Below are 112325 nucleotides of genomic sequence, written 5' to 3' on the forward strand. Positions count from 1 at the left end.
CCGTCAGGTCATCGGCGAAGTGCCGGTCACCAGTGGCATCGGGCACGTACTTCACACAGACAACGATCCTCAAGCTCACGCCGGCTCTCCTACTGCATCCGTCATTTCTGTGGGTCCCCCGTGCCGTGGGCCAGGGGCTGCCTTGTGCAGGCAGCATAGGCGCCTGAAGGCGGGGTTTCCGGTCGGGGCGACCGGCACTCCGAACGGAATATTACTCGTCAGTACATCGAGCGACTGCACCATAAGCAAGCGCTTGGAACTGTGATGTTGACAACGCTGTGTAACCGGAACTGTCAGTCCCTCAGGGCGTTGAAGCGCCCCTGGTGGTAGAGGAGCGGACGTCCGGCTCCGGCCGGGTCCCCCGCGACGGCCTCGGCGACGACGATGCGGTGGTCCCCCGCCGGTATCCGGGCGACGACCCGGCAGACCAGCCAGGCCAGCACTCCGCCGAGTACCGGAACTCCCTCCGGTCCGCTACGCCAACTGGTGGGCGGGGCGAAGCGGTCCGCTCCGCTGCGCGCGAAGGTGTCGGCCAGTTCGCGCTGATGCTCGCCGAGTATGTGGACGCCTATGTGCCCGGCCTCCGACACGACGGGCCAGCTCGACGAGGCGGTGCCGATACCGAACGAGATCAGCGGGGGCTCGGCGGCAACCGAGTTGAGGGAGGTGGCGGTGAAGCCGACGGGCCGGTCGCCACAGGCAGTGATGACCGCGACCCCGGCAGCGTGCTGCCGGAAGACGGAGCGGAGCAGGGCGGGCGAAGCCGGCTGGGAGGAGCCGAGGTCGGGCGTGGCCGTCATGCAGTTGTCCTTCTGCGGGGGGTGCGAACGGGTCCGGGGCTGCTCAGGCACCTGGACAGCGCGCACTCGCGCGGCGGGCCGGGTCCGCATGCGCCCGGCCATGGAGAAGGAGTGAGAACGACACATCGTCAGCCTGGCGATTGATGGTGCATGCAGTCAAGCGGGTCCCGCGATATGGGAGCAGCGTCACGGCGCCGGGGAACCGTGCGACGGAGAGGCGTGACGGCACCGACATCCGCCGCGGAGCAACCACTCGGCACGCCGTCTCGAGACGCTCCGGGCTTCGGAGCCGCGCCCTCGATGCACGCTGCTTCAGAGCACCGAGCCGAGTGCGGCAATGACATCGGCTCTGCGGGGCTGCCCGGACGCTCTCCTCACGATCCGGCCGCCCGCGTCGAGCACCAGCACGGTCGGCGTGCGCAGGATCGCCAGCTCGCGCACGAGCGTCAGACTGCCCTCGGCGTCGATCTCCACATGCGCGACCCCGTCGACCATCCCTGCCACCTCGGCGAGTGTCCGCCGGGTCGCCCGGCAGGGCTGACAGAAGGCACTGGAGAACTGGACGAGGGTCGCCCGCTCCCCCAGTTCCGCACCCAACTCGGCCGCGCCGAGCCGCTCCACATATCCGCTCATCATCCGTCTCCAGCGCCTCCGGGGCCACGAAGATTCCCGTCCGGTGACACGACGTGACGAGAATCTCGCCGTACGAGGCGCCCAGGACTGGCCGTTGCGCCGCGTATGGGGCACGATCTGCCCATTGCCGAAAACCTACGGCTGCGTAACTTCCGCCGGGCGAACCCCACCCGGGGCACAGTGAAGGAAGGGTCTCCCCACACATGGCAGAGCTCGTCTATCGGCCGGTCGTCGGCGCCGCCGTCACGATGTTCAAGGCGCTCGACCTGAAGATCGACACTCAGGGGGCGGAGAACATTCCGCGCTCCGGCGGCGCGGTGCTGGTGAGCAATCACATCAGCTACCTCGACTTCATCTTCTCCGGCCTGGCGGCGCTGCCGCAGAAGCGGCTGGTCCGCTTCATGGCGAAGGACTCGGTCTTCCGGCACCGGATCTCGGGTCCGCTGATGCGCGGAATGAAGCACATCCCGGTGGACCGGTCGCAGGGCGAAGCGGCGTACGCGCATGCTCTGGACTCACTGCGCTCCGGCGAGATCGTCGGGGTCTTCCCCGAGGCCACGATCTCCCAGTCGTTCACGCTGAAGAGCTTCAAGTCGGGTGCTGCGCGGCTGGCCCAGGAAGCCGGCGTACCTCTGATCCCGATGGCGCTGTGGGGCACCCAGCGGCTGTGGACCAAGGGACGTCCGAAGAACCTCAGGCGCAGCCACCTCCCCGTGACCATCCGGGTCGGGGAGCCGATGGAGGCACCGACCGACCAGTACGCGGGTGCGATCACCCGGCGACTGCGTGAACGAGTACAGGAACTGCTCGAGGCGGCCCAGCGCGCCTATCCGGTGCGCCCCAAGGACGCGAACGACACCTGGTGGGTGCCCGCGCACCTCGGGGGCACGGCGCCGACCCCGGCAGAAGTCCGCGGGGTCTGACGGCCGGTCGGCAGCCGGCCGCCGGAACGTCACACCCTGATGCGGCCCGTCACTCCGGGGTGTGGACGGTGATCCGCGCCCCGGGGCTCAGCCTTTCCAGCATCTCGGCCAGTTCGGCACCCGCGGCCTCGAGCGCACCGGTCGTCATGGGTGCCAGCGACTCCAGCAGGAAGATCGCGTTCACCGACTCCTCGGTGAGCCGGGTGCGCGGGCCCTGGCGCCAGTTCCAGCGCCGGCAGGTGACCCCCTCGTCGTCGCACCAGACGATCTCGCCCGCGTCGGGGTGCTCCACCGTCTCCTCGCCCGCCGAGACCACGACGAACGGCTCCTCACCGGTGGCGCGCACCAGCCGCATGGCGCCCCGCACACGGTCCAGGTCCTCGCCGCCGACCGGGATCAGATGCGCCACGCTGATTGCGTTGTAGGCGTCCACGAGCAGATTGACGCGCGGCAGTCCACCGTCCGCCGCCGCGCGCCTGGCGAGCGCCTCGGCCGAGTTCCGCGTACGGGACGGCTTGGCACCGAAGGCGGTGTACGCCGCACGCCAGGCGGCCATGTGCGGGTCCTCGTGCGGGGCGCGGCCGTCGAGCCGCTCGGCGAGCCGGCGGGCCGCGTCGTCGAGCAGGGCCGAACTCTCTTCACTGCTGGGCCCGTTGACCAGGCCATACGCCTCGACGGCAAGATGGGTGAAACCGGGAACCAGGGTGCGCACCTGGTCGGACACGGTGAGCATGAGGGTCATCTTCTGCCTTGCTTCGGCGCTTCTCAGCGTGACGATGGACGCGTGCAGTCCATCATAAAGCACCACGCGGTTCACTTCATTCGACTTCTCATGCCGCCCACCCTTCGGTCCCGACCCGCGGGCATCCCGCACTCCACTCCCGGCCGGGCTCGCGGACAGTCGCACCGAAGAGGACTTGAACATGTTCAACATCTACCCCTAGGCTCCGGGGCAGGGGAACTGAACACGTTCAAGGAGCGGGGTCATGATGACCGTCCTGGTCAATGCGATCGTGATGCTGGGCATACTGGTGATCGTCCCTGCGGGCCTCAGGCTCGTCGGCGCCCCGGCGCCGGTGCTGCTGGGCCGCTTGTGGCCCCTGCTCGCCATCCCCGGGGCAGTGGCTCTCTGGCTGCCGCGCGGGCCGGCCGCCACGGCTCTGGCCTCGGTCTACGCCCTCGCCACCGCCGCGCTGGCGCTGTACGCCCCGGTGCGTCTGCGGCGCACCCGATCGCTGGCCCCCTCCGAGATCGCCACGCTGACCGCTCTGGCCACACCGGCGGTGGCCGGGGTCGCGCTGGTCGCCGAGCGTTCGGGCCACCGCCTCTTCGGCTTCGACCTGGAGATCCTGGCTCTGACCGTCCCGCACTTCCACTACGCGGGCTTCACCGCAGCGCTCGTGGCCGGACTCGTCTGCCGGGCGGTGGACGGACCGTTGGGCCGCTACGCCGCGCTCAGCGTCCCCGTCGGGACCTTGCTCGTCCTCGCCGGCTACTTCGTGAACGACGTGGCCGAGCTGGCCGGGGCCCTCGTACTGACGTCGGGGATGTGGGCCGTCGGCCTGCTGACCTGGCGGGAGATCCGCACCGGCAGCGCAGAGCGGCTGAGCCGGGCGCTCCTCGGCGTGTCCGCATCCGCCCTGGTGGCGACGATGCTTCTGGCCCTGAGCTGGGCCGTGGGTGAAGCCACGGGGCTGCCACATCCGAACCTCACCTGGATGGCCTCCACCCACGGTCTCGGCAATGCACTGGGATTCGCCCTCTGTTCGGTGCTGGCCTGGCAGCGCCTGACCGCCCCGAACGGGAGCGTCCGCACCGCGCCGGCCCCCCGTCCCCTGCACACGAAGCACCAGCCCGAGGAGTGCCGCATGGACACCACGCCCCGAGTGAACTACCCCGAGGTCGGCGCCACCCGCGTCGACCCCCTCCCGGACGGCTACCACCATCTCCGCCACCGCACCGCGGTCGGCAGAGGCCGCGCCGCCTTCGAGGCCGCGGGCGACGCGATCGTCAGCTGGCGGATGCACCGTTCATCCGGGGCACGGGTCCGGGCGGACACACCACGCGCGGAGCGGAACCTCCCCGTCGAGCTGTCCGTGGGCATCGGACCGCTGCGGTTCGTCGCGCCCTGCCAGGTGATATGGGCGGAGGACAGCGGAAATCGCCGGGGATTCGCCTACGGCACCCGAGCCGGACACCCCGAACAGGGAGAGGAGTCGTTCGTCGCGGAACTCGGCGGAGACGGCACCGTGTGGTTCACGGTGACCGCGTTCTCCCGGCCCGCCCGGTGGTACACGCGGCTCGCCGGCCCGCTCGTACCCGTACTCCAGCATCTGTATGCCCGCCGGCTGAGCCGCACGATGCGGCAGATCGCCGCGGCGGCTGCCGACGACCATGGAACGCATGAGGTGCCAGGACTCGCCTGAGGGCTGTCCCGCAATTCCTGGTGGACCGGCGCGCGGTGCCAGATGCGTGGGGTCTCCCCGGGCCCGCCGGCGCCGAGGGGAGCATCGCTGGGCGGTGGGGGCACTCCCCCGCTCCGCCGGGGATTGCGGGACAGCCCTCAGCGGCGAGATGTGCGCCTCGGGGGCTGCCCGGCACCACGGCCGGACAGCCCCGAGGCGATCCGTTGCTCGAAGCCGACCGGTCGTGTGCGTCCGGCCGCAGCACCAGAAGTTGTCCCTCAGGCCGCCATTTCTTCCTTGAGCGCCAGCACGAACGCGTCCACGTCGTCCTCGGTGGTGTCGAAGGAGCACATCCACCTGACGTCGCCGGCCGACTCGTCCCAGAAGTAGAAGCGGAAGCGCTTCTGCAGTCGCACGCTGACCTCGTGCGGAAGGCGGGCGAAGACCGCGTTGGCCTGGACCGGGTAGAGGATCTCCACACCGCCGACCGCCCGCACGCCCTCCGCGAGACGCTGTGCCATCGCATTGGAGTGCCGGGCGTTGCGCAGCCAGAGGTCCTTGGCCAGGAGTGCTTCCAACTGCACCGAGACAAAACGCATCTTGGAGGCCAGCTGCATGGACAGCTTGCGCAGATGCTTCATATGGCTGACTGCGTCCGGGTTGAGGACGACGACGGCCTCGCCGAAGAGCATGCCGTTCTTGGTGCCGCCGTACGACAGGACGTCCACACCGACCGCGTTGGTGAACGCCCTCATCGGCACGTCGAGCGACGCGGCGGCGTTGGCTATCCGGGCGCCGTCGAGGTGCACCTTCATACCGAGACCGTGCGCGTGGTCGACGATCGCACGGATCTCGTCCACCGTGTAGACGGTGCCCAGTTCGGTGTTCTGGGTGATCGACACGACCTGCGGCATGGCCCGGTGCTCGTCGTCCCAGCCGTACGCCTGGCGGTCGATCAGCTCGGGAGTCAGCTTGCCGTCCGGCGTCGGTACGGTCAGCAGCTTGAGGCCGCCCATCCGCTCCGGCGCCCCGCCCTCGTCCACGTTGATGTGCGCGGACTCGGCGCAGATCACCGCACCCCAGCGGTCGGTGAGCGCCTGCAGCGCGACGACATTGGCCCCCGTGCCGTTGAAGACGGGGAAGGCCTCGGCCGACGAGCCGAAGTGGCTGTGGATGATCCGCTGGAGATGGTCCGTGTACTCGTCCTCGCCATAAGAGACCTGGTGCCCGCCGTTGGCCAGGGCGAGGGCAGCCAGCACCTCCGGGTGCGCGCCTGCGTAGTTGTCGCTGGCGAAGCCGCGCACCTGGGGGTCGTGATGCCGGCGGGCGTCCGTGATCACGTTCTTCAACGGGCTCACGGCTTGGGGGTCAGCCACAGACGCTGTCCATTCACTTCCGGGGCGGGCCGGTCCCAGACTCCGGCAATGGCCTCGGCCAGTTCCTTGACGTCCGTGAAGCCCGCGAACTTCGCATTGGGGCGCTCGGCGCGCATGGCGTCGTGCACCAGTGCCTTGATGATCAGGATGGCAGCCGCGGCGCGCGGGCCCTCCTCACCCCCAGCTTTACGGAACGCATCGGCGAGCGCCAGGGTCCAGGCCTCGGCGGCGGCCTTGGAGGCGGCGTAGGCGGCGTTGCCCTCGGTGGGCCTGGCGGCACCTGACTGGCTGACCAGTACGTACCGGCCCTTGTCGCTTCGCTTCAGCGGCTCGTGGAACGCGAGCGAAGTGTGCTGGACCGTGCGGATCAGCAACTTCTCCAGCAGACTCCAGTCGGCCAGCTCGGTCTCGGCGAACGTGGCACTGCCGCGCCAGCCGCCCACCAGATGGACCAGACCGTCGATCCGCCCGAACTCCTTCTCGGTCTGCTTCGCCCAGTCGCGGGTGGCGTTCAGATCGAGCAGATCGACCGTGTCCCCGGTCACGGTCGCACCGCCGTGTGCATACCGGGCCGCGTCGACCGCCTCGGCGAGCCGCTCGGTGTCGGCGTCGGCGGCCACGACGATGGCCCCGGCCTCGGCCAGTCGCAGCAGGCAGGCACGGCCGGCGGGGCCGGCCGCCCCTGCCACCGCGATGACGGCACCGTCCAGCACTCCGTTGCCGTTCGATTTCATGGTGTTGGTCTCCTCGGTACGAGAGTTCACGCGGCAGCTCGTTCGGCGTTCGCCGCGGTGATCCCCTTGGTCGAGGCGATCACGTCCTTCATCTTCTTGGAGAGCGCCTCAAAGAACATGCTGAGCGGAAACTCGTCCGGAAGCACGTCGTCCACCAGCTTGCGGGGCGGCTGGGTGAGGTCGAGGGCGTCGGGGCCCTTGGCCCAGCGGGAGCCCGGGTGCGGTGCGAGGTAGGTGGCGACCAGTTCGTACGCCTTGAACCAGTGGACCAGCTTCGGACGGTCGATGCCGTCGCGGTACAGCTTCTCGATCTCGGCGCACAGCTGGTTGGTGACCTTGGGGGCCTGCTCCCAGTCGATCCGCAGCTTGTTGTCGGTCCAGCGGATCACATCGTGCTTGTGGAGGTACGCGAACAGCAGCTGGCCGCCGAGGCCGTCGTAGTTGCGCACACGGTCGCCGGAGAGCGGGAAGCGGAACATCCGGTCGAAGAGGACCGCGTACTGCACGTCCCGGCCGTGCGCGTTGCCCTCGGACTCCAGTTTCACGGCCTCCTTGAAGGCGGTGAGGTCACAGCGCAGCTCCTCCAGGCCGTACATCCAGAACGGCTGGCGCTGCTTGATCATGAAGGGGTCGAAGGGCAGGTCGCCGTGGCTGTGGGTACGGTCGTGGATCATGTCCCAGAGCACGAAGGCGTTCTCGCAGCGCCCTTGGTCGTGGACCATCGCGGCGATGTCCTCGGGCAGCTCCATGCCGAGGATGTCCACGGCCGCGTCCGTGACACGGCGGAAGCGGGCCGCCTCGCGGTCGCAGAAGATGCCGCCCCAGCTGAACCGCTCGGGGGCCTCACGCACCGCGATGGTCTCGGGGAACAGGACGGCCGAGTTGGTGTCGTACCCGGCGGTGAAGTCCTCGAAGGTGATGCCGCAGAAGAGCGGGTTGTCGTAGCGGGTGGCCTCCAGCTCGGCGAGCCACTCCGGCCAGACCATGCGCAGCACGACCGCTTCGAAGTTGCGGTCCGGGTTGCCGTTCTGCGTGTACATGGGGAAGACGACCATGTGCTGGAGGCCGTCCCTGCGGTCGGCGGCAGGCTGGAAGGCCAGCAGCGAGTCCAGGAAGTCCGGCACGTCGAACGCGCTGTCGGCCCACTTCTGCAGGTCGGCGACGAGCGCACGGTGATACGCGGCGTCGTGCGGGAGGAGGGGGGAAAGATCCTCGACCGCGGCGACCAGGCGCTCGACGGCGTACTCCGCGGAGGCGCGGACCGGGGCGCCCTCTGCATCGAAGTCGATCGAACCGTCGTTGGACTGCCAGGGGCGGATCTCCTCGACGGCATCCTTGAGCGTGCGCCAGGCCGGGTGCTCGACCACCCGAGCGGCAGTGGCTATTTCGCTACCGATAGCGTCCTGCACAAGAATTTCCGTCATGTCACTTCCTTCACGGGAGAACCTCGCGTCAAGACACCGTATCCGTGCGTGTCTCTTCCGTACAAGTGTGACTTTGGGAAATTATCCTGTCGACCCCCTTGGTCACCGCAGATTTTGTTGCCCTTCACACATCCGGAGGCATCAGATCCGGTCGGTGACCGTGACGAGGCGCCCATCCGCCCGGAACATGGATGAGTGTCCCCCGGTGGCCGGAAAGCATGCACGTCCGGTGACCCAGCGGTGGGCGAAGCCCCTGCCGAGGGGTGTGCACTGCGCGGCACCGCCCGGTGGTGCGCAGCGCGGATCGGCCCCGTCAAGGCCCGCAGGACTCGCCCACTCACGGGTGAGCCGACCCCCGGTGAAGCCCCCGGAACCACCGGCGCCACGGGCCCGGCGTCCTTGTGCACGACCGGTTACGCGATGAACGTGGGCCACTAGGCTGCGCCCGGGCCGCGTGGGGCACCGGCGCCGCGCGGGAGCCGTAAGCGACCCGAGCCCGAACCATCGACGGAAGCGAGAAGATCTTGAGTTTCCTCACCATCGGTCATCGCGGGGTCATGGGTGTCGAACCGGAGAACACCCTCCGTTCCTTCGTCCGCGCCGAGCAGGCGGGCATGGATGCCATCGAGCTGGATCTCCATCTGAGCAAGGACGGCGCCCTCGTCGTCATGCACGACGCGGAGGTGGACCGTACGACCGACGGCAGCGGGGCGATCGCCGAGAAGACCCTCGCCGAGCTGCGGGAGCTCGACGCCGGTCATGGCGAGCGCATCCCCGTCCTCGAGGAGGTACTGGCTGCCGTGCGCGCGCCGCTCCAGGCCGAGATCAAGGACATCGCGGCGGCACGAGCGCTCGCCGATGTGATGCGCCGGCACGATCTGGTCGGCCGGGTGGAGGTGTCGTCCTTCCAGGACGAGGCGGTCGCGGAGATCTCCTCGCTGGTGCCCGGGGTCCGGACGGTCCTCGTCGCCAGCCGCTGGGGCGGCGACGTGGTGGAGCGTGCGCAGGCGGTGGGCGCCGCCGCGCTCGCGCTCAACATCCGCCGGCTGACCCTCGAGACCGTGGAACAGGCGCACGCCGCGGGCCTCAGGGTGCTCGGCTGGGTCGTCAACACACAGGAGCATCTGCGGCTGGTGCGCGCCCTCGAACTCGACGGCGCCACCACCGACTTCCCGGAGATCCGGCGCACCAGCCGTTTCACGGCCTGACGCACGCCCGACGGCCTGCCGCCGGATCGCTCAGCCGAGATCCTTCACCAGCAGCTCGAACTGAAGGTCCTCGCGCCGCGGCACCCCGAAGCGCTCGTCGCCGTACGGGAACGGGGTCATCTTTCCCGTACGGCGGTAGCCGCGCCGCTCGTACCAGGCGATGAGCTCGTCGCGGACCGAGATCACCGTCATGTGCATCTCGCGGACACCCCACGACTCCTGCACGCTGCGCTCGGCCTCGGCGATGATCTGCCGGCCGAGCCCGGCGCCCTGAAGTTCGGGACGGACTGCGAACATCCCGAAGTACGCCGCTTCGCCGCGGAGTTCCAGCTGGCAACAGGCGATCAGGCTGCCGTCCCGCTCCACGACGAGGAGCCTGCTGCCCTCCGCGGCGATGACCTGCCGGACGCCGGCCGGGTCGGTCCGCTGCCCGTCCAGGATGTCCGCCTCGGTGGTCCAGCCGACCTTGCTGCTGTCTCCGCGGTACGCCGACTCTATGAGCCCGACGAGCGCGGGCACATCGGCCTCCGTGGCGTCGCGGAACGACAGGCGGGCGGGGTCCTGCGGCAGGGCTGTGTCCATTGGTGTCGGGGCTCCGATCGCTCATGTGCCGTCTACTGTGCTGACCATGATGCACGTGCTGAGCAGCCGCATCCTGCTGCGGCCGACCGATCCCGAGCGGTCCCGGCGGTTCTACGAGGACGTACTCGGTCTGCAGATCTACCGCGAGTTCGGCACCGGACCCGACCGGGGAACGGTCTACTTCCTCGGCGGTGGGTTCCTGGAGCTTTCCGGACGCTCGCAGACGCCGCCCGCGCCCGGGCCGGCGCTCTGGCTTCAGGTCTCCGACGCGAAGGCGGCGTACGGGCACGTCCTGGCGCACGGGGCTTCGGTGGTGCGGCCTCCTCAGCGGGAACCGTGGGGCCTGGTGGAGATGTGGCTGACCGATCCCGACGGGTTGCGGATCGCGGTGGTCGAGGTGCCCGAGGACCATCCGCTGCGCCGGCCCGAGGCACCGCAGACCGGGCTCTGAGCCCCGCGTACACCTGTGCGCTCGTATGTGCCGAGCGAGGCACGGGCATCACCTGTCCGACACCGTCGAGCGGGGAGGTGCTCGGTGCACGGACCGGCGACGTCGGGCTGGTTACTGGTCGCGCTGTGCGCTGCGTCAGGGGCGTACTGCCTGCTGCGCATGCGCAGCAGCACGGGTGAGGAGCGCAGAGCCGCCGGCGGCGAGGCGGTGATGGGGTTCGGCATGGCCGCGATGGCCCTGCCCTCCGCCGTCGCTCCCCCGCCGCACTGGGCCTGGCCGGTGTACGCCGCGGTTTTCGGCGCGGTGGGGCTGCAGAGCCTGTGGGCGGCGCGTGGCTCGCCGGGGGGCACCCGCCACATGCATCATCTGGTGGGCTCGCTGGCCATGGTGTACATGGCCGTGACGATGGCGCCCGGCGTCTCCGGCGGACACGGCGGGCACGGAGGTGCGGGCGGAGTACCGCTGCTGACCGGGGCGTTGCTCGTGTACTTCGCCGTGTTCGTGCTCCGGACCGGTACGCGGCTGGTCCCGGTCGGCGCCCGCGCCGGCGGTGCGGAGGCGGCGTGGGCCACCCTGCCGGAGCTGGCGCTGGCCTGCAGAGTGTCGATGGGCATGGCGATGGTTGCCATGCTGCTCGGTGTGTGAGACACCCGGATGGGGAAACCGTGGTGTACATCACTTGGCCCGTCCGCCCATACCCGGGAGTAGTACCGCGCTCATAGGCTGGATCCCATGATGGTCTCCCTCGCGCTGCTGTCTCTCGGCGCACTGGCCGCCGTCGTGGCACCCCGGCTGATGTCGCGGGCCGACTGGCCGGAGCGTGAGCCGGTGGTGGCGTTGTGGGTGTGGCAGTGCGTGGTGGCCTCGGTTCTGCTGAGCTTCGCGCTCTCCATGACCATCAGTGCCGCGGCGGCCTGGCAGGACGTGCGGGGATCGGTGTTCGCGCCCGCCCCGAGCGCTGTGGTGGAGGCGTACGCATGGGGGGCGCACGGCCCGTGGTCGGCAGTGCTCGCCGTGCTGCTGGCGTGCGGCGGGCTGTGGACCGGGGCGATGCTGACCCAGGAGGTCTACCGGGCGCACATGCGGCGCAAGCGGCGGCGGGCCGAACTCCTGGTGCGCGCCCCCCTGTTGCCGGGCGAGAGTCCCGGCAGCGATCCGTTGGTCCTCCTGGAGGGCGACCGCCCCGACGCATGGTGGCTGCCGGGCGCGGCACCCCAGCTGGTCATCACCACTGCGGCGCTGCGCCGCTTGAAGGGCCGTCAGCTCGATGCCGTGCTCGCCCATGAGCAGGGGCACGCACGGGCCCGCCACGACTGGCTGCTGCACTGCTCGACGGCGCTTGCGAACGGCTTTCCGCAGGTGCCGGTGTTCGCCGCGTTCCGGGACGAGATGCACCGGCTGGTGGAACTGGCGGCGGACGATGTCGCCTCCCGGCGGTTCGGCCGGCTGACCATTGCGCTGGCGCTGGTGGAGCTGAACGAGCACCGTGGAGTCTTCGGCCCCTGCCCGACGCCCGACGCCCAGCTGCCGCAGCGCGTGAACAGGCTTCTCGCTCCGGTCCCCCGGCTCACCGCGGGCCATCGGCTGGGGCTGACCACGGCGGCCGCCCTGGTTCCGGTCGTACCGCTGCTGGTGGCATTCGTGCCCGGTCTGCGCGCTCTGGCATAGCCTCATCGCCGCGATCGCGGGCAAGATCCCCCCATGCCTCCCGCAACCGGTCATTCGCGTCCGCACACCCTGTTCCGCGCACCTTCCCGAGTCGCGGCCCTGACCGCGGTCCTTTCGGTACTGCTGCTGGTGGTGGTGGCCGTGGGCTGGGCGCCGGTGATCTCGTTCGACCGCACGGTCGCGGACGGACTGCACAGATCCGCGGTCGCGGATCCCGGCTTCACCCGAGCGAACCGGATCTTCAGCGACTGGGTCTGGGACCCGTGGACGATGCGTGTCCTGGTGGCCGCGGTCGTCGTCCTGTTGCTGTGGCGGGGCGACCGGTTGCTCGCACTGTGGGTGGCGGGTGCGAGCGCCGTGGGGTCTGCTCTGCAGCAGGTGCTGAAGTCCGTGGTCGGCCGTGAGCGCCCGCACTGGCCGGACCCGGTGGACACCGCGCACTATTCCGCCTACCCCTCCGGTCACGCCATGACGGCGGCGGTCACCTGCGGGCTGTTGCTCTGGCTGCTGGGGCGCCATGGTGCGGGGCCGCGCCTGTGGTGGGCCGCGGTGCTCGTCTGCGCCGTTTCGGTGGTCGGTGTGGGCTTGACCAGGCTCTATCTGGGGGTGCACTGGTTCACGGACGTGATGGCCGGCTGGCTGCTGGGCGTCTTCCTGGTCGCCCTCACCGCGGCGTCGTACGAGCGCGCGGCCTTGATCTGGAGACGCTGACCCCGTGAGGATCACCCCATGGCGATCAAAGGCGTGCTCTTCGACTTCTCGGGAACGCTGTTCCGGATCGAACCCGTCACGGCATGGCTGCGTGCGGCGCTCGATGCGACGGGGGTGTCGGTGGGACGGGAGGAGTTCGAGCAGTACGCGCGCGAACTGGAGGCGGCGGGGGCGCTGCCCGGCGGGTCCACCCCGCAGCGCGTCCCGGAGTCCCTGGCCGAGCTGTGGTCCACGAGGGACGAGCGCCCCGAGCGCCACCGCGCCGCCTATGTCGGGCTCGCCCGCCAGGTCGGGCTGCCGGATCCGCGGCTCTACGACGCCCTCTACGAGCGGCACAAGACCCCGCCCGCCTGGCGGCCCTATCCGGATGCGGCCGAGGTGCTCGGGGAACTGCGGCGGCGCGGTGCGGGTGTCGCGGTGGTCAGCAACATCGGCTGGGACCCCCGGCCGGTGTTCCTGGCCCATGGGCTGGACGCGTTCGTGGACGCTTACGTCCTGTCGTACCGGCACGGAGTCCAGAAGCCGGACACCCGGCTGTTCCGGGTCGCCTGCGACGCGCTGGGGCAGGACCCGAGCGAGGTACTGATGGTCGGTGACGACCGGCACGCGGACGGCGGTGCGGCGAAGCTGGGCTGCGCCGTGCGCTTCGTGGACCATCTGCCGGTGGACGAGCGGCCGGAAGGCCTGCGCCCGGTTCTCGGCCTGGTCGGCGTATGAATCCGGACCCGGATTGGCGACACTGGAGGCAGAGCCACGGAATGCGGGCATCCGTCTTCCGCACGAACACATGGCGGACCGACCGGGCCGGGCGATCCCCCGCGTCGCCCGGACTGGCCGGCCACCCCCGCTGACCAGGCACGTACACGTTCCTGGGCGGTTCGCGCTGAGTATATTGGCCGAGAGCCAGTCAACGCAGGAGTCAAGCATGTCCCCGCGGAGCGCGTCGGTCAATGAAGAACTCCGTCGGCGTTCCCGGGAGCGCCTGCTGCAGGCCACAGTGGATCTCGTCACGGAACGCGGTTACGAATCGACCACCCTGGGTGACATCGCGGACCGCGCGGGGTCGGCGCGCGGGCTGGTTTCGTACTACTTCGCGGGCAAACGGCAGCTCTTCCAGTCCGCGGTGCACCGGCTGATGCATCTGACGCTCGAGGCGGCCCTGGAGCGCGAGCCGCGCACGGACGACGGCCGGGAACGGCTGGCACGGGCCATCGACGCGGTACTGGGGCTCGCGGTGGACCGGCCGGTGCTGATGAGGGCCCACATGGCGGGGATTCTGCAGGCCGAGGGGTTCGTCCAGTGCCCGGAGCAGCAACGGCTGGCACATCTGCTGCGCGACACGGTCGAGCGGTACGGCTCGCAGGACGTGGACGCCGACTATCCACTGCTGCGCGCGCTGCTGATGGGTGCCGTGTTCGCGGTGGCCCTGCCGGGGGCACCGATGCCGCGTGAGCGGCTGCGGGCGGAGCTGTTCCAGCGGTACGGGCTGGACTGGGAGCTGGGAGTCCCGCCGGGCGGGAGACCACCCGGCGGGACGGGCCGTGCACGTGCGGTTCCGGACCAGTCGCGGTCGGATCCGGCGGATCAGTCGAAGTAGTCCGGCTGGGTCTGCACATTGAGCTCGTGCATGCGGATCCGCTTCGCCTTGTCGGTGCGGCGGTCGTCGAGCCTCAGTACGTCGAGGCCCAGGGCGATGTCGTTCGAGTAGATGTGGCCGTTGTAGTAGTAGGCGGACCACGAACCGCCCGAGGTGATGGTGTCGGTGGAGCGGGGACCACGCTCGAAGTAGGCGATCTCCTTGGGCTTGGCGGAGTCGGTGAACTCCCACACCGAGACGCCGCCCTGGTACCAGGCCTGGACCATGATGTCGCGGCCCTTGACCGGGATCAGCGAGCCGTTGTGGGCGACGCAGTTCTCGGTGTCCGCCTGGTGACGGCCGATCTTGTAGTAGCTGCGGAAGACGAGCTTGCGCTTGTCGCCCTTGCCGACGATGTCGTAGATGCCGTCGGCACCGCGGTTCGGCCCGACGACGGCGTTGCAGGTGGCGGCGCCACCGCCGCCCAGTTCGTCCGTGAAGACGACCTTGTTGGCACGCTGGTTGAACGTCGCCGAGTGCCAGAAGGCGAAGTTGACATTGTCCTGGACCTGGTCGATGACCTTCGGGTGCTCGGGGTCCTCGATGTCGAAGAGGATTCCGTCACCCATGCAGGCGCCCGCGGCAAGGTCCTCCGAGGGCAGCACGGTGATGTCGTGGCAGCCGGTCGTCTTGGAGACACCGGGGTTGGTGGGACCACCGGGGTTGCCGCCCCCGTCCGGACCCTCGCCCGGGAAGAGCACCGGGAAGTTGACGATCGCCGCCCTCTCGGGAGCCTTGCGCGGCACCTTGATGACGGAGATCCCGTCGTGCGGCGGCCGGCAGTCCGGGAACGCCGCGTTCGGCGAGTACGAGGACACGTACACGTACACGTTGCGGCGCTCGGGCACCAAGGTGTGCGTGTGCGATCCGCAGGCGGTCTCGACGGCAGCGACGTACTTCGGGTTGCGCTTGTCGCTGATGTCGAAGATCTTCATGCCCTCCCAGGAGGACTTCTCCGTCGCGGGCTGCGACGTGCTGTTGCAGGAGTTGTCGTTGCGCGAGGAGTCGGTGGAGAGGAAGAGCAGATCGCCGGAGACGGAGACGTCGTTCTGCGATCCGGGGCAGAGGACCTGGGCGACCGTCCTCGGCGCCCTCGGGTTGCTGATGTCGAAGATGCGGAAGCCGTCGTAGTTGCCGGCGAAGGCGTACTTGCCCTGGAAGGCCAGGTCCGAATTGGTCCCCAGGAGCGCGTCCTTGGGGATGTTGGCGAGGTGCTTGACGTTGTCGCTGTGGACGATCTCGTCCACGCCGGGTATCTCGCCGCTCGCCACTGCGGACTTGGCTTCGGCGCGCTGTGCCGTGGAGACCTTTCCCTGGGGCGGGGTGTCACCGGGGTCGGGGATGGCGGCCGCGGGTCCGGCCGTCAGCAGAGTGGCGAGCAGCCCGGCTGCGGCAGCTGCCACGGCCGGACGTCTGCGCCGCACGCGGGTGGTGTGCAATGAGAACACTGCGTCCTCCCTTGTCTCCGTTCGAAGTTGAACGGTTCACGGACCCCGGCAGTATCGTCCTTTGCATGCTCATTCCAACAGATGGGAACAGAGCCGTATTGAAGGAAACTGATCATTCAGCCGTGCAACCAAGCAAGTTCGGTCGCCGACGAGCCCTAACGCTCCAGGAGGTTGCTGTGTTGCTGCTCCTTAGATCACGTTTCGTCCGCGGATCCGCGCTCGCCGCACTGTCCGCGGCCGTCGTACTGGCCCTGAGCTCCTGCGAGTCGAACCCGCAACCCACGGGGCAGGCCGGCAGGGGCGACGACCACCCCGGCGTGGTGGCGCCCGGCAAGCCGGGCGAACCCGCGAAGACGCTGTCGCCCGAGGAGGCCAGGAAGGCGGCCCCGGCCGGCACTCCCAATGCGGCGGACTTCTCGTACGCACAGATGATGATCACGCATCACGGCCAGGCCCTGGAGATGACCGACCTGGTACCGGACCGCGCAGGCAGCGAGAAGCTGAAGAGGCTCGCGGAGAGGATCACGGCGGCGCAGCAGCCCGAGATCGGAGCCATGCAGGGCTGGCTGAAAAACAACGGTGACGGCGGGGAGGCGAGCGGTCACGGCGCCCATGACCGCGCAGCGATGCCCGGAATGGCCACCAAGGCGCAGCTGGCACAACTGCGTGCGGCGAAGGGGAAGGCGTTCGACGAGCTCTTCCTGAAGCTGATGATCACGCATCACGAGGGTGCGATCGCCATGGCCGCCGATGTTCTGTCCGAGGGAAGCAACGTCCAGGTCGAGGAAATGGCCAACGATGTGATCGCACAGCAGACGGCAGAGATCAGCCGTATGCGCTTGATGTGAGCCTCCCCGTGCGCCCGCCCGGGTGCCATGCTGGAAGCACCCTGCGGAAGGAGCGCGGTCGTGCTTCGAGTCGCCGTCGTCGGTTCCGGCCCGAGCGGGGTGTACACCGCTCAGGCCCTCGTACAGCAGTCCCTGGTCCCCGATGTCCACGTGGATGTACTGGACCGGCTCCCGTGCCCGTACGGGCTGGTGAGGTACGGAGTCGCACCCGACCACGAGAAGATCAAGTCCCTGCAGAACAACCTCCGAACGGTTCTGGAGCACGAACGGATCGGCTTTGTCGGCAATGTCGAGGTCGGCGCCCGTGGCCTGGCGCCGGCCCGGCTGCTCGAGCTCTACCACGCGGTCGTGTACTGCGTCGGGGCCGCCAGGGACCGCAGACTGTCGGTGCCCGGCGAGGATCTGCCCGGCAGTTGCTCGGCCACCGACTTCGTGTCCTGGTACAGCGCCCATCCCGATGCTGCGGCCGGCGGATTCGCCCTCGCGGGGGTCCGGTCCGCGGTCGTGATCGGGGTCGGCAATGTCGCCGTCGACGTCACGCGGATCCTCTCGCGCGGCGCGGCCGAACTGCAGCCGACCGATGTGCCCAGGGCGGCGCTCGGCGCGCTGGCCGCCAGCGGCGTGCGCGAGGTCCACATGGTCGGCCGGCGCGGCCCTTCGCAGGCGAAGTTCACGACGAAGGAGCTGCGGGAGCTGGGCGGGCTGCCGGACGCATCGATGGGGGTGGATCCGGAGGACCTCCTGCTGGATCCCGGATACGCCGACCCGTCGGCGCTGGCGGCCGTGAACCGGCGCAATGTCGAAGTCGTACGGGGCTGGGCGGACGCGGTCCACGACGCATCGCCCGACCCGGCCCACCGTATCCGGCTGCGGTTCTTCCTACGGCCCGTGGAACTGCTGGAGGGCGACGGCCGGGTGGCGGGCGTGCGTTTCGAGCGGACCGTGCCGGACGGCGCCGGTGGGGTGCGTGGAACCGGTACCTACGAGGAGATCGAGGCACAGCTGGTGCTGCGGGCCGTCGGCTATCGCGGAGTGCCGCTGGACGGGCTGCCGTTCGACCCGGCCCGCGGGACGGTGCCGCACGAGGCGGGACGGATCCTGCGGGACGGCGTACCGTCACCCGGCGAGTACGTGTCGGGATGGATCAAGCGTGGGCCCACCGGGGTGATCGGGAGCAACCGGCCGTGCGCCAAGGAGACGGTGAACTCGCTGCTCGCGGACGCCGCCACGCTGGCGGCGCGGCCCCTTTCGGGTGAACCACTGGTCGCACTGAGGGAGTTGGGGCACGAGCCGGTGGAGTGGCCCGGCTGGCTGGCGATCGAGCAGGCCGAGGCGGCGCTGGGGCACTCCCTCGGCAGGCGCTCGGTGAAGATCCCCGACTGGGCCGGCCTGCTGGACGCGGCACTCGGCGCGCGAGCCCCGCAGGAGCAGGAGCTGACTCAGGATCGGCAGCCGGCGGCATGACCTCTCGGTCCCGGCGGCGGCCCGCCGGGACCGAGGCACGTCCTGCGGACTCGTGGTGGTGGTCAGTCGGTGCCGAGGCGGCCCGCTTCGCGCGCGGCGGCGGCCAGAATGCTGTCGAGCAGGCCCGGGAACAGGGTGTCCAGATCGTCGCGGCGCAGCCCGTTCATCTTCGCCGCGCCCCGGTAGACCTGCCGGATCACTCCGCTCTCGCGCAGCACCCGGAAATGGTGCGTTGCCGTCGACTTCGTGACGGGCAGTTCGACGTGCGAACAGGAAAGCGCGTCGGGTGCCGTCGCGAGCTCGCGCACGACCCGCAGCCGCATCGGGTCGGAGAGCGCATGGAGCACACCCTCCAGGCGGATCTCGTCGCGCCCGGGGTGGGCGAGTGCACGGGGGCTTGTCGCACTGGTCACGGCGGCACTCCACTTCATCCGGGTGCCACCATCGTACGAGGTTCATCGTAGTTCTGAGGCCATATCGACCTGACGCCGGTGCGGTGCCCGGCCGTCCGGGCACCGCACCGGCGTCTCCGCGGGCCGCCTCGCGCAGCGGCCGGGACTTCGGTTACTCGACTTGCTCGACTTACTCGACTTACTCGACAACCAGCTCGACCGGGATGTTGCCGCGCGTCGCCTTGGAGTAGGGGCAGACCTGGTGGGCCTGCTTCACGAGCAGCTGGCCGGTCTCGCCCTCGAGCGAGGCCGGCAGTTCGACCCGGATGACCGCGGTCAGACCGAAACCGCCGTCCTCGTCCTTGCCTATGCCGACCTCGGCGGTCACCGAGATCTCGCTCGTGTCGACCTTCGCCTGCCGCCCGACCAGGCCGAGGGCACTCGCGAAGCACGCCGCATAGCCGGCCGCGAAGAGCTGCTCCGGGTTGGTGCCCTCGCCACTGCCGCCCAGAGCCTTGGGCGCGGCAAGCGGCAGGTCCAGGCGGCCGTCGGAGCTGACGGCACGACCCTCGCGGCCATTGGCGGTGGCCACTGCGGTGTAGAGCGCGTTCATGGGAACCATCCCTGTGTTCGGTGGGGTCGGACAGGTGTAACTACAGCACACAATTCAGTTGTGCACAACTTGATTGCGCGAGGGGTAGGTACTCTGGACCCATGAAGACGACACCGGACACCCGGCGGGACGAGCAGGTCCTCCGCCTCGACCAGCAGATCTGCTTCTCGCTGCACGCGGCATCCCGCGCCTTCAACGGCGTCTACCGGGCAGTCCTCAAGGACCTGGGGATCACCTACCCCCAGTACCTGGTGATGCTGGTGCTCTGGGAGCACGGAGAACTGCCCGTCAAGGCGATCGGCACCCGCCTGCGGCTCGACTCCGGGACCCTCTCGCCGCTGCTCAAGCGGCTGGAGACGCTCGGCCTGGTGGAGCGGCGACGCAGCACCGAGGACGAGCGCTCGGTCACGGTTCGCCCGACCGCGAAGGGGCTCTCCCTCAAGGAGCAGGCCCTCCTCGTACCCCACAGGATCGCCACGGCGACCGGGCTCTCCCTGGCAGAGATCGGCGACCTCCAGGAACGTCTGTCGTCGCTCACCGCAAAGCTCGACGCAGCCGATCTGGACCTCGGCACCTGGCCGGCCTGCGCAGGTCCGGACGAGGGCGACGAGGTCCCGGACGGCGCGGCGGAGGGGGACGCCCACTGACCGCGGGGATCGCACGGCGAGGCCTCGTCCACAACGACGCCACCACCCATGAGCTCGCAATCGGAGCCCATGCACGGCCTCGTACGAGAACCGTCGTAGTTTGACATCTACCATACTACGATGACTATCGTACGAGTCTTACTTTCGGCCCTCGGCCCCGCCGTGAATGGAGTCCGCCGTGAGCGCGCTGTTCGAGCCGTACACCCTTCGGTCGCTGACCGTCCCCAACCGCGTCTGGATGGCACCGATGTGCCAGTACAGCGCCGAGACCGTCGGGCGGGACGCCGGTGTCGCACAGGACTGGCACTTCGCCCACTACGCGGCCCGCGCGGTCGGCGGCACCGGCCTGATCCTCGTCGAGGCCACCGCGGTCTCCCCCGAAGGCCGGATCAGCCCGAACGACCTCGGAATCTGGAACGACGCCCAGGCCGAGGCATTCCGCCGGATCACCCGCTTCCTCAAGGACCAGGGCACCGCCCCCGGAATCCAGCTGGCCCATGCGGGCCGCAAGGCATCGACCGGCCGGCCGTGGCAGGGAGGCGCCCCGGTGGGCCCCGACGCGGACGGCTGGCGGCCGGTCGGACCCAGTCCGGTCGCCCACGACGAGCGCCATCCGGTGCCCGATGAACTGACGCATGGCCAGATCGCCGGAATCGCGGGCCAGTTCGCGGACGCCGCGCGGCGCGCACTGGCCGCGGGCTTCGAGGTCGTCGAGGTGCACGGGGCGCACGGCTACCTCATCGGCGAGTTCCTCTCCCCGCACAGCAATCACCGTACGGACGCGTACGGCGGCTCGTTCGCGAACCGCACCCGGTTCGCACTCGAGGTCGTCGACGCGGTCCGGGCGGTGTGGCCGGACGGGCTGCCGCTGTTCTTCCGGATCTCGGCGACCGACTGGCTCGAGGAGAACGGCTGGACGGTCGACGAGACCGTGCGTTTCGCGGCGCTGCTCAAGGAACACGGCGTCGACCTCCTCGATGTCTCGTCCGGCGGCAACGCGGCGGGGGTGCGCATCCCCGTCGGCCCCGGCTACCAGGTGCCGTTCGCCGCCCGGGTGAAGGCGGAGACGGGCCTGCCGGTGGCGGCGGTCGGGCTGATCACGGAACCGGAGCAGGCCGAGAAGATCCTCTCCGGCGGCGAGGCCGACGCGGTGCTGCTGGGCCGCGAGCTGCTGCGCAATCCCTCGTGGGCACGACAGGCGGCCGCCGAACTGGGAGGCCGGGTCCGCGTCCCCGAGCAGTACCACCGCTCGGTCTGACCCCGCGCCCGGTCCGTTCCGGCCGTGCGCGGTGCCTGCCGGGAGCCGCGCGCGGCCGGGCCGACCTGCGGGAACGCCCGCGCAGAGGGACGCTGTCAGTGGCCGGGTGCAGACTTGCCCGTATCCGCGACAACGGCGTCCTGGAGGTGTCGGCACATGACCGATGTACTGCTCGCTGTGGGCACTCGCAAAGGTCTCTTCATCGGCCGTGGGCGCGGCGGCCGATGGGACTTCGACGGCCCGCACTTCAACGCGCAGGCGGTGTACTCGATCGGAATCGACACCCGCCGCCCGGTCCCCAGGCTGCTCGTGGGCGGTGACAGCGCGCACTGGGGTCCTTCCGTCTTCCACTCGGACGACCTGGGAGCGACCTGGACCGAGCCGGCCAAGCCGGCCGTCAGATTTCCCAAGGACACCGGGGCCTCCCTGGAGCGGGTCTGGCAGCTGCATCCGGCGGGGCCCGCCGCACCGGACGTCGTGTATGCGGGCACGGAGCCCGCGGCCTTGTTCCGGTCCGAGGACGCCGGGGAGACGTTCGAGCTGGTGCGGCCGTTGTGGGAGCACCCGACACGGTCGCAGTGGGTGCCGGGCGGCGGTGGCGAGGCCGTCCACACCGTGGTCACGGACAAGCGGAGCGCCGACGCCGTCACCGTCGCCGTCTCCACCGCCGGGGTGTTCCGGAGCCGGGACGGCGGCGCCAGCTGGGATCCGTCCAACCAGGGGGTGTCCGCGGTCTTCCTGCCGGATCCGCATCCCGAGTTCGGCCAGTGCGTTCACAAGATCGCCCAGGACGCCGGCGATCTGGACCGGCTGTACCTCCAGAACCACTGGGGTGTGTACCGGAGCGACAACGCCGGCGCGGAGTGGACCGACATCGGCCAGGGCCTGCCTTCCGACTTCGGCTTCGCCGTCGCGGCGCATCCGCACCGTCCGGACGTGGCGTACGTCTTTCCGATCAACGCGGACGCGGACCGTGTCCCGGCCGGCCGCCGCTGCCGGGTCTATCGCACGAGCGACGCGGGCGGGACCTGGGAGCCGTTGTCCGCGGGGCTCCCCGACGGCGACCACTACGGCACGGTGCTGCGCGATGCCATGTGCACGGACGACGCCGACCCGGCCGGGGTGTACTTCGGCAACAGGAACGGCGAGTTGTACGCGAGCGCGGACGACGGGAACAGCTGGCAGCAACTCGCCTCGCATCTGCCCGATGTGCTGTGCGTCCGGGCGGCGACGCTCGGTTGAGGACGTCCGGCCGCGTGGGACCGGGCACGCGCTGCACCAGTAGAGTGACGCCCCGTGGCACGACCGTTGAAAGAGATCGTAGGACCGGGCTGGGCGGACGCCCTCGAACCGGTGGCATCACGAATCGCCGCGATGGGCGACTTCCTCCGCACGGAGATCGCCGCGGGCCGGACGTATCTGCCGGCGGGAGCGCATGTGTTGCGCGCCTTCCAGCAGCCGTTCGACGAGGTACGGGTCCTGATCGTCGGCCAGGATCCGTATCCGACCCCGGGACATGCGGTGGGACTGAGCTTCTCGGTGGCGCCGGAGGTGCGACCGCTGCCCCCTAGCCTGGAGAACATCTTCCGCGAGATGCACACCGATCTGGGACTGCCGCGGCCGTCGAACGGCGATCTCACGCCGTGGACCCGGCAGGGAGTGCTGCTGCTCAACAGGGCGCTGACCACCGCTCCGCGCAAACCGGCGGCCCATCGCGGCAAGGGCTGGGAGGAAGTGACCGAGCAGGCGATCCGGGCCCTGGCGGCCCGCGGGACGCCCATGGTTTCGGTGCTGTGGGGACGTGACGCACGCAATCTGCGGCCGCTCCTCGGCGACCTTCCGGCGATCGAGTCCGCGCACCCGTCGCCGATGTCCGCCGACCGGGGCTTCTTCGGCTCCCGGCCGTTCAGCAGGACGAACGAGCTGCTCACCCGCCAAGGTGCGCAGCCGGTGGACTGGCAGCTCCCGTGACCACCACCGGCGAAACCGCCACCGGATGGGTGCTGGGTGTCGATTCCGGCGGTTCGGGGCTGCGGGTCGCGCTCGCGCCCGCCGCACGCCCGGGAGCCACCCGGACCGCCGAGTCCCTCGAACCGGTCCGTACCGGGCCCGGCGGTATCGAGGCCGGGCATCTGCTGGAGCAACTGATGCCGATGGCGCGTGCCCTGCTCGCGGAGGCCGGGGCACCGGACGTCGGGCACGCCGCCGTCGCCCGGCCCGCGGGCGCGGGTACGGACACCACCGAGGGCACCGGGCCGTCCGGACTGGTGGCCGTCGCGGTCGGAGCTGCCGGAATGGCCACGCTCGGTGATGAACTGCGGGCGGAGGTGCCCGGTGCGCTGGAGCGGGCGTTCGGGGTACGCAGAGTGGCGCTCGCCGCGGACGCCGTGACCGCGTACGCCGGAGCACTCGGCCAGCACCCGGGTGCGGTCGTCGCCGCGGGCACCGGCATGATCGCGCTGGGGACCGATCTGACCGGCTGGCGCCGGGCGGACGGCTGGGGTCATCTGCTCGGGGACTGCGGCGGCGGTGCGTGGATCGGCCGGGCGGGCCTGGAAGCCGCGCTGCGCGCCCACGACGGACGCAAGGGCGGTTCCGCCGCCCTGCTGGCCCGCCTGGAGTCCCTGTTCGGCCCGGCGGAAGAACTGCCCGGGCTGCTCTACCCACGCTCCGACCGGGCCGCGCTGCTCGCCTCGTTCGCCCCCGAGGTCGCCCGCTGCGCCGCGGACGATCCGGTCTCGAGGAACATCCTTGCGAACGCCGCCGATCACATCGCGTCGGCAGCGGCCGCGGTGTGCCCGCCGCCGTCGGCGGGGTCGTGCGAAGTCGCTCTGACCGGCGGGGTGTTCAAGATGGGCGAGCCTCTGCTCGTACCTCTGACAGCGGCGCTCGGGCGGCAACTCCCGCACGCCCGGCATGTGTCCGCCGCCGGCGATCCGCTGGCCGGTTCGGTGAACCTCGCTGCCGCGCTCGCCGCCGGCTCACTGCTGCTGCCGCCGGATCCGCGCATGCTGCACGTGGCGGTGCGCTCATTCGGTTCATACCAGGACAGATGACGGTTGACGAACTCATAGAACAATTACGGACATACGACACGGGACCGCCCCCTCCCCGAACTGTCGCGACGACAAAACCAGTAGCATGCGGCGCCATGAGCTCCCCCACTGGGCCCGCATCCGGCCTGCCTGTACGAATGCCGCGACCCCGCCAGCCCGGGCGGCACCGCCGTCCGGAGCCCGTGGCGGCTCCCGAGGGCGCGCCCGCGCTCGTCCTCGCCGTGCCCGGCACCCCCAGCTCCGCGATACGCAGCCTTGCCGAGGAAGTCGTCAGCATCGCCCGCTCCGAGCTGCCCGGCCTCGAGGCCGTCATCGGCTACCTGGACGGCGACGACACCGAGTACCCCACGCTGGGGAGCGTGCTCGCACACACCGCCGCACTGCGCACCGAGCGGTACGAGCTGGCCAGGGCCGCCGGTCGCGAGGTCGCCGAACCCGAGGGCCCGGCCTCCGTCGTCGTGCCGCTGCTCGCCGGTCCGGACAGCGCCCTGACCCGCCGCATCCGTCAGGCGGTCATGGACAGCCGGACCACGGCGGAGCTGACCGACGTCCTCGGACCGCACCCACTGCTCGCCGAGGCCCTGCATGTGCGGCTGTCCGAGGCGGGTCTCGCACGGGCCGACCGCGCCAGGCTGTTCACCGTGGCGACGGCGGCCGACGGCATCGTCCTGGCCACGGTCGGCGGCGACGAGGCCGTCCAGGCCGCCGGCATAACAGGGATGCTGCTGGCCGCCCGGCTCGCCGTGCCGGTGATGGCCGCCGCTCTGGACCAGGAGGGCGCCATCGCGGCGACCGCCGGGGAGCTGCGCGCTTCGGGTTCGGGGCAGCTGGCGCTCGCCCCGTATCTGGTCGGCCCCGAGCTGCCGGAGGGTCTGCTGGCGGCGGCGGCAGAGGAGGCGGGCTGCGCCGCGGCCGAGCCGCTCGGCGCATACCCGGCCATCGGCAAGCTGGTGCTGTCCAAGTACACGACCGCGCTGGGCATCCCGATGCAGCCGCAGGGGGCCCAGGCCCACTGACCCTGGTCCGGGCTCCGGCCCGGCCGACCCGGACTCGTGTCCGCAGGAGCGAGGACGGCCCGCGCCGGCTGGGTCCTGTCCTGGCGAACTTTGAGGACCGGCCCGCGGCGTCGGATGCGATGGGGTCTCCCCGGGCCCGCCAGGGCCGAGAGGAAGCATCGCAGGGCGGTGGGGGCACCCCCCTGGCTTCGCCGGGGGTGCCCCCCTCCGGCGGAGGCCGGGGGAGAGCGCCCTCGTACGGGCGTGCACGGGCGACTCCGAACGCAGCGTGGGGGTGCCTCCCGGCGGTAGCCGGTGGAGCCCGCAGCTGTCGTCGCGGGCCCGAGAAGAACGCCACGGACAGAACCTGGGCGCGGGCCCTTCGTACGAGCTCGACCGCAGGACGGCCGGGCAGGCCGTACGGAACCGAAAGCCATGAGACCCCGGGAGGGTCGAATGTCCCGGCCGGGCGGACGGAGCCCCGTCCCCGGCCCGGGCCGCACACCCCCGCCCGACGGATCCGGTGCCCGGCCCCAGGGCCCTGCAGCCCGCGCAGCCCGCGCGCATCTGCCCGGTCGGCGAAGCGCTCACACAAAGATCACGCACGAGGCCGAGGGCGCCTGCATCGACCCCGCTCGGTACGGCACGCCCGTCCCGTCGTCGATGTCGAACCAGGTGACGTCCCCGGAACGCTCATTGGCGGCGTAGAGCCGCGTTCCCGTAGGTCCCAGGACGAGGTCGCGCGGCCAGCGCCCACCGCACGGCACCGTGGTGACCAGCTCCGCCTCATCGCCGTTCGCATCCAGACCGAGGACGGCAATCGAGTCATGACCGCGGTTGGCGACCCACAGAAACCGTCCGTCATGTGCCACCGCCGCCTCGGAGGCGTAGCTGGGGCCTTCGACGCCACCGGGCAGGACCGCGGCCTCGCGGACAGGCTCGAGCACACCCTCGTCGGCGTCCCAGCGGCAGACGGTGAGCGTCGGCTCCAACTCGTTGACCACGTAGGCGTACCCGCCCGAGGGGTGGAAGGCGAGATGGCGGGGGCCCGAGCCGGGCCGCAGTGCGATCTCGCGGTGCAGGCTCACGATCCCGGTCGCCGGGTCGAGTCCGACCACACCGACCGAATCGGTGCCGAGGTCGACGCTCAGGACCCACTTTCCCGTGGGATCGGGAAGCACCTGGTGGACATGAGGGCCCCGCTGTCGTTCCGGGTGAGGGCCCCGGCCCTCGTGCCGCAGTACGCCGACGGCCTCCCCTGGTTCCCCGCCGGGCCCTACCGGCAGCACACTGACGCTGCCGGAGCCGTAGTTGGCGGTCAGCACATGGCCGCCCACGACGGTCAGATGGCCGGGCCCGGCCCCGCGCACCGGCGCGGGCGAGCCGATCAGCCGGGGTGCCGCCGCATCCTCGGTGATGTCGAAGGCGGCGACGGCTCCCTCCTGCCGTTCCGAGACCGCGTACAGCACAGGACCGCGACCGACCGGCCCGACGGCCGCGAAAGGCCCGAGGGCGAGGAACGAGGGGTCCTCGACGGCACCCGTCGCGGCGATCTCCCTCAGACCCCCCGTCGCCCCGTCCACCGCGGCCGCGATGATCCCGCGCCCCCCGGCCGAGGTGAACGATCCGATGAAGGCCCGTACAGCTCTGCCGTCGCCCATGACGCTGCTCTCCCCCGCTCCTTCGCCGGCTTCTGCGCTGTTGCAGGACCGGTCGCACTGCTCGCGGCCGACAGTGACAGATCCAGCCCACTCGGTCTAGACCAATCCTGCTTCCTCGCCCCGGGCGCGCGCCAGCGCCTCGGGGTGATGGACGAACATGGGCGTCAGCTGCGTCGTGTCGTAGGTACGGTGGAACACCGGTGTGACGGCTCCCGACATCGGGGGCACGATCCACGACCAGTCGGCACCCACCGGACGCCCCTTGCCGCTCTCCCGGTCCATGTGGGTGAGAAAGCGACGAGCCTCGGTGTGGTGGTCGGCCAGCGTGACTCCGGCGAGGTCGAAGGAGTGCAGGACCGCCCGGTTGAGCTCGACCAGCGCCCGGTCCTTCCACAGGGTGCGATCGCTCGAGGTGTCCAGGCCGAGCCGTTCGGCCACCACGGGCAGCAAGTGGTAGCGGTCGGTGTCGGCGAGGTTGCGGGCGCCGATCTCGGTGCCCATGTACCAGCCGTTGAAGGGCGCGGCCGGATAGCAGATGCCACCGATCTCCAGGCACATATTGGCGATGGCGGGTACGGCGTGCCAGCGCAGTCCGAGCGCCGCATGCCAGTCGTCGTCGGGGTGGCGTAAGGCCACTTCGAGCACCGCGTCGTCCGGCAGGGCGAACCACCGGGGCTTGTCGTCGCTGCCCTGGATGATCAGGGGGAGTCTGTCGAAGGGAGTGCCCGGACCGCCGGGCCAGCCGAGCCGCTGTGCGTAGGCGGTGATCCCTGCGTTGCGCGGATCGCCGGTCCAGCGGCTGGGGTTGCCGCCTCCGCGGTGGCTGCCGTGGTCGCTCCGATCGGCGTACCCGGCGTATCGGACCAACTGCTCGTTCCAGATGCGCGGTCCCGGACGACCGGGCGCGTCGGGCGCGAAGACCGTGATCACGGGTCGTATTCGACCGCCGTTGGTCGCCTCCCGCAGATGTGCGGCGGCCTCCACGGCCATGGTTTCGGCATCAGCGACGTCCCGGCGGTCACGCACACGCAGCGACCGCCAGTAGAGCCGGCCGATGCAGCGATTGCTGTTGCGCCAGGCGACGCGGGCCCCGTGAGCGAGTTCGTCGGAGGTGTGGCGGTACGTGCCGGTCGTCTCGATCTCGGCGCGTACGGCGGCAACACGGTCGGCAAGAGCGGCGGTCCCCCCGGCGGAGGGCTCCTCGTGGTGGAACAGGCGAAGGAAGTCCTCAGCCTCCCGCAGCAGTTGCCCCGGATCGCCCGGATCGGCGTGCCCCGGAGCGGCGCCGGGCGACTCGGACTGCGTGGCGTCCGGTGCGGGGTGCTCGACGGGGCACCGGTCCGGCGGGCCGGGCATGTCCCCCCGCGGGTCACCGCCGCTGGACCGGGTGCGCGACGGCCGGTTCTTGCGGGCGGCGATGATCCGACGGAACTTCCGCATAGTGGGCCCCCCAGTACGCAGGACGGACGATGGATGCCGCCGGACTACCCCATACGGGGACTGATCCACCCCCAAGGGCCAAACAAAAGTTGCCTCGTTCACCATTCTGCGTCGGCGCGCACGATCACGGTCTCACGTCGACCACGGCCGAAGACATTCGCACACGGGTGGGCACGAGCAGTCCTGCCACGGGCCGGGGCAGCGGCAGCCGACCGCGGCCGTCAGGGCTCCCGCCCCCGGGCCTCAGGAGCCGACCAGTGGCGGGCGCAGCGAGCTGCGCAGGGACTCGGCCAGGCCCGCAAGAGCCCGCTCCAGGCCGTGGAGGTGGTGGAGAGCGGCCTCGGCGCCGGGGTGGTGGCGCAGGTCCTCCGACGTGGCCCCGGACGCCGGGGCGGGCGTCAGGACACCGGGGGACACCAGGGCGTGCAGGGCGGACTCCACCCGCCGGCACGCGGCCGCGAGCCGGGCGTCGTGCGAGGCGTGCGGGTCGGCCGCGACCGTGGCCAGACCACGCACCTCGCGGGCGCAGTCGTCCAGAAGGGCCAGGACCTGCCGTGCGCGGGTCCTGCGGGCCCGCAGCGGGCTCAGGGGATGGACAAGCGGGGCGACGGACAGCCGTGCCCTGGCGAGCAGCCCCTCCAGTTCGGCGGCGAGCGGCGCCGGATCGGCTTCCGCGTCACCTGCGAGCCGGCGCGAGGAGGCGGTGGTGCAGCCGTGCACGCAGTGCAGGGCGCGCTCGATCCAGGCGTCGGTGGTCGCGTGCGTGGTGACGGGCAGCACGAGCATCACGGCCAGCGTCGCACCGAGCGCCCCGACGCCGGTCTCCGCGAGACGCAGGGCCAGCAGCCCCGGATCCAGCACCCCCAGAAGCCCGTAGAGCAGCCCCACCATCAGCGTGACCGCGAGCATCATCCAGGTGTACGAGACCGGGGCGGCGTAGAAGACGGCGAAGACGCAGACACCGACGAGGATCGCCGTCGGCAGCAGGGCGCCGTGCAGCGGGACCGCGACGAGCAGGCTGACGCCGATCCCGACGAATGTGCCGATGAACCTCCGGAAGCCACGCACCAGGGTCTCGCCGCGCGATGAGGTGTTCACGAAGATCCACCACGTGGCACCCACGGCCCAGTACCAGCGCTCCCCCGACAGGACCTGGCCGACGACGAGCGCGAATGCGGCGGCGGTGGCCGCCTGCACGGCCTGCCGCGTCGTCGTGCGGGCCAGCCCTCCCGCGCCCATGAGCGCGGGTACGGCGGGCGGTGTCTGCCTCCGCTCGAAGCACCAGAGACCGAACCGGACCGACGACGAGGCCAGCAGGGCGAGAGCGACGGCGGAGTACAGCTCGGGCAACTGGCCGGGCGCGGTGCGCAGGAACTGTGCGACGAAGAAGGTCATGAAGGCGAAGACGCCGAGCGCGTGGCCCCGCGGGCCCCAGCGACGGACGTAGACACTGGCGCCGGCCACGACCACGAAGGCCACGTCGCGCGCCGGCGGATCGTCGTGCAGCACTGCCGCGAGCGCGAGCACGGGGAAGCCGACGGCAGGCAGCAGCGCGGTCGTGACGGCCTGACTGCGGACCGTCGTGTCGGTGACGGTGAAGAGCGCGAGAAGCGCGGCGAGACCGCCGGTGATGACGGCCGGGAGCGTGTGCCCCGTGAGACCGCAGGCGGCCACGGCCAGCCCGATGCCGAGGACGGCCCGTACGGCGCTGCGCAGTCGCAGCCGCCCCGGGTCCGGAGCCACGAACATCCTCTTCAGCACTGCTTCCCGCCCCTGTCTCGGTTCCGGCATGAAAAAGGCGCCGCGGAATCCGCAGCGCCATCGACTCCCCTATGACAGCATCCCCGGCCCCAGTGGCTCAAGCGGGCATCGATCTGCTGGGCCATTGGCACAGCCTGTGGTGCTCAGTGCATGCGAGAGGGGGCCAACGGACCAGGTTTCGCGCGGAAGGCCGTCCCACCGGTGGACGAGCGCATACCTGCGGGCACCGGCCGGACCCGGCTGCTCCGGAGGTCTCGGACCTTGCATCTGGCCCGCCCTTGGAGCACGGAACAGTGCCATTGGTACCGTGGAGCATGGGTTTCACGGGCCGGAAGGAGAGTCGGGACCATGGCCGTGGACGAGCTCGACACCCGTATCCTGCGGCTGCTGATCGAGCAGCCGCGAACCAGTGTGCGTGAGTACGCACGCATCCTCGGTGTCGCGCGGGGGACGCTCCAGGCCCGGATCGAACGGCTCGAGCGGAACGGGGTGATCACCGGCAGCGGGCCGTTCCTCTCGCCCGCCGCGCTCGGTCATCCGGTGCTGGCGTTCGTGCACATCGAGGTCACACAGGGCCATCTGGACGAGGTGGGAGACGCGCTCGCCGAGGTGCCCGAGATCGTCGAGGCGTTCTCGATCACCGGCGGCGGCGATCTGCTGACCCGTGTCGTGGCCCGCGACAACGGCCATCTGGAAGACGTGATCCAGCGGCTGATCAATCTGCCGGGAGTCGTGCGTACCCGCACGGAGATGGCGCTGCGCGAGCGCGTACCGCACCGGGTGCTGCCGCTCGTGGAGTCGGTGGGCCGGGCGTCGCGCACCACGCGCTGAACGACTGCCGCCGGCCGGACCGGGAGGCGTCACGGCGGCTTCGGCGCGCACCCGGTCGCATGTGTGGTGGGAGAGGGCGCCCAGCACGGGGAGGCGGCAGCGCATGCCGCGGGCATGCGCTGCATCACCGTTCCCCATGCGCCGGGCACGGGCCTGTACGAGGCGTGCGGCACGGCAGGGCAGGGCAGGGCAGGCGGGTTCTTCCCCCACGGCCGGACGGAATTCCGGCCGCAGTGCCGCCCACGGCGTACTCGTGCGCACGGCTCCGCCCTCCCGGGCCGCGCTCCCCGCCCGCCCCTCACATCCTGCGCTCGACGAGGAACGGCAGGAGCGCCAGGATCTCGCCGACCGCTCCCTGCGCCAGCGGAACGCTCTCGAGGGCGCAGCGGGCACGGTTCAGATGGTGTTGGGCCTCGGCCATGGCTGCCGCACGCCCGCCCGCCTCCTCGACGAGAACCGCGGCCCGCCGGGCGGTGCCGTCGTCGAGCGAGCAGTGCGAGCCGAGTTCGGTGGCCAGACGCCGGGCGGCCTGCGAATCCGCGGCGAGAGCCGCGAGCACCGGGTACGTCTTCTTCAGCCTGCGCAGGTCGTTGTGGACCGGCTTTCCGGTGACCGCCGGATCCCCCCAGATACCCAGCAGGTCGTCCACGACCTGGAAAGCGACCCCGAGATGGCGGCCGGCCCGGGTGAGGGTCTCCACGGTCGGGCGCGGAGCCCCGGCGAGTACGGCGCCCATCCCCGCGGCACAGCCGAGCAGTGCCCCGGTCTTGTGCTCGGCCATCGACCGGTATTCGTGCGGCTGCACGGCGTCGGGGCCAGTCCAGGGCCGGGACTCGAAGAGCAGGTCCTCGGCCTGCCCGTGCACCAGGTCGGTCAGCGTTCCCGCCAGGTGCCGGACCGCCGCGCCGCTGTGTACGGTGCGGGAGTCGGCCAGCGTCTCGACGGCCAGGGCGAAGAGCGCGTCGCCCGCCAGGACCGCGGGGCCGGTACCGAACTCCTTCCACACGGTCGCACGCTGCCGCCGCGTCTCGTCGCCGTCCATGATGTCGTCGTGCAGGAGCGAGAAGGTGTGGATCAGTTCGACGGCCACGGCTCCGACGACCGCGTCCTGTGCCGGGGCCCCGGCCGCCTCGGCGCACAGGACGGTGAGCGCCTGACGCACTCCCTTGCCGTGTGCCCCGGGGGCGGGGTTGCCGTCCAGGTCGCTCCAGCCGAGCGCGAATGCAGTCATCTCGGCCGGCCAGGGATGGAGTTGGCGTACGGACTGTGCGAGCGCGGGCCGTACGAGTTCACGGCAGCGGGCGAGGATCTGCTGGGCGGACGTGGGGGTCGACACGGCGGAGGTCATCGGCTGCCCGCTTCCCCGTCGACAGGGGTGCGCAGCGGGGGAACCCCCAGCTCGGCGTGGGCCTTGTCCACCATGTCCCGTGCGTGACGCAGTCCGATCCGGTCGAGCGTACTGCGCAGTTCATGCAGCTCCGCGGCGGTTTCGTCCAGGTCCCGGCCGAGACGGGCGCGCGTCTTGACGAGCCCGAGCCGGGCCAGTGCCTCGCCACGGGGCTCGCTCATGGCCCGGAACTCCGCGACCGTGTCCTCGTAGACCTTCTTGGCCTCGCCGTAACGGCGGGCACGGTAGAGCACGTTGGCGCGCATCTTGTGGTTGTACGCAAGCGCACTGGACAGCTTCATCTCGCCGCAGATGAGTTCGGCCTCGGCGAGCAGAGCGAGAGCGCGCTCCGGGGCGTCGTCACGCAGGGAAACGATGTCGGCCATGCCTCGCAGGGCCCACGCGCGGCCACGTTGGTCGTCCGCGTTCCCGGCTATCCCGGCCGCTTCCTCGAACATGGCGTAGGCCGTTTCGTAGGAGCCGGTGTTGCGGTGAATCTGCGCAATGCCTTCCAGGGCCCAGACGGTGTGGCGCGCCTCGCCGCGTTTGCGTGCCTCGGCGAGCAGTTGCTCGTGCAGCACGGCGACGGCTTCGTAGTCGCCCTGTATGCGTCCGGTCTCCGCCAGGCCGGCGAGGGAGTATCCCCGGGCGACGACGTCACCACCCTCCTTGGCCATGTCGGCGGCGAGCCCCAGCAGCCTGAAGGCGAGGGCGAGGGCACCGCGCTGCCTGGCGAGAGTGCCACCGCTCCACAGGGCCCAGGCCATGGCACCGAGATCATCCGCCGAGCGGGCGGCCCGATAGCTGGCCTTCCATGCCCGGTCTGCTTCCTCGACGTGGCCGAGCCTGCGGTGTGCCTCGGCCACGGCGAGGCCGGTGCGCGCCACCTCCTGCTGCGAGCCGGAGAGTTCGGCGGCCCGCAGATGCTCAATGCCCTTGGCCAGTACCTCCGTCAGGGAGGAGTTCACCGACATGTCGGTGAGCGCACCCTGGTACTCGGGCGCGAATGCCTTGCTGTGCATGGATGCCTTTCGTACGTGTCCGGAACGGCAGCACCTCGCTATACATCGAGCGTATACACGGAGTGTATAGACGCCTGGACCGCTGCCGCCGGGTTCGGTGGGAGGCTGGGGGCCCGTCACCCTCGGCGGGCCGCCCCACTACTGATCAAGACGGCAGCCGTGCACGCCGGGTTGCCCGCCCGTGGGAAGTTCCTTCTCGTCAGCCCAGGGAGCCAGCGATGACGGTCCCCTGTATCGCCTGGCACAGATCCGGCGTGCGCGTCATCGCCTCGATCGACTCCCCACCCTCCCCGGCTCGTTCAGCGCTCTGCCGAGGTTGCTCCGCGCGTGGGCGTCGGCCAAGGGGCATAGGCGCGATGGGCCGCGTGCCAGGCGCACCGGCTCACGGTGATCCAGCCTCTGAAGAGCCGCCGCCACTCCGGTTTTGCCACCAGGCATCCGGACAGCCTCACCGGTACCGCCATCACACCTCGACCGGTCCACGCGCCGAGGACGCCGGTACCGAACCCTTTTCACAGCCGTCGCAACCCAAGGCAGCACCCGCCCCGGCGTCTTCGCAGACAACGTCGGACACTCGCCGCTCCGGCCGCACGACGCCGACGAGGTTGGACTGGGCGGGTTCACACCTGACTGCATGAGGGCGAGCTAAGCGAACTGGACCCTGGGTCCCACACCGGCGAGGAGATTCCGGGCATCGGGAGCCGCGATCTGCGGTTCCTCGGCCGTCGCGTGCTGCCACCACAGCATAAGAAGATCTGTCTCCCAGCCGGGGGACAGATCCCACCAGCCCACGTACGGGTCGTCCCCGGCCAGTCACTGCCCGGGGAAGAAACAGGTCCCCCGTAGAAGGCCATCGCCACATCAGCGTCGGCTGCTTCCGTCATCGCACCTGCCCGGGTCATCCCGTCGCGAAGGGCCGAAAGCCACTGTCGCGGAAGTGTCTCTTCACCTAGTTGCTGTTTCCCCACGCCATGTACGCAGACGATACGAGCCATGTCGTCCTCCCCAGGAGCACACGTGCCGACTAATGGCGGTCGAAGAGCGTGGACATTCCCATCTCGAATGCGACGACCTCGTGGCCCGTGCCCACGACAACGTCTCCAGCTTCCACATGGGGGGTTGCGGCCTGGTCAGGAGGGCGCCGCGCACGATGCGGGTGTTCCATCCGGTCTGGGGGATCACCAGGGCGATGAGCGGCATGATCAGCATGGTCCAGGCAGCCGGAGCCCCGTCGGCACCCGTGACGGTGACGGCGGGCCAGCCACCCCGTCCGCAGCACCCGGAGCAGCAGGAGCAGGACGGAGATGACGAATTCGGGTACGGCGAAGGATGCCGTGGCCGCGTGGCCGAGGATCCGGTCGGTGAGCGGCCCGGACGGGCAGCCGCCCAGCAGCCGAGGGCCAGCGACAGGACGACGGTGAGGAGGAACGCACTCGGCGGGGCGTCCGACGGGTTACCGGGGTGGGCGAGGGTGCAGGGTCGCCTCGCCCGTGACGCAGACGCCGACCGTGCCGCCGGGGCGGGTCCGAAGGGGGCCGGGGGTGCGGATGCCGATGGGGGCATCGAGGCCGTCGACGGCGACCGTGACCATGGAGTCGTGGCCGAAGAAGCGGACGTCGGCCACGGTGCCCCGGGCTGCCCCCGCGTCCGGATCGGTGAGGTGGAGTTGTTCGGGCCGGAGGAGGGCCAGGCCCTCGCGGAGGCCGGGTGGAGCGGCGGCCAAGGGGAGACGTCCGAGGGGCGTGGTGGCGGTGTCGTCGTCGGCAGTGGCGGGGACGAACACAGTGTCGCCGACGAACGCGGCCACCCAGGGGTCTGCGGGACGCCGATACACCACTTCGGGGGCCGCGCACTGCGCGACGCGGCCCTCGCGCAGCACGGCGACGACGTCGGCGGTGGACAGGGCCTCCTGCTGGTCGTGGGTGACGAGGAGGGCTGTCGCGCCGCTGGCCTTGAGTGCGGCCCGCACCTCCGCCCGTACGGCTCCGCGCAAACCGCTGTCCAGGGCGCTGAACGGCTCGTCGAGCAGGACGAGATGGGGTTCGGGTGCGAGGGCGCGAGCCAGGGCGACACGCTGCTGCTGACCTCCGGAGAGTTCGTGCGGCATGCGGTCGCCGTACCCGGCGAGACCGACGAGCTCCAGCATCTCCTCGACTCGCTGACCGCCGGTTCGCCGGTCGGCGCCCGTGAGGCCGAAGGCGATGTTGCGGGCCACGCTCAAGTGCGGGAACAGCGCGCCTTCCTGGGGGACGATGCCGATGCGGCGGCGCTCGGGCGAAAGGTGGACGCCGGGGCCGGCGAGGGTGCGCCCGGCGACGATGACGGTGCCCGCCTCGGCGCTGAGGAACCCGGCGATCACCCGGAGCAGGGTGGTCTTGCCGCAGCCGGACGGGCCGAGGACCGCCGCGAGCGAGCCGCCGGGGACGGTGAGGTCGAGGCCGTCGAGGACGGTGGCACCGGGGCCGTACGCCTTGACCACGCCGCTGACCTGGAGGTCGTTCATGTGCGGTGCCTTCCGAGGAGGTACGAGGGGATGGCGGAGAGCAGGATCAGGGCCATGGCGTACGGGGCCGCGGCAGCGAACGATCCGGTGCCCGTCTCCGTCCACAGGCGGGTGGCGAGCGTGTCCATGCCGGTGGGGCGCAGGAGCAGGGTGGCGGGCAGTTCCTTCATGCAGACGACGAAGGTCAGGGCCGCGCCTGCCGCGATGCCAGGTGCGGCGAGCGGCACGGTGACCTCCCGCAGCACGCCGAAGGGGGTGCGGCCGAGGGAGCGGGCGACGTCGTCAAGGACGGGCGGCGCCTGCAGGACGGCAGCCCGTGTGGCACCCACGGCGACCGGCAGGATAAGCACCGCGTACGCGCAGATCAGCAGCGGGGTCTCCTGGTACAGCGGTCGGGCGTAGCGCACGGCGAAGAAGACCAAAGCAAGGGCGACGGTGATGCCGGGCACGGCGTGGCCCGCGTACGCGGCCTGCTCGAGAAGGCGTGCGAGCCTGCCCTTGTAGCGGGCGGCGATGACGCCGACGGGCAGGGCGAGCAGGGTGGTGAGCGCGGCGCCGGCGGCGGCGACTCCGAGGGTGGTGAGCGCGGTGGTGGTGAGGGTTGCGGGGTCCCAGGTGGCGGAGGAGCCGACGGCCAGCCAGTAGCCGAGGGTCGCGAGCGGGAAGCCGACGGCCGCCGCGACGACAGCCGCGCACCAGGCCAGCGCGGGCAGCTGCAGCCGACCGAGTACGGCGGGGACCGCGCGGCGTGCGGTGCCCGCGCCGGTGCGGGCATAGCCCGCGCGCCCGCGCGTGCGGGTCTCGGCGGCGACGAGCAGGACCGTCATGAGGACGAGTACGGCGCTGAGCGCGGCAGCCGGGGTGCGGTCGAAACTGGCCCGGTAGGACGTATAGATGCCGCGGGTGAAGGTGTCGTACCGCATGAGGGACACGGCGCCGAAGTCGGAGAGCACGTACAGCGCGACGATCAGTCCACCGCCGGCGGCGGCCGGCCGCAGCTGCGGCAGCGTCACGCCGACGAAGGTACGGAAGGGGCCGCGGCCGAGGGAGCGGGCGACCTCCTCGTGCCCTGGGTCGGTACCGCGCAGGGCTGCGGCGACCGGCAGGTACACGTACGGGAAGCTCGCGAGCGTCAGCGCGAGGGCGGATCCGGTGAACCCGGCGAGGGAGGGCGCGGCGGAGAGCCAGGCGAAGGCGGTGACGTAACTGGGCACGGCCAGCGGCAGGGTGGCGAGCACGGACCAGGCGCGGGCGCCGGGCAGGGCGGTGCGGACGGTCAGCCAGGCGAGCGAGATGCCGAGCACCAGGCATGCGGTGACGACGGCCGCGGTCAGGCCGAGGCTGCGCAGCAGAAGTTGTCCGGTGCGCTCGTCGGCGATGACGTCCCAGGCGTAGGCCGGGCCTCGTTCCAGGGCGCGTACGGCGAGGTAGCCGAGTGGCAGGACGGCGAGGGCGGCGGCGAGGCAGGCCGGGACGACGAGGACCCACGCGGGTCGGGCCCCGCCCCGAGCCGCGGCGCGCTTTCGCCCGGCGGGCGCGGGGGCGCCTGCCGGGCGGGGTTCGCGACGCGTCCGGACGGGGGAATCCGGTGAGGTCACGTCAGACGAGTCCGACGTCCTGGAGCATGGCCAGCGTCTCCTTGAGGGAGTCGAGCTGGCCGAGGTCGATCTTCGGCGACTGGAGGGTCTCCAGTGCCGGCACGCCCTCGGCGGACTTCACGCCGGCGGCCAGCGGGTACTCCTTGGTCTCCTCCGCGAAGTACTGCTGGGACTCGGCGGAGAGCAGGTAGTCGACGGCCTTCTGCGCGTACGCGGCCTGCTTGTCGTCGGCGCCCTTGAGGATGCCGACGCCGGCGACGTTGACGAGGCCGCCCGGGTCGCCCTGCGACAGGTAGTGGATCTTCGCCTTGAGCTTGTCGGCGCCTTTCTCGGCGGCCTGCTCGTACCAGTAGTAGTGGTTGATCAGGCCGAGGGAGACCTCGCCCTTGTCGACGGCCTCCAGGACCTTGAGGTTGCCCTCGTACACCTTGGGCTCGTTGGCCTTCAGGCCCTTGAGCCAGGTGCGGGTGTCGTCGTCGCCCTCCAGGACGCGCATGCCGGTGACGAAGGCCTGGAAGGAGGCGTTGGTCGGGACGTAGCCGATCTTGCCCTTCCACTCCGGCTTGGTCAGGTCGTGGACGCTGTTCGGGGGCGTGGGGACCTGGTCGGGGTGGTAGGCGAGGACGCGGACGCGGCCGCTGACGCCGGTCCAGTCGCCGGCCGAACTGCGGTAGGCGGGGGCGACCTTGTCGAGGGTGGCCTTCGGGAGCGGGGCGAGGCGCTGTTCCTTGGAGAGCGCGCCGAGGGCGCCGGCATCCTGGGAGAGGAAGAGTCCGGCCTCGGTCTTGTCGCCCTCCTCCAGGAGCTGGGCGGAGAGTTCGGCGCTGTCGCCGTAGCGGACCTCGACGGTGGCGCCGAGGTGCTTCTCCAGTTTCCCGATGAGCGGCTTCACGAGGTTCTCGTTGCGCCCGGAGTAGATGACCAGGTCGGCCGGTTCGTCAATGCCGCAGCCGGTCAGCGGAAGGAGCATGGCGGCCGCGGCGAGCGCGGTCAGCGTGCGGGCCAGAGGGCGGCGCATAGATGGTGATGCCTTCCTGCCGTGCCCGTCACCGTCGCGGGCGAGGGCGCGCGGAGGGGTACGGGCGACGAAGAACTACGGGGAGAACCTGTGAATATGGCATTGATAAGGTAAAGCTACCCTAATGGTCAAGCCAGACTTTGATAACGGCTTGGCCGCGATCGGGCCTCCAGAGGTAGCACCCCCCTCTATCGGGTCAGGGAAGGCTTACCTACGATGCGCGCGTGACGCTCCTCCCCGCTCCGCCCACCGGCGGCCACGCTCTCCCCTTCGCCCAGGGCCTCGCTCAGTACGGCGACCGCACCGCCCTCGTGACCGCCGAGGGTGAGGTCTCCTACCGCGAGCTGGCCGACCGGGTCGCCGCCACAGCGCACTGGCTCGGCCCGGGGCGCCGCCTGGTGCTGCTGCCCGGCGCGAACACCGTCGACGCGCTCGTCGTCCACCTGGCCGCGCTCGCCGCCGGCCATCCCGTGCTGCTCGTCCCCGGTGACCATCCGGAGGCGCTGGAGAGGCTGATCGACGCGTACGACCCCGACGTCGTCGCGCGCCCGGCCGACGGCGGATGCGGCATCGAGGAGCGACGGCCGGGATCGGCCCATGTCTTCCACCCGGACCTGGCGCTGCTCCTGAGCACCTCGGGCTCGACCGGCTCGCCGAAGCTGGTCCGGCTCTCGTACGAGAACCTCCAGACGAACGCCGAGGCCATCGCCACGTACCTCGGGATCCGCGGCACCGACCGGGCCGCCACGACTCTGCCGATGCACTACTGCTACGGACTGTCCGTCGTCCACAGCCATCTGGCGCGCGGCGCCGGCCTCGTCCTCACCGGCCTGTCGGTGGCGGACGCCTGCTTCTGGGACCTCTTCCGCTCGGCCCGCGGCACGTCCCTTGCCGGCGTCCCGTACACCTTCGACTTGTTCGACCGGGTCGGCTTCGCCGACATGGACCTGCCGCACCTGCGGTACGTCACCCAGGCCGGCGGCCACCTCGCGCCCGAACGCGTGCGGCATTACGCTGAGTTGGGGATACGACGCGGCTGGGGCCTCTTCGTCATGTACGGCCAGACCGAGGCGACCGCCCGCATGGCCTACCTGCCCCCGGAGCTCGCGACCACCCACCCCGGTGCCATCGGGGTGCCGGTCCCGGGCGGCTCGTTCTCCCTCGCGCCGGTCGAGGAAGCCACGCAGGACGGTGTCGGCGAACTCGTCTACACCGGCCCGAACGTCATGCTCGGCTACGCCCACTCCCCGGACGACCTCGCCCTCGGCCGGACCGTGGACGCCCTACGCACCGGCGACCTCGCCCGGCGCACCGAGGACGGCGTGTACGAAATCGTCGGCCGCCGCGGCCGCTTCCTGAAAATCGTCGGCCTCCGCATCGATCCGCAGCAGGTGGAGGCGATGCTCGAACGGCTCGGACTGAGTGCCCTGTGCACCGGGGACGACGAGGCACTCAGCCTCGCCGTGGTGCGAAGACCCGGGTGGGACGCGCGGCGCATACGGCGGAGAGTCGTCGACGAGTGCGGCTTGCCACCCCGCGCCGTACGCGTCCACGTCCTCCCCGAACTCCCCCGGCTGCCCTCGGGCAAGCCCGATTACGCTGCCGTCCGCGCCCTGAGCGAACGATCCGTCGAGACCCAGGACGACGGCGGCGCCGGCCCCGACGACCTGTGCGCCCTCTACGCGCGCGTGCTGGACCGGACGGGAGTGACGCCGGACGACAGCTTCGTCGGCCTGGGCGGGGACTCCCTGTCGTACGTGGAGATCTCCCTCCAACTCGAACAGCGCCTCGGGTGCCTGCCGGCGAACTGGCACGTGACCCCGATCCGGGAACTGGCCTCCTCCGAGGGCGCCTCCCCCACCCGACGCCGTGCCCGTCTGGAGACCAGCGTCGCCCTGCGCGCCATCGCGATCGTCTGTGTCGTCGGCTCACATGTCCGGCTCTTCGAGATCAGGGGCGGAGCCCATCTGCTGCTCGCCGTAGCGGGGTTCAACTTCGCCCGCTTCCTCCTCACCTCCGCCGAGCGCCGAGATCGCGTCCGCCGTACGGCCCGCAGCATCGGGCGCATCGCGCTGCCGACCATGGCGTGGACCGCGTTCGCGCTCCTGGTCTCCGACGACTACGACTGGACCAACCTCCTCCTCCTGCACAACGCGTTGGCACCGCAGATCATGGGGCCGGGCATCCACCTGTGGTTCGTCGAGGCCCTTGTCTACATACTCCTGGTCACCCTCGCGCTCCTTGCCGTACCCGCCGTCGACCAGGCTGAGCGCCGATTCCCGTACGGCCTGCCGGCCGCCCTGGCCGCACTCGGTCTCCTCGCGAGGTACGAACTGATCGGCCTGCCCGAGCGCTCGCAGATCACCGACGCGGTCACGGTCTTCTGGCTGTTCGCCCTCGGCTGGGCGGCCGCCAAGACCCGAACCGTGCCGCAGCGGCTCCTCGTCACCCTGGCTGCCCTGGCCTCCTTGCCTGGGTTCTTCCACGGAGAGCCACGACGCGAGGCGTTCGTAGCAATCGGCTTCGTGCTGCTCGTCTGGCTCCCCACGCTTCCGAGTCACCGTCGCCTCAACCAGGCGGCCGGAGCGCTCGCCGCTGCCTCTCTCTCGATCTACCTGACGCACTGGCAGATCTACCCGATCTTCGACAACGTCTCCGAACCCCTGGCACTCGCCGCCGCCCTGCTCTTCGGCATCGGCTACTCGACGGCCGTGACGCGCCTGACCAGGTGGACCGGGCAGCGCCTCAAGGGGGCGCGGCACCAAGGGTGACACCGAGTCGGGGGAGACGGACACTGACAGGCGGTTCGCGACGCGCGTAGAAGTGACACCTCCGAGTCACCCGGCAGAAACCATCCGCCACTACAACGTCCCCTGCCGCCACGGCGCGTTCCCCGAGACGCCCCCGGATGCGGTGCTCCGCGACCCGTCCGCAACGTTCGCGAAAGGCACCTCATGACGAACTCCCTCCGCGCCCCCAGCAGACCACCACGGTCCACGCTCGTGGCCTCCGCCCTGACGGGCGTCCTTGCGGCCAGTCCGCTCGCCCTCCCCTCGGCCGCCACGGTCACGATCGCCCGCTCCAGGGAACGAAGCGCGTCTCCCCGTACAACGGACAAGAGGTGACGGTCACCGGGATCGTGACCGCCGTCCGGTCGGTCGCATCGTCGCGTGGATATTGGATCCAAGATCCGATCGGCGACGGCAACCCGGCCACCAGTGAGGGCGTGTTCGCGTACACCGGATCCACCACGCCCTCGACGAAGGTCGGCAACAAGGTCACGACCAAGGGCAAGGTATCCGAGTAATACCATCGAGGGGCTGGTTCTCGCGCCCGGCAAGTACGCCCTCGACCGGTACGAGTCGCTCGAGGGCATGCGGGTCAAGCTGATCCTGGGCGGGCTGATCGCCTTCACCGCAGCCTCCGCGCTGTACGCGATCGCCGACAGCCTGAGGTGGCTGTGGGCCGCCCGACTCGGCCAGGGAGCCGCTGCCTCCGCCTTCTCCCCGTCCGCGTCCGCCCTCGTGGCCCGCCTCAGTCCGGCGGCCAAACGCGGCCGGGCGTTCAGGAGTTACGGCTTCTACAAGTCGATCGGCTACACCCTCGGGCCGCTCCTCGGTGGTGTGCTCGTGTGGGCCGGCGGGCTGCGCCTGCTGTTCACGGTGATGGCCCTGTGCGGCGCGATGGTGGCTCTCTGGGCCGCCCTGGCCGTGCCGGTCGTACCGCCGCTGCCCGCAAGCGGCAGACCGTCGCGGACCTCGCGCGCCGTCCGGCCGACCGCGCCTTCCTCGCGCCGACGGCCGCGCTGGCCGCCGCGACCGCCGCGCTCTCGGTCGGCGTCGGGTTCCTGCCCGTCTCCGGTGCCGCGGCAGGACTCCCTCGCCACCGGCGCCGCGGTCTCGGTCCTCGCTGCCACGGCCGCCATCGTCCAGCCCCGTGCCGGACGCGCCCTCGACGCGGGCTGCCTGACCACGCGTACGGGACTGCTCGCCGGCCTCTCCGTCACGGCCGCCGGGCTCGCCGCGGCCATGCTCCCCGGCCTCACCGGCGTCCTTCTCGCCGCCGCCCTCATCGGCACCGGCAAGGGGCTCATCACTCCGCTCGGCTTCGCGGCTCTCGCCGCGTCCACCCCCAAGGAGCGCATGGGCCAGACCATGGGCTCGGCCGCGAACTCGGCGACGCCGGCGGCCCTCTGCTCATGGCGGCGGCCGCGGCCGCCACCACGCTCACGTACGGGTACGCGGCCCTCGCGGTGCTGATCGCGGCCGCCCCGGTGGCGGCACTCGTCGCCGGTCGGACACGCACCCCCTCGCCCTTGACGAAGAGCGATCGGTCTACTTGCCGCTGTCCTCGGCCAGGGTGTGGGCGACGAGGGCGTTGGCGTGGCCGTGGCCCAGGCCGTGCTCGCTCTTGAGCCAGCCCACGAGTTCCATGTGCTTCGTGAGCTCGGACGAGCGGATGAGCGTCTTCCACTCCTCGATCGGCCGCCCGTACTTCTTCTCGATCGAGGGGAAGTAGCTGGCAGGGCCCTTCACTGCGTCGGTCATGGCGTGCTACGTTTCACGGTTGAAATGATCTTGAAGACGTCGATGATGCCTTCCGCTGCCGGGACCGGCTAGCGGTTCGCCCGGCCCGAGGCCAGTCGGGCCGTGACGGCGGCCGGCCAGACGAGGCCGCTCGATCTCGTCGTATGTGGAACCGCGCACTGTCTCTCCCGTTTCGCCGGAGCGCAAGGAGAATCGGCGGCCACACCCAGGACGATCTTGATCTGGTCGATCAGCCCAGGAAGCTCAGCCGGACCTGCCGGTTCGGATTGTCCCTGTTGGTGTCGACGAGGCAGACCGACTGCCAGGTGCCGAGCTCCAGGCGTCCACCGATGACGGGCAGGGTGGCGTGCGGCGGCACCAGGGCGGGAAGGACGTGGTCGCGGCCGTGGCCCGGGCTGCCGTGGCGGTGCTGATAGCGGTCATCGGCCGGGAGAAGAACATGCAGCGCCGCCAGCAGGTCGTGGTCGCTTCCTGCGCCGGTCTCGATCAGGGCGATCCCGGCAGTGGCATGCGGCACAAAAATATTGAGCAGACCGTCCCGTCCGGCGGCGGTCTCGGCCAGGAACGTGCCGCACTCGTGGGTCAGATCGATCACGGCCTCGGTCGGGCCGGTGGCCACATCAAGGACTCTCGTGGTGAAGGCTTCGGGCATACGTCCATCCTCCCGCCCATCCCGCAGGATCGCGCGTCCGCCTGTCGAGAGGGCATCGACCTGCCGCGGAACCGGTCGCCGCCTTCTGCACCATGCTGCGTACGAAGTACTTTACGAAGTACTTCGGGTTCGGCCCGGAGTTGAGGACCCGCAGCGGGGTGGCGAAGCGCAGGCCGTCGGCGGAGGCGAGTTCGCCGCCGCCCCAGTGCCCGACGATGAGCAAGGTGGCCTGGTAGTCGACCAGGACCGCGTTGGCCAGGCAGAGGGTTTCGGCGCTCAGGTAGTTCTGCTCGACCCAGAACAGCTGCTCGCGGGAGCGGCCGGGCTCGTCCTCGGAGACCATCGCCTGTATCCCGATATTGCACGCCTCGGCTACCAGGACCGCCGCCAGCGATACGACGAGGTGTTCGGCGCGGAACCCGGTCCAGGCATCGAACAGGGCCATGGGGCGCTCGTTGCCCGACCAGCAGCGGTCCCACAGCCAGCGGGCCGGCTTCCACCAAGCGTCGCCCTTCAGATCCCGGTAGCCCTGGGCGCCCTTGAACGCGTGGTGCGGGTGGCTGGGCCTACTGGCTGTTTCGCCGACGGCGTCGGATGACCGCCCCTGCGACGACGCCGGCCAGGGCTGCGGCTGCGGCGACTGCGGCGTGGAGGGGTACGCGAGACTCGCTTTCCTCTCCGGCTAGCGTCACGGTTGTCGTGCTCGTTCGCTGCACTGTGCCGCTGCGCAGCGTCAGTGTGGCTTTCCAGGGGCCGTCGGGCAGGCCTGGGTTGAGGGGGACGGTGACGGTTCCTTTCCCGTGCGGGGCCAGAGTGATGCTTGAGGCGGCGGGGAAAGGGCCTGCGGTGATGCCGCCGGGGCCGTCGCGAAGACCGAGTGCCCCGTTCAGGTCCACCGCTCGTCGGCCGAGGTTGTGGACGGCGGCGGTGACGCTGGGGCGGCCCTGCTTGTCCCGCGAACCGTTCATCTTCTCGATTCTGAAGTCGGAGATGGGCTCCCCTCCCGGCCCGATGTCCAGATAGAGGCGCACCCCGACGCGGGTGATGCCAGCGATGTTGTGCGTGGCGTCCGCTGCGGCAGCGCTTTCGGCCCATACGACGGCGTAGCGTTCTCCGGCTTGCGCGGTCCGCGGCACGTTGATCGTGATCTCGGCCTTTGCCCGTGAGTGCGGGGCCAGGTTCTCTGCAGCGGGTTTGAGCCGGATCCATCGGGTCAGCTCGTTGGCGGTTCGCCCCGGGGCGAACGTGAACCCCTGGTTCTCGATGGACGCGGCGGCTGCATACAGGTCGATGCGGCGGGGAGAGGACGATTTGTTGGAGATCTCGATCTTGCGCTTGATCGTCGTGCCTGGCTTGAGGTGGTCGACGATGTACATCTGCGCGCGTGGGTCGTTCCGCAGGGACACGGGGGCTTCGAGAAGCCGGATGCCCATGAACTCCCCCTTCTCGTCTGCGGCGGCCGCCGAGCTGATGCCGGCCGGAGCAAGCACACCCAGGGCGATCGCCGCCGCGGCGAGGGCCGCGGCGGCGATCAGGGCGAGGACCCGGTGCGGGGGCGAGGGGTTACGCCACAGAATGAGTCACCGTCCCGGTGTAGGTCCCGGCGACCGCGGCGGCGGGCACGTCGACGTCCAGGGTGGGGTTCCACTTGACGGAGTTGTTGCCGGAACCGCTCGGCTTGCTGAAAGCGGTGCGGGCGGAGGCGAGGGTGCCCGCCGTGCCGGGAGTGAAGGGCCCGTTGACCGGGTCGATCGCTGCTCCGGGGGTGTAGGTCACCGCGCTGCCGGTGATGGGGCTGCCGCCGGGGGTGGTGAAGGGATCGGTCAGGGAGACGGTGGACACCCAGCTGGCGTCGGCCAGCGAGCGCTCGTCCGTCACGGTGACCTCGCCGAGCTGCCCGGTGGCTGTCCCGCCCGGAGCCACCTCGCTCAGGGTGGCCGACGCGGGAACCGCGACGGTCAGGCCATCGGTGGGGCTGACCTGGAAGGTGACCACCGTGTCCCCCTGGTCGGGGGAGGCCGCCCCTCCTGTCGGACCACCGCCGACAGTCAGGAGGGTGGCGCTGGCCGTGTCGGTGGCGGTGTCGATCACTGACACGTTGTCGGAGCCGGTGTTCGTGACATAGGCCTTGGTGCCATCCGCGGTGAAGAACACTCCACTTGGGCCGGTGCCGATGTTGGTGGTGATGGTGGAGGTGACGGCGTCGGTGGTGGTGTTGATTACCGACACGTTGTTCGAGCCGTTGTTCACGACGTAGGCCTTGGCGCCGTTGGGGGCCACGGCCACCCCTCGGGGGGTCGTGCCGACAGCGAAGGTGGAGCTGACGGTGTCGGTGGCGGTGTCGATCACCGAAATGTTGTTCGACGTGTTGTTTGTGACGTAGACCTTGGCGCCGTTGGGGGTCACGGCCACCGTGGAGGGATTCGTTCCCACGGTGATGGTGGAGCTGACGGTGTCGGTGGCGGTGTCGATCACCGAAAGGCTGTTGCCGTTGAGGTTGGCGACGTAGGCCTTGGCACCGTCGGGGGTGACGGCCACCCCGATGGGAGCCGTGCCGACGGTGACGGTGGTGCTCACTGTGTCGGTCGCCGTGTTGATCACCGAGACGGTGCCATCGAGGGTATTGACCACATAGGCCTTCGCGCCATCGGGAGTGACGGTCACCCCTCGAGGTTCGTCGCCGACGGTGATGGTGGCGCTCACCGTATGGGTGGCGGTGTTGACCACCGACACATTGTCGGAGCCGCTGTTCGTGACATAGGCCTTGGTGCCGTTCGGGAACATCGCCACCCATGTCGGAGCCGTGCCGACGGTGATGGGCGTGCCGCTGACGGTGTCGTTCGTGGTGTTGATGACCGAGACGGTGCCGTCATCGGAATTGGCCACATAGAGAAAGTTCGACGGGTCGGCGGCCGCAGGATGCACGGTCACCATGGGCAGAGCCAGCGACGCCAGCGCGACCAGGCCCACCACAGCCCGCCGCCTGGCCGGTACAGCACCTCACCTTCGCCGTCTGAACCATCTCACAGGCCGCCCTTCGGGGCGGTCACCCACTTCCGGCTGGAAAGCACAATGCCCAAGCACGGAGACCTCCGCGTCCACGAAGAATCGGCGCCCGGATCCACCGTGACACCGAGATCATCTGCGATGACTCGAAGATCACTTTATGAAGGCTGCCACCACACTATTCCTAGCTGTAATAGCGCGTGTCGCCTTATTCGTATATGAGCAATAAGCCTGGCGATACCCCCTTCGGGTGCGTGGGGGCCGCCGTGATTTGCGAAAGCCGTACCAGAGACGGCTCACCGGAGGGGGTTCATGCCACTGAATGTGTCACCACACCTCGGTAGACGCCAGCCACTCCGGCGGTGGGCACGTGGACGTTGAGGGTGGGGTGCCAGGAGACGGAATTACTGCCGGAGCCAACCGGACGGCTGAACGCCGTACGGAAAGCGGCAAGGGAACCGGAACGACCGGGAACGAACGGACCATTGAACGCATCGATCGCAGCTCCAGGGCGGTACACCACCCCACCTCCAGAGATCGTCTCATGGGGCCCATGCGAACCCGCCGTGAAATCCCTGCCCACGGTGACGGTCGCCGTCCAGGCGGCATCCCGAGCGGCCCGCTCATCGATCACACGAACCTCGCCGAGCCGGCCCGAGGCAGTTCCCCCGGGATGTGCACGGGACAGCGCAGCCGCGCACGGCACGGATACGTACAGGCCCCCCGGCGCGACCACCTCAAACCTCTCCCAGGTGTCCGCGCTGTCTGCTGTCTCGTCGGCACAGGCCGGCGCAGTACCCAGCGCAGCAACCACCCCGGCCATGACGAACACACCCCTCGCCAGCGAAATTCCACTCCCGTTACGACTTGCCATAGAAGTACGGTATGAGGAAACAATCACTCATTCGCACTTTAAGTCATCTGATGGTGGAATCCTGCTCCCCCTTAGCTGGGACTGTGGAGCAGCCTGCAACCGACCTTCATTCCCTCCTCGCCATTGCGGCGATCCGGTCGGCATACGTGCGGTACGCCTTGCGCCCGGCCGAGGTAGAGCCGTCGCCGGCGAGGGCGGCGCACTGCTTGAGCGTGGCACGGTGGAGTGCGAGCGGGGCGGTGACGCGTACCGAGTAGCCCTGCCCGCGGCGGATGGTCCGACCACTGCGCAGCGCTTCGCGGATCTCTGCGACCTCGGTGGCCTTGAGGCGCTCGGCGAGCAGGCCGGGCACGTCGATGACGTGCTGCTCAGGCTCGGGCGCCTGCTCCTGGCCCTCGTCGTCGGTGGCCAAGCCGTCGAGTTCCTCCAAGGCGTCGCCGATGTCGCGGGCGCCGGCCGCGTCGAGCACCCTGCGGATGGTTCTGGGTGCGACGCCGTACTGCCGGGCGAGCGCCTTCACCGCGGCACCCTTGGCGTACGCGTCGACGACGTCGGCCGCCTGGTCCTCATCCAGCGCGGCCGGACGCCCCAGCGTCTTGCCCGCGGCCTCGGCGGCGGCGACGCCTTCCTTCGTGTTCTCGCTGATCATGTCACGCTGGAACTCCAGGACCCCGGCGAGCATCGTGACGAACAGTTTGGTCTGCGGGTCGTCGGCCACAAGATCGAAACCGGACCAGGCGCCGGTCGCGATGCGACAGGTGCGCGTCCGGCTCCGCCGGGCCGCCGCGCTCCGGCACACCTCCGCGTCCCCATCGCCCCGCGCCGCCGGTGACCCGATCGCCGCCGGAAGCCTGCCGAACGCCGGTGTCCCTGCGCCGAACGGCAGCCGGATCGCCGCAGGTCGCCGCACACCTGCCGGTGGCCGGCGGGTGTCGGCGCACGGAACGCCGGGTCGCCGGACTGCCCATGGACGGAGGAGCCGACGACGGTCACCATGGCCTCATGGCTCACGACGCTGCTCGTACGCCCCTGGTGGAACCGTCGCCGTCGGCGATCCCGGCCTCGGCCGGGATCGTGATCGTCGGTGGTGGTGTGATCGGGGCCAGCATCGCGTTCCATCTGGCCGAAGCGGGTGTGGACGACATCCTCCTGCTGGAGCGGGACACGGCGGCATCCGGCTCGTCGGGCAAACCGATCGGTGGCGTACGCGCCCAGTTCTCCGACCCGCTCAACATCCGCCTCGGGCAGCGCAGCCTGCGAGCGTGGCGCGACTTCACCGAGCGGCCCGGCGCGGATGTGGGGCTCAGCAGCGTCGGCTATCTCTTTCTTCTGAGCCGCGACCAGGACGCCGCGGCGTTCGAGGAAGCCGCCGCCGTGCAACGGGAGTTGGGCGTGGAGAGCCGGCTGATCAGCCCCCGGGAAGCCCAGGAACTGTGCCCGTACATCGACCCGTCGTCGGGAATCGTCGCGGCCGCGTACTCCCCGGACGACGGATACGCCCTGCCGAAGGCGGCAGTCCTCGGCTATCTGCGGGCGGCACGCGACCTGGGCGCGGTCGTGCGCACACACTGCGCGGTCACCGGCATCGACAGCGACGGCGGCACACTGCGGGCGGTGCACACGACGTCGGGTACGGTCCGCACCGGCGCCGTCATCTGTGCGGCGGGCGCCTGGTCGGCCGCGATCGGGGCCATGGCCGGCGTACCGCTGCCGGTCACCCCGCTGCGCCGGCAGATCGCCCTCACCGGACCGCTCACTCCACGTCCGCCGCGTATCCCCTTCACCCTCGACTACGCATCGACGCTGTACTTCCACAACGACGACGCCGGCGGGCTGATCCTCGGGCTGTCCGACACCCGCCAGGAGCCGGGCTTCGGACGGGACTTCAGCGAGGAATGGCTGGAGCCGTTCCGAAAGGCCGCGGCCCTGCGCGCGCCCGCGCTCGCCGCGTTGGAACCGACGGGGGGCTGGGCCGGACTGTATGAGATGACGCCGGACCGCAACGCCCTGATCGGTGAGGCGGCCGGGGTCTGCCGATTCCTGTACGCCACGGGCTTCTCGGGTCACGGCTTCCTCCAGGCGCCCGCGGTCGGCGAGATCGTCCGCGACCTGTGGCTGGGGAGGGAGCCGTTCCTCGACGTCGGCCCGCTGACGGCGACCCGCTTCGAGGGGACTGCCGCCATCCGGCCCGAAGCCCACATCATCTGAACGGCACCCGATGTCCTTGTGGTTGCCACCGTCGCCGCATGGCAGTCGCGTGCCGCCGTCAACCGTCGGCTCTGCTCGATTTACGGGCCGAAGGTCCACGACGGCCGGTGCGGGCCGTCGGCAGCCGTCGGGAGGCACGGTGCACGACCTCTCGGCCTCCATGCGGCACAGAAGGACGACTCACCGGCCCGGGCCCGACAGGCTTGCCGAGGCATGAACCTAGTGCTGTGACCGGATAGGTGTGCCGGGAAGCTCGCGGCGTCCGGTGCATGGGGTCTCCCCCGGCCCCTTGGGGCCGCGGGGACGCATCGCAAGGCGGAGTATCGCCCTCGTACTGGATGTACTCGGGTGATGCGACAACGCAGCGAGGTGCCGTGCAGGGCGTCGCGAGCCGGTGAACCTATCCGGTCACAGCACTAGAGGGGCGGCGTGACCATCACCGCACCGCCCGGCACCGTCGCACCGCGCGGCCAGGATGACCGTGCGTCACTGCGGCGGGCGACGGCTGCCGCTCCGGCGGCTCGGGGAGGTGCAGCCGGTACGCCACTGACCGGCGGCGCTCGTCACCCTGCCGGGCCGCCACCGCCGAGGCTGCGACCGGGTGACCGGCGGTGGCCGGGGTGACCGCGGGAAGTCCACCCCCCTGGGCCGGCGGGCCGTCGTGGGTGAGCCGTTCACCGCGCAGGCCGACCCGCGCCCCAGGACGCGGGACGGAATCGCGCGCCACTCCTGGCAGGCGGCTGGGAGGACCCGCATTCCGGGCCGGCGTCTGAGCCCGGTCACGAGGACGCTGCTGCGAACCGGGCGGGAAGATCCACGACACCCCCGCAGTTAGTGGAAGCGTGAACAACTTTGGGGCACGAGTCGTGGACGTAGTCGTCATAGGCGCGGGACAGGCGGGGCTGTCCGGTGCCTACCATCTGCGGCGCGCGGGCCTCCGCCCCGACGTGGACTTCGTGGTCCTGGACCACTCCCCCGGGCCCGGGGGCGCCTGGCAATTCCGCTGGCCCTCGCTGACCTACGGCAAGGTCCACGGGATGCATGCACTGCCGGGCATGGAGCTCACGGGAGCGGACGAAAGCCGTCCGTCGTCCGAGATCATCGGCGCATACTTCACGCGGTACGAGCACACCTTCGATCTGCGGGTGCGCCGGCCGGTGGATGTCCGGGCGGTGCGGGAGGGTGACGGCGGCCGGCTGCTGGTGGAGACGTCGGAGGGGGCGTACTCCGCACGTGCACTCATCAATGCCACCGGTACCTGGGACCGGCCCTTCTGGCCCCACTACCCCGGTCAGGAGACCTTCCTCGGGCGCCAGCTGCACACGGCGCAGTACCCGGGACCGGGGGCGTTCGCGGGCAAACGCGTGGTCGTGGTGGGCGGCGGGGCCTCGGGTACCCAGCATCTCCTGGAGATCGCCCGGATCGCGGCGGGGACCACCTGGGTGACACGACGCCCGCCGGTCTTCCGTGAGGGCCCGTTCCGCGAGGAGCAGGGCCGGGCGGCGGTCGCCATGGTCGAGGAGCGCGTACGCCGGGGGCTGCCCCCGCTGAGCGTGGTGTCCGTCACCGGGCTGCCGCTGAACGACGCGATACGACGTGCGCGCGCCGACGGCGTCCTTGACCGGCTGCCGATGTTCGACCGGATCACCCCGACGGGCGTGGTGTGGGATGACGGCCGCACGATCGAGGCGGATGTCATCCTCTGGGCCACCGGCTTTCGTGCCGCGATCGACCACCTCGCTCCGCTCAGGCTCCGTGAGCCCGGCGGCGGCATCGCCCTGGACGGGACGCGTGCCGTGCGGGATGAGCGCGTCCATCTCGTCGGCTACGGACCGTCGGCCTCGACGATCGGCGCCAACCGGGCGGGCCGCGCGGCGGTCCGGGAGATCAAGCGCCTTCTGGACCTCGAACCGGGCCCGGTGGAAGCGGCCCTGTGAGGCGAGCCTCGGACATCCGGTGGGTCAGGCGGTGACCTCTGCCGGCTGGGCATCCCGCCGGACCAACTCGGCGTAGCGCCCGGCCCGGTCCAGCAGGTCCTCATGGCTGCCGCGTTCCGCGATCCGTCCCCCGTCGAGCACGACGATCTCGTCCGCCTCCCGCACCGTCGACAGCCGATGGGCGATGGTGATGGTGGTGCGGCCGGCCGACAGGGCGTCGATGGCCTGCTGCACCGCGTGCTCGGTACGCGTGTCGAGGGCACTGGTGGCCTCGTCCAGGATGAGCACCGGTGGGTCGCGCAGGATGGTGCGGGCGATCGCCAGGCGTTGCTTCTCACCGCCCGAGAACCGGTACCCCCGTTCGCCGACGAGCGTGTCGTAGCCGTCGGGCAGGGACGCGATGTGATCGTGGATCTGGGCCGCACGTGCGGCCGCCTCCATCTCCTCGGCCGTGGCGTCGGGCTTGGCGAACCGCAGGTTCTCGGCGACCGAGGCATGGAACAGATACGTCTCCTGGGAGACGACGCCCACGGCACACGAGAGCGTGTGGAAGTCCAGGTCGCGGACATCGACGCCGTCGAGCGTGACCCGGCCGCCCGTGACGTCGTAGAGCCTGGGCACGAGATAGCTCAGGGTGGATTTTCCCGACCCGGTGGGTCCGACGACGGCGAGGCTGCCACCGGCCGGAACGGTGAGGTCGATCCCGTCGAGCGTCGACAGCCCGCTCTTCTCGTCGTAGCTGAAGGCGACGCCCTCGAAGCGGACTTCGCCGCGGACCTTCTCCAACCGGACCGGCTTCTCCGGCTCGGTGATGTCCACCGGGAGGTCCAGATACTCGAAGATGCGCTGGAACAGCGCGAGCGAGGTCTGTATCTGCACCCCGGTGGAGAGCAGGCTCACCGCCGGGCGGAACAGGCCCTGCTGGAGCGAGACGAAGGCGACGAGCGTACCGATCGACAGAGCCGGGCCGCCACGCTGCAGGGTGAGTCCCGCTGCCCAGTAGAGGAGCGCGGGCATGGCGGCCATGACGATGCCGATCGTGGCCATCCGCCACCGGCCCGCCATGCTGGAGCGGACCTCGAGGTCGACCAGCCGTTCGGACTCGTCGGCGAACGCGCTCGTCAGCGAGTCGGCGCGGCCCATGGTGCGGCCGAGCAGGATGCCGCTGACCGACAGCGATTCGGTGACCGTGGCGGCCATCGCGGCCATCTGCTTCTGCCGCTGGGTCGTGATCTTCTTGCGTTCCCCGCCGACCCTGCGGCTGATCCACACGAACACCGGCAGCAGGACCAGCGAGACGGCCGTCAGCCGCCAGTCCAGGGCGAGCATCGCGACGATCGTGGCCACGACGGCGGTGAGGTTGGAGACCAGGGACGTCGCCGTGGACGTGACCGTCGCCTGCATGCCGCCGATGTCGTTGGCGATGCGCGACTGGACCTCTCCGGTACGGGTCCTGGTGAAGAAGGCGAGCGGCATGCGTTGCAGCTGGGCGTAGACCCCGGTGCGCAGGTCGTGCATGACGCGCTGGCCGACCGTGGTCGAGATCAGGGTCTGCAGCACGCCGAAGACGCTCGTCGTCACGGCGGTGAGGATCATGCCGAGCGCGAGCAGCGAGAGCAGTCCCGTGCGCCCCTGCGGGATCGCGGTGTCAAGGATCTCGCGGAGCAGGAACGGCGAGGCGACGCCGACGAGCGACGAGGCACCGACGAGCATGCCGACGAGGGCCAGCCTGGCCCGGTACGGGCGGAAGAGTCGGAGGATGCGCCGCACCTGCGTGGACTGCTGCTCCTGCGGAGGCGGGCGCGTGGGATCGAGCGGCCGATCGGGGGGCGTCCAGGACGGACCGTCGTGAGGGCGCATGGGCTCCTTCCGGGGCAGACGTTCTCAGCTTGGCTGGGGATCAGTCGAACTTGAGGAGCATAGCTCATTGTTACCTATACTCACAATGAGCATGGTCCTGTATCGTTCCCCGCATGACCACCCCCGCCCCTGCCCCCGACGCGGACGGCCTGCTGGCCGAGCAGTTGCTGCGGCTGACCCGCCGGCTCCACCGCATCCAGAAGCGGCACCTGGAGCCGGTCGGCATCACGCCCGCGCAGTCCCGGCTGCTGCGCGTCGTGGCGCACTACGACGGTGCTCCCCGGATGGCCGATCTCGCCGACCGCCTGGAGGTCGTGCCGCGCGCCGTGACCACGCTGGTCGACGGCCTCGAGTCGAGTGGCCGGGTCCGGCGCGTCCAGGATCCGGCCAACCGCCGGGTGGTGCGAGTCGAGCTCACCGAGAGCGGCCGGGCCACCCTCCGGAAACTGCGCAGCGCCAGACGGGCAGCCGCGGAGGACATCCTGGCGCCACTGAGCGCCGACCAGCGCGAGACGCTCGGCGGGCTGCTGTCCGCGCTGGTGGACCCGGCCTAGGGTCTTTCGTTCGGATCGGGCTGGATCGGTGAGCCGAGTCCGGTACGTGCGATCGCAAGGCGCAGGAAGGAGCCCACGCGGAGCGGGGGCGACCGACGACAACGCGGCGAGCGTGCGTACCGGGGCACGCGAGCCCTGGCAGTATCCAAACGAGAGGCCCTGGTGGCGCGCGGGAGGCAGGTGCGGTCGCATGGTCGCACAGGGGCCACCGAACCACTCCGGCTCAGGATCCGCGACTCTCCGCTGGCAATGTAGGCAGTTCGTCGGCGGTGGACCAGCAAATCCGCAGCTTCCTCAGCCATTGACCACGAGCAGTAGCGGTCGGTCGTACGGCACTTCTGTCAGTCTGCGGGTCGCCGGTTCGACACGATGGGTTCGGCGGTGGCGGCGAGCAGGGCGGTGTCGTCGTCGACCTGGTCGGGGGTGTTCAGCAGCTCCAGGGCCCGTTCGGTGATCTGCTGGGGGTCGGTGCGGGCGGCGGCGGGCAGCGCGCCGCAGGTCTGGCGCAGGGCGGCCAGGCAGTCGTCCAGGGACAGCGCCCGGTTTTCCACCAGGCCGTCGGTGTACAGCAGCAGGCTGGTGCCGGGCGGGAACGCCACCTCGCAGTCGACCGGAGTGCTGCCCAGTCCCAGCGGCAGCGTCGGGGGCAGCTCCAGGTAGGCGGTGTCGGTGGCCAGCAGCAAGGGCGGCAGGTGCCCGCTGGCGGCGTAGCGCAGGCGGTGGCGGCGTGGGTTGCAGACCGCGTACAGGCAGGTGGCGAAGCGTTCGGCGGCGAGCGACTGCAGGTAGGCGTCCAGCCTGGCCAGCACCTGGGCCGGGCCGGCGCCGTCCATCGCCAGGCTGTGCAGGGCGGAGCGGAGTTGGCCCATCACGGTGGCGGCTTCCACGTCGTGGCCCATGACGTCGCCGATGGCCAGCCCCACGGCACCGTCGGGCAGTGCGAGCACGTCGTACCAGTCGCCGCCGACCTCGGCGCCGCGGTTGCTGGCCCGGTAGTGGGAGGCCAGGCGCACCCCGGACACCTGGGGCAGGCGGTGGGGCAGCAGGGCGCGCTGCAGGGTCAGCGCGAGGCGGCGCTCGTTGTAGTACCGGATGGCGTTGTCGTAGGCCAGGGCCAGGCGGTGGGCGAGGTTCTCCAGATACTTGTGCTCGACCGCGGAGTATTCGGTGTGCCGGACCAGTACCAGGGCCCCCAGTGTCTGGTCGTGGGCGTGCAGCGGCAGGGCCAGCACGGCGGGCGGCGGGTGCGGGCCGGCTGGGGCCGGTGCGGTGCCGTTGATCGCGTGGGTGGCCGCGGTGGCCAGGGCCTCGCGGGCAAGAAGGGGGGTGCCGGCGATGTACGCCTGGGGCAACTGCGCCGGGGCGGGTGCCGCGGCGGCTAGGTGGATGCTGATCTGGTCGGCGAACTCGGGCAGCAGGATCTGGCCGGCAGCCTGCAGTATCCGGTCCGGATCGAGGGTGGCGGACAGCCGTAGGCCCGCGTCGGCCAGGGAGGCCAGCACGGCCAGTTGGCTGCGGGTCTCGGTCAGGACCTGTTCGCGCAGCCGGGACAGTTCCAACCCGGTGCGGACGCGCGCCAGCAGCTGGCGTGCGGAGAAGGGTTTGGCCAGGTAGTCGTCGGCGCCGGCGTGCCGGCCCTGCACCGCTTCCTCCTCGCCGGCGCGGGCGGTGAGCAGGACGATGGGCAGGCGGGCGGTGCGCGGGTCGGCGCGCAGCGCCCGGACCAGCTCCAAGCCGTCCATGCGGGGCATCATCACGTCGCTGAGCACCAACTCCACCGGCTGCGCCAGGGCAATCTCCAGGGCCGCTCGGCCGTCGGTGGCGAGCAGCACGTCGTAGTCGGGCTGCAGGAGTTGGGTGAGGTAGGCGCACATGTCGGCGTTGTCGTCGACGACCAGCAGGCGGGCCCGGTGGGGGCGGTCGGTTTCGTGCGGGCCGGGGCCGTGGGGGGCATCGTGGGTCGCGGGGGCGTGCGGGGTGCGTGCCGAGGGGGTGGCCGCGGCGGGGACGGGGTCGGCCGCCAGCCAGCCCAGCGCCTCGTCCACATAGGCCGCGGCGCGTCCGGGCCGGCCGCCTCCGCCCTCCCTGGGGGTTTCCCCGGGGGATCCGGTGCCGGTCGCGGATGGGTCCGGGCGGGGCCGGTGGGTTGCGGCGAAGGGCAGGTCCACGGTGACGGTGGTGCCCCGGCCGAGCCGGCTGTCCACGCCGACGGTGCCGCGGTGCGCTTCCACCAGGTCCTTCACCAGCACCAGGCCGAGGCCGCTGCCCTCGTGGGAGCGGGAGCGGGCGCCGCGGACCCGGTGGAAGCGCTCGAACAGGCGCGGCAGCTCGTCCGCGGGGATGCCGGTGCCGGTGTCGGTCACGGTCAGCCGGGCCCGGTCGCCGGCCGCGGCCACCTGCACCCGGGCGCCGCCGGTGAAGGTGAACTTCAGGGCGTTGCTGAGCAGGTTGAGGATGATCTTCTCCCACATCTCCCGGTCCAGGGACACCGGCTTGGGCAGCGGCAGGCAGTCCACCTCCAGGGTCAGCCCGGCCGCCTCGAAGGCGGAGCGGAACACCCCGGCCAGCTCGGCCGTGGCACAGGCGAGGTCGACCGGCTCGAGGGCCGGGCGCATCTGGCCGGCCTCGGCCCTGGCGACGTCCAGGAGGGTGTTGACCTGCTTCAGCAGGCGCAGGCCGCCGCGCTCGGCCAGCTCCAGTTGCTCGCGCCGCTCCGGCCGGTCCTCGTCGGCCAGGGCCTGCTGGAGCGGGCCCAGGAGCAGGGTGAGCGGGGTGCGCAACTCGTGGCTGACGTTGGCGAAGAAGGTGGTCTTGGCCCGGTCCAGCTCGGCCAGCGCCTCCGCCCGCCGGCGCTGCTCGTCGTGGGCGAGCGCGGCCGTCAGCGCCCCGGCCACGGCGGCGGCGAGCACCTCCAAGAAGTCCCGGTAGGCCCCGGCAGGCGGAAAGCAGGGGTTGACGCCCACCACCAGGACGCCCTCCACCTGGCCCGCGCAGTGCAGCGGCAGGGCCAGCGCCTGCTCGACCGGGAGCCGGGGGGCCGCGGCGTGCTGCCCGGCCGTGTTGCCGCCGCTGAGCGCGGCGGCCGGCAGTGTGGCAGGTGCACCGTCGGCGACCACCTGCGCCAGCCGGGCCGCGACCTCCGACCCGTCGCCCGCGCTCAGCGAGACGGCCTCGGGCGCCGGCTGGAGCCCGGCGGACGCCGCCGGCCGCAGCATCCCCGGCTCTGAGGCCAGGTACAGGCACAGGAACGGGATCTCCTCGGGATAGCAGCCCAACACCTCCGCGACGACGCGGGCGACCTCGCCCGGGGTGGGCAGCCCGGCGGTGCGGGCGCCGGTCTCGCTCAGCAGGCGCAGCCGGCGCTCGCCCAGTACCCGGCCGGTGGTCTCGGTGATGATCTGCAGCACGCCGCCGGCGGTGCCGTCGTCCAGCAGCACGGGCTGGAAGGCGGAGTCGAAGTAGCACTGTTCCGGAAAGCCGTGGCGCTCCATGATGAGCGGCTCATCGGGGATCAGCAGGGGCTTGCGGGTGTCGGTCACATAGTGGAAGTGGGAACTCACGGGGTGGACCCAGACCTCGGGAAACACATCCTTGTAGGGCCTGCCGAGCGCCCAGGGGTGTTTGGCGCCGACGATGGGTGCGGAGCCCAGGTTGTACAGCGTGGCGAATTCGGCGCCCCAGTACAGAGCCATCCCGTGCTCGGACGTGAGCATGAGGCGCAGGGTGTCCACCAGAGGCCCCGGCCAGGACTCGGGCGACCCGAGCGGCGTCGCCGCCCAGTCGATCCCGGCCAGAAGCTCGCCGAACGCGCCGGCCTCGGCGAACATCCGGGCCGCCGCGGTGCGCGGGTCATCGGGCCGGGTCATCGAGAAATCTTCCTCCTGGCGCCCATGTGATCCGCCCGCGCCCTCCCAAGGCTGCCGACGGCCACTCACTGCGGATCTTCCGGGCAGATCGGACGCCGGATCCGACGGTTCCGACGACACTCCTGCCGGAATTGAAAGGCTAAAATAGCCAAAAGGGTGATTTGACCAGCAGTGTACGCCTGCAGCCGCACGCCGACGGCGGGGCGATCGCCCCTGTGGGCGAACACCGTCGCCGACAGCCGTCGCCGACGGTGTCAGCCGCCTCATCGACGAAGCCACCCCGACCTGGCGCGACGCGGCCCCGTGGGACCGAACAACATCCGCGGGACGAAACAACGGAGAAAACGGCCTCCGACTACGGCGCGGTCTTCGGCCGCGTCGATCCAGACGCACTCAATTCGCCGGTGGGCCGGGCCACTGCGTCCCCACCCCCTGGCGACAACGTACCGTGCCCACAGCACACGCCACTCGGAGGACAATGCACGCGGCCAAGCGGCCCAACCAGTGCGCATCGAAGTCGGATTCCGGCGTTTCCGCAGGAACCGTTGCGTACGAAGTCGCGGATCCTGCGCCGGGCCGCCTCATACGAAGTCGGCCCGCCTCAGCAGCGCCTGCGGTCCTCCGTCACCACCCCCTGGACCGTCGTCAGCACGCGGTCGTAGCAGCCGTCCGGGGCCTGGGGGCCGCGCAGCCGGTAACGCTCCGACGTCGTACCGACCGCGTGGCGCTGGTCGCGCGGCACGTTCGCGGTGTACGTCGCGTCCCCCGTGTACGAGTCGTCGAGCCGCGACCCGGTGATGCGCCTGCCGTCACGCAGCACCACGGTGTCGGCCCGGTCCCCGAGCGTGAGCACCGTCCGCAGCCGGTCGCCCGTGCCCAGGGTGGTCCGGCCGTCCATCGTGTATCTGTGGCGCGTGCGTGTGGTGGTCCCGCCCGAGATCACGGACTCGTCGTCGGTCCAACGGGCCTCCAGCGCATCGGGGTTCTCGCCCTCGCCCCAACGGTGCACGGAAGCAACGGCGAGCGAGCGTGTCACCGAGGTCGTGGTCCGGCCGTGCGAGGTGTTCAGATATCCGGCGACGGAGAGCCGGTGGCTGCCCTCGGTCTCCAGTCGGTGCAGTGAACCCGGCCTGTAGTGGACGGAGTTGACCGGGGCGGTTTCCCGGTGATGGGTCAGGGCGCCGCTGACGACCGGGCTGCCCCGGTCCTGCCAGAGCAGCAGATTGGCCGGGGTGCTCCAGCCCGTCTGCCGGGCCGGCACTCCGGCGACCGACACCTCGATCCGATGCGGGCGGCCATCGTTGAGGACGGCTGCGAACGGTGTCAGGTCGTACGTCACGGGCTTGACGTCGAAGGCGCGCGGCCCCGGAATCACGTACCAGAGGAAGGGGTTGGACCAGCCCCCCGTCCACACGGTCGGGAACGGCGCGGCGATGCCCGCGAGTTGCCCGTCGACGCTGATCCGCACTTCGCGGTGGGGCCCTTCACCCGCCTTGCACGCATACGGAACGGGGTCGGGAACCGTCAGGTACCAGTACTCCTCGCAGCCGCCCCCCGAGCCGGTGGCGTACACCTCCGCGAGGATCCGCTCCGAGTTGCGCGGCGTGGTGAGGGGTTGCCCGGCCCGCAGCGGGAGCACACGGTCGGGGACCGCGGCGGACCTGTTCCGGGGGCCGTCCGCGGAGTAGAAGCTGAGCGTCACTCTGACGTCGATGACCCCGGTGTAGGTGTCGTCGACGACATTGCCGATGAGCATTTCGACGGGCTGGGCACGGCGCAGGGTGTCGGAGTAGCGGGTGACGTCCTTCTCCACGGACCAGATGATCCCCTCGGGCGAGGGCTGCGGAGTGGACGTGCGAAGGACTTCGACGCCGCCGATCGTGAGCTGTCCCAGACGGTCGTACTGGCGGCCCTTGACCTTGCCGTCGAGGCGCAGCACCACTTTGCTCCATCTGCTTCCGCAGCCTTCGGGTGGCAGGTAACTCCCCGTGTACGGCGTGAAGTCACGGAACTGCGCCTCGGCGACGGTGATGTCGCAGGACTTCGTGGCGGGGCGGGTGACGGGCGGAGCCGCGGTGACCGGGTCGTGCCAGTCGCTGCCGAACTCCGCGGGTGGCCCTCCGGGGCTGTCCGCCGCCGCGGGGCTCGCGCCGGACAGGGCCCCGCCGGCCAGCACCAGACTGACGAGCATGGACATGATCTGTCGTCGTCTCATGCGCCGGGAGTGAAGCGTGAGGGCCTCTCAGGCGCCAGAGGGCCCGGTGAATCATGGCGGATTCTGTCCCGTGGAACAGGAAAACCGGTTGCTGCGGCCGTCTCCGGAGAGCGAACCTTGCACGTCCGAGCCGCCTTTCCGAACAATCTGGGATGCCATGCAGATTCGTGATCTTCCGTATCCCGATCCCGGTGCGCCGGACGTCCGGTCCGGACTCGCCTTCCTGATCTGGCTGTGCCGCAAGCAGCTCGGCGCCCAGCTCGTCTCGCTGGCCTGGGGCATGCTGCACTTCGTCGCCGTGATGGCTCTGCCTTACGGCGTCGGCTTCGCCGTGCAGGCCGTCGTGGAGCGCTCGGGCACCGGGCTCGCCCAGGCTGGTGGGCTGATCGCCGTCGCCGCGGTCGTCATCGCTCTGGGTGACACGATGCTGCACCGTACGGCCGTCACCAACTGGATCACCGCCGCGGCCCGCACCCAGCAGTTGCTCGCCCGCCGGACTGCCGAGCTGGGCTCCGCACTCACCCGGCGGGTCGCCGCCGGCGAGGTGGTCGCGGTCTCCACCGGTGATGTCGAGAAGATCGGCTGGTTCGTCGAGGCGTTGTCACGCTTCCTCGCCGCCGCGCTGACGATCGTCGTGGTCGTGGTGGGGCTCCTGTTCTACCAGCCGGCGCTGGGAGTTCTCGTGGCCGTCGGCGTTCCGGTGCTCGCGCTCGGCGTGCTGCCGCTGCTCCCCCGGGCGACTCGGCTCGCCGATGCCCAGCGCGAGAAGGCGGGCAGGGCCACCGAGCTGGCCTCCGACACGGTCGCGGGCCTGCGGGTACTGCGCGGTATCGGCGGCGAGGACCTGTTCCTCGAGCGCTACCGACGCGCCTCTCAGGAGGTGCGCAGGGCTGCCGTCCGCAGTGCCCGGATGTGGTCGCTGATCTCGGGGCTGCAGGTGCTGCTGCCCGGTCTGCTGCTCATCTCGGTCGTCTGGTACGGCATCGGGCTGGTCGGCGACGGCCGGATCGGGATCGGCGAACTGGTCACCGTCTACAGCGCGGTGATGCTGCTGGCCTATCCGCTGAGGCATTTCGAGGAGATCGCGATGGCGTACTCCTTCTCCCGGCCGTCCGCACGGCGCGCGGCCCGGGTACTGGCGCTGGAACGCTCATCGGGAGGCCAGGAGGACACCTCCGACGCCGTACCGACCGGTGATCTGTACGACCCCGCAGGCGGGCTGCTCGCCCCGGCGGGTGAACTGACCGCCGTCGTGTGCGGCGATCCGGACGCGGCGGGACGACTCGCCGAACGGCTCGGCGGACATGCCACGGACCCGGAGGACCTGCCGTCCGTCCTGCTCGGCGGGACCGCCCTGGACGAGTTGCCGCGCGACACGGCCCGGACCGTCGTGCTCGTCCAGGACAAGGATCCGGTCCTGCTGTCCGGGACTCTGACCGAACTGCTCGATGTGCCCGCGTCCGGTGCCGTGTCCGCCGCCGAAGCCCTGGCCGCCGCCGAGTGCGGGGATGTCCTGGAGGCGCTGGCACAGGCATCGCTCGACGGTGATCCGATGAGCGCGCCCATCACCGAACGCGGGCGCTCGCTCTCGGGCGGACAACGGCAGCGGCTCGCTCTCGCCCGTTCGCTGATCGCGGATCCCGAGGTGCTGGTGCTCGACGAGCCGACCTCGGCCGTCGACTCGCACACGGAGGCACGGATCGCCGAAGGAGTGCGGACACTGCGGGCAGGACGTACGACCGTGGTGTTCACGTCGTCGCCGCTGCTGCTCGACCGCGCCGACCGGGTCGCGCTGATCCGCGAGGGAACGGTCACGGCCGTCGGAAAGCACCGGGAACTGCTGCACCGGGAGCCGCGGTACCGGGCGGTCGTGGCCCGTGAGACAGAGGCGGAACGGCTCACCCTGAGCAAGAGCCTGAGCGGCCACGGCCTGAGCGGCAACGGCCTGGGCGAAACGACGATCGAGGCGATCGACATCGAGGAGACGGCATGATCGGCGTGGCGCCGCCTGCGTACGACCCCGCAGCTCCCCGGACGGCGACCACCCTGCCGGTGGGCAGGCCCGCGACGGTCCGCGCCTATGTGCGCGAGCTGCTGCGGCGTCACCGCCGCGCCTTCGCGCTGCTGATCGCCGTCAACACGGTTGCCGTCGTGGCTTCGATGGCCGGGCCGTGGCTGCTCGGTTCGCTGGTGGAGCGTGCGGCGGACGGTGCGCGCGAGCTCCATCTGGGGCGCACCGTCGGGCTGTTCGCGGTTGCGCTGGTCGTCCAGGCCGCGTTCGTCCGGCTGGTGCGGCTGCGCGGCGCGATGCTCGGCGAGCGGATGCTGGCGGACCTGCGCGAGGACTTCCTCGTACGGTCGGTGGGGCTGCCGCCGGGTGTGCTGGAGCGGGCGGGCACGGGCGACCTGCTGTCACGGATCACCACGGACATCGACCGGCTGGCGAACGCGATGCGCGAGGCCGTGCCGCAGCTGACGATCGGTGTCTTCTGGATCGTGCTGCTGCTGGGCGGGCTGACCGTGACCGCGCCGCCGCTGGCACCGGCGGTGCTGGTGGCGGTCCCGCTGCTGGTCCTCGGCTGCCGCTGGTACTTCAAACGTGCGCCTTCGGCGTACCGTTCGGAGGCCGCGGGGTATGCGGCGGTGGCCGCCGTGCTCGCCGAGACGGTGGATGCGGGGCGGACGGTGGAGGCGCACCGGCTCGGTCCCGGCCGGGTCGCGCTCTCCGACCGGCGGATCAAGGAGTGGACGGCATGGGAGCGGTACACACTGTGGCTGCGGTCGGTGCTCTTCCCGGTCATCAACCTCACCCATGCGACCGTGCTCGGTTCGGTGCTGATGATCGGCGGGGTGTTCGTGCTCCAGGGCTGGATCGGGATCGGGCAGCTGACCACGGGTGCGCTGATCGCGCAGATGATGGTCGACCCGGTGAACCTCATTCTGCGCTGGTACGACGAACTCCAGGTGGCGCAGGTGTCGTTGGGCAGGCTGGTGGGCGTGCGGGAGATCGAGCCCGAGGCGGGTGACGGCGACGTGCGTCCCGAAGGGCGCGCGGTCCGTGCGGACGAGGTGCGTTTCGGGTACCGCGAAGGCGTCGATGTGCTGCACCGCGTCTCCATGGACGTGCCTCCCGGCACCCGGCTGGCGCTGGTCGGCCCTTCCGGTGCGGGCAAGTCCACGCTGGGTCGGCTGCTGGCCGGGATCTACGCGCCGCGGGCCGGCCGGGTCACGCTCGGTGCGGCCGAACTGTCCAGGATGCCCGCCGAGCGCGTGCGCCAGCACGTGGCTCTGGTGAATCAGGAGCACCATGTCTTCGTCGGCTCACTGCGCGACAATCTGCTGCTGGCACGTGCCGGGGCGGAGGACGCCGAGCTGTGGGCGGCGCTGGGTGCGGTGGACGCGGACGAGTGGGCGCGCGCGCTGGACGGCGGCCTCGACGCCGAGGTCGGCTCCGGCGGTCTCTCGCTGACCCCGGCCCAGGCCCAGCAGATCGCCCTCGCCCGGCTGGTGCTGGCGGATCCGCACACTCTGGTCCTGGACGAGGCGACCTCGTTGCTGGACCCCCGCGCGGCCCGTCATCTGGAGCGCTCGCTGGCCCGGGTGCTCGACGGCCGTACGGTCGTGGCGATCGCCCATCGGCTGCACACGGCGCACGACGCGGATGTGATCGCCGTCGTCGAGAACGGCAGGATCAGCGAACTGGGCAGCCACAGCGAGCTGGTGGCGGCCGACGGGGCGTACGCGGCGCTGTGGAGGTCGTGGCATGGGTAGCCCGGACGAAGAGGCGACGGTCGCGGACAGGACGGCACGGGACATCGACGTCAGGCTCCTCACCAGGACCAGGGCATCGGTGGGGATCATCCGTCCTCTGCACGACGGACGCATCCTGCTGAAGCGGCTGCCCATCACCCCCGAAGGCCCGTGGACGCTCGAGGTCCATGAACGGGAGAGCCTCCTTCGGGGCGAGGTCTTCCTCGTGGGGCGTTCTGAGCCCCTGTCGTCGCTGACGCTGCCTTCCCCGTCGGCGGAGCCGGTGCCGGACGGCGGCTTCGTGGCCACGGACGGGGTCACCGTGTGGTCCGTGGCCGCCGACGGGAGCAGGCGCTGGCAGCTGGCGGACGACGTCCGCCCCGCGGCAGCCGAGTGGTTCCGGGTACGGGGGACGCCGGCGGTGAGCCCGGACGGTTCGCTCGTCGCCGTGGTGGTGTCCATGCCCGTCACCGAGCCGGCGACGTCCGCCCCCGTGGCCTCCCACCAGGACCCGGATTTCTCGACCGATGTCCTGCTGCTGCTCGACGCGATGTCCGGTGAGGTGCTCCAGCGGCGGAAGGTGGCCGTCGAGTCGGTCGACAGTGAGCTGATGTGGCACCCCGACGGCGACCTGCTCGCCGTGTCCTCCTGGGGCCTGTGGCACAGCTGGACCACGCACTGGCTCGAGGCACGGCGCGACGCGCTCCACCGGCTCGGGGGCACCCGGATGGGCGAGATCGCGGGGTTCGTCCCCGGGTCCTCGCGGCTGCTCACGGTCAGACGCTCCGAGGGACTGGCCGCGGACGACGAGGTCAACGAGATCGCGTGCCACGAGACCCGGACTTCCGAGTGCCTCGCCCGTGTGGACCACGGGGATCTGCTGGTCGTCCCGGGCGTGGGGGACTACTCCGATCTGTACCCCCTGGACTCCGAGCACGTGATCCTGGAGAGCAGTCGCCTTCTTGACGACGGATGCAACTGGGAGAGCATCCACTGGCTGTGCGACGCGGACACACTGAGGCCTCTGGGCCGCCTGCGGTATCCGGGCGGCCCGGTCCCCACGCGGGTGAGGCCGCTCGGGGACGGTACCTGGCTCACCCGGCAGGGTTCGCGGGTGCACCACTGGACGCTGGACTGAGCGCCGGGCCCGGGGCGGACGCGCCCGGGCCCGGCCCCGTCAGATGTAGTTCAGGGCGGCCGCCCCGCCCACTCCCCCGAGCAGCATGAACGCCGGCATCAGCACCTTCAGCTCCACCCAGCTGCCGGCCCTGAAACGCATGCCCTTGGGCGGGCCCAGCTGGTACCACCGCTTGCTGCCGACGGGGATGGGCCACAGGATCGGACAGCCGGAGACCGTGAGAGCGTCCCCGATGTCGTGCACCAGTGCGCCGAGCACGACCGGCAGGCCCAGCCAGAGATACTCCTGGCCGGGTCCGGTGAACAGCCAGTCGGAGCCGCTGCCCGGCTTGTCCAGGACTCCGGCGAGAATCCATGCGCTGGTCGCGCCGAGCAGCCACACCAGCACGTCGCTGGAGACCCGGGCGGCCCGCCACAGCAGCCCTTCGACGGCCAGCACGAGATGGACGAAGAGGATCGCGAGGACCGCCCAGCGGCCGCCGGTCATGGCCAGGGCCGAGGTGCCCGCACCGATCAGCACCGCCCACAGCCAGGTGTGGGTGAGGGTGCGATGGCCCCCGGTCCTGCGTTTGTCGCCCGGCTTCTTCGTCGCTTTGTAGACCGCGTAGGACAGCTTGTCTACGATCTCGCACAGGCCCCGTGAGATCGGCCCGAAGGCCCGGGAGATCGTTGCCGCGTTGTGGTCGAGATCGGGCGCCAGTGCCGCTCCGGCGCATATCAGTGCACCGACCACGAGTACGGGCCACGGCATCGGATGGCCGGCCGCGGCCGTCGCAGCCCCCACCCCCAGCCAGGCTGCCGCCCCGGACAGGGAGTGCGCCGGTCCCATCATGCTGTTCCCGCCCCATTTGTCTTGTTGTTGCGCCGAGTTGACGGGACAGGCTATCGGTAGCGATCTTCCTTCCGGCGGCCGGTTCCCTGATCCGGACCGAAGCCAGGCAAGATGGGGGGCGTGACCCTTATCGATCAGCTGCCGCCGGACGCCGACCCCGATGCCCTCTTCGAAGCCTTCTCGTCCTGGGCCGAAGACCGGGGCATCTCGCTCTACCCGGCTCAGGAGGAGGCACTGATCGAGGTGGTCTCCGGAGCCAATGTGATCCTCTCCACACCCACCGGCTCGGGAAAGAGCCTGGTCGCAGCGGGTGCGCACTTCGCCGCGCTGGCACGTGACGAGGTCACCTTCTACACCGCGCCGATCAAGGCGCTGGTCTCGGAGAAGTTCTTCGACCTCTGCAAGCTCTTCGGCACCGAGAACGTCGGCATGCTCACGGGCGATGCCTCGGTGAACGCCGACGCGCCCGTCATCTGCTGCACCGCCGAGGTCCTGGCCTCCATTGCGCTCCGCGACGGCAAGGACGCCGACATCGGGCAGGTCGTGATGGACGAGTTCCACTTCTACGCGGAGCCGGACCGCGGCTGGGCCTGGCAGATCCCGCTGCTCGAACTTCCCCAGGCGCAGTTCGTGCTGATGTCGGCCACGCTGGGCGACGTCTCGATGTTCGAGAAGGACCTGACCCGCCGCACCGGCCGCGACACGGCCGTGGTGCGCTCCGCGACCCGCCCGGTCCCACTCTCGTACGAGTACCGCACGACGCCCATCACCGAGACGCTGACCGAGCTGCTGGAGACCAGGCAGGCACCGGTCTACATCGTGCACTTCACCCAGGCCCAGGCGGTCGAGCGGGCGCAGTCGCTGATGAGCATCAACATGTGCACGCGTGAGGAGAAGGACCAGATCGCCGAGCTGATCGGCAATTTCCGCTTCACCACCAAGTTCGGGCAGAACCTCTCCCGCTACGTACGCCACGGCATCGGCGTCCACCACGCCGGCATGCTGCCCAAGTACCGCCGTCTCGTCGAGAAGCTGGCGCAGGCGGGCCTGCTGAAGGTCATCTGCGGCACGGACACGCTCGGTGTCGGTGTCAACGTCCCCATCCGCACGGTGCTGTTCACGGCACTCACCAAGTACGACGGCAGTCGCGTCCGTACGCTGCGCTCCCGCGAGTTCCACCAGATCGCGGGCCGCGCGGGCAGGGCGGGCTTCGACACCGCTGGATTCGTCGTGGCGCAGGCGCCCGAGCATGTCATCGAGAACGAGAAGGCCCTGGCCAAGGCGGGCGACGACCCCAAGAAGAAGCGGAAGGTGGTCCGCAAGAAGGCCCCGGAGGGCTTCGTGGGCTGGACCCAGAACTCCTTCGAGAAGCTCATCGCCTCCGACCCGGAGCCGCTGACCTCCCGCTTCAAGGTCACCCACGCCATGCTGCTGTCGGTGATCGCCCGCCCGGGCAATGCCTTCGAGGCGATGCGCAAGCTCCTGGAGGACAACCACGAGCCGCGCAAGCAGCAGCTCAGGCACATCCGCCGGGCCATCGCGATCTACCGCTCGCTCCTGGACGGCGGGGTCGTGGAGCGGCTCGAAACCCCCGACGCCCAGGGCCGGACGGTCCGGCTCACCGTCGACTTCCAGCAGGACTTCGCGCTCAACCAGGCGCTGTCCACATTCGCTCTCGCGGCCTTCGACCTCCTGGACCCCGAATCCCCGTCGTACGCCCTGGACATGGTGTCCGTCGTCGAGTCGACGCTGGACGACCCGCGCCAGATCCTCGCCGCCCAGCAGAACAAGGCGCGCGGCGAGGCCGTCGGCGCGATGAAGGCGGACGGCGTCGAGTACGAGGAGCGGATGGAGCGCCTGCAGGACATCTCGTACCCGAAGCCGCTCGAGGAACTGCTCTGGCACGGGTACAACCTCTACCGCAAGTCGCACCCCTGGGTCGGCGACCACCCGGTGTCACCGAAGTCCGTCATCCGTGACATGTACGAACGGGCTCTGTCCTTCACCGAGTTCACGTCCTTCTACGAACTGGCCCGCACCGAGGGCATCGTGCTGCGCTATCTCGCCGGCGCGTACAAGGCCCTCGACCACACCATCCCGGACGATCTGAAGACCGAGGACCTGGAAGATCTGATCGCCTGGCTCGGCGAGATGGTGCGCCAGGTCGACTCCAGCCTTCTCGACGAGTGGGAGCAGCTGGCCAACCCCGAGGTGGAGACCGCCGAGGAGGCCCAGGAGAAGGCGGACCAGGTCAAACCCGTCACCGCCAACGCCCGTGCCTTCCGGGTGCTGGTGCGCAACGCGATGTTCCGACGTGTGGAACTGGCCGCGCTCGACCAGGTCGCCGCGCTGGGCGAGCTGGACGCCGATTCGGGCTGGGACGAGGAGGCATGGGGCGAGGCCATGGACGCGTACTGGGACGAGTACGACGACCTGGGCACGGGACCGGACGCGCGCGGCCCGAAGCTGCTGTCCATCGAGGAGGACCCGGAGCACGGGCTGTGGCGGGTCCGGCAGACCTTCGCCGACCCCAACGGTGATCATGACTGGGGCATCGGCGCGGAGGTCGATCTGGCGGCCTCCGACGAAGAAGCCAGGGCCGTGATCCGGGTCACTGCCGTCGGTCAGCTGTGAGAGTGGAGAACAAGGTGACCAATCCCGCCGAGCGGCTCGTCGATCTGCTCGACCTCGAGCAGATCGAAGTCAACATCTTCCGTGGGCGCAGCCCCAACGAGTCGCTGCAGCGCGTCTTCGGCGGGCAGGTCGCGGGCCAGGCGCTGGTCGCGGCAGGCAGGACGACGGACGGCGTCCGCCCGGTCCACTCGCTGCACGCCTACTTCCTGCGCCCCGGCATGCCCGGGGTCCCCATCGTCTACCAGGTCGAACGGGTCAGGGACGGCAGGTCGTTCACCACCCGCCGTGTCACGGCGGTCCAGCAGGGCCGCACGATCTTCAACCTCACGGCGTCGTTCCACCAGCCCGAGGAGGCGGGGTTCGAGCACCAGCTCCCGCCCCGGCAGGACTTCCCGGCGCCGGAGACGCTGCCGAGCGTCGCCGACGAGATCCGTGAGCACCTGGGGGCGCTGCCGGAGGCCCTGGAGCGCATGGCCCGCCGCCAGCCCTTCGACATCCGCTACGTCGACCGCCTCCGCTGGACCAAGGAAGAGGTCAAGGAGGCGGACCCGCGCAGCGCCGTGTGGATGCGCGCGGTCGGCCCGTTGGGCGACGACCCGCTCGTGCACACCTGCGCCCTGACGTACGCCTCCGACATGACGCTTCTCGACGCGGTGCGCATCCCGGTCGAACCGCTGTGGGGCCCGCGCGGGTTCGACATGGCGTCGCTGGACCACGCGATGTGGTTCCACCGTCCCTTCCGCACCGACGAGTGGTTCCTCTACGACCAGGAGTCGCCGATTGCGACGGGCGGCCGGGGGCTGGCCCGTGGGCGGATCTACGACCGTGAGGGGCAGCTGCTGGTGTCGGTGGTCCAGGAGGGTCTGTTCCGGCCCGTGCGGCCGGCCGTGCGAGAGTGAGCGCAGAAGACCGTTACCGAGGAGAAGCTGATGACTCTGCACGACATCCCCCTGCGTACGCTCACCGGCGACCCCACGTCCCTCGCCGACTACGCGGACAAGACCGTGCTGCTGGTCAACGTGGCGTCCAAGTGTGGTCTGACGCCGCAGTACCAGGGTCTCGAGCGGCTGCAGCAGCAGTACGGGGACCGTGGCTTCACGGTTCTGGGCGTGCCGTGCAACCAGTTCGCCGGTCAGGAGCCGGGGAGCGCCGAGGAGATCCAGACGTTCTGCTCGACGACGTACGGCGTCTCGTTCCCGCTGCTGGAGAAGACGGACGTGAACGGTGAGAACCGGCACGCTCTGTACGCGGAACTGACGAAGGTCGCGGACGCCGAGGGCGAGGCGGGCGACATCCAGTGGAACTTCGAGAAGTTCCTGATCTCCCCGAAGGGTGAGGTCACCCGTTTCCGTCCGCGCACGGAGCCCGAGGCACAGGAGATCGTGGCCGCGATCGAGGGGCAGCTGGGCGCCTGACGGCCACCGGCGCACGACGAGGTGCGGGCGTACGGCTGCCGTACGCCCGCACCTCGTCGTGCGCCACCGGCGCGTCGCCGGCCGGGGAAGCACCGTGAGGACGCGTTGCGGTCGGCGTCACCCGAGTCGGCCGGGACCGAGGGTGATCTCCCGGCCTCTGGCCGGGGGTACCCTCCACCGGCCGGAGGCCGGTGGAGAGCGTCCTCGTACGGGGCGTACTCGGGCGACTCGACAACGCAGCGTGGGCCCAGCAGTGGCAGGTGGAGTGCCGTAGCTTCTCGGCGCGGGCCCGAGAAGATCGTCCGGACAGAGCCCAGGGGCTTGCGTTTGGATCGGGCTGGATCGGTGAGCGGGGTAGGGTGCGTGCGATCGCAAGGCGGAGGAAGGAGCCCACGCGGAGCGTGGGCGACCGACGACAACGCGGCGAGCATGCGCACCAGGACGCGAGCCCGGCAAGATCCAAACGAGAGGCCTTAGTGCTGTGACCGGATAGGTTTGCCGGGAAGCTCGCGGCGTCCGGTGCGGTGCATCGCAAGGCGGAGTATCGCCCTCGTACTGGATGTACTCGGGTGATTCGACAACGCAGCGAGGTACCGTGCAGGGCGTCGCGAGCCGGTGAACCTATCCGGTCACAGCACTAGCGGATCGGCATGCCCGACAGTGTCCGGGCGATCACCAGGCGCTGGATCTCGCTCGTGCCCTCGAAGATCGTGTAGATCGCGCTGTCACGGTGCATCCGTTCCACCGGGTACTCACGGGTGTAACCGTTGCCGCCGAGGATCTGGACCGCCTGGGCGGTGACCTTCTTGGCGACCTCGCTGGCGAAGAGCTTGGACATCGAGCCCTCGGCCGAGGTGAACGGCTTGCCGGCCACGGCCATCCAGGAGGCACGCCAGACCAGCAGCCGGGCCGCATCGATCTGGGTGCGCATGTCGGCGAGTTGGAATGCGACACCCTGATTGTCGATGATCGGGCGGCCGAACTGCTCGCGGGTCTTCGCGTACTCGAGCGCGTAGTCGTACGCGGCGCGGGCCGTGCCGACCGCCATGGCGCCGACGGCGGGCCGGGACGCCTCGAAGGTGGCCATGGCCGCGTTCTTCACCCGCTCGCCGCCCGACCTGGCACGCTCACGGGCACGCGCGAGTCGCTCGTCGAGCTTCTCCTTGCCACCGAGCAGGCAGGAGCCCGGTACCCGGACGTCCTCGAGGACGACCTCGGCGGTGTGCGACGCGCGGATGCCGTGCTTCTTGAACTTCTGCCCCTGGGAGAGACCGCGGGTGTCGGGCGGCACGATGAAGGAGGCGTGGCCCTTGGAGCCCAGCATCGGGTCGACCACCGCGACGACGACGTGGACGTTGGCGATGCCGCCGTTCGTGGCCCAGGTCTTCGTACCGTTGAGGACCCATTCGTCCCGGGCCTCGTCGTAGACGGCACTGGTGCGCATGGAACCGACGTCGGAGCCCGCGTCGGGCTCGGAGGAACAAAAGGCGGCGACCTTGACGTCGTCGACGTCGCCGTACATCTGCGGGATCCAGGTGCCGATCTGCTCCTCGGTGCCGTTGGCGAGCACACCCACGGCGGCGAGTCCCGTGCCGACGATGGACAGGGCGATTCCGGCATCACCCCAGAAGAGCTCCTCCATGGCCACGGGGATGCCGAGACCGGTGGGGTCGAAGTACTGCTGGGCGTAGAAGTCGAGCGAGTAGATACCGACCTTGGCGGCCTCCTGGATGACCGGCCAGGGGGTCTCCTCGCGCTCGTCCCACTCCGCGGCGGCGGGGCGGATGACATCCTTCGCAAAGCCGTGCAACCAGTCACGGACCTGCTTCTGGTCGTCGTTGAGATCGAGTGTGAACTCGGTCATGTCCCCTCCTGGTGCGCATCCACCCGCATGTTACTAGCGGTAACAACAGTCTGTTACTGCCAAGTAGAGACTGTCAACCGCAATGGGTGCGATCAACGGCAAGTGCCTGCGGAGTGTTACGTTGCGCAGGCCTCACGGATTTCGCACGGGCGGGGAGAACGCTATGGACACCACAACGCAGCAGACCGAACAACAGCGGTCGGCGGACCAGCGGCGGCGGGAGCTGCTCGAAGCCGCTGACCGCGTGGTGCTCCGCGACGGACCGCAGGCGTCCATGAACGCCATCGCCGCGGAAGCGGGGATCACCAAGCCGATCCTCTACCGGCACTTCGGAGACAAGGGCGGCCTCTACCGGGCGCTCGCCAAACGCCACACGGATGCCCTGCTGGACGCCCTCCGGGCGGCGGTGGACGCCCCGGCAGACCGGCGCGAGCGCGTCGAGAACACCCTCGACACCTATCTCGCGGCCATCGAGGCCCGGCCCCAGGTGTACCGCTTCCTGATGCACCCTTCCGAGGACTCGCAACAGCCCGAGTCCGAGCGGGGTTTCGACGTGGGCCGCCACTCGGCGCCGCTGCTGCGCCGCCTCGGCGAGGAACTGGCCAAGGTCATCGAGGACCGCGTCGACCTGGGTCCGGGCGGCAGCGACCTGGCAAGGGTCTGGGGACATGGCATCGTCGGCATGATGCACGGGGCCGGAGACTGGTGGCTCGGCGAACGCCCCTGCTCCCGTGCCCAGTTGGTGACCAGTCTGGTCGACCTCCTGTGGGGCCGCCTCGCCGAGGTGGAAGACCGCGACGGCAGCCCGGGGTTCTAGTGCTGTGACCGGATGGGTTCACCGGCTCGCGACGCCCTGCACGGCACTCCCCCTGGCTCCGCCGGGGGGAGCACCCCCACCGCCTTGCGATCCGTCCCCGCGGCCCCAAGGGGCCGGGGAAGACCCCATGCACCGGACGCCGCGAGCTTCCCGGCAAACCCATCCGGTCACAGCACTAGCGGGCGCCGGGGAGGCTGCGGCCCTGCCCCCACGGGGCGCGCCGTACCGCCCGCAGCGCACGGGCGCGCCGCCAGCCCGTCACGCGGTCCAGATAGACCCCGCCTTCCAGGTGGTCGCACTCATGCTGCAGACAGCGGGCGAAGAAGCCGGTGCCGTCCACGCGCACGGGCTCGCCGTCCATCGTGACGCCCTCGACCACGGCATGGTCGAAGCGGGGCGTGCCCGCCTCGAGGCCGGGGAGCGAGAGGCAGCCCTCGGGGCCGCGCACCTCGATCCCGTCGGTCAGCACGAGCCGGGGATTGACCACGTGCCCGAGATGGCGGACGTCCTCGTCGTCAGGACAGTCGTAGACGAACACCCGCAGCGGAACACCGATCTGGTTCGCTGCCAGGCCCACGCCGCGGGCCGCGTACATCGTGGCGTACATGTCCTCGACGAGCTGACCCAGCGACGGACCGAAGTCGGTGACGGGTTCACAGGGCGCGTGCAGCACCGGCTCCCCGAGCAGGCTCATGGCGCGCACGAGTCCGGAACTGCCGGGGATCGGACGGTTTCGCATGGCGGCAAGGGTACGTTCCCGCTGTCTCCGCGATGACCTCCGGGTTCGTCGAGGAGCCGCAGTTCGGCCGTCGGCCGGATCTCGATAGGCTGAGCCCCGACCGACGCAAGGAGGATCAAGGACGATGGCAGGACACCCTGGCAACGCAGAGCCGCTGTCGCCGCGGGCCAAGCTGGCCGTGACGGCAGGCAAGGCCGCAGCGGCGGTGTCGCGCGCAGCGGGACGTGGCAGCGGATCGGTGATCGGCGGCCGGGTGGCGCTCAAGCTCGACCCGGATCTGCTGAGCCGGCTGGCACAGCACCTCGACGTCATCCTGGTGTCGGCGACCAACGGCAAGACCACCACCACGCGGCTCATCGCGGAGGCCCTGCGCGCCAGCGGCCCGGTGGTCTCGAACGCCCTCGGCGCGAACATGCCCGCCGGCATCACCTCCGCACTCGCCGGCGGCTCCGACGCCAGATACGGCGTGATCGAGGTCGACGAGAAGTACCTGGCCGGTGTGGCCCGCGACACCACACCGAAGGCCATCGCGCTGCTGAACCTCTCCCGGGACCAGCTCGACCGTGCCGCCGAGACCCGGATGCTCGCCGAGAAGTGGCGTGAGGGACTGTCCGGCACCAAGGCGGTGGTCGTCGCCAATGCCGACGACCCGCTGATCGTGTGGGCGGCCTCCTCCTCCCCCAATGTCGTGTGGGTGGCCGCCGGGCAGGAGTGGAAGGACGACGCCTGGTCCTGCCCCGCCTGCGGCGGCGTGATGCAGCGCCCCGGTGACGACTGGTTCTGCGGCGAGTGCGGATTCCGCCGCCCCGCCGTGAGCTGGGCGCTCAACGGCGACCATGTCCTCGACCCGCACGGTTCTGCATGGCCGATCCACCTGCAGCTGCCCGGCCGTGCCAACAAGGCGAACGCCGCGACCTCCGCCGCCGTCGCCGCGGTCTTCGGCGTGCCGCCGCAGGTCGCCCTTGAGCGCATGTACCAGGTGCAGGCGGTCGCGGGACGGTACGACGTCGTTTCCTTCCTCGGCCGCGATCTGCGGCTGCTGCTGGCGAAGAACCCGGCCGGCTGGCTGGAGACCTTCTCGCTGATCGACCCGCCGCCGACCCCGGTGATCCTCTCCGTCAACGCCCGGGGCGCGGACGGCACCGACACCTCATGGCTGTGGGACGTCGACTACACCCGTCTCGCCGGACACCCGATCTTCGTGATCGGCGACCGCCGGCTGGACCTGGCCGTGCGTCTCGAGGTGGCCGGGCTGGACTTCCGGGTCTGCGACACCGTCGACGAGGCCGTGCGGCTCGCTCCCCCGGGGCGGATCGAGCTGATCGCCAACTACACCGCCTTCCAGGACGTACGCCGCCGCGTCGGCAACTGATCGTCGGCAACCGACCGCAGAGGAATATGAGCATGAGCGACAGCAGTCTGCGCCTGGTCTGGGTCTACCCCGACCTGCTCAGCACGTACGGGGACCAGGGCAACGCCCTGGTCGTGGAGCGCCGGGCCCGGCAGCGCGGACTCGGTGTCACGCGCGTCGACGTCCGCAGTGACCAGCCGGTGCCGACCTCCGGCGACATCTACCTGATCGGCGGCGGCGAGGACCGGCCGCAGCGGCTCGCGGCCGAACGGCTGCGCCGCGACGGCGGTCTCAGCCGCGCGGCGGCCAACGGCGCGATCATCTTCTCGGTGTGCGCCGGGTACCAGATCCTCGGTCACGAGTTCATCAACGACCTCGGCGAGCGGGAGCCGGGACTCGGCCTGCTCGACGTGGTCTCCACCCGCGGCGAGGGCGAGCGGTGCGTCGGTGACGTACTGGCCGACATCGATCCGCGTCTCGGCCTGCCGCAGCTGACGGGATTCGAGAACCACCAGGGCATCACCCACCTCGGCCCGGCGGCCCGGCCGTTCGCCCGCACCGTGCTCGGCAAGGGCAACGGCACCGGCGACGGCACCGAGGGTGCCTACAACGACACCGTCTTCGGCACGTACATGCACGGTCCCGTGATGGCCCGCAACCCGCAGATCGCGGATCTCCTGCTGAAGCTGGCCCTCGATGTGAACGCTCTGCCGCCGACCGACGACCGGTGGTACGAGGCGCTGCGCAACGAGCGGATCATGGCCGCGACACAGCCCGTCTGAGGGACCTCCGACGAACAGCCCGGCGCTCATCCGCCGGGCTGTTCGCACATCTGTGAGGCCTGTTCGACAGCGCCGTTGCCCATACGCACCAAGGTGTCCACTGGGCGGACTCCGGTTCGGCTCCTGCCGCCCCGCGCCGGTAGGGTGGCGGGGATCCAGCCGGACAACGTGGTCCGGAAGTTGGCCCACGTTGCAAAGGTATTCGGGCTCATGCGCATTGGCGTCCTCACCTCCGGAGGCGACTGCCCCGGTCTGAACGCGGTCATCCGTTCCGTTGTGCACCGAGCCGTCGTCGACCACGGTGACGAGGTCATCGGCTTCCACGACGGCTGGAAGGGACTGCTCGAGGCCGACTACCGCAAGCTCGACCTCGATGCGGTGGCCGGCATCCTGGCGCGCGGCGGCACGATCCTCGGGTCGTCCCGGGTCCAGCCTGCACATCTGCGCGACGGCGTGGAGCGAGCCAAGGGGCACGTCGAGGAGCTCGGTCTCGACGCGATCATCCCGATCGGGGGCGAGGGCACGCTCAAGGCCGCCAACCTCCTCTCCAACGCCGGCCTGCCGATCGTCGGCGTGCCGAAGACCATCGACAACGACATCGCGGCGACCGATGTGACGTTCGGATTCGACACCGCGGTCGGGGTCGCCACGGAGGCGCTCGACCGGCTGAAGACCACCGCCGAGTCGCACCAGCGCGTGCTGATCGTGGAGGTCATGGGCCGGCACACCGGCTGGATCGCCCTGCACTCCGGCATGGCGGCCGGGGCGCACGCCATCGTCGTGCCCGAGCGTCCCTTCGACATCGACGAGCTGACCAAGCGGGTCGGCGCGCGTTTCGAGGCGGGCAAGCGTTTCGCCATCGTCGTCGTGGCGGAGGGCGCCAAGCCTCGCGAGGGCTCGATGGAGTTCGACGAGGGCGGCAAGGACATCTACGGCCACGAGCGCTTCGCGGGAGTGGCCCGGCAGCTCTCCGTCGAATTGGAGGAGCGCCTCGGCAAGGAGGCCCGGCCGGTGATCCTCGGACATGTGCAGCGCGGTGGTACGCCGACCGCGTACGACCGTGTCCTCGCCACCCGCTTCGGCTGGCACGCCGTGGAGGCGGCGCACCGCGGCGAGTTCGGCATGATGACCGCGCTGCGCGGCACGGACATCACGATGGTGCCGCTGGCACGGGCGGTCGAGACGCTGAAGACGGTCCCGGACGAGCGCTATGCAGAGGCCGAGTGCGTCCTCTGAACCGGCGGCGCATCAGCCGGTCGCACCTCTTCCGATCCGGTTGTAGGTAGGCAACCGCCCCCGGCCGCGGCAGCGGTCGGGGGCAGTTCTAGTCTGGTGCGGACAACAAGCGCGAATCGGGACGCTCCAGGAGTACACAGATGGATCACAGCGGGCACGGCGAGCACGGGATGCAGATGGATCTGCCGCCGTTCACGCTGGGGCGGGGCCTGGAGTTCTCGGCCGACCCCTTTTTCCTGATCGGCTGCCTGGTGGCCGTCGGCCTCTACGGCTGGGGCGTCGTCCGGCTGAGGCGGCGCGGTGACGCGTGGCCGGTGGGCCGGACGGTCTTCTTCACCATCGGTGTGCTCAGCATCGCGCTGGTCATGTGCACCGCGCTGAACGACTACGGCATGGTCATGTTTAGCGTGCACATGGTGCAGCACATGGTGATCAGCATGCTCTCGCCGATTCTGTTGCTCCTCGGTGCCCCGGTGACCCTGGCATTGCGCGCGCTGCCGGTCGCGGGACGGGGCCGCAAGGGTCCGCGCGAGCTGCTGCTGGCGCTGCTGCACAGCCGCTACCTGCGGATCGTCACGCATCCCGCGTTCACGATCCCGATGTTCATCGCGAGTCTGTACGGGCTGTACTTCACCCCGCTCTTCGACTTCCTCATGGAGTCCAGGCCCGGGCACATCGCCATGATGGTGCACTTCCTGGCCGTCGGCCTGATCTTCTTCTGGCCGATCATGGGCGTGGATCCCGGGCCGCACCGCCCCGGCTATGTGATGCGGATGCTGGAGCTCTTCGCCGGCATGCCGTTCCACGCGTTCTTCGGTATCGCGCTGATGATGGCGAGCGAGCCGATGGTGAAGGCGTACGAGAATCCGCCGGCCTCCCTCGGGATCGCCGCGCTGTCCGACCAGAACGCGGCGGGCGGCATCGCCTGGGCGTTCAGTGAGATTCCGTCCGTCCTGGTGCTGATCGCGCTGGTGTACCAGTGGTACCACTCCGAGCAGCGGCAGGCGGTCCGCCAGGACCGGGCCGCCGACCGGGACGGCGACAAGGAGCTGGAGGCGTACAACGCCTATCTGGCTTCCCTCCAGGCGCGCAGCCGATGAACGGCCGCTGAGCGGGCCCGGGCGAGCCGGGCCGTCGTCCGGACCGGCATGCGCGGGCCTGCGGTGAGCAGCCGCGCGATGAGCACCCGGCAGTAGCGCGAGTACCGCCTCAGGGGTCACGATGGCTCCACGGCCATGGCCACGGCTCCCAGCCACGGCGCCGGCCCGGAGGAGGACGCGGATGTCCGGTTCCACGAAGACGATGGGTGTGCTCACCCTCGCGAGCCTCGTTGTCGTCACGGCCTACACGGTCGCGCTCGGCAGCAACGGCTGGCTGTGGTTCGGCTGGGTCGTACTCGGACTCGTGACTCTCGGCATGCTGGTTTCCAAGCCCACCTGACCCACGGGCCGACCGTCGGGAGGCGGCGCGCCGCGATCCTGGGTCGCCCCATGGCGCCGGGACCGCTGCCGTACGCCGGGGAGTCGGTGCCGGTGAGGTGGACGACGTGTCTCCAGTGGTCCGTGGCCGGCGCAGCCATGACGGGCGGCGGACCGGAAAGGGATGCCCCTACCACGTTCGGCCTGCCTGGAGCAGCTGGTCACGGACCAGGCCGACATGGGGATTGCCCTCGGATCCGGGACGCTGGACGAGGTAGCCCGTGTTGATCGGAGGATCCTCGGGGTCGTGGAGCAGGACCAGCGCACCCGAGGCAATTTCGTCCTGGCACAGATAGCGGGGAAGGACCGTGAAACCGGCGCCCGCGACGGCTGCCGACAGCACGCCCCGTAGATCGGGTACGGTCACGGCGGCCGGCCCGGTGAGCCGGCTGCCGAACACATGACGCCAGTACCGGCGGGCGATGGGGAGGTCCTCCGCGTACGTCACGAGCGGAATTCCCTGGAGCGGGGCCGGCCCTTCGGCGGCGACACGAGCCGGACCGCCCAGGCGGTCTGCCCAGGCCGGCGCGGCGACCAGCACGAACTCCTCGTCCATGAGCGGTAGTGCGGTCAGGCTGCGGCCGCGCGGGCGCACGGTCGCCAGGACCAGGTCGTGGCGACCGGCACGCAGCCCGTCGAGGAGCGGTTCCGTGAGGCCGGTGACCACCCGCAGCCGTACGCCCATGTCGACGAGGGGTGCGAGGGCCGGCAGCACACGTACGCACAGCAGCTCCGCGGGGCCGGCCAGATGGACGGGGTCGGCAGGGCCGTTCTCGTCGGAGTCGCCGTGGCCGGTCACGGCCGCGAGGGCGTCGAGGGGCGCGACGATCCGGGACGCGAGTTCGTCCGCAAAGGGGGCGGGGGCGACGCCGCGCGGCAGCCGCTCGAACAGTTCACGGTCCAGCTGTCGCTCCAGGGCGCGGATCTGGGTGGTGACGGTGGGCTGCGACAGGCCCAGCAGCCGTGCGGCGGCGGTGAAGGACCCCGACCGGTACACGGCGAGGAAAGTACGCAGCAGGTTCAGGTCCGGCGGACCTGCGGCGGGCCGCTGTCCCGTTCCCGTTCCCGGCGATCCATTGGATTCCCTATTCCTCACAACGGCGATCCTATTGGATTCCTATGGGTGGGCGGATCTACCGTCGAAGACGCCGCCGCACTGACGATCCGAGCACAGAACGTCAGGAATTCGGACCCGAGTGCGCGGCGCGACCATCCACGGGCCCGGGACGGGCCCTTCTCCCGGAAGAGAAGTGACATGGCAAAGATCCTTTTCGTGATGACGGGCGCCGACCACTGGACGCTTGCCGACGGCACCCGGCACCCGACCGGCTTCTGGGCCGAGGAGGCCGTCGCACCGTACGAGGCGTTCAAGGCAGCGGGCCACGACATCGTCGTGGCAACGCCGGGCGGCGTCGTACCGACCGTGGATGCCGCGAGCCTGGCCCCCGAGGTCAACGGCGGGCAGGAGGGCGCGGACCAGGTCGCGAAGGCGCTCTCGTCCCTCGTCGAACTGCGGCGCCCGGTGAAGCTGGAGGACGTGGATCCGGACGCCTACGCCGCCGTCTTCTACCCGGGCGGCCACGGACCGATGGAGGACCTGGCCGTCGACCCCGACTCGGGCAGGCTGCTCACCCTGGCCCTGGAGTCCGGCAAGCCGCTCGGTGTGGTCTGCCACGGCCCGGCCGCACTGCTCGCCGCCACCAGGAGCGACGGCACCCACGCGTTCGCGGGCTATCGGCTGACCGGCTTCACCAACGCGGAAGAGACCCAGGCGGGCTTCGCGGACAAGGCGAAGTGGCTGCTCCAGGACCGTCTCGCCGGGATCGGCGCCGACTTCCAGGAGGGCGAGCCGTGGGCGCCGAACGTGGTCGTCGACCGCAACCTGGTCACCGGCCAGAACCCGTCCTCCTCCGCTCCCCTCGCCGCCGAACTGCTCAAAAAGCTGGGCTGACATGGCTGCGGACCGCCTCACCGAGGTCCTCGACGCGACGTACGACTGCCTCAGGCGGTACGGCGTACGGCGCACCACGATGGACGACATCGCCTCCACGATGGGTGTGTCCCGGTCGGCGGTCTACCAGTACGTGCGCAGCAAGGACGACGCCTTCCGCCGCCTCGCCGAGCGTCTGCACACCCGGGCGCTCCGACAGGCGCGGGACGCCGCCGCCCGGGACGTCCCGTATGCCGAGCGCATCCGGGGCGTCCTGGCCGCCAGGCTCGACCTTGTCCTCGAACTGGCCGGGGACTCTCCGCACACCGCCGAGCTCACCGACGAGAAGACCCGTCTGTTCGGCGACATCTGCCACGGTTTCACGGCGGAGCTGCGCCGCCTGCTGACCGCTCTCTTCGCCGCGGCCGGCACCCCCTCCGCCGTCACCCCCGAGGAGGCCGCCGACATCTCCGTCGCGCTCGTCACCGGGCTGGAGTCGGCGGCCGACGGCCGACGGCTCCTCGTGCCGGCTGCGGAAGCCCTGCTGGCCGGGCTGCTGGGCACTCCGACCCACCCGTGCCTCGGAAATCGGACTCCGACGCCTGACGGGTCGCCACCGGAAGGGAAGGGACCGTCACGAGTCCGATCTGACGTCGTTACAGACGGCCGGGCATGCACTTAGACTGACCCTCTCCGTAGCATCTGTGACCTGCCAGAACGCCGCACCGCAGCCGGAACCGGCACAGTGGGGAGAGACTCTTTGTTCTACTACGTGCTCAAATACGTCATCCTGGGCCCGTTGTTGCGGTTGCTGTTCCGGCCCAGGATCGAGGGACTCGAGCTCATTCCCGCGGAGGGGGCGGCCATCGTCGCGGGAAACCATCTGTCGTTCTCCGACCACTTCCTGATGCCGGCGATCATCAAACGGCGCATCACTTTTCTCGCCAAGGCGGAGTACTTCACGGGGCCCGGGGTCAAGGGCCGTCTGACCGCCGCGTTCTTCCGCAGCGCCGGACAGATCCCGGTGGACAGATCGGGCAAGGACGCCGGGCAGGCAGCCATCCGCGAGGGGCTCGGGGTGCTGGGCCGGGACGAGTTGCTCGGCATCTATCCGGAGGGCACGCGCTCGCACGACGGGCGACTGTACAAGGGCAAGGTCGGGGTCGCCGTGATGGCCCTCAAGGCGCAGGTGCCGGTGGTGCCGTGCGCGATGGTCGGCACGTTCGAGATCCAGCCGCCCGGACAGGTCCTGCCGAGGATCAAGCGGGTGACCATTCGCTTCGGCGAGCCGATGGACTTCTCACGGTACGCGGGCATGGAGAACGAGAAGGCGGTACTGCGCGCCGTGACCGATGAGATCATGTACGAGATCCTGGCCCTTTCCGGCCAGGAGTACGTGGACGAGTACGCCGCCAAGGTGAAAGCCGAACAGGCCGCCGCAGCGCATCAGACCAGGAAGTTCCCGCGGCTGCGGCGCTGACCGGTCCATGGCCGGGCGGCGAGGGCATCATCGAGCAGCCTGCGCAGTCCCAGCGCGTCCCGGGCCACCGCGGTCACCAGTACGGCCGGCCCCGCGAGCGGTGTGAGTACGGCCGTTTCGCCGAACTGCATGGGCTCGGCAGGTTGTTTGTCCAACTCGGGTTCCACAACGAGAAGTTGACCGACGGCACGGTGTCCCGCGAGGACGGCTCCGCCGTCCCAGCCGTCCGGGCCGGCGGGCGCGGCAGGACCGTAGGCCAGCTCCTGGTCGAGCAGGGGACGGCCCGCGCGATGCACCGTGAGCCGGGCGGTGAGACTGCCGGTGTCCTCCCCGTGCCTTCCGAGGACCTGCTCCTCGCGCAGCAACAGCCGTGCCGTGGCGGCGAGCTGGACGCGGGTACTCATCCGCAGATCGCTCCCCCGGGCACTGATGAGCTGTTCGGGCATCCACTGCAGCTCGGCGTCCTCGCCCACGGTCAGCATGACGTCGTACGTGGCCTGCCGCCCCGGTTCACGCCCCGGCAGGGCGACCGTCGCGGCGGCCGAGTCGATGCGCAGCGCGGCGCCCGTGCGGACGTCCGCCTCGATGGCCAGCCGGTCTCCGCCCAGCGGTGCGCTCATGGCGCCGACGACCGTGACCCGGGTGTACGTCCCGTCGGACCGGGTACGGCGCAGCGCGAGCGGCCCGGCGCTCTCCAGCACGGGCAGACCGCCGTCGCGGGTGGCGACGACCCGGGCGGTGGCCCGGACGCTCATGCGGCCGCGGTCCATGACGAGAGCTTCGCGCGCACCCAGTCGGCGACCGGGCCCACGCCGTTCTCGGCGGTGAGCGAGGTGAAGGCGACGGGAAGTTCGCCCCGTTGCTCCTTCGCGTCCCGGGCCATCCGCTGCAGATCGGAGCCGACATGGGGGGCGAGGTCCGTCTTGTTGATGACGAGGAGGTCGGCGGTGGTGACACCGGGGCCGCCCTTGCGGGGGATGTCGTCGCCGCCCGCGACATCGATGACGAAGATCTGGGCGTCGACGAGGCCCCTGGAGAACGTGGCGGTGAGGTTGTCACCGCCGGACTCGACCAGGATCAGATCGAGGGGACCGACCGTGTCCTCCAGGTCCTCGACGGCTTCGAGGTTGGCCGAGATGTCGTCGCGGATCGCGGTGTGCGGGCAGGCGCCGGTCTCGACGGCCTGGATGCGCTCGGGCGGCAGCACCGCGTTACGCAGCAGGAAGTCGGCGTCCTCGCGGGTGTAGATGTCGTTGGTGACGACGGCGATGGAGAGCCGGTCGCGCAGGGCACGGCAGAGCGCGGCGACGGTCGCGGTCTTACCGGAGCCGACGGGGCCGCCGAGCCCGATGCGCAGGGCGCGCCGCGTGCCGTCGGGCCGTACGGCGTCGGCACTGACGGCGGACGGGGCGTCGTTGTCGTGGGTGCGGCCGAAGTGCATGACGAGACTCCTGTGGACGGTTACGAGGCGAAGAGACGTACGGGCCAGGCCGCATGCTGCTCGGCCGTGATGTCGAGAAGCGGTGCCGAGGCTGCGGGCAGGGCGTCGATGCCCCGGCCGGCCGCGGCTGCGGCTCGCCCGGCGACCTGGTCCATGTCCGGCGTGAGGCGGGCGAGGACGGCGGTGGCCTCGAAAGGGTCCAGGCCGAGGAGGCGTACCGCGGCGGTGGCCGGTCCGCCGACCGCCTCGTACACGGCACAGTGCGCGGCGTCCTGCGGGGTCAGTCCGGCCGCGCGTGCGGCGAGGCCGAGCACCACCGGCTGGTGGGCCCCTTTCGGCGACGCCGACGCGAGTGCGTCGAGCTCGGGTGAGGGCCAGGTGGCACGGGCCGCCCGCATCAGCTGCCGGCCGAGTTTGCGGCCGGTCGCGCGCAGTGCGGACGAGGGGGTGCGGGCGTCGGCGGCCTCGTCCAGCGCAAGCGGATCGAGGCCGAGCGCCGCGGCTGCAGCGAGCGCGGCGGAGGTCAGTCCCGTGGTGTGGAGCCGTCCGCGACAGAACGCGGCCAGTCCGGCGGCGTCCCTGATCCTCCCCGCCTTCACGGCGGCTTCCACTCCGCCCGAGTGTGCGTGACCCCCGGCCGGGAACCGTCCGTCGGCGAGGACGAGCAGTGCAGCGCGAGCCTGGGACGGCGAGGCCGTGTGTGGGTTCGCGTCCATGGGTCAGAAGAGGAAGTACCGCTGGGCCATGGGAAGTTCCTCCGCCGGTGCGGGCTCCACGGCTTCGCCGTCGATCGTCACGGTGAAGGTGTCGGCGTCGACGTCCACGCGTGGCAGGCAGTCGTTCTCGCGCATGTCCGCCTTCGTCACACCACGAGTGCTACGGATCGGGGCGAAGCGCTTGCCGGTGCCGAGCCTCTCCGGCAGGCCGTCCTCGATCGCCCGTTCGGTGGCGAAGTTGAGGGAGTTCATGGCCGGGGCGCGGCCGATGGCGCCGAACATGGGCCGCGGGAGGACGGGCTGCGGAGTGGGGATCGAGGCGTTGGCATCGCCCATCTGCGCATACGCGATCTGGCCTCCCTTGATGACCAGTTGGGGCTTGACGCCGAAGAAGGCGGGCTCCCACAGGACCAGATCGGCCAGCTTGCCCGTCTCGACCGACCCGATCTGGTGGTCCATGCCCTGGGCCACGGCCGGGTTGATCGTGTACTTGGCGACATACCGACGGGCCCGGAGGTTGTCGGCCCGGCCGTCGCCCGGAAGCGCGCCTCGGCGCTGCTTCATGACATGTGCCGTCTGCCAGGTCCGCAGGACGACCTCACCGATGCGTCCCATGGCCTGGGAGTCCGACGAGATGATGGAGATCGCACCGAGGTCGTGGAGGATGTCCTCCGCCGCGATGGTCGACGGCCGGATCCGGGACTCGGCGAAGGCGAGGTCCTCGGGGACCGCCGGGTTGAGGTGGTGGCAGACCATCAGCATGTCGAGGTGTTCCTCGATGGTGTTGACGGTGTGCGGGCGGGTCGGGTTGGTGGAGCTGGGCAGGACGTACGGCTCCGAGACGACCGTGATGATGTCCGGCGCATGACCGCCGCCCGCGCCCTCGGTGTGGTACGCATGGATCGTCCGTCCGGCGATCGCAGCCAGGGTGTCGGCGACGAACCCCGCCTCGTTCAGGGTGTCCGTGTGGACCGCGAGCTGCGCACCCGTCTCCTCGCACACGGCGAGGCATGCGTCCAGGGCGGCGGGGGTCGCACCCCAGTCCTCATGGATCTTGAACCCGATCGCTCCGCCGCGCAGTTGTGCGTGCATCGCCTCGCGCGACACGGTGTTGCCCTTGCCCAGCAGTCCGATGTTGACCGGGTAGTGCTCGAGGGCCTCGAACATCCTGGCCAGGTGCCATGACCCCGGGGTGATCGTGGTGGCCTTGGTGCCCTCGGCGGGCCCGGTGCCGCCACCGACGAGCGTGGTGATTCCGGAGGACAGGGCCTGGTCGACGATCGTCGGCGAGATGAAGTGGACATGGGCGTCGATGGCACCCGCGGTGACGATCCTGCCGTTCCCCGCGACGATCTCGGTCTCGGGTCCGATGACCAGCTCGGGGTGGACGCCATCCATTGTGTCGGGATTGCCCGCTTTGCCAATGCCCGTGATCCGGCCGTCGCGGATGCCGATGTCCGCCTTGACGACCCCCCAGTGGTCGAGGACCACCGCTCCGGTGATGACGGTGTCCGGGGCGCCCTCGGCGCGCGTCGTACGGGACTGGCCCATCGACTCGCGGATCACCTTGCCGCCACCGAAGACCGCCTCGTCACCGGCGCGTCCGGGACCGCCGGAACGGTCCTCCTCGATCTCGATGAGCAGCGCGGTGTCGGCGAGCCGGATACGGTCGCCCGTCGTGGGGCCGAACAGGTCGGCATAGGCGGCACGCGTCAGTTCAGCCATCGAGGGCACCTCCGGTCTCTCCCCGCAGTCCCGGCACGACACGCAGACCGGCCAGTGGTACGAGTTCGACGTCGACGGGGATGCCGGGCTCGAAGCGCACGGCGGTGCCCGCCGCGATGTTCAGCCGCCGCCCCCGGGCCGCGGCGCGGTCGAAGTCCAGGCCGGGATTGGCCTCGGCGAAGTGGTAGTGGGAGCCGACCTGGACGGGCCGGTCGGCGGCGTTGAGGACGGTCAGGCGGGTGACCTCACGGCCCTCGTTCAGCCTGACCGGCTCGTCCGCGTACAGGATCTCCCCGGGAATCATCAGCGGCCGCCCGTCAGACGATCGGGTCATGGACGGTGACGAGCTTGGTGCCGTCGGGGAACGTCGCCTCGACCTGGACGTCGTGGATCATCTCGGGGATGCCGGCCATGACGTCGTCACGGGTGAGCACCTTGCGCCCGGAGGCCATGAGCTCGGCGACGGTGCGTCCGTCGCGGGCCCCCTCGAGGATGTGGGACGTGATGAGGGCGACCGCCTCGGGGTGGTTGAGCTTCACCCCGCGGGCCCTGCGCTTGCCGGCGACGTCCGCTGCAACATGGATGAGCAGGCGTTCCTGCTCGTGCGGGGTCAGTTGCACGCTTCCACCTCAAAAGTCGTCCGGCCGGGGGCCTGTGCGTGTCAGCGGGACCGTAACCCGCGTCAACACTCCGTTGATCGCGATACGGGCATGGCGTGACCGACGTTTGAACGTTAGGGCGGAAGTTTTTCCGGCGCGTTAACTGATCTTGGGGACCTGCATGGACATCAGCCCGCGGAGTCCGTCCGCCAGGACCTTCGTCTCCGTGTCCCCGAACAGGGCCTGCTGGGCGATGAACCCCTGGGCGGTGGCCATGAGGGTGCGCGCGACATGCTCGGACGGCACATCGGCCTGCAGGATCCCACGGTCCCGGTAGGTGTCGACGAGCCTGGCCCATGCCTTCCGCATGTCGCCGAAGCCCTCGTGGAGCATGCGCGAGAGCTGCTCGTTGCGCAGCGTCTCGGTCCAGACCTGGACGATCAGCCCCGCGAAGGCCTGCCGGTCACCCCCCGGAACCTCCTCGTCGAGCAGTTTGTGCAGCACTCGCCCCAGGAGCGCGTCGGGGGTCGGCGGCGGTGACACGCTCGCGGCCTCCTCGAAGGCGGCCCGCACCCCGGTGAAGGCCTCCTCGGCGATGGCGAGGATGAGCTCGTCCTTGCCGCGGAAGTAGCGGTAGACGGCGCCGGCCGAGAGGCCCACCTCGGCGAGGACGTCCTGCATCGACGTGGCATGGAAGCCATTGCGGGCGAAGCAGCGCGCGGCACCGTCGAGGATCTGGCGGCGGCGGGCATCGAGGTGTTCCTGGGATACACGGGCCATGATCCCAATCTAAAACGAACATTCATTCTTGACAAATGAGGACGCTCCGCAGGACATTGAGCAAGCAAAACGAACGATCCTTCTTTTTGAGCATCCGAATCGAGGCACAGCATGTCCGCCCCCGCCGCACCCCGTCGCCGCATGATCGCGGTGATGGCCCTTGTCCCCGTCGTCGTGGCCCTGGCGCTCTGGGCCTTCGCCTGGCCTGCAGCCCGGATGGCGCCGCGCGAGCTGCCCATCGGCGTCGCGGGCCCGGCAGCCGCGACGGCGCAGCTGGAGCACCGGTTCGTGCAGCACGGAGAAGCGTTCGACGTGCACCGCTATGAGGACGAGGCCGCCGCCCGGGAGGCGATAGAGGACCGCACCGTGTACGGCGCGGTCGTGGCGACCCCCGAGGGACCGAAGACGCTCACGGCGTCCGCCGCGAGCCCGGTCGTGGCCCAGCTGCTCAGGGAGTCCCTGACGGCCGGTGCACCCGCGGGCACCCGGGTGGAGGCCGAGGACGTCGTCCCGGCCCCCTCGGACGACCCCCGGGGCGGCGCACTGGCGTCGAGCATCCTTCCGCTCGCCCTGGCGGGCGTGGCGGCCGGAGCCGCGGTGACGGTACTGAAACTGCGCGGGACGCGGGCGGTGGCGACACTGCTCGGTACCGCCGCCCTCGTCGGCATCACCGCGACCGTCATCGCCCACAACTGGCTGGGAGCCCTGACCGGCAACTGGTGGGCGGAGGCCGGAGTGCTCGGGCTGACCGTGCTGGCCGTCGGCGCCACCGTCGCGGGACTCGCCGCACTCGTCGGACCGGGCGGCATCGGCCTGGGCGCCCTGCTGATCATTCTGATCGGCAATCCGTTCTCGGGCATGTCGAGCGCGCCGGAGCTGCTGCCCGAGCCCGCCGGACTGATCGGCCAGTGGCTGCCGCCGGGTGCAGGAGGTTCACTGCTGCGGTCGGTCGCCTTCTTCGACGGCAGCTCGGCCGCCGCACCCGCGGTGACGCTGACCCTGTGGGCGCTCCTCGGAGTTGCTGCCACGCTGGCCGGTGGCCGCCGCCGTTCGACCGGACCGGCTCTCGAACCGGCCCCGGCCCCCGCACCGGCGAGCTGAACCGCCGGCACCCGACAGGGCGCCCGAGCGCCGGCCCGGAAGACCGTGTGTCCCCGCTGCAGCGGGGACACACGGTCTTCCCATGCGCGCCCGCGTCCCCGCAGTGCGTGCCCGCCCCGCACCCGGCCACGGCCGCACGCCACTGCGTGCGTGGGCCCGGGTCGGTCAGGTATTCACGCCGGGCTGCCGGTGCTGGGCCGCGAGGCCGAACCGGCCGCGTTCGCCCGGAGCGGACGTCGTCGGCGTGGAGACCGTCGACACCGAGGTGACGGGCCGTTCGCCGGCCGGGTGCTCCGCACCCCCGGCCTCCTCGAGACCGTCGAGTCGCTCCAGGTCAGCGGCGGAGACCAGGGCCACGAGGGGTTTCCCGTGGCGGGTCACGACGACGCGCTCGCCGCCGTACACAACGCGGTTGATCAGTTCGGCGAGCTCCGCACGTGCTTGCGTCACCGGAATCTCATAGGCCATGCTCCCCATCATAACGAGATGTACGTCCTGTACATTTTTTACAGATCCACCGCACCGCACGACCCACCGCACCGCACGACCGCTTCAGCGACGAGGAGAGGTACGCCATGAACCGCCCTTACGCCCGATACGTCCTGCCGGAGCTCACCGAGCGCACCAGCGTCGGCCTTCGCACGCTCGACCCCTACTCGAAGCTGATGGAGGAGCGGATCGTGTTCCTGGGCACGCCCATCGACGAGACCTCGGCCAACGACGTCATCGCCCAGTTCCTCTACCTCGAGCACGCCGCCCCCGACCAGGACATCAGCCTCTACATCAACTCCCCGGGCGGCTCCATCACCGCCATGATGTCCGTCTACGACACGATGCAGGTGGTGACCTGCGATGTGGCGACGACATGTCTGGGCCAGGCTGCCTCCACGGCCGCCGTGCTGCTCGCGGCGGGGACTCCCGGCAAGCGCATGGCGCTGCCGGGAGCGAGGGTCGTCGTCCGGCAGCCCGCGATGACCGAGCCCGTGGAGGGGCAGCCGACCGATCTGGACATCCAGGCACGCGAGTTGCTGCGACTGCGCGAGGAGATGGCCAGGATGCTGTCGCGGCACACCGGAAGAAGCGAGGAGCAGATCTCCTCCGCCTTCGAACGCGACACCGTCTTCGATGCGCCGGCAGCCAGGGAGTACGGCCTCGTCGACCACATCATCAAGAGCCGCAGGACGTCCGCCGCTTCCCCCTCGGCCCGGTGAGCCGTCGGTGCTGCTCCCGGAACTGCCACCGCTGCCCGCACTGACGCGCGCCGAAAGCGAGTTCATCGACCGCTATCTCGAAGTCGTCGACCAGCTCGGACGAATCAACCCGGCCGGGGGCGCCGCACACACCTATGCCGCCCTGCGCGCCGCACAGGCACTGGCCGCACACGCTGTTGGCCTCCGGGACGCGCTCGCACTGATGCACGCCCGCGGCGAGAGCGAGCTCCACACCCCCACACTTGCCCACGCACTGCGGGTGTTGGACGGGGAGCGAAGGGCGGCGCGAATCATCGTCCCTCCGGAGCCGACCAGTTGAACCGGCGCCCGGAGAGCGGCGACGGAGGCGCGGCTGCGGGGGTGGGCAGGCGTACGAGTGGGTGTCGGCCAACCGGCGTAGGCGTGGCTTCGACATAAGTGCCGTGCGAGTTGCGCAACCTGATGGGCCATTCGGCGGAATGAGAGGTTCCGCTGCTGGTCCAGCGCTCGTCACGCCTCCCTCGTCCGTCGGCCAAATGGGTCCGTCCACCTGAATGGATCAGTGGTGAGGAGCCTCACAAATCGCCGTTTCGACTCGGAAATCCGGCAGTTCGTGCGTCAAGATCCCTGGGACGACAAGCCCCCGCCACCGCGGCGGGGCGGTCCGGGCGGACGCCGAGTCCTGCCGCCGCACCGGATGCCTGGTCGACATCAGTGCTTCGGCAGGAGTGGAGGACCCACGCAGTACGGCCCGGCCGCCGACACGGCAGGGCCTTGGGGTGAAGCCGCTTGCGCGGCCGGGCATCTTCGTTGGCCCGAACCCGACAGGTCATCCTTCACAGGCGGCTGACGAAGGGTTGCGCATGACTGCGCAGACACACGGTCCGTCCCTGCTCTCCCGGACGGGCGCCGTTTCGGCTCTCACCATCGCCGCCGTCGGCGGCTCCCTGCTCGTACCGGGCGGCACACAGGAGGCCCAGGCCGCCACCGCACACGCATCGAAGGCCCTCAAGGTGGCCGCCTCCAAGAAGGGCGCCCCGTACCGGTACGGCGCCACGGGCCCGCACCGCTTCGACTGCTCGGGGCTCACCCTGTACTCGTACAAGAAGGCGGGCAAGGCCCTGCCGCGCACGGCACAGGCGCAGTACAACCGCACGCGGCACATCCGTGCATCCACCCGCCAGGTGGGCGACCTGGTGTTCTTCCACTACCGCGGGAACATCTACCACGTCGGGATCTACGCGGGTCACGGAAAGATCTGGCACTCCCCCAAGACCGGCTCCGTCGTCAAACTGAGCAAGATCTGGTCCAAGAGCGTCCGCTATGGACGCGTGCGCTGACCTGCACGGACGGGCAAACGGCCCAGTGAGGTGACAGGTTCCGCGGGGCACGGGCAATTCGTCATACATGGCCGACGATCCCCGTGCCTCGCGCGACGAGTCCGAGCTCGAAAGAGCGGACCGCAACTTCGCCGAGCTGCTGCAGGAGCTGCGGGTCATCCAGACCGGCGTACAGATCCTGTTCGCGTTTCTGCTGACCCTCGCCTTCACCGCCCGGTTCCCGTCCCTCGACTCGTTCCAGCGAGGCACGTACGTGACGACGCTGATGCTGGCCGTGGTGGCCGCAGCGCTGTTCACCGCACCCGCGGCGGTGCACCGCGGACTGTTCCGCAGGGGCGCCAAACGGGAGATCGTCTCGGTCTCCTCGCGGCTCGCGGGAATCGGCCTTGCGGTGCTCGCCCTGGCCCTGACCTCGGCGGTACTGCTGGTCGTCGATGTCGTGCACGGCACGCCCGAAGGGGTCGCCGCCGCTGCGACGACCCTGTTCGTCTGCGTCCTGCTGTGGGGGGCGCTGCCCCTGGTCCTCGGCCGGAGGCTCAGCGAGCCGCCGGAGCGATCACCAGAGCCAGGCCGAGAGCGGTGAGAGCCCCGCCGCTGACGCCCTCGACGGTGCGAGCGGCCCGCGGCCGGCGAAGCCACCGTCCCAGCCGGTCCACGAGCAGCGCCACCAGTGGGAACCAGACGAGTGCGAGTGCCACGACGATGCCGGCCAGCAGCAGCGTGCGCGGCAGTACCGCGGCATCGTCCGGCACGAACTGCGGCAGCAGGCTGAGGAAGAGCACCGGCGCCTTGGGATTGAGCACATTGGTGAGGAAGCCCTGGCGCAGACTGCGCACGGCTCCCGTGCCGGTCACGAAGCGCTCGGCGTCCCCTACGGCCGCCGGCCTCGGCCGGAGAGCATTGCGCAGGGCCTGTACACCCAGGTAGAGGACGTAGGCACCCCCCACGAACTGGAGCGTCCGGTACAGGACCGGCACGGCGACCAGCAGCGCCGCGAGTCCTGCGACGGCCAACGCGGTGTGGACGACCAGTCCTCCGGCCACCCCGAGCGCGGCGGCGACGCCGTCGGAGCGGGAGGCCAGGGCATTGCGTACGACGACCGTGAAATCTGCGCCCGGCATGGCGACCATGCCCGCCGCGACCCCGACGAAGGCGATCAGCTGTGCGTCCATGACCCCACCCTGGACCACGACAGCCCTTAGCGTGTACTTGCAATCTCCTGGGTCTGCCTGAAGGAACGCTTAAGGGGCACAGATGTACGACCCGACACGGCTGGCGGCACTGGTGGCGGTCGCCGAGGCCGGTTCGATCACCCGGGCCGCGGGCCGCCTCGGCTACACCCCTCCCGCGCTCTCCCAGCAGCTGACCAAGCTGGAGCGCGAAGCGGGGGCGGCGCTGCTGGTCCGCCATCATCGCGGAACCCGGCTGACGCCCGCCGGTGAGGTGCTCGCCGCGCATGCCCGGCGGGTGCTGGACGAGATGGACCGCGCGCGACATGAACTGGCCCGGCTGGCCGGGCTGTCCGGCGGCCGGCTCCGGGTGGGCACGTTCACCACGGCCGGCGTCCATCTCCTGCCGCCGGTGCTGAGCTCGTTCCGCCGGGCCCATCCGGATGTGGAACTGACCGTGGCCGAGTACGAACCGCCGTACGGGGTCGCCGCGGTGGCCTCGGGCGAGGTGGACCTGGCCCTGACGCACGAGTACGAACCGGGCGAACCGTACCCGTTGCCCGCGGGTGTCCTTCTGGAGCCCCTGCTGGTCGAGGAGTTGGTGCTGGTGACTGCACCGGGGCAGCTGCTGGCCGGCGGCTCGGGACGGCTCCCGGTCGATGAGCTCGCGGGCCGGCCTCTCATCAGCAGTGCGCCCTCGCACCCTCCCCGCAGGGGTGTGGAGGGTGCGCTGGCGCGGGCGGGGGCGACATCGGCCGTGGTCTGCGAGTCGCCCGGGTATGCGCTGGTCTGCGCACTGGTCAGCGCGGGGCTCGGGGTCGCGGTCGTACCGGAGATGGTGGCCAGAACGGCGACGACGCCGCTCGGGGTGCGGCCGCTCGAGCCCGCTGCGTTCCGCCGCACGATCTCCGTGGCGCACCGCGGCGACGAGTCCGGTCCCGCAGCCCGCTCTCTGCTGGCCCTGCTGCGCGCCGGGTTCGCACAGGCCACCGGGTAGTGCAACGGCGCGAACCGGCGTCACGGTCGCCGCGGTGCAGTCATTCCGGGCTCTGGACGGGTGCGGGCACCGGCGGCCAGGGCAGCGCGATACGAACGGTCTTGCCACCGTCAGGAGTGGGGATCACCGACAGCCGCCCGCCGTGCTCGGCGGTGAGCCATCGGATGATCACCATGCCCCGGCCGTTGTCCTGCTGCACCGCGGCGGGCAGCCGCTGCGGGTGGCGCGGATGGCTGTCGGTGACGCCGATACTCAGGTGCTCGTCGCGTTCGAGCCGGACGTCGACGGTGAAGGTCGGCGACTGCCCGAAAGTGTGCTGCACGGCGTTGGTCGCGAGCTCGGAGACGATGAGCCGCACGGTGTCGGCCGTTTCCACCTCCCCCGGGAGGCCCCATTCGGCGAGAACGCCGGAGATGTATCTCCGCGCTGCGGAGACCGAGGCGGGATCGCTCGGCAGAGTGATGGATGCTTCCTGGTGGTCTGCCATGGCGGGCCGTCCCTTTCCCACCGAGGCCGGATGACGACACGTGGCGACACGTAGCGGTGATGTGCCGGAGCGGCCCCGGACTGCGCTGGTCCTCAGACTGCCACCGTTGATGACCCCGTAACCCTCGATCCCCCCGGATATGCATATATCTGTCGCTCAAAGCAGTGAACTCTGCTACGCGAGAACGTATTTGGGCGCACACTGGGTGGCTGCGTCATCGGTGGCCGCGGTCCCCCGGGCGGCTCGCCGAAGTCCGGAAGGAGGCGGCTGCGTGCGTCAGGGTCCGGTGGTGCGCCGCCGCAAGCTCGGTGAGGAGTTGCGCGGGCTGCGGCTCGGCGCGGGCCTCACCAGCCGGGAGGCTGCCCGGCTGGTGGGATGGCATCAGTCGAAGGTGAGCCGGATAGAGACCGCGGCGAGCGGGGTGAAACCGGCCGATGTGATGCGGCTGCTCGACGCCTACGGGATCACGGACACTCGGCTGCGCGAACTACTCGGGGCGCTCGCCGGGTCGGCGGGAGGCGGCGGCACGGGCTGGTGGCACGCCTACCGCGGGGTGATTCCGCCCCAGTACCGGGACTTCATCAGTCTGGAGTCCCAGGCGAGTTCCGCCCGCACCCTCGAGACCTCGGTGGTGCCCGGCCTCCTGCAGACCCCGGACTATGCACGGGCGGTGACCCGTTCGGCACTGGACGGTGTGTCCGCCGCGACCGTGGATTCGCTGGTGGAGGTACGACTCGCCCGGCAGGAAGTGCTGCACGGGAAGCGTCCGCTCCAGTTCAGCGCCGTCCTGGACGAGGCGGTGCTGCGCCGGCAGGTGGGCGGGCCCCGGGTGATGCGGGCGCAGTTGGCACGGGTACTGGAGACGGCCCAACTGCCCCATGTGCGGCTTCAGGTGCTTCCCTTTTCGACGGGCGGTTATGCGGGCCTCACCGGGCCTTTCGTTATTTTCTCATTTCCGACCACTTCTGATCTGGACGTAGTTGTTCTAGACCACTTGACGAGTAGCCTCTATCTGGAGCGGAAGGAAGACCTCGAGGCGTACGGCGCCGCGTTCCGCACCATGCAGGCGCACGCGCTCCCGCTCCAGGACTCGTTGGCCCTCATCACCGGGATCGGTGACGGCGCGTAGGAGGCACGCCCATGTCTGATCACCTGATATGCATGCGCACCCGGATCTGCACCCCATGGCGGCGCAGCAGCCGCAGCGTCGGAATGAACAACTGCGTCGAGGCGGCGCGCTGCGCCGACGGCAGGTTCGCCGTGCGCGACTCCAAGGACGTCCGGCGTACCCCGCTGCTCTTCTCGCCCCGGGCATGGAGCGGCTTCGTCCACGGACTGCGCGAGGACGCCACCCGCTGACAGGTCCGTCGCCCGGAGGACCCTCAGGGCCGCGAAGGCGGCCCCGGGCCACGGCTCAGCGGGGCGGCGCCGTCCTCAGGACGACCGCGACGGCCTCGTCGATCTGCCGGTCCGTGAGATCGGCCCTCGCGGTGAGCCTGATCCGCGAAATGCCGTCGGGCACGGACGGCGGCCGGAAGCAGCCGACCGCCAGCCCCTCCGCCCGGCAGTCCGCCGCCCATCCCACGGCCGCCTCCGGTGACGGTGCCTGCACCGAGACGACCGCCGCGTCCGGGCGTGCGGCGGTCAGCCCGGCCCCCGTCAGCCGTTCGTGGAGGGTGGCCGCGACGGCACGGGCACGGTCGGCGAATCCCGGCTCGCGGCGCAGCAGCCGCAGGCTCGCCAGAGCGGCCCCGGCCGCGGCCGGGGCGAGGCCGGTGTCGAAGATGAACGTCCGTGCCGCGTTCACCAGATGGTCGATGACACGGGCCGGGCCGAGCACGGCGCCGCCCTGGCTGCCCAGGGACTTGGACAGGGTCAGGGTGGCGACGACGTGCGCTGCGCCCGCCAGCCCGGCGGCATGCAGTGCACCACGGCCGCCGTCCCCGAGAACGCCGAAACCGTGCGCGTCGTCGACGACGAGAGCCGCTCCTTGCGCGCGGCAGACGTCCGCGAGCGCGGTCAGCGGCGCCGCGTCTCCGTCCACGGAGAAGACCGAGTCGGTGACGACGAGGGCACGCCGGCCCGGGTGGACCTCGAGCGTCTTGCACACGGCCTCCGGATCGGCGTGCGGCACCACTGCCGTCTCCGCCCGCGAGAGCCGGCAGCCGTCGACGATCGAGGCGTGGTTGCCCGCGTCGGACACGATCAGGGAGCCGTGGGTGCTCAGCGCCGTGAGTGCGGCGAGATTGGCCGCGTATCCGGAGGAGAACACCAGTGCGGCCTCGAACCCGCAGAACTCGGCCAGCTCACGCTCGAGTTCCGCATGCAGTTCGGTGCTGCCCGTGACCAGCCGGGAGCCGGTGGAACCCGCACCCCAGCGGCGGGCGGCGGCGGCCGCCGCCTCGGTGACCTCGGCCCTGCGGGTGAGGCCGAGGTAGTCGTTGCTCGCGAGATCGAGCAGGGCGGCGTCGGCAGTTCGCGGCCGGAGCATGCGTACGAGGCCCGCATCCGCGCGCAGACGCGCCGCGTCGTCCGTCCATGCGAAGGGATCCTGGGGCAGGAACTGCGACATGGGGCTCCGGTCCTTTTGTAGGCAGCGAACAGACCCTAGCCCGGGACGGCAGAGGTCAGGGTGTGGCCATACACACACCTCAATCCGCGCGTGTTGTCGAGTTCCTCCTTGGCCGCGGGGTGTCCGGTAGGCGAGGATCTGCGCCATGGACCTCCTGAACACGCTGGTGGACAAGGGCCTGCGGCGTGAGCTGCCGACCCGCGAAGAAGCGCTCGCCGTACTGGCGACCTCCGACGACGATCTCCTCGAAGTGGTGGCCGCGGCCGGAAAGGTACGCCGTCAGTGGTTCGGACGGCGGGTGAAGCTCAACTATCTGGTCAATCTGAAGTCCGGTCTCTGTCCCGAGGACTGCTCGTACTGCTCCCAGCGGCTCGGCTCCAAGGCGGAGATCCTCAAGTACACCTGGCTCAAGCCTGACGAGGCGTCGGAGGCGGCGGCCGCCGGAGTCGCCGGCGGCGCGAAGCGGGTCTGCCTGGTCGCAAGCGGCCGGGGGCCCACGGACAAGGACGTCGACCGGGTGTCCCGGACCATCGAGGCGATCAAGGAGCAGAACGAGGACGTCGAGGTGTGCGCCTGCCTCGGACTGCTCTCCGACGGACAGGCCGAACGGCTGCGGGAGGCCGGGGCCGACGCGTACAACCACAACCTCAACACGTCCGAGGGGACGTACGGGGACATCACGACCACGCACACCTACGCGGACCGTGTGGACACCGTCCAGAAGGCTCACGCCGCGGGTCTTTCGGCATGCTCGGGCCTGATCGCGGGCATGGGCGAGAGCGACGAGGACCTGGTCGACGTCGTCTTCGCACTGCGCGAGCTCGACCCGGACTCGGTGCCGGTGAACTTCCTGATCCCGTTCGAGGGCACCCCGCTCGCCAAGGAGTGGAACCTCACGCCGCAGCGGGCGCTGCGGATCCTGGCCATGGTGCGGTTCGTCTGCCCGGACGTGGAGGTGCGGCTCGCGGGCGGCCGCGAGGTCCACCTGCGCACCCTTCAGCCACTGGCGCTGCACCTCGCCAACTCGATCTTCCTCGGGGACTACCTGACCAGCGAGGGCCAGGCCGGCAAGGCGGATCTGGAGATGATCGCGGACTCGGGCTTCGAGGTCGAGGGCACGGACACCACGACCCTTCCCGAGCACCGGGCCGACGCCGCGGCCGGCGGCTGCGGCTCACACTCCGGCGGCTGCACCCCCTGCGGCGAGACGGGGTCCGAGGCCACGGAGGCTCCCGCCGAAGCGACGGCGGCCCGTACGGATCTCGTGGCGGTGCGGCGGCGCGGCGCCGGGACGGACATCGCGCCCAATGCGTAGTTCCGGCGTGCGTGAGCTGGTGGCGCTCGACCGGGCGCATGTCTGGCACCCGTACGGCCCCATGCCCGGCCGTGAGGACCCACTGGTCGTCGAGTCCGCCTCGGGGGTACGGCTCCGGCTCTCCGAACCGGTGCACGGACAGGACGAGTTGGTCGACGGCATGTCCTCCTGGTGGTCGGCGATCCACGGCTACAACCACCCCGTGCTCAACGAGGCGACGCGCAGCCAGCTGGACCGCATGAGTCATGTGATGTTCGGCGGGCTCACTCATGAGCCCGCCGTCCGGCTCGCGACCCGGCTGGTGGAGATCACGCCGGAGCCGCTCCGGCATGTCTTCCTCTGCGACTCCGGTTCGGTCTCGGTCGAGGTCGCGGTGAAGATGTGCCTGCAGTACTGGCGCTCCGTGGGCCGGCCGGACAAGCGGCGGCTGCTGACGTGGCGCGGCGGGTACCACGGCGACACCTGGCAGCCGATGGCCGTCTGCGACCCGGACGGCGGTATGCACCAGCTGTGGTCGGGAGTTCTGCCGCGGCAGATCTTCGCGGACGCGCCGCCGGCGGCATACGACGAGGCCTACGCCGACCATCTGCGTGAGCTCATCGGGCGCCACGCGGACGAGCTGGCCGCGGTGATCGTGGAGCCGGTGGTGCAGGGAGCCGGCGGGATGCGCTTCCACTCCCCCGCATACCTCCGGGTTCTGCGGGAGGCGTGCGACGCGCACGACGTGCTGCTCGTGTTCGACGAGATCGCCACCGGTTTCGGCCGGACGGGCGCGCTCTTCGCCGCGGAGCACGCGGAGGTGTCCCCCGATGTGATGTGCCTCGGCAAGGCGCTGACGGGCGGTTACCTGTCCATGGCCGCGACGCTGTGCACGAGCCGGGTGGCCGACGGGATCTCCCGGGGCGAGGTTCCCGTCCTCGCGCACGGACCGACGTTCATGGGCAACCCGCTGGCATCGGCGGTCGCCTGCGCATCGATCGACCTGCTGCTCGGCCACGACTGGGCCCAGGAGGTCAAGCGCCTGGAGGCGGGCCTGCGCGAGGGGCTCGCCGAGGCCGGTTCGCTGCCCGGTGTACGCGATGTCCGCGTCCTCGGCGCGATCGGCGTCGTACAGCTGGATCACCCCGTGGACATGGCCGCGGCGACGGAAGCGGCGGTCCGCGAGGGCGTCTGGCTCCGCCCGTTCCGCGACCTGGTGTACACGATGCCGCCGTATGTGACGGGCAACCAGGATCTGGCCCGCATCTCGCGGGCGGTGTGCGCGGCCGCGTCGGCGGGGTGAGTCGGGGTGCCGGCCCCGGGGTCGGGGTCCGGCCGGACCGTGGGTGTCCGGTCCTGACGGTCCGGGGGTCTCCACCCCTGTGCCGGCGGGCAGCGGACGCCGAACGGCGTCGCGTCCCGGGTGACCGGTCCGCCGCCGCGGGGCCGGGCCGGCGGCAGCTGGGCCGCCGAGTCATCGGCGCACGCCGGCACCGGCGCACGCGGCCGCCGCGCGCGGTCCGGCCGCCGGATCCGGTCGGGGCGGGGCGGACCTCCGGCGCACCGGCCGGTCCCGCCGGTCCTGCCGGCGTTCGCATCCCGGCCACCGGCCGGTGCCGCAGCCGCCGGGACGACACGTCCATGTGCCGGGCACCGGTGCCCGGCACCATCGGGCTGCGTGCGCGTTGCCGCAGGGCCCGGTCCTCGCGGGGCGCCCCGGGAGGTCGGCGCCGCCCGGGGCGGAGGTTCCGTGGCCGGGTGTGCCCGGACGTGAACGACGGCCCGACAGGGGCGGGAAGCGGCATCACATGTGCCGGGGCGGCGGGGCCTCCGGCGGACAGGCGAGTGCAGAGGAACGAGGAGCAACATGGGCAGCGTCATCGTCGTCAGCGGCACGGGAACGGAGATCGGGAAGACCGTGGTCACCGCGGCCCTGGCCGCCGTCGCCGCCGCGCAGGGCCGGAGGGTGGCCGTGCTGAAGCCCGCACAGACCGGGCTCGGGACCGGAGAGCCCGGCGACGCCCAGGAGGCGGCACGGCTTGCAGGCCCCGGTGTGGGCGCCGTCGAACTCGCCCGCTTCCCGGAACCGTTGGCTCCGAACACGGCCGCTCGACGGGCGGGCATGACCACGGTGAGCCCGGGGGAGGTCGCCGAGGCCGCGGAGAAGCTCGCAGCCGATCACGATCTCGTGCTGGTCGAGGGTGCGGGCGGCCTCCTCGTACGCTTCGATGACGCTGGCGGGACCCTCGCCGACGCCGCCCGGCTGCTGCACGCGCCCGTGCTCGTCGTCGCGACGGCCGGCCTCGGGACCCTCAATGCGACCGGGCTCACCACCGAGGCGCTGCGCGCCCGCTCGCTCGAACCGCTGGGCATCGTGGTGGGAAGCTGGCCGGCAGTGCCGGACCTGGCCAGCCGCTGCAATCTCGGTGATCTCCCCGAATCGGCGGGAGCACCTCTGCTCGGTGCCGTGCCCGAGGGATCGGGCACGCTGCCGCCCGCGGCCTTCCGTGCGGCGGCGCCGCACTGGCTGGCCCCCGTACTCGGCGGAGTGTGGGACGTGGAAGCGTTCGCCGCGGTTGGGGAGTGAGCGGCGCCGTGCGAGCACGAGTCGACGAGATCGTCATCGACTGCGCGGAGCCTGCGGCTCTCGCCCGGTTCTGGTCCGCCCTGCTCGGCGGCGAAGCGGTGGTGCGGGATGCGAGCTGGGCGTACGTCGAACCGCCCGGGTTCGTACGCATCGCGTTCCAGCGCGTGCCGGAGGGCAAGACCGTCAAGAACCGTTTCCATCTGGACCTGGACGCAGGCGACATCGGCGCGGCGGCCGAGGAGGCGGTGCGACTGGGTGCGACGCTGGTCGGCGGCACGGTGACCGACGACCACGGCCGCTTCCAGGTGCTGCGCGACCCGGAGGGGAACGAGTTCTGTCTGGTGACGGCTGACGGAGCCGACTGAGCCCGGCCTTCCGGGGGGACAATCTCCGTACCGGTCGTCGGAGGAGGCCCACGATGCCGTTGCGCAGTGCGAACGTTCCCCGGGACGCCGTCCATCACCCTGTCTTCGCGCGCTTCTACGCGCGCTTGAGCGTGACAGCCGATATGAAGGGCGGAATCGCCGAGTACCGCAAGGAGCTGCTGTCCGGGCTCTCCGGCCGGGTCATCGAGATCGGGGCCGGCAACGGGTTGAACTTCGCCCACTATCCCGGTGCGGTTTCCGAGGTGGTCGCGATCGAACCGGAGCGCACCCTTCGCCGGCTGGCCGCGACAGCGGGACTCCATGCCGATGTGCCGGTCGACGTGGTGCCGGGCGCCGCCGAGGCACTGCCGGTCAAGAGCGAGGCGTTCGATGCGGCCGTCGTGTCCCTGGTCCTCTGTTCAGTGCGGGACCTGCCCCGCGCGCTCTCAGAGGTCAGGCGCGTACTGCGCCCGGGCGGCGAACTGCGCTTCTTCGAGCACGGTCTGGCTCCGGGCAGGGCGATGGCCCAGGCCCAGCGCATGCTGGACCGCACGGTGTGGCCCCTGCTGTTCGGCGGCTGCCACACGGCCCGGGACCCGATCGCGGCGATGGAGCTGGCGGGCTTCGACATCGGCGAGTACCGCACGCTGCGCATCCCGGAGAAGGGTCCTCGACTGCCGTCGTCGTTCACCGTGCTGGGTGTTGCGCGCAGGCCGTACACGGCCGACGCGCCGGTGGGGGATCCGGCCTAGGGTCTTCGTTCGGATCGGGCTGGATCGGTGAGCGGGGTCCAGTGCGTGCGATCGCAAGGCGGAGGAAGGAGCCCACGCGGAGCGTGGGCGACCGACGACAACGCGGCGAGCATGCGTACCGGGGCACGCGAGCCCGGCAAGATCCGAACGAGAGCCCTGGGTGACCGGAAGGGTTCATGTGGACGCCGCACACCGGCACGGCGCGTCGCCCGGCCGGGGGCGCCGCCGGGCACGCCCCGTCCGAGGGCCAACCACACCCTTGCGTTGCGCCGCCGTGCGCTCCACGGCCGCGCGCTCCACCGCACCGGACGCGGCGGCCGTCCCGGTGAACCCTTCCGGTCACAGCACTAGCGACCGCCGTCGTCCCGTCCCCCTTCCGGCCGGCCGCCCTTGTCCAGCTCATCGGCGAACGCCCTGAGCGCGTCGGCCAGTTCCTTCTTTGTCGGCAGCTGGTCGACCTTGTGGTTCAGCTCGTCGATCCGCTTGGCCAGGCCGTCGGGATCCGCCGGGGTGCTGGGCGAGGGCTCCGGGCCGGGAGTTCCGGTCGGCCCGACCGAATCGCCTCCCCAGGAGCCCCCGTCCGCCCCGCTGCCGTCCGAGGAGCCGCCGCCCTCCGTGACACCGACGGAACCACCGTCCGAGGAGCCGCCGTCGGATCCGCTGCCACCCGAGGAGCCCCCGTCGCTCCCGCTGCCGTCCGAGGAGCCGCCGCCCTCCGTGACGCCGACGGAACCGCCGGTGCCGGTGGTGTCCCCGCTCACCCCGCCACTCGTGTCGGGCGGCGTGGGCGTCTCATCGGTGGCACCGACCGGGACACGCGTCGCGTCCGGTGCGCCCGCCGCGATCGCCCCTCCGATTCCCAGCATCGCGATCGCGGCGGCACCGGCCACCGTCGCCGCCACCCGTCTCGCACGCACGTTCTGTCTCGTGGTCATGCGAAGCAACGTAATCGGCAGCGCGCCCGGGACGGGTGGATTCCGGTGATCCTTCAGAGATCGGGGGAACTGCGCTAATGGCTCCATTGCCGCAGCTCGTCGGCGATCGCCCTGACGTCCGCCTTGCCCTGCTTGACCAGCCGTGCGAGATCCCGGACCTGCTCGGGCGAGGTGACCACCTTCAGGCCGGACGCGACCAGGTAGCCGTACGCCACGGCCGACGCGAACATCGCGTTGGAGTGCTCCAGCGCGGGTACGTGCAGCAGCAGTTGCAGCAGGGACGCGGCGCGTGCATGCGGATCGCCGTAGACGGGCGTGCCGAATATCTCCGCCTCATGGCGGCTGACGGCGGCGACGAGCGCTCCCCAGTCGGTGACCTGGGGATCACCGGGCGTCTTGTGCTCAGCGACCATGAGGAGCCAGGCGAGGTCGATCGAGAGGTTCAACGCCCGCCCTTGCCCCGCTCCGCCTCCGACGCGCCGAACTCCTCCGCGAACACCGACTCGTACTGCTTCATGAAGTCCGCCGCGGCCTCGACGAAGGTGCGTCCGGCCTCACCCGCGTCCTGCTTGACGAGCTCCTCGATATAGCGGTTCACGCTCACCCCCCGCTGGTGTGCCCGCCGGCGTGCGGCCTCCGCGGTGCTCTCGTCCACGCGTACGTTCAGCTGAGTCTTCGCCACCTCTTCAAGCTAGCGCCACAGCGCTAGCACCGACAAGAGCAGGAGGTGCCCGTACGCTCTGGGGTACGCAGCATGCAGTACGGAGTACGGGAGCCGCGCGCGCCCACGACCCGGGAGGCAGCTTTGTCGACACCTGCCACTGCTCCGGCCGATGAACTGGCCGCGGACACACCGCTCGCCGCGCGGGCACGCGGCCTCACCAAGGCGTACGGCACGGGCGAGACCACGGTCCTGGCCCTCGACTCTGTGGACGTGGACATCGCACGGGGGCGCTTCACCGCCGTGATGGGCCCGTCGGGATCGGGCAAGTCCACACTGATGCACTGCCTCGCGGGTCTCGACACCGTGTCCGCCGGGCAGGTGTGGCTCGGCGACACCGAGATCACGGGACTGCGGGAACGTGATCTGACCAGGCTGCGCCGGGACCGCATCGGCTTCGTGTTCCAGGCGTTCAATCTCCTGCCGACGCTCACCGCCGCGGAGAACATCACGCTCCCGATGGACATCGCCGGGCGCAAGCCCGACGAGGAGTGGGTGGACCTCGTCATCGACACCCTGGGGCTGCGCGACCGACTGCGGCACCGGCCGGCCCAGCTGTCCGGCGGCCAGCAGCAGCGTGTCGCCTGCGCCCGGGCCCTGGCCTCCCGCCCCGAGCTGATCTTCGCCGACGAGCCCACCGGCAACCTGGACTCGCGCGCCGGAGCCGAGGTGCTCGCCTTTCTGCGGGAGGCCGTGGACCGGCTGGACCAGACGGTGGTGATGGTGACCCATGACCCGGGCGCGGCGGGCCACGCGGACCTGGTGGTCTTCCTTGCCGACGGCCGGATCGTGGACGTGATGCACGAGCCGACCGCCGATGCGGTGCTGGAACGGCTCAAGCACTTCGACTCGCTGCGCCGGAGCTGAGACCGGCATGCTCAGAGCCACGCTGCGGAGCTTTCTCGCCCACAAGGGCCGACTGCTGCTGTCGGCCCTCGCGGTGGTCCTGTCCGTTGCGTTCGTCAGCGGCTCACTGATCTTCTCGGACACCGTGGCCCGCACCTTCGACCGGCTCTTCGCCTCGACTGCGGCGGACGTGACGGTGTCCCCGAGGACGGGACTCGACGAATACGTGCCCTCCGGCGCGGTCCGTACGCTCCCGGCGTCACTGGCCGCGCGGATCGGGACGCTCGACGGAGTCGACGATGCCCACGCCGACGCCTCGGTCGAGAACCTCACGGTCGTCGACGAGCACAACGAGCCGGTCGGACCGACCACCGGTGCCCCCACCATTGCCACCGACTGGCACGTCACCGATCGCAGTCCGGTGCGGCTGACCAGTGGCCGCGCGCCGCACGGTCCCGGGGAGGCACTCCTCGACAAGGACACCGCCGACAAGAAGCACCTCCGCATCGGGGACCGGCTGACCGTGCTGGCCCGGCCCGGCTCGTTCGGGGTCCGGATCACCGGCATCGCGACCTTCACCACCACCAACCCCGGTACTGCCCTGCTGTTCCTGGACCCCGCGACCGCGCCCCGGCAGCTGCTGGGCCGGCCGGACGCCGCCACGTCGATCTCCGTGTACGTGGCGGTCGGAGTGCCGGACGCCGTGCTCGAACAGCGGATCGCGGCCGCTCTCGGGGATGCGTACGAACTGAGGACTGCCGACGAACAGGCCGAGTCCGCCGCCGAACAGCTCGGCGGGTTCCTCGATGTGATCAAGTACGTGATGCTGGGATTCGCGAGGATCCATGCAAGTGCTGTTCTGTGTCTAGAAGCAGCTCCGGGATGACCCACGTCTGAATCGACATCGCGGGCGCCACCCACGGAGCGAACGGCGCCGCTCCCCCATGCGGGGCAAGACGGTCCATGGCCTGCTCCCATAGGCCCGAGTTCTTCCATCGGGTCCAGTGAGAGTGCAGCGCCCCTTCCTTGCCGAACTCCTCGGGTACCTGTCGCCACTGCACGCCAGTGCGTGCCTTGTGCAGGAGCCCGGCGACGACCTGCCGGGGCTCCATCGTGCGCAGCTTCGGGAAGAGGTCGGCCACGGACTCCCATGCGTCGTCCGTCAGCTCGGGTACAAGCCGGTCACGCTCGCGGAACCAGCCGGCGAGTGTGCAAGGCTTCCCCGCTCGACCCTCCGGCGGGCGGCCATTCACGGTGATCGTGGTGTCCAGTAGTTCGAGAAGGCGACGCTTCTTCTCGGGCGCCAGCCTTTCCAGCTTCCTATGGGCCGTCTGAGCAAGTTCCAGCAGATCCTTGGCCCTCTGGCCCGCCTGCTCGGTCTCGGCCTGCCAGGCGGCAGCCTCATTCCTCAGCTTCTGAAGGCTTGCCAGTTCCTCATTGAGCGGGAGCACTGCGGTAGCGGCTGCCGCCTCGGCCTCCGTTTCATCGGCGCCATGTTGAAGCGCCTGACGGACCGACATGGAGATGGTGATGTTTACCGTCTTCCGCAGCGTAGAGATCTGCTTGTCGAGATCTGCAATGCGTTCGGCGTGATTCACACCCTGGCCGGAGCTAACTCCGGCCCAGTCCTCAGCAACCATGCGGAGCCGGTCAAGGTCCCCTAGGGCCGCGCAGAAGGTGCTCCATACGGATTTCTCGGTGACCTCCGCCTCCAGGAAGGGGCAGTCACAGCCGTTGTCACAGCGGTACCCGTGACAGCTCCCGTTGTGGAGGTATCCCGTATAGCGCTTCCCGCACGGGGATACCAGGCGGTTGCTCAGGATGTAGAGCCGCCCCCGGTTTACGGGAGGGCCTTTCTTCACGAGCTTGGCGGCTTCGCGCAGCTCCTCTGCTTCGTCCTTGGTGAAGACGGAGGGGAGTTCGATGGTGACCCGATCTCCGTACAGCGGATTGCCCTCGCGGTCCAGCTGAGCCTTGCTGCTCTTGCGGAAGATAATCCGCGAGTTCAGGACGGGGTCGCCCATCATGATTTTCTGGAGGTTCTGGTACGACCAGGGCCTGCCACTGCGCGTCAGCTTGCCCTCCGAGTTCAGGACTGCGGCTGCGTTCCGCCAGCTCTTGGTGCCGACGAAAACCTCCCGGCCGCGCCGGAGCGTTGGCGTCTCTGCTCCAGAGAGAACCAGTCGGGACTCACCTTTGACGCCCCGGTTCTCGACCTCGTACCCGAAGGGGACGAAGCCTCCCGTGTAACCGCCTTCCTCGGCCTTCTCCTGAAGGCCGCCTTGCGTACGGTCGCGGATGGTCTCGCGCTCGTCCTCGGCGCGGTCTGCGTCCTTGCGCATCCGGGACCGACCTTCGGCTGTGCTGTTGTCGTAGTCGCCCTTGACGACGTTGGTGAACACGCTTCGCTCTTCGAGTTCCCACACCCAGGGCCAGAAGGCCCTGTCTCTCCGGCCGATGGCGCGAGCCTCGGCCACGCAAACAAAGTCGAAAGGCGGGTGGGTCTGCCTTGCAGCCTCCATGAGGCGGGTCAGGTCGGGGCGCTCGTGCCACTCCAGGCTGCCGCTAAAGCCCCCATCGGCGTAGATACCGACCAGGGCATGCCCCTTCTTGGCGATGTGCTTGATCACGCGCTTGCCCGTGTACGCCAGGCCGTAGCCCTGCTTCTGTTCCTCCGTGGAAACGCGGAGGTAGGCCACCGCCCGGCGCTGCCCCGGCTTCGGCTGCTGGATCACAGCCCCAATCTCGTCCAGCAGAGCCCGGAGCTCTGCGTCTTCCAGATTCGTGAGAGTCTCTGTCATGTCAGTCCCTTCGCGACTGGCCAGACCCCGGGGTGCGGGCCAACGCCCCCGGGGTCACCCGTGTGGCGGATTATGCCGCCTTCTCGCCAGGCTCGGGCGCAAACAGGATCTCCAACACCTCTTCGTAGACAGCGCGGTTGGGCTTGCCTACGCACAGCGTGATCGTGATCTTGGGATCAGGCTCCCCCGCGAAGTGAGGCCGCCGCGTCTTCCCCTGAAATCGATCGCCCTGCGGGACGGAGAGGGGTCGCTGAGATGGACTCCGTCGGCGTCTGGGTGAACGGCGACCGGGCCTACGGCTGGTGCCAGGTCATGGGACGCCTCGAATCCCCGGGTCTGCCATCTCAGCCCGCCAATGGATGCGGGTCTTGTGGGAGCCGGGGACCCCGGCGAGCATCGACATCGACGCCCGCCGGGCCCTGATCCCCAGCGCTTCCCAGGATGCAAAAACGGGGGGCAACGGCTCTTTGCCGATAGCCCCCCGCGCCACGGAGCGGGACAGTGTCTGCACTACTCCACCAGCCATCCGATGATGGCCAGCACGATGATTGCGACGACGAGGTACTTCCACATGAATGCTGCGTCATCGCGCCTGCGCTGCTCCTGCGCCCTCTGCATGCGCCACGCCTTGTCTGGATCCTCCACCGCTCCCCTCCTCTCCTCTCGCCACGCAGTGTGGCGGAGGAGGAGGGGCAGCGGGAGGGAAACGGCGGACACTACGCCGGCACGGGGTTGTAGTTGGCGAAGGACTGCACGACCTCCCCGTGGATCCAGTAGCCGCCGCCGGTCCAGGACACCTTGCCCTTCAGGGCGTCCTTGTACTGCTCGCGGAACGCCTTGAAGGCGTCGTTCTGCTGGAACGGAACGTCGATCTTGTACACCGACGGCCAGTCCGGCCAGTCGGCCGGTCGCGGCTTCGGGCCCCGGTTGTTGCCGTTGTCCAGGCAGGCCGCTCCACTGACCCTGCGGCGGAGCCGGGGGCGTCGGTGCCTGCGGCACCGGCGGGCCCTGATAGCCCGGAGCCTGCGGGACGCTGACGTTCGGCCCGAACGGCGGAGGCACCGGAGCACCCACTGCCGCAGGCGCAGGCGGCCCACCCACGCCTGGGACTTCATGACCCGCCAGGCGTTGCCCATGGCGGCGTACACGCCGCCCTCCTCCAGCTCTTCGAAGGCCGCCGTCAGTTCGGCGACCGTGTTCGCCCGGACCACCAGGAAGGGCGGCTTCTGCGGGTCGTAGGACAGCGTGTAGCGGTGGTTGTGCGGGTTGCTGGGGTACTCGGGGTAGTTCACTTCGTCGTCCCTCTCCGGCGCGTCCCAGTCGGTGCCCATACCGTCGTCCACCTTCGCCTGGTCGGTGTCGTTCACTCGTCCTCGTCTCTTTTGATCTCGTTACGTATGCAGCCCGGATAGTGGCCGCACTGCTCGCAGCAGGCGCCGCAGTCGCAGTCAGGGGGCATCAGCCGCGTGCCGTGCGGCACGCCCGGCACGTGGGGTACTCATCGCTGTTGACCTGGCCGCACGCCGTGCAGCCCCAGAGCCTGGTAAGCCAGCGGATGGGCTTGAGCGTCATGCGCACTTGCCCTTCGGCCTGCCCCAGCCCGCCGGCCTCGGCAGGGCGGGGCGGTTGGACCAGTGCATGACCCGGTTCATCTCGGCCCGGGTCAGGTCCGTGCCGGTGAAGCTCTTGTTCACGGCGTCGCTCATCTTGCGGTAGCTGCTGTGGCGGTAGCTCACGCTCCCGTGACCTCTAGGAAGAACAGCTCGCCGCTCTCCTCGTCCTCGACCCCGATCACGGCCTTGGCTCCGGTCGCCTCGATAGGCGAGGCGTTCAGAGTCGACGTGTTCCTGTTGATCGTGCGAATCAGCAAATCGCGGAGCTCTTCGACGGTCATTGGTCCCTCTCAGAACGGTGGTTGGTAGCCCGGGTGGTCCGGGTCATGAAGCTGGGCCCATGGCCCGCCAATGGCGTGGCAGGAGGACTGCACGTCACAGAGGAAGCAGTCCTTCTTCACGATGCCCTCGGCCGGGAAGTGGCCGGAGGTGACCTTCGTCCACGCTTCGCCGTACACGGCGCCGACCTCCGCCCGTGAGGCGTCGCCAAGATCGATGGGCTTGGACAGGGGCGCCCGTGCGATTCATGAAGGCGGCCCCGTGCTCGGGGCGGATGCCGTACTTGACCTCCACCAAGGCCGCGTACGTCCGGAACTGATCCGGAGTATTCGGCGGCCGCTTCGAGGTCTTCAGGTCGACGATCCAGTGCTTCTTGAAGATCGGGTCGTAGAAGACCCGGTCCAGGAACGCCTTGATCTCGACCGGGCATCCGGGCAGGCGCCCGGAGATGTCCATCTCGATGGCTGGTTCGCCATCGGGCGTCGTCCAGATCTGCCAGGGGCTGCGCTCTCGCCAGCCGATGTACGACTGGACGAACTGCAAGCCGATGACGCGCCAGCGCTCGATGTCCTCGCTGGCGCTCTTGCGCCAGGCGTTCTCGTTGGGCTCCGCCTGGCGAAGCTTGGCCAGCTGGACATTGAACAGCGTCTCGAAAGCCTCTGCCGCCTTGAAGGCGACGCCCGGCTTATCGACCTGAGCCAGGTCGTAGAACTCGGTGGCGGAGCTCGTCAGGCAGCAGCTCGCCGTGCTGCTCCATCTGGTGTACGCGCTGCTGGGTCTGGCGATCGTCATCGCGGTCATGGGGGTCGTGAACACCCTGGCCCTCTCGGTGGTGGAAAGGACCCGGGAGATCGGACTGCTGCGGGCGATCGGGCTCTCGCGGATCCAGCTGCGCGCATGATCCGTCTGGAGTCCGTCGTGATCGCGGTCTTCGGGGCGGTGCTCGGGCTCGCGCTGGGAATGGTGTGGGGCGTGGCGGTGCAGCAGGTGCTCGCACTGGAGGGCATGACCGCGTTCGCCGTGCCGTGGGGGACGGTGGTCGCCGTCGTGGCCGGATCCGTGGCCGTGGGTCTGGTCGCGGCGGTGGTTCCCGCGCTGCGCGCCTCACGGATGAACGTGCTCACCGCCATCGCCCATGAATGACCGCTGGTCCGGGCCCTGTCCGTATGTCGGAAACGCGTCGACGGCCCCGGGCACGGGTGGTGGGATGGCAGCTATGAACGATCTACGTATTCGGGCCGCCGCACCGGACGACCTCGCCGCCGTGCTCGCATTCTGGAAGGTGGCCGCCGAGGGCACCAGCATCAGCGACGACCGGGAGGGGGTCGAGCGCCTCGTCGCCCGTGACCCCGGGGCGCTGATCCTCGCGGAGCGGAAGGGCGAGCTGGTGGGCACGGTGATCGCGGGATTCGACGGGTGGCGCTGCCATCTCTACCGGCTCGCGGTGCACCCCGGACACCGGCGTCGCGGAGTGGGCGGCATCCTTCTCACCGCGGCCGAGGACAGGTTCGTACAGCTGGGCGGCAGACGCGGGGACGCAATGGTGCTGGACCGCAACGAGCGGGCGCACCACGCCTGGCGCTCGGCCGGTTATGCGCCGGAGCCGCAGTGGAGCCGCTGGGTGAAGCCGTTCACCACCCACGCGTGACAGAGCTGCTTTGCCGGTCCTTTACCATGGGTGGACCATTCACCATCGAACGAAAGGTGTGAGCGTCCGTCCATGGGCGAGCCTCCCAGTAGCCGACATCGCGCGATCCTCCTCCCCCTGGCCGATCATGGGACGGAGGTGAACCGATGACCGAAGTGCTCCTGCTCATGGTGGCGGTGCTGCTCTGCCTCGCCTGTGGAGCATTCGTCGCGGCGGAGTTCTCGCTCACGACCGTCGAGCGGTCCGATCTCGAACAGGCGGCGGAGCGCGGCGAGCGCGGGGCGGCGAGCGCCCTCAAGGCCGTCCGCGGACTCACCTTTCAGCTCTCGGGTGCGCAGCTCGGCATCACCGTCACCAATCTGGTCGTCGGCATGCTCGCCGAGCCGTCCATCGCCAAGCTGATCAGCGGGCCGATCGAGGCGCTCGGTGCGTCGCCGTCCGTGGCCTCGTCGACGGCGCTCGTCATCGGCACGGGACTCTCGACGGTCGTGCTGATGGTCGTCGGCGAGCTGGTCCCCAAGAACTGGGCGATCTCGTCGCCGCTCGCGGTGGCAAAGGTCGTGGCGACGCCACAGCGGATGTTCTCAGCCGCCTTCCGCCCGCTGATCGGGCATCTGAACAGCACGGCGAACCACATGGTCCGGCGCCTCGGATTCGAGCCGACCGAGGAACTGGCCTCCGCACGCTCACCCCAGGAGCTGGTCGCGCTGGCCCGTCACTCCGCCAGGGCGGGTGCGCTGGAGGCGGACACCGCCGAACTGTTCGTGCGCACCCTCAGTCTGGCCGAGCTGACGGCGGAGAACGTGATGACGCCGCGGGTTCAGGTCACCGCCCTCGAGCTCCAGGCCACGGCGGAGGATGTCGCCAATGCGACCCGCGCCACCGGTCTGTCACGTTTCCCCGTCTACCGGGGCAGCCTCGACACCGTCATCGGGATCGCCCACATCAAGGACGTCCTGGCCGTACCGTCCGAGCAGCGGCCCCGCCATCCGGTGACCGAGCTGCTGCGCGAGCCGCTGCTCGTGCCCGAGACCCTGACCGTGGACCGGCTGCTGGACCGGCTGTCCGGCAAGCGAACCATGGCGGTCGTCATCGACGAGTACGGCGGCACCGCCGGCGTCGTCACCCTCGAGGACATCGTCGAGGAGGTCGTCGGCGAGGTGCGCGACGAGCACGATCCGCATGAGACGCCGGATCTGGCGGCGGCCGGTGAGGACGCGGACGGACGGACGCTGTGGTCGGCCGACGGAGCCGCCCGCACCGATCAGCTGGAGGCCATCGGGCTGCGGGTGCCCGAGGGTCCCTACGAGACGCTCGCCGGCCTGATCGCCACCACGGTCGGGCGCATTCCCGCCGTCGGCGACACCGTGGAAGTGTCCGGCTGGCGGCTCGACGTCGTGGACGCGTCCGGGCGGCGCGCAGCACGGGTACTGATGCATGCGCCACTCGCGTCGGAGGGCCGTTCGGACGGCCATGACGAGGGGAGGGCAGCTCGATGATCGCGGTACAGCTGCTGATCGCCCTGCTGACGCTGGTGGTCAACGCCTTCTTCGTCGGCGCCGAGTTCGCCCTGATCTCCGTGCGCCGAAGCCAGATCGAGCCGCAGGCGGAGGCCGGGAACCGGCGGGCCCGCAGTGTCATCTGGGGGCTGGAACACGTCTCGGCGCTCCTGGCCGCCGCGCAGCTCGGTATCACTTTGTGCACGCTGGTGCTCGGTGTGGTCGCGGAGCCGGCCATCGCGCATCTGCTGGAGCCGGTCTTCGACGCCGTCGGTGTTCCGCACGGGCTGGTCCACCCGATCTCGTTCGTGATCGCCCTTGCGCTGGCGACGTATCTGCACATGCTGCTCGGTGAGATGGTGCCGAAGAACGTCGCCCTGGCCGAGCCGACGCGGACCGCGCTGGCCCTCGGGCCGCCGCTGGTGGCCCTGGCCAGGGCACTGCGCCCGGTGATCTTCGCGATCAACGCCTCCGCCAACGCGCTGCTGAAGTTGCTGCGCGTGGAGGTCAGGGACGAGGTGTCGGCGACCTTCTCCGACGCCGAACTGGCACGGATGGTCCGGGACTCCGGTGACGCGGGGCTGCTGGACGACCGGGCGGCCGAGCGACTGCGCGACGCGCTGGACCTCGGACGCCGACCGGTCGCGGACGTGGTGGTGCCGCTGGAGCGAGTGGTGTACGCGCATGTCGGCATCACGCCCGAGGAGCTGGAGCGTCTTTCGGCGGAGTCGGGCTTCTCCCGCTTCCCCGTGGTGGAGAGCTCACGCAAGATCCTGGGCTATCTGCACGTGAAGGATGCCCTGGACGAGGTGCCGCAGGACGAGGCGTTCCCGGTCACGGCGCTGCGGCCGATCGCGCGGGTGCGTGCGTCCAGCCCGATGGACGACGTTCTCACCGCGATGCGTCGCAGCCGTACGCATCTGGCGGCGGTGATGGACGCGAACGGCAAGCTCGCCGGCCTGGTCACGATGGAGGACGTGCTCCGGCAACTGGTGGGCCGGTCCGGTCAGGGCCGCTGAGCGGCCGGTCCCCGGTCCGTGGTCTCGGTGATGCCGGGGCCGCGGCCGCCGACCCCTGACGCCCCGATCGCCGTGAGCACGGCGAGCAGTGTCGCGAGGCCGGCCGTCGCCAGGGCGGCTGGCCAGTCGACGTCGAAGAGATTCGTCGCCCCGGCCACGAGCACCGCGGTGAGCGACTGGGCGAAGGTGCGG

General features: G+C 70.5%; 108 protein-coding genes, 3 pseudogenes and 1 riboswitch (1 of these 112 running past the window's edge). Of the genes and pseudogenes, 59 read left to right on the forward strand and 52 right to left on the reverse strand.

Annotation, left to right across the window (positions count from 1 at the left end):
- Positions 1 to 293: 293 nt before the first annotated feature.
- Together AC068D_RS29445 and AC068D_RS29450 are read right to left on the reverse strand one after the other, a co-directional pair.
- On the reverse strand, positions 294 to 800 hold the full coding sequence (locus tag AC068D_RS29445) for a flavin reductase family protein (RefSeq protein WP_478826136.1): 507 nt from the start codon (positions 798 to 800) through the stop codon (positions 294 to 296).
- 312 nt (positions 801 to 1112) lie between these two features.
- Entirely contained in the window at positions 1113 to 1436 is a 324-nt protein-coding gene (locus tag AC068D_RS29450; protein WP_478826137.1) for a TlpA family protein disulfide reductase, read from the reverse strand.
- 200 nt (positions 1437 to 1636) lie between these two features.
- On the opposite strand from AC068D_RS29450, the gene AC068D_RS29455 reads away from it, so the two are divergent.
- Positions 1637 to 2356, forward strand: a complete 720-nt coding sequence (locus tag AC068D_RS29455) for a lysophospholipid acyltransferase family protein (RefSeq protein ID WP_478826138.1) — start codon at positions 1637 to 1639, stop codon at positions 2354 to 2356.
- A gap of 49 nt (positions 2357 to 2405) precedes the next feature.
- On the opposite strand, the gene AC068D_RS29460 is transcribed toward AC068D_RS29455, so the two are convergent.
- Positions 2406 to 3098: a B3/B4 domain-containing protein gene (locus AC068D_RS29460; protein WP_478826312.1), complete on the reverse strand. Its 693-nt coding sequence runs from the start codon at positions 3096 to 3098 to the stop codon at positions 2406 to 2408.
- 247 nt (positions 3099 to 3345) lie between these two features.
- On the opposite strand from AC068D_RS29460, the pseudogene AC068D_RS29465 reads away from it, so the two are divergent.
- Together AC068D_RS29465 and AC068D_RS29470 are read left to right on the forward strand one after the other, a co-directional pair.
- Positions 3346 to 4146, forward strand: a pseudogene (locus AC068D_RS29465) (YndJ family protein); the annotation flags it as partial.
- 78 nt (positions 4147 to 4224) lie between these two features.
- Positions 4225 to 4782, forward strand: a complete 558-nt coding sequence (locus tag AC068D_RS29470) for a DUF1990 family protein (RefSeq protein ID WP_478826313.1) — start codon at positions 4225 to 4227, stop codon at positions 4780 to 4782.
- Between the two features lie 257 nt (positions 4783 to 5039).
- Here the strand turns inward: AC068D_RS29470 and AC068D_RS29475 are convergent, their stop codons facing one another.
- The 3 genes from AC068D_RS29475 to AC068D_RS29485 are packed head-to-tail and all read right to left on the reverse strand — an operon-like array spanning position 5040 to position 8295.
- The gene (locus AC068D_RS29475) at positions 5040 to 6101 is read right to left on the reverse strand and encodes a threonine aldolase family protein (RefSeq protein WP_478826314.1); all 1062 of its coding nucleotides are present in this window, start codon (positions 6099 to 6101) and stop codon (positions 5040 to 5042) included.
- A gap of 14 nt (positions 6102 to 6115) precedes the next feature.
- Complete coding sequence (locus AC068D_RS29480; RefSeq protein WP_478826315.1) at positions 6116 to 6871, reverse strand: SDR family NAD(P)-dependent oxidoreductase; 756 nt, start codon at positions 6869 to 6871, stop codon at positions 6116 to 6118.
- Positions 6872 to 6897: 26 nt separating this feature from the next.
- Positions 6898 to 8295, reverse strand: a complete 1398-nt coding sequence (locus AC068D_RS29485; RefSeq protein ID WP_478826139.1) for a DUF6421 family protein — start codon at positions 8293 to 8295, stop codon at positions 6898 to 6900.
- 524 nt (positions 8296 to 8819) lie between these two features.
- Here AC068D_RS29485 and AC068D_RS29490 point away from each other — a divergent pair.
- The gene (locus AC068D_RS29490) at positions 8820 to 9503 is read left to right on the forward strand and encodes a glycerophosphodiester phosphodiesterase (protein ID WP_478826140.1); all 684 of its coding nucleotides are present in this window, start codon (positions 8820 to 8822) and stop codon (positions 9501 to 9503) included.
- 30 nt (positions 9504 to 9533) lie between these two features.
- On the opposite strand, the gene AC068D_RS29495 is transcribed toward AC068D_RS29490, so the two are convergent.
- Positions 9534 to 10085, reverse strand: a complete 552-nt coding sequence (locus tag AC068D_RS29495; RefSeq protein ID WP_478826141.1) for a GNAT family N-acetyltransferase — start codon at positions 10083 to 10085, stop codon at positions 9534 to 9536.
- 46 nt (positions 10086 to 10131) lie between these two features.
- Here AC068D_RS29495 and AC068D_RS29500 point away from each other — a divergent pair, with 46 nt between their 5' ends.
- The 6 genes from AC068D_RS29500 (at position 10132) to AC068D_RS29525 (ending at position 14512) form a co-directional block, all read left to right on the forward strand.
- Positions 10132 to 10536, forward strand: a complete 405-nt coding sequence (locus AC068D_RS29500) for a VOC family protein (protein ID WP_478826142.1) — start codon at positions 10132 to 10134, stop codon at positions 10534 to 10536.
- Between the two features lie 84 nt (positions 10537 to 10620).
- On the forward strand, positions 10621 to 11181 hold the full coding sequence (locus AC068D_RS29505) for a DUF5134 domain-containing protein (protein WP_478826143.1): 561 nt from the start codon (positions 10621 to 10623) through the stop codon (positions 11179 to 11181).
- Positions 11182 to 11268: 87 nt separating this feature from the next.
- Positions 11269 to 12204: a M56 family metallopeptidase gene (locus AC068D_RS29510; protein ID WP_478826144.1), complete on the forward strand. Its 936-nt coding sequence runs from the start codon at positions 11269 to 11271 to the stop codon at positions 12202 to 12204.
- A gap of 33 nt (positions 12205 to 12237) precedes the next feature.
- On the forward strand, positions 12238 to 12915 hold the full coding sequence (locus AC068D_RS29515) for a phosphatase PAP2 family protein (RefSeq protein WP_478826145.1): 678 nt from the start codon (positions 12238 to 12240) through the stop codon (positions 12913 to 12915).
- Between the two features lie 18 nt (positions 12916 to 12933).
- Complete coding sequence (locus AC068D_RS29520; protein WP_478826146.1) at positions 12934 to 13632, forward strand: HAD family hydrolase; 699 nt, start codon at positions 12934 to 12936, stop codon at positions 13630 to 13632.
- 208 nt (positions 13633 to 13840) lie between these two features.
- The gene (locus AC068D_RS29525) at positions 13841 to 14512 is read left to right on the forward strand and encodes a TetR/AcrR family transcriptional regulator (RefSeq protein WP_478826147.1); all 672 of its coding nucleotides are present in this window, start codon (positions 13841 to 13843) and stop codon (positions 14510 to 14512) included.
- On the opposite strand, the gene AC068D_RS29530 is transcribed toward AC068D_RS29525, so the two are convergent.
- The gene (locus AC068D_RS29530; RefSeq protein ID WP_478826148.1) at positions 14500 to 15999 is read right to left on the reverse strand and encodes an LVIVD repeat-containing protein; all 1500 of its coding nucleotides are present in this window, start codon (positions 15997 to 15999) and stop codon (positions 14500 to 14502) included. The genes AC068D_RS29525 and AC068D_RS29530 overlap by 13 nt on opposite strands.
- 182 nt (positions 16000 to 16181) lie before the next feature.
- On the opposite strand from AC068D_RS29530, the gene AC068D_RS29535 reads away from it, so the two are divergent.
- Both AC068D_RS29535 and AC068D_RS29540 read left to right on the forward strand, forming a co-directional pair.
- Positions 16182 to 16847: a DUF305 domain-containing protein gene (locus tag AC068D_RS29535; RefSeq protein ID WP_478826316.1), complete on the forward strand. Its 666-nt coding sequence runs from the start codon at positions 16182 to 16184 to the stop codon at positions 16845 to 16847.
- A gap of 60 nt (positions 16848 to 16907) precedes the next feature.
- Positions 16908 to 18311 (forward strand): FAD-dependent oxidoreductase, encoded by a 1404-nt coding sequence (locus AC068D_RS29540; protein ID WP_478826149.1) that lies wholly within the window; start codon positions 16908 to 16910, stop codon positions 18309 to 18311.
- A 62-nt stretch (positions 18312 to 18373) separates the two neighbouring features.
- Here the strand turns inward: AC068D_RS29540 and AC068D_RS29545 are convergent, their stop codons facing one another.
- A complete protein-coding gene (locus tag AC068D_RS29545; protein WP_478826150.1) occupies positions 18374 to 18724 on the reverse strand; it encodes an ArsR/SmtB family transcription factor in 351 nt (116 codons plus the stop codon).
- A gap of 178 nt (positions 18725 to 18902) precedes the next feature.
- Positions 18903 to 19316, reverse strand: a complete 414-nt coding sequence (locus AC068D_RS29550; RefSeq protein ID WP_478826151.1) for an organic hydroperoxide resistance protein — start codon at positions 19314 to 19316, stop codon at positions 18903 to 18905.
- 101 nt (positions 19317 to 19417) lie between these two features.
- Here AC068D_RS29550 and AC068D_RS29555 point away from each other — a divergent pair, with 101 nt between their 5' ends.
- From AC068D_RS29555 to AC068D_RS29580, 6 genes are all read left to right on the forward strand, one after another.
- A complete protein-coding gene (locus AC068D_RS29555) occupies positions 19418 to 19963 on the forward strand; it encodes a MarR family winged helix-turn-helix transcriptional regulator (protein WP_478826152.1) in 546 nt (181 codons plus the stop codon).
- Between the two features lie 178 nt (positions 19964 to 20141).
- Entirely contained in the window at positions 20142 to 21221 is a 1080-nt protein-coding gene (locus tag AC068D_RS29560; RefSeq protein ID WP_478826153.1) for an NADH:flavin oxidoreductase/NADH oxidase, read from the forward strand.
- A gap of 156 nt (positions 21222 to 21377) precedes the next feature.
- Entirely contained in the window at positions 21378 to 22463 is a 1086-nt protein-coding gene (locus AC068D_RS29565; RefSeq protein WP_478826154.1) for a WD40/YVTN/BNR-like repeat-containing protein, read from the forward strand.
- 54 nt (positions 22464 to 22517) lie between these two features.
- Positions 22518 to 23192, forward strand: coding sequence for a uracil-DNA glycosylase (locus AC068D_RS29570; protein WP_478826155.1), 675 nt, complete (start codon positions 22518 to 22520; stop codon positions 23190 to 23192).
- Entirely contained in the window at positions 23189 to 24277 is a 1089-nt protein-coding gene (locus tag AC068D_RS29575) for an N-acetylglucosamine kinase (RefSeq protein ID WP_478826156.1), read from the forward strand. Before AC068D_RS29570 ends, AC068D_RS29575 begins: the two co-directional genes overlap by 4 nt.
- A gap of 95 nt (positions 24278 to 24372) precedes the next feature.
- On the forward strand, positions 24373 to 25293 hold the full coding sequence (locus AC068D_RS29580) for a sirohydrochlorin chelatase (RefSeq protein ID WP_478826157.1): 921 nt from the start codon (positions 24373 to 24375) through the stop codon (positions 25291 to 25293).
- Positions 25294 to 25859: 566 nt separating this feature from the next.
- On the opposite strand, the gene AC068D_RS29585 is transcribed toward AC068D_RS29580, so the two are convergent.
- From AC068D_RS29585 to AC068D_RS29595, 3 genes are all read right to left on the reverse strand, one after another.
- Complete coding sequence (locus AC068D_RS29585) at positions 25860 to 26933, reverse strand: lactonase family protein (RefSeq protein WP_478826158.1); 1074 nt, start codon at positions 26931 to 26933, stop codon at positions 25860 to 25862.
- A 96-nt stretch (positions 26934 to 27029) separates the two neighbouring features.
- Entirely contained in the window at positions 27030 to 28289 is a 1260-nt protein-coding gene (locus AC068D_RS29590; RefSeq protein WP_478826317.1) for a nitric oxide synthase oxygenase, read from the reverse strand.
- Positions 28290 to 28616: 327 nt separating this feature from the next.
- Positions 28617 to 30134: an FUSC family protein gene (locus AC068D_RS29595; RefSeq protein WP_478826159.1), complete on the reverse strand. Its 1518-nt coding sequence runs from the start codon at positions 30132 to 30134 to the stop codon at positions 28617 to 28619.
- 348 nt (positions 30135 to 30482) lie between these two features.
- On the opposite strand from AC068D_RS29595, the gene AC068D_RS29600 reads away from it, so the two are divergent.
- The gene (locus tag AC068D_RS29600; RefSeq protein ID WP_478826160.1) at positions 30483 to 30965 is read left to right on the forward strand and encodes an Lrp/AsnC family transcriptional regulator; all 483 of its coding nucleotides are present in this window, start codon (positions 30483 to 30485) and stop codon (positions 30963 to 30965) included.
- 298 nt (positions 30966 to 31263) lie between these two features.
- Here the strand turns inward: AC068D_RS29600 and AC068D_RS29605 are convergent, their stop codons facing one another.
- From AC068D_RS29605 to AC068D_RS29625, 5 genes are all read right to left on the reverse strand, one after another.
- Positions 31264 to 32313, reverse strand: coding sequence for a polyprenyl synthetase family protein (locus AC068D_RS29605; RefSeq protein WP_478826161.1), 1050 nt, complete (start codon positions 32311 to 32313; stop codon positions 31264 to 31266).
- Positions 32310 to 33374 (reverse strand): tetratricopeptide repeat protein, encoded by a 1065-nt coding sequence (locus AC068D_RS29610; RefSeq protein WP_478826162.1) that lies wholly within the window; start codon positions 33372 to 33374, stop codon positions 32310 to 32312. The genes AC068D_RS29605 and AC068D_RS29610 overlap by 4 nt, the downstream gene beginning before the upstream one ends.
- 1453 nt (positions 33375 to 34827) lie before the next feature.
- On the reverse strand, positions 34828 to 35877 hold the full coding sequence (locus tag AC068D_RS29615; RefSeq protein ID WP_478826163.1) for an ABC transporter ATP-binding protein: 1050 nt from the start codon (positions 35875 to 35877) through the stop codon (positions 34828 to 34830).
- Complete coding sequence (locus tag AC068D_RS29620; protein ID WP_478826164.1) at positions 35874 to 37475, reverse strand: ABC transporter permease; 1602 nt, start codon at positions 37473 to 37475, stop codon at positions 35874 to 35876. The genes AC068D_RS29615 and AC068D_RS29620 overlap by 4 nt, the downstream gene beginning before the upstream one ends.
- 1 nt (position 37476) lies before the next feature.
- Positions 37477 to 38493, reverse strand: coding sequence for an iron ABC transporter substrate-binding protein (locus tag AC068D_RS29625; RefSeq protein WP_478826165.1), 1017 nt, complete (start codon positions 38491 to 38493; stop codon positions 37477 to 37479).
- Between the two features lie 224 nt (positions 38494 to 38717).
- On the opposite strand from AC068D_RS29625, the gene AC068D_RS29630 reads away from it, so the two are divergent.
- From AC068D_RS29630 to AC068D_RS29640, 3 genes are all read left to right on the forward strand, one after another.
- Positions 38718 to 41264, forward strand: coding sequence for a non-ribosomal peptide synthetase (locus AC068D_RS29630; RefSeq protein WP_478826166.1), 2547 nt, complete (start codon positions 38718 to 38720; stop codon positions 41262 to 41264).
- Positions 41265 to 41614: 350 nt separating this feature from the next.
- Complete coding sequence (locus tag AC068D_RS29635; RefSeq protein ID WP_478826167.1) at positions 41615 to 41800, forward strand: hypothetical protein; 186 nt, start codon at positions 41615 to 41617, stop codon at positions 41798 to 41800.
- A 67-nt stretch (positions 41801 to 41867) separates the two neighbouring features.
- Positions 41868 to 42752 carry an MFS transporter gene (locus AC068D_RS29640; RefSeq protein WP_478826168.1) on the forward strand — a complete coding sequence of 295 codons (885 nt, stop codon included), beginning with the start codon at positions 41868 to 41870 and terminating at the stop codon, positions 42750 to 42752.
- Positions 42753 to 42827: 75 nt separating this feature from the next.
- Here the strand turns inward: AC068D_RS29640 and AC068D_RS29645 are convergent, their stop codons facing one another.
- The 6 genes from AC068D_RS29645 to AC068D_RS29670 form a co-directional block, all read right to left on the reverse strand.
- Positions 42828 to 43040: a DUF4287 domain-containing protein gene (locus tag AC068D_RS29645; protein WP_478826169.1), complete on the reverse strand. Its 213-nt coding sequence runs from the start codon at positions 43038 to 43040 to the stop codon at positions 42828 to 42830.
- Positions 43041 to 43269: 229 nt separating this feature from the next.
- Entirely contained in the window at positions 43270 to 43692 is a 423-nt protein-coding gene (locus tag AC068D_RS29650; RefSeq protein ID WP_478826170.1) for a secondary thiamine-phosphate synthase enzyme YjbQ, read from the reverse strand.
- Positions 43661 to 44137 (reverse strand): Tn3 family transposase, encoded by a 477-nt coding sequence (locus AC068D_RS29655; RefSeq protein ID WP_478826171.1) that lies wholly within the window; start codon positions 44135 to 44137, stop codon positions 43661 to 43663. Before AC068D_RS29655 ends, AC068D_RS29650 begins: the two co-directional genes overlap by 32 nt.
- Before the next feature lie 121 nt (positions 44138 to 44258).
- Positions 44259 to 45068 carry a peptidase gene (locus AC068D_RS29660; RefSeq protein WP_478826172.1) on the reverse strand — a complete coding sequence of 270 codons (810 nt, stop codon included), beginning with the start codon at positions 45066 to 45068 and terminating at the stop codon, positions 44259 to 44261.
- Positions 45069 to 45255: 187 nt separating this feature from the next.
- Positions 45256 to 46665, reverse strand: a complete 1410-nt coding sequence (locus AC068D_RS29665) for a beta-propeller fold lactonase family protein (RefSeq protein ID WP_478826173.1) — start codon at positions 46663 to 46665, stop codon at positions 45256 to 45258.
- Positions 46666 to 47678: 1013 nt separating this feature from the next.
- Positions 47679 to 48290, reverse strand: a complete 612-nt coding sequence (locus tag AC068D_RS29670; protein ID WP_478826174.1) for a helix-turn-helix domain-containing protein — start codon at positions 48288 to 48290, stop codon at positions 47679 to 47681.
- A 284-nt stretch (positions 48291 to 48574) separates the two neighbouring features.
- On the opposite strand from AC068D_RS29670, the gene AC068D_RS29675 reads away from it, so the two are divergent.
- A complete protein-coding gene (locus tag AC068D_RS29675; RefSeq protein ID WP_478826175.1) occupies positions 48575 to 49780 on the forward strand; it encodes an NAD(P)/FAD-dependent oxidoreductase in 1206 nt (401 codons plus the stop codon).
- An 842-nt stretch (positions 49781 to 50622) separates the two neighbouring features.
- Positions 50623 to 51717, forward strand: coding sequence for an NAD(P)-binding domain-containing protein (locus AC068D_RS29680; protein WP_478826176.1), 1095 nt, complete (start codon positions 50623 to 50625; stop codon positions 51715 to 51717).
- Positions 51718 to 51741: 24 nt separating this feature from the next.
- On the opposite strand, the gene AC068D_RS29685 is transcribed toward AC068D_RS29680, so the two are convergent.
- Positions 51742 to 53577, reverse strand: a complete 1836-nt coding sequence (locus AC068D_RS29685; protein ID WP_478826177.1) for an ABC transporter ATP-binding protein — start codon at positions 53575 to 53577, stop codon at positions 51742 to 51744.
- 113 nt (positions 53578 to 53690) lie between these two features.
- On the opposite strand from AC068D_RS29685, the gene AC068D_RS29690 reads away from it, so the two are divergent.
- The gene (locus AC068D_RS29690; protein WP_478826178.1) at positions 53691 to 54131 is read left to right on the forward strand and encodes a MarR family winged helix-turn-helix transcriptional regulator; all 441 of its coding nucleotides are present in this window, start codon (positions 53691 to 53693) and stop codon (positions 54129 to 54131) included.
- Positions 54132 to 54472: 341 nt separating this feature from the next.
- Here the strand turns inward: AC068D_RS29690 and AC068D_RS29695 are convergent, their stop codons facing one another.
- On the reverse strand, positions 54473 to 57997 hold the full coding sequence (locus tag AC068D_RS29695; protein WP_478826179.1) for a SpoIIE family protein phosphatase: 3525 nt from the start codon (positions 57995 to 57997) through the stop codon (positions 54473 to 54475).
- A 601-nt stretch (positions 57998 to 58598) separates the two neighbouring features.
- Positions 58599 to 60212: a peptide-N4-asparagine amidase gene (locus AC068D_RS29700; RefSeq protein WP_478826180.1), complete on the reverse strand. Its 1614-nt coding sequence runs from the start codon at positions 60210 to 60212 to the stop codon at positions 58599 to 58601.
- Between the two features lie 157 nt (positions 60213 to 60369).
- Here AC068D_RS29700 and AC068D_RS29705 point away from each other — a divergent pair, with 157 nt between their 5' ends.
- From AC068D_RS29705 to AC068D_RS29715, 3 genes are read left to right on the forward strand one after another with little or no spacing between them, the layout of a single operon-like run.
- Entirely contained in the window at positions 60370 to 62205 is a 1836-nt protein-coding gene (locus AC068D_RS29705; protein WP_478826181.1) for an ABC transporter transmembrane domain-containing protein, read from the forward strand.
- Complete coding sequence (locus tag AC068D_RS29710) at positions 62202 to 63983, forward strand: ABC transporter ATP-binding protein (protein WP_478826182.1); 1782 nt, start codon at positions 62202 to 62204, stop codon at positions 63981 to 63983. Before AC068D_RS29705 ends, AC068D_RS29710 begins: the two co-directional genes overlap by 4 nt.
- On the forward strand, positions 63976 to 65100 hold the full coding sequence (locus tag AC068D_RS29715; RefSeq protein ID WP_478826183.1) for a hypothetical protein: 1125 nt from the start codon (positions 63976 to 63978) through the stop codon (positions 65098 to 65100). Before AC068D_RS29710 ends, AC068D_RS29715 begins: the two co-directional genes overlap by 8 nt.
- A gap of 39 nt (positions 65101 to 65139) precedes the next feature.
- Here AC068D_RS29715 and AC068D_RS29720 read toward each other — a convergent pair whose 3' ends face one another.
- Positions 65140 to 65931, reverse strand: a complete 792-nt coding sequence (locus tag AC068D_RS29720; RefSeq protein WP_478826184.1) for a metal-dependent hydrolase — start codon at positions 65929 to 65931, stop codon at positions 65140 to 65142.
- A gap of 111 nt (positions 65932 to 66042) precedes the next feature.
- Here AC068D_RS29720 and AC068D_RS29725 point away from each other — a divergent pair, with 111 nt between their 5' ends.
- The 3 genes from AC068D_RS29725 to AC068D_RS29735 are packed head-to-tail and all read left to right on the forward strand — an operon-like array spanning position 66043 to position 69980.
- Positions 66043 to 68565, forward strand: a complete 2523-nt coding sequence (locus tag AC068D_RS29725; protein ID WP_478826185.1) for a DEAD/DEAH box helicase — start codon at positions 66043 to 66045, stop codon at positions 68563 to 68565.
- A gap of 14 nt (positions 68566 to 68579) precedes the next feature.
- The gene (locus tag AC068D_RS29730; protein ID WP_478826318.1) at positions 68580 to 69464 is read left to right on the forward strand and encodes an acyl-CoA thioesterase; all 885 of its coding nucleotides are present in this window, start codon (positions 68580 to 68582) and stop codon (positions 69462 to 69464) included.
- 30 nt (positions 69465 to 69494) lie between these two features.
- Positions 69495 to 69980 carry a glutathione peroxidase gene (locus AC068D_RS29735; RefSeq protein ID WP_478826186.1) on the forward strand — a complete coding sequence of 162 codons (486 nt, stop codon included), beginning with the start codon at positions 69495 to 69497 and terminating at the stop codon, positions 69978 to 69980.
- 637 nt (positions 69981 to 70617) lie between these two features.
- Here AC068D_RS29735 and AC068D_RS29740 read toward each other — a convergent pair.
- Complete coding sequence (locus tag AC068D_RS29740) at positions 70618 to 71844, reverse strand: acyl-CoA dehydrogenase family protein (RefSeq protein WP_478826187.1); 1227 nt, start codon at positions 71842 to 71844, stop codon at positions 70618 to 70620.
- Between the two features lie 163 nt (positions 71845 to 72007).
- Between AC068D_RS29740 and AC068D_RS29745 the strand changes: the two genes are divergently transcribed.
- Positions 72008 to 72661 (forward strand): TetR/AcrR family transcriptional regulator, encoded by a 654-nt coding sequence (locus AC068D_RS29745; protein WP_478826188.1) that lies wholly within the window; start codon positions 72008 to 72010, stop codon positions 72659 to 72661.
- Between the two features lie 175 nt (positions 72662 to 72836).
- On the opposite strand, the gene def is transcribed toward AC068D_RS29745, so the two are convergent.
- Positions 72837 to 73400: a peptide deformylase gene (gene def, locus AC068D_RS29750; RefSeq protein WP_478826189.1), complete on the reverse strand. Its 564-nt coding sequence runs from the start codon at positions 73398 to 73400 to the stop codon at positions 72837 to 72839.
- Between the two features lie 124 nt (positions 73401 to 73524).
- On the opposite strand from def, the gene AC068D_RS29755 reads away from it, so the two are divergent.
- The 5 genes from AC068D_RS29755 (at position 73525) to AC068D_RS29775 (ending at position 78209) form a co-directional block, all read left to right on the forward strand.
- The gene (locus AC068D_RS29755; RefSeq protein ID WP_478826190.1) at positions 73525 to 74772 is read left to right on the forward strand and encodes a MurT ligase domain-containing protein; all 1248 of its coding nucleotides are present in this window, start codon (positions 73525 to 73527) and stop codon (positions 74770 to 74772) included.
- A gap of 32 nt (positions 74773 to 74804) precedes the next feature.
- Complete coding sequence (locus tag AC068D_RS29760; protein ID WP_478826191.1) at positions 74805 to 75533, forward strand: type 1 glutamine amidotransferase; 729 nt, start codon at positions 74805 to 74807, stop codon at positions 75531 to 75533.
- A 210-nt stretch (positions 75534 to 75743) separates the two neighbouring features.
- On the forward strand, positions 75744 to 76769 hold the full coding sequence (locus tag AC068D_RS29765; protein WP_478826192.1) for a 6-phosphofructokinase: 1026 nt from the start codon (positions 75744 to 75746) through the stop codon (positions 76767 to 76769).
- Between the two features lie 140 nt (positions 76770 to 76909).
- Complete coding sequence (locus tag AC068D_RS29770; RefSeq protein WP_478826193.1) at positions 76910 to 77869, forward strand: cytochrome c oxidase assembly protein; 960 nt, start codon at positions 76910 to 76912, stop codon at positions 77867 to 77869.
- Positions 77870 to 78050: 181 nt separating this feature from the next.
- Positions 78051 to 78209, forward strand: a complete 159-nt coding sequence (locus AC068D_RS29775; protein ID WP_478826194.1) for a hypothetical protein — start codon at positions 78051 to 78053, stop codon at positions 78207 to 78209.
- Between the two features lie 168 nt (positions 78210 to 78377).
- Here the strand turns inward: AC068D_RS29775 and AC068D_RS29780 are convergent, their stop codons facing one another.
- Positions 78378 to 79343 carry a LysR family transcriptional regulator gene (locus AC068D_RS29780; RefSeq protein ID WP_478826195.1) on the reverse strand — a complete coding sequence of 322 codons (966 nt, stop codon included), beginning with the start codon at positions 79341 to 79343 and terminating at the stop codon, positions 78378 to 78380.
- Positions 79344 to 79502: 159 nt separating this feature from the next.
- Here AC068D_RS29780 and AC068D_RS29785 point away from each other — a divergent pair, with 159 nt between their 5' ends.
- The 3 genes from AC068D_RS29785 to AC068D_RS29795 all read left to right on the forward strand — a co-directional run bounded on the left by AC068D_RS29785 (position 79503) and on the right by AC068D_RS29795 (position 81657).
- A complete protein-coding gene (locus AC068D_RS29785) occupies positions 79503 to 80198 on the forward strand; it encodes a type 1 glutamine amidotransferase domain-containing protein (protein ID WP_478826196.1) in 696 nt (231 codons plus the stop codon).
- Between the two features lies 1 nt (position 80199).
- Positions 80200 to 80859 carry a TetR/AcrR family transcriptional regulator gene (locus AC068D_RS29790; protein WP_478826197.1) on the forward strand — a complete coding sequence of 220 codons (660 nt, stop codon included), beginning with the start codon at positions 80200 to 80202 and terminating at the stop codon, positions 80857 to 80859.
- A 78-nt stretch (positions 80860 to 80937) separates the two neighbouring features.
- Positions 80938 to 81657 (forward strand): lysophospholipid acyltransferase family protein, encoded by a 720-nt coding sequence (locus tag AC068D_RS29795; RefSeq protein WP_478826198.1) that lies wholly within the window; start codon positions 80938 to 80940, stop codon positions 81655 to 81657.
- Here the strand turns inward: AC068D_RS29795 and AC068D_RS29800 are convergent.
- The 7 genes from AC068D_RS29800 to AC068D_RS29830 form a co-directional block, all read right to left on the reverse strand.
- Positions 81624 to 82412: an urease accessory protein UreD gene (locus tag AC068D_RS29800; protein ID WP_478826319.1), complete on the reverse strand. Its 789-nt coding sequence runs from the start codon at positions 82410 to 82412 to the stop codon at positions 81624 to 81626. The genes AC068D_RS29795 and AC068D_RS29800 overlap by 34 nt on opposite strands.
- Positions 82409 to 83098 (reverse strand): urease accessory protein UreG, encoded by a 690-nt coding sequence (ureG, locus tag AC068D_RS29805; protein ID WP_478826199.1) that lies wholly within the window; start codon positions 83096 to 83098, stop codon positions 82409 to 82411. Before ureG ends, AC068D_RS29800 begins: the two co-directional genes overlap by 4 nt.
- A gap of 20 nt (positions 83099 to 83118) precedes the next feature.
- Positions 83119 to 83814: an urease accessory protein UreF gene (locus AC068D_RS29810; protein WP_478826200.1), complete on the reverse strand. Its 696-nt coding sequence runs from the start codon at positions 83812 to 83814 to the stop codon at positions 83119 to 83121.
- Positions 83815 to 83817: 3 nt separating this feature from the next.
- Entirely contained in the window at positions 83818 to 85539 is a 1722-nt protein-coding gene (locus tag AC068D_RS29815; protein WP_478826201.1) for an urease subunit alpha, read from the reverse strand.
- A complete protein-coding gene (locus tag AC068D_RS29820; protein WP_478826320.1) occupies positions 85532 to 85843 on the reverse strand; it encodes an urease subunit beta in 312 nt (103 codons plus the stop codon). Before AC068D_RS29820 ends, AC068D_RS29815 begins: the two co-directional genes overlap by 8 nt.
- Before the next feature lie 13 nt (positions 85844 to 85856).
- A complete protein-coding gene (locus AC068D_RS29825) occupies positions 85857 to 86159 on the reverse strand; it encodes an urease subunit gamma (protein WP_478826202.1) in 303 nt (100 codons plus the stop codon).
- Between the two features lie 138 nt (positions 86160 to 86297).
- Positions 86298 to 86918, reverse strand: a complete 621-nt coding sequence (locus tag AC068D_RS29830) for a TetR/AcrR family transcriptional regulator (RefSeq protein ID WP_478826203.1) — start codon at positions 86916 to 86918, stop codon at positions 86298 to 86300.
- Positions 86919 to 87029: 111 nt separating this feature from the next.
- On the opposite strand from AC068D_RS29830, the gene AC068D_RS29835 reads away from it, so the two are divergent.
- On the forward strand, positions 87030 to 88019 hold the full coding sequence (locus AC068D_RS29835) for an ABC transporter permease (RefSeq protein ID WP_478826204.1): 990 nt from the start codon (positions 87030 to 87032) through the stop codon (positions 88017 to 88019).
- A gap of 165 nt (positions 88020 to 88184) precedes the next feature.
- On the opposite strand, the gene AC068D_RS29840 is transcribed toward AC068D_RS29835, so the two are convergent.
- Positions 88185 to 88487, reverse strand: a complete 303-nt coding sequence (locus tag AC068D_RS29840; RefSeq protein ID WP_478826205.1) for a type II toxin-antitoxin system Phd/YefM family antitoxin — start codon at positions 88485 to 88487, stop codon at positions 88185 to 88187.
- A 107-nt stretch (positions 88488 to 88594) separates the two neighbouring features.
- Between AC068D_RS29840 and AC068D_RS29845 the strand changes: the two genes are divergently transcribed.
- The 4 genes from AC068D_RS29845 (at position 88595) to AC068D_RS29860 (ending at position 91132) form a co-directional block, all read left to right on the forward strand.
- Complete coding sequence (locus AC068D_RS29845; RefSeq protein WP_478826206.1) at positions 88595 to 89230, forward strand: ATP-dependent Clp protease proteolytic subunit; 636 nt, start codon at positions 88595 to 88597, stop codon at positions 89228 to 89230.
- 7 nt (positions 89231 to 89237) lie between these two features.
- Positions 89238 to 89549 carry a hypothetical protein gene (locus AC068D_RS29850; RefSeq protein ID WP_478826207.1) on the forward strand — a complete coding sequence of 104 codons (312 nt, stop codon included), beginning with the start codon at positions 89238 to 89240 and terminating at the stop codon, positions 89547 to 89549.
- A gap of 365 nt (positions 89550 to 89914) precedes the next feature.
- Positions 89915 to 90069: riboswitch (cyclic di-AMP (ydaO/yuaA leader) on the forward strand.
- Positions 90070 to 90072: 3 nt separating this feature from the next.
- Positions 90073 to 90549, forward strand: coding sequence for a C40 family peptidase (locus AC068D_RS29855; protein WP_478826208.1), 477 nt, complete (start codon positions 90073 to 90075; stop codon positions 90547 to 90549).
- A 67-nt stretch (positions 90550 to 90616) separates the two neighbouring features.
- Positions 90617 to 91132 (forward strand): DUF6328 family protein, encoded by a 516-nt coding sequence (locus AC068D_RS29860; RefSeq protein ID WP_478826209.1) that lies wholly within the window; start codon positions 90617 to 90619, stop codon positions 91130 to 91132.
- Here the strand turns inward: AC068D_RS29860 and AC068D_RS29865 are convergent.
- Positions 91086 to 91721: a LysE family translocator gene (locus AC068D_RS29865; RefSeq protein ID WP_478826210.1), complete on the reverse strand. Its 636-nt coding sequence runs from the start codon at positions 91719 to 91721 to the stop codon at positions 91086 to 91088. The two genes, AC068D_RS29860 and AC068D_RS29865, sit on opposite strands and share 47 nt — an antisense overlap.
- A gap of 82 nt (positions 91722 to 91803) precedes the next feature.
- Between AC068D_RS29865 and AC068D_RS29870 the strand changes: the two genes are divergently transcribed.
- Positions 91804 to 92715: a LysR family transcriptional regulator gene (locus AC068D_RS29870; RefSeq protein ID WP_478826211.1), complete on the forward strand. Its 912-nt coding sequence runs from the start codon at positions 91804 to 91806 to the stop codon at positions 92713 to 92715.
- 40 nt (positions 92716 to 92755) lie between these two features.
- Here AC068D_RS29870 and AC068D_RS29875 read toward each other — a convergent pair whose 3' ends face one another.
- Entirely contained in the window at positions 92756 to 93202 is a 447-nt protein-coding gene (locus AC068D_RS29875; protein ID WP_478826212.1) for an ATP-binding protein, read from the reverse strand.
- A gap of 271 nt (positions 93203 to 93473) precedes the next feature.
- On the opposite strand from AC068D_RS29875, the gene AC068D_RS29880 reads away from it, so the two are divergent.
- Positions 93474 to 94331: a helix-turn-helix domain-containing protein gene (locus tag AC068D_RS29880; RefSeq protein ID WP_478826213.1), complete on the forward strand. Its 858-nt coding sequence runs from the start codon at positions 93474 to 93476 to the stop codon at positions 94329 to 94331.
- An 11-nt stretch (positions 94332 to 94342) separates the two neighbouring features.
- Positions 94343 to 94561 carry a DUF397 domain-containing protein gene (locus AC068D_RS29885; RefSeq protein ID WP_478826214.1) on the forward strand — a complete coding sequence of 73 codons (219 nt, stop codon included), beginning with the start codon at positions 94343 to 94345 and terminating at the stop codon, positions 94559 to 94561.
- A 55-nt stretch (positions 94562 to 94616) separates the two neighbouring features.
- On the opposite strand, the gene AC068D_RS29890 is transcribed toward AC068D_RS29885, so the two are convergent.
- The gene (locus AC068D_RS29890; RefSeq protein ID WP_478826215.1) at positions 94617 to 95774 is read right to left on the reverse strand and encodes an 8-amino-7-oxononanoate synthase; all 1158 of its coding nucleotides are present in this window, start codon (positions 95772 to 95774) and stop codon (positions 94617 to 94619) included.
- Between the two features lie 145 nt (positions 95775 to 95919).
- Here AC068D_RS29890 and bioB point away from each other — a divergent pair, with 145 nt between their 5' ends.
- From bioB to AC068D_RS29915, 5 genes are all read left to right on the forward strand, one after another.
- The gene (bioB, locus tag AC068D_RS29895; RefSeq protein ID WP_478826216.1) at positions 95920 to 97089 is read left to right on the forward strand and encodes a biotin synthase BioB; all 1170 of its coding nucleotides are present in this window, start codon (positions 95920 to 95922) and stop codon (positions 97087 to 97089) included.
- The gene (locus AC068D_RS29900) at positions 97082 to 98371 is read left to right on the forward strand and encodes an adenosylmethionine--8-amino-7-oxononanoate transaminase (RefSeq protein WP_478826217.1); all 1290 of its coding nucleotides are present in this window, start codon (positions 97082 to 97084) and stop codon (positions 98369 to 98371) included. Before bioB ends, AC068D_RS29900 begins: the two co-directional genes overlap by 8 nt.
- 564 nt (positions 98372 to 98935) lie before the next feature.
- Positions 98936 to 99655, forward strand: coding sequence for a dethiobiotin synthase (gene bioD / locus AC068D_RS29905; RefSeq protein WP_478826218.1), 720 nt, complete (start codon positions 98936 to 98938; stop codon positions 99653 to 99655).
- Between the two features lie 8 nt (positions 99656 to 99663).
- A complete protein-coding gene (locus AC068D_RS29910) occupies positions 99664 to 100020 on the forward strand; it encodes a VOC family protein (protein WP_478826219.1) in 357 nt (118 codons plus the stop codon).
- Between the two features lie 53 nt (positions 100021 to 100073).
- Complete coding sequence (locus tag AC068D_RS29915; RefSeq protein WP_478826220.1) at positions 100074 to 100772, forward strand: class I SAM-dependent methyltransferase; 699 nt, start codon at positions 100074 to 100076, stop codon at positions 100770 to 100772.
- 347 nt (positions 100773 to 101119) lie between these two features.
- Here AC068D_RS29915 and AC068D_RS29920 read toward each other — a convergent pair whose 3' ends face one another.
- The 3 genes from AC068D_RS29920 to AC068D_RS29930 all read right to left on the reverse strand — a co-directional run bounded on the left by AC068D_RS29920 (position 101120) and on the right by AC068D_RS29930 (position 102389).
- Complete coding sequence (locus AC068D_RS29920) at positions 101120 to 101707, reverse strand: hypothetical protein (RefSeq protein ID WP_478826221.1); 588 nt, start codon at positions 101705 to 101707, stop codon at positions 101120 to 101122.
- Between the two features lie 74 nt (positions 101708 to 101781).
- A complete protein-coding gene (locus AC068D_RS29925) occupies positions 101782 to 102153 on the reverse strand; it encodes a fic family toxin-antitoxin system, toxin component (protein ID WP_478826222.1) in 372 nt (123 codons plus the stop codon).
- Positions 102150 to 102389: a toxin-antitoxin system HicB family antitoxin gene (locus tag AC068D_RS29930; RefSeq protein WP_478826223.1), complete on the reverse strand. Its 240-nt coding sequence runs from the start codon at positions 102387 to 102389 to the stop codon at positions 102150 to 102152. The genes AC068D_RS29925 and AC068D_RS29930 overlap by 4 nt, the downstream gene beginning before the upstream one ends.
- A 72-nt stretch (positions 102390 to 102461) precedes the next feature.
- Here AC068D_RS29930 and AC068D_RS29935 point away from each other — a divergent pair, with 72 nt between their 5' ends.
- Together AC068D_RS29935 and AC068D_RS29940 are read left to right on the forward strand one after the other, a co-directional pair.
- Complete coding sequence (locus AC068D_RS29935) at positions 102462 to 103295, forward strand: ABC transporter ATP-binding protein (RefSeq protein ID WP_478826224.1); 834 nt, start codon at positions 102462 to 102464, stop codon at positions 103293 to 103295.
- 7 nt (positions 103296 to 103302) lie between these two features.
- Positions 103303 to 104118, forward strand: a pseudogene (locus AC068D_RS29940) (ABC transporter permease); the annotation flags it as partial.
- Here AC068D_RS29940 and AC068D_RS29945 read toward each other — a convergent pair.
- The 6 genes from AC068D_RS29945 to AC068D_RS29970 form a co-directional block, all read right to left on the reverse strand.
- A complete protein-coding gene (locus AC068D_RS29945; protein WP_478826225.1) occupies positions 104087 to 106075 on the reverse strand; it encodes a recombinase family protein in 1989 nt (662 codons plus the stop codon). The pseudogene AC068D_RS29940 and the gene AC068D_RS29945 sit on opposite strands and share 32 nt — an antisense overlap.
- 510 nt (positions 106076 to 106585) lie before the next feature.
- A complete protein-coding gene (locus tag AC068D_RS29950; protein ID WP_478826226.1) occupies positions 106586 to 106720 on the reverse strand; it encodes a hypothetical protein in 135 nt (44 codons plus the stop codon).
- Positions 106721 to 106791: 71 nt separating this feature from the next.
- Entirely contained in the window at positions 106792 to 107442 is a 651-nt protein-coding gene (locus AC068D_RS29955) for a hypothetical protein (protein ID WP_478826227.1), read from the reverse strand.
- Positions 107443 to 107643: 201 nt separating this feature from the next.
- Positions 107644 to 107811: a hypothetical protein gene (locus AC068D_RS29960; protein ID WP_478826228.1), complete on the reverse strand. Its 168-nt coding sequence runs from the start codon at positions 107809 to 107811 to the stop codon at positions 107644 to 107646.
- A complete protein-coding gene (locus AC068D_RS29965; protein ID WP_478826229.1) occupies positions 107808 to 107969 on the reverse strand; it encodes a hypothetical protein in 162 nt (53 codons plus the stop codon). Before AC068D_RS29965 ends, AC068D_RS29960 begins: the two co-directional genes overlap by 4 nt.
- Positions 107970 to 108063: 94 nt before the next feature.
- Positions 108064 to 108768 (reverse strand): PD-(D/E)XK nuclease family protein, encoded by a 705-nt coding sequence (locus AC068D_RS29970; protein WP_478826230.1) that lies wholly within the window; start codon positions 108766 to 108768, stop codon positions 108064 to 108066.
- Between AC068D_RS29970 and AC068D_RS29975 the strand changes: the two are divergent.
- The 4 genes and pseudogenes from AC068D_RS29975 to AC068D_RS29990 all read left to right on the forward strand — a co-directional run.
- Positions 108689 to 109110: pseudogene (locus tag AC068D_RS29975) on the forward strand (FtsX-like permease family protein); the annotation flags it as partial. The gene AC068D_RS29970 and the pseudogene AC068D_RS29975 overlap by 80 nt on opposite strands.
- A gap of 73 nt (positions 109111 to 109183) precedes the next feature.
- The gene (locus AC068D_RS29980) at positions 109184 to 109615 is read left to right on the forward strand and encodes a GNAT family N-acetyltransferase (protein WP_478826231.1); all 432 of its coding nucleotides are present in this window, start codon (positions 109184 to 109186) and stop codon (positions 109613 to 109615) included.
- Between the two features lie 146 nt (positions 109616 to 109761).
- Complete coding sequence (locus AC068D_RS29985) at positions 109762 to 111114, forward strand: hemolysin family protein (protein ID WP_478826232.1); 1353 nt, start codon at positions 109762 to 109764, stop codon at positions 111112 to 111114.
- Positions 111111 to 112133, forward strand: coding sequence for a hemolysin family protein (locus tag AC068D_RS29990; RefSeq protein WP_478826233.1), 1023 nt, complete (start codon positions 111111 to 111113; stop codon positions 112131 to 112133). Before AC068D_RS29985 ends, AC068D_RS29990 begins: the two co-directional genes overlap by 4 nt.
- Here AC068D_RS29990 and AC068D_RS29995 read toward each other — a convergent pair.
- A protein-coding gene (locus AC068D_RS29995; protein WP_478826234.1) for a holin crosses the window boundary here: on the reverse strand, positions 112121 to 112325 show its 3' portion. It continues 53 nt past the right edge of the window; 205 of the gene's 258 nt are visible here — the last part of the coding sequence; its start codon lies beyond the right edge, outside the window; its stop codon occupies positions 112121 to 112123. The genes AC068D_RS29990 and AC068D_RS29995 overlap by 13 nt on opposite strands.

Source organism: Streptomyces sp. NPDC043861 (assembly GCF_056435905.1).

Bases quoted from the DNA above. Each gene is read 5' to 3' on its own strand.
- AC068D_RS29455 (WP_478826138.1), top strand. From the start codon at position 1,637: ATGGCAGAGCTCGTCTATCGGCCGGTCGTCGGCGCCGCCGTCACGATG.
- AC068D_RS29820 (WP_478826320.1), bottom strand. From the start codon at position 85,843: ATGATTCCCGGGGAGATCCTGTACGCGGACGAGCCGGTCAGGCTGAAC.
- AC068D_RS29605 (WP_478826161.1), bottom strand. From the start codon at position 32,313: ATGACCTCCGCCGTGTCGACCCCCACGTCCGCCCAGCAGATCCTCGCC.
- AC068D_RS29970 (WP_478826230.1), bottom strand. From the start codon at position 108,768: ATGACCGCGATGACGATCGCCAGACCCAGCAGCGCGTACACCAGATGG.
- ureG (WP_478826199.1), bottom strand. From the start codon at position 83,098: ATGCACTTCGGCCGCACCCACGACAACGACGCCCCGTCCGCCGTCAGT.
- AC068D_RS29855 (WP_478826208.1), top strand. From the start codon at position 90,073: ATGACTGCGCAGACACACGGTCCGTCCCTGCTCTCCCGGACGGGCGCC.
- AC068D_RS29600 (WP_478826160.1), top strand. From the start codon at position 30,483: ATGGCCGTGGACGAGCTCGACACCCGTATCCTGCGGCTGCTGATCGAG.
- AC068D_RS29830 (WP_478826203.1), bottom strand. From the start codon at position 86,918: ATGGCCCGTGTATCCCAGGAACACCTCGATGCCCGCCGCCGCCAGATC.
- AC068D_RS29965 (WP_478826229.1), bottom strand. From the start codon at position 107,969: ATGACCGTCGAAGAGCTCCGCGATTTGCTGATTCGCACGATCAACAGG.
- AC068D_RS29515 (WP_478826145.1), top strand. From the start codon at position 12,238: ATGCCTCCCGCAACCGGTCATTCGCGTCCGCACACCCTGTTCCGCGCA.
- AC068D_RS29675 (WP_478826175.1), top strand. From the start codon at position 48,575: ATGGCTCACGACGCTGCTCGTACGCCCCTGGTGGAACCGTCGCCGTCG.
- AC068D_RS29690 (WP_478826178.1), top strand. From the start codon at position 53,691: ATGACCACCCCCGCCCCTGCCCCCGACGCGGACGGCCTGCTGGCCGAG.
- AC068D_RS29705 (WP_478826181.1), top strand. From the start codon at position 60,370: ATGCAGATTCGTGATCTTCCGTATCCCGATCCCGGTGCGCCGGACGTC.
- AC068D_RS29915 (WP_478826220.1), top strand. From the start codon at position 100,074: ATGCCGTTGCGCAGTGCGAACGTTCCCCGGGACGCCGTCCATCACCCT.
- AC068D_RS29835 (WP_478826204.1), top strand. From the start codon at position 87,030: ATGTCCGCCCCCGCCGCACCCCGTCGCCGCATGATCGCGGTGATGGCC.
- AC068D_RS29650 (WP_478826170.1), bottom strand. From the start codon at position 43,692: ATGCCCGAAGCCTTCACCACGAGAGTCCTTGATGTGGCCACCGGCCCG.
- AC068D_RS29765 (WP_478826192.1), top strand. From the start codon at position 75,744: ATGCGCATTGGCGTCCTCACCTCCGGAGGCGACTGCCCCGGTCTGAAC.
- AC068D_RS29840 (WP_478826205.1), bottom strand. From the start codon at position 88,487: ATGGCCTATGAGATTCCGGTGACGCAAGCACGTGCGGAGCTCGCCGAA.
- AC068D_RS29445 (WP_478826136.1), bottom strand. From the start codon at position 800: ATGACGGCCACGCCCGACCTCGGCTCCTCCCAGCCGGCTTCGCCCGCC.
- AC068D_RS29860 (WP_478826209.1), top strand. From the start codon at position 90,617: ATGGCCGACGATCCCCGTGCCTCGCGCGACGAGTCCGAGCTCGAAAGA.
- AC068D_RS29710 (WP_478826182.1), top strand. From the start codon at position 62,202: ATGATCGGCGTGGCGCCGCCTGCGTACGACCCCGCAGCTCCCCGGACG.
- AC068D_RS29985 (WP_478826232.1), top strand. From the start codon at position 109,762: ATGACCGAAGTGCTCCTGCTCATGGTGGCGGTGCTGCTCTGCCTCGCC.
- AC068D_RS29615 (WP_478826163.1), bottom strand. From the start codon at position 35,877: ATGAACGACCTCCAGGTCAGCGGCGTGGTCAAGGCGTACGGCCCCGGT.
- AC068D_RS29775 (WP_478826194.1), top strand. From the start codon at position 78,051: ATGTCCGGTTCCACGAAGACGATGGGTGTGCTCACCCTCGCGAGCCTC.
- bioD (WP_478826218.1), top strand. From the start codon at position 98,936: ATGGGCAGCGTCATCGTCGTCAGCGGCACGGGAACGGAGATCGGGAAG.
- AC068D_RS29935 (WP_478826224.1), top strand. From the start codon at position 102,462: ATGCAGTACGGAGTACGGGAGCCGCGCGCGCCCACGACCCGGGAGGCA.
- AC068D_RS29660 (WP_478826172.1), bottom strand. From the start codon at position 45,068: ATGTACATCGTCGACCACCTCAAGCCAGGCACGACGATCAAGCGCAAG.
- AC068D_RS29645 (WP_478826169.1), bottom strand. From the start codon at position 43,040: ATGACCGACGCAGTGAAGGGCCCTGCCAGCTACTTCCCCTCGATCGAG.
- AC068D_RS29800 (WP_478826319.1), bottom strand. From the start codon at position 82,412: ATGAGCGTCCGGGCCACCGCCCGGGTCGTCGCCACCCGCGACGGCGGT.
- AC068D_RS29790 (WP_478826197.1), top strand. From the start codon at position 80,200: ATGGCTGCGGACCGCCTCACCGAGGTCCTCGACGCGACGTACGACTGC.
- AC068D_RS29865 (WP_478826210.1), bottom strand. From the start codon at position 91,721: ATGGACGCACAGCTGATCGCCTTCGTCGGGGTCGCGGCGGGCATGGTC.
- AC068D_RS29580 (WP_478826157.1), top strand. From the start codon at position 24,373: ATGAGCTCCCCCACTGGGCCCGCATCCGGCCTGCCTGTACGAATGCCG.
- AC068D_RS29470 (WP_478826313.1), top strand. From the start codon at position 4,225: ATGGACACCACGCCCCGAGTGAACTACCCCGAGGTCGGCGCCACCCGC.
- AC068D_RS29870 (WP_478826211.1), top strand. From the start codon at position 91,804: ATGTACGACCCGACACGGCTGGCGGCACTGGTGGCGGTCGCCGAGGCC.
- AC068D_RS29495 (WP_478826141.1), bottom strand. From the start codon at position 10,085: ATGGACACAGCCCTGCCGCAGGACCCCGCCCGCCTGTCGTTCCGCGAC.
- AC068D_RS29715 (WP_478826183.1), top strand. From the start codon at position 63,976: ATGGGTAGCCCGGACGAAGAGGCGACGGTCGCGGACAGGACGGCACGG.
- AC068D_RS29755 (WP_478826190.1), top strand. From the start codon at position 73,525: ATGGCAGGACACCCTGGCAACGCAGAGCCGCTGTCGCCGCGGGCCAAG.
- AC068D_RS29590 (WP_478826317.1), bottom strand. From the start codon at position 28,289: ATGCCCGGCCCGCCGGACCGGTGCCCCGTCGAGCACCCCGCACCGGAC.
- AC068D_RS29740 (WP_478826187.1), bottom strand. From the start codon at position 71,844: ATGACCGAGTTCACACTCGATCTCAACGACGACCAGAAGCAGGTCCGT.
- AC068D_RS29745 (WP_478826188.1), top strand. From the start codon at position 72,008: ATGGACACCACAACGCAGCAGACCGAACAACAGCGGTCGGCGGACCAG.
- AC068D_RS29735 (WP_478826186.1), top strand. From the start codon at position 69,495: ATGACTCTGCACGACATCCCCCTGCGTACGCTCACCGGCGACCCCACG.
- AC068D_RS29700 (WP_478826180.1), bottom strand. From the start codon at position 60,212: ATGAGACGACGACAGATCATGTCCATGCTCGTCAGTCTGGTGCTGGCC.
- AC068D_RS29980 (WP_478826231.1), top strand. From the start codon at position 109,184: ATGAACGATCTACGTATTCGGGCCGCCGCACCGGACGACCTCGCCGCC.
- AC068D_RS29720 (WP_478826184.1), bottom strand. From the start codon at position 65,931: ATGATGGGACCGGCGCACTCCCTGTCCGGGGCGGCAGCCTGGCTGGGG.
- AC068D_RS29845 (WP_478826206.1), top strand. From the start codon at position 88,595: ATGAACCGCCCTTACGCCCGATACGTCCTGCCGGAGCTCACCGAGCGC.
- AC068D_RS29585 (WP_478826158.1), bottom strand. From the start codon at position 26,933: ATGGGCGACGGCAGAGCTGTACGGGCCTTCATCGGATCGTTCACCTCG.
- AC068D_RS29640 (WP_478826168.1), top strand. From the start codon at position 41,868: ATGCGGGTCAAGCTGATCCTGGGCGGGCTGATCGCCTTCACCGCAGCC.
- AC068D_RS29610 (WP_478826162.1), bottom strand. From the start codon at position 33,374: ATGCACAGCAAGGCATTCGCGCCCGAGTACCAGGGTGCGCTCACCGAC.
- AC068D_RS29900 (WP_478826217.1), top strand. From the start codon at position 97,082: ATGCGTAGTTCCGGCGTGCGTGAGCTGGTGGCGCTCGACCGGGCGCAT.
- AC068D_RS29460 (WP_478826312.1), bottom strand. From the start codon at position 3,098: ATGACCCTCATGCTCACCGTGTCCGACCAGGTGCGCACCCTGGTTCCC.
- AC068D_RS29725 (WP_478826185.1), top strand. From the start codon at position 66,043: ATGGGGGGCGTGACCCTTATCGATCAGCTGCCGCCGGACGCCGACCCC.
- bioB (WP_478826216.1), top strand. From the start codon at position 95,920: ATGGACCTCCTGAACACGCTGGTGGACAAGGGCCTGCGGCGTGAGCTG.
- AC068D_RS29655 (WP_478826171.1), bottom strand. From the start codon at position 44,137: ATGGCCCTGTTCGATGCCTGGACCGGGTTCCGCGCCGAACACCTCGTC.
- AC068D_RS29695 (WP_478826179.1), bottom strand. From the start codon at position 57,997: ATGACCCGGCCCGATGACCCGCGCACCGCGGCGGCCCGGATGTTCGCC.
- AC068D_RS29885 (WP_478826214.1), top strand. From the start codon at position 94,343: ATGTCTGATCACCTGATATGCATGCGCACCCGGATCTGCACCCCATGG.
- AC068D_RS29510 (WP_478826144.1), top strand. From the start codon at position 11,269: ATGATGGTCTCCCTCGCGCTGCTGTCTCTCGGCGCACTGGCCGCCGTC.
- AC068D_RS29450 (WP_478826137.1), bottom strand. From the start codon at position 1,436: ATGATGAGCGGATATGTGGAGCGGCTCGGCGCGGCCGAGTTGGGTGCG.
- AC068D_RS29810 (WP_478826200.1), bottom strand. From the start codon at position 83,814: ATGGACGCGAACCCACACACGGCCTCGCCGTCCCAGGCTCGCGCTGCA.
- AC068D_RS29920 (WP_478826221.1), bottom strand. From the start codon at position 101,707: ATGACCACGAGACAGAACGTGCGTGCGAGACGGGTGGCGGCGACGGTG.
- AC068D_RS29500 (WP_478826142.1), top strand. From the start codon at position 10,132: ATGATGCACGTGCTGAGCAGCCGCATCCTGCTGCGGCCGACCGATCCC.
- AC068D_RS29945 (WP_478826225.1), bottom strand. From the start codon at position 106,075: ATGACAGAGACTCTCACGAATCTGGAAGACGCAGAGCTCCGGGCTCTG.
- AC068D_RS29875 (WP_478826212.1), bottom strand. From the start codon at position 93,202: ATGGCAGACCACCAGGAAGCATCCATCACTCTGCCGAGCGATCCCGCC.
- AC068D_RS29685 (WP_478826177.1), bottom strand. From the start codon at position 53,577: ATGCGCCCTCACGACGGTCCGTCCTGGACGCCCCCCGATCGGCCGCTC.
- AC068D_RS29890 (WP_478826215.1), bottom strand. From the start codon at position 95,774: ATGTCGCAGTTCCTGCCCCAGGATCCCTTCGCATGGACGGACGACGCG.
- AC068D_RS29785 (WP_478826196.1), top strand. From the start codon at position 79,503: ATGGCAAAGATCCTTTTCGTGATGACGGGCGCCGACCACTGGACGCTT.
- AC068D_RS29525 (WP_478826147.1), top strand. From the start codon at position 13,841: ATGTCCCCGCGGAGCGCGTCGGTCAATGAAGAACTCCGTCGGCGTTCC.
- AC068D_RS29770 (WP_478826193.1), top strand. From the start codon at position 76,910: ATGGATCACAGCGGGCACGGCGAGCACGGGATGCAGATGGATCTGCCG.
- AC068D_RS29760 (WP_478826191.1), top strand. From the start codon at position 74,805: ATGAGCGACAGCAGTCTGCGCCTGGTCTGGGTCTACCCCGACCTGCTC.
- AC068D_RS29555 (WP_478826152.1), top strand. From the start codon at position 19,418: ATGAAGACGACACCGGACACCCGGCGGGACGAGCAGGTCCTCCGCCTC.
- AC068D_RS29550 (WP_478826151.1), bottom strand. From the start codon at position 19,316: ATGAACGCGCTCTACACCGCAGTGGCCACCGCCAATGGCCGCGAGGGT.
- def (WP_478826189.1), bottom strand. From the start codon at position 73,400: ATGCGAAACCGTCCGATCCCCGGCAGTTCCGGACTCGTGCGCGCCATG.
- AC068D_RS29990 (WP_478826233.1), top strand. From the start codon at position 111,111: ATGATCGCGGTACAGCTGCTGATCGCCCTGCTGACGCTGGTGGTCAAC.
- AC068D_RS29520 (WP_478826146.1), top strand. From the start codon at position 12,934: ATGGCGATCAAAGGCGTGCTCTTCGACTTCTCGGGAACGCTGTTCCGG.
- AC068D_RS29625 (WP_478826165.1), bottom strand. From the start codon at position 38,493: ATGCGCCGCCCTCTGGCCCGCACGCTGACCGCGCTCGCCGCGGCCGCC.
- AC068D_RS29485 (WP_478826139.1), bottom strand. From the start codon at position 8,295: ATGACGGAAATTCTTGTGCAGGACGCTATCGGTAGCGAAATAGCCACT.
- AC068D_RS29565 (WP_478826154.1), top strand. From the start codon at position 21,378: ATGACCGATGTACTGCTCGCTGTGGGCACTCGCAAAGGTCTCTTCATC.
- AC068D_RS29815 (WP_478826201.1), bottom strand. From the start codon at position 85,539: ATGGCTGAACTGACGCGTGCCGCCTATGCCGACCTGTTCGGCCCCACG.
- AC068D_RS29480 (WP_478826315.1), bottom strand. From the start codon at position 6,871: ATGAAATCGAACGGCAACGGAGTGCTGGACGGTGCCGTCATCGCGGTG.